Genomic DNA, 98,942 nt, shown 5'->3' on the forward strand with positions numbered 1-98,942 from the left:
AATCCGAGTGGTCCACCGGCTTCACCCCATCCCACATTTTCTCTACGGTTTCCTTTAAGGTAGCGTCTTTTTATTTTTTTTGTTCTTTCTTTACGGCTATCATATGGGAGAATTGTATTTGGCTCTTTACAAATATCAGCCATAAACCGACTGATTTTATCCCCTTTCGGGAATTTCATGATTGCATTTGATACGGAGTCTTGAGTTTCTCTTCCAAAAACATAAGGCTCATCTTCAAAGTCAAAGGGTTTTAGGCATATCATATCCATATCAACCCAAAACCCCCCTTTTTTATAAAGAAGCTCAAATCTAAACCAGTCAGCAAAGATCGCATAGCTTCCTCCTCTTGTTTTAAATATTTCGTTTTTATTTATTATTTCATTGGCGTCCTTTATGACAGTATTGCTGGGTATGTTTTCGACTTGATCATATGTATATAAATGGAATTCTGATCCATTTTTTATGAAAGAACTGATGCATAATTGTTCTATCTTTGAAAGTTCTTGGCCAATCCAAAGAGATTGAATTATATCACTCATATTTTTCTCATCTATGTAATGCTTAGTAAGCTATTGAGTAACTTTTTATATCAGCGTGCCTAGTAAAAAAGAAATAATGATTAATAATGTTACAGTCAATAGCTCTCGTATTTTACGGATTGTTTTTTTTCTTTTCTGATGGTTACTTAACACGTGCTGCCCGTCACCAATATGTGCAACAGCATCATTTTCCAATATTACTGCATACTGACCAGAGTTATGAACATAACTGGATATATTACTCTCTGTTGCAGCGGCACTGGAACCTGCTTTAAAAAGACCATAATATCCGCCTTTTATTTTTCTATAATCAGATAGTCGCCTCAATCCTGGATTAAATGAAAATCCATGCCAGTTCGGGTCTTCTGATACGACTTTATAGGTAGGAATATCATCAATTATTTTTCTTGGTCCCTGAAAATGAAGATTTACATTATTTTTTACATCATGGTAATAACTTCTTAACCAAACTTGAAATATTTCTTTATCATTCTTGAGTATTTTTTTTGAGTCTTCAATAAATTCAGATCGATAGAATTCCCAGTCATCTTCACAATGAAAAATATAATCTGTTTCCACAAGGTTGTAGGCTTTATCTATAGATTTAATTTGACCTAGTTTGGTTTTGTTAATAATGATATTAAAATATTTTTTAAATTTTTCAGGTATAACTGATAGTATTTTATCATCACCGGAATCTTCTGTGATAATTATTTTATTTATGGGGTAAGTGTTATACTGGAAAAAACTATCCAACGTCTTTTTCAATAAGTTGAATCGACCGCAGCTGGTAATTACGACGGTTACATCGCTACTATCTGAAAATTCCATAAGGGTTATATTGAAATATTATCTGGCTGAAAAAATTGTTATAACCAAGGAGCTGGCATTATTTGCTTGATAAACCGCCTGGAACGTTTTTCAAGCTGTTTTAAAGCCCCTTGTTTTTTTTGTTTTCGTGCTTTAAGTGTGTCATGCCCCACCATCGCATTGATATCCGGTCTGATAACTGAGGTTTCATCACTGCCTTCGGTTAACTCAATGGTTCTGGGATAAGCGGCATAAAGGTTAACACCTTTGTTGATATAACCGCCCGTCATGTAGTCATCAACCGGGAGGCAAAGAGGGTAGGCGTGCTTTAATAGCTTCCTGGCTCCTGAAAGGCTGAGAAGGTATGCTGTGGTACAGGAACTTTTATTAGAAAACCTTACTAATTTGGTGTTGTTTGTGATGGGTGCTTGATTCCAGAATGATGGGTAGCAGTCACGGTAATAAAGCATTATAAGCTCCCAGTCAGCAGGGAATTTATTTAAAGCATTAATGACGGCTATGGCTTCTTCAGAAAATTCTGCATCGGATTCTAAAATAAGGGCATGCTGAATATTATGCTCTACCATTTGATGCCAGATATTACAGTGGCTAAGGTAACACCCAAGCTCTCCTGGAGCCAATGCTCGGCCACGAATATCAATGGCTTTTTTTTCTGAGTATTTGTCGTTTTTCTCTTTTTCTGTCAGCTGTCGGCCATCAACTGCATTAGAAAACTGAAAGTCAATATTGAATGATTCGAGATGCCGGGCTATATGCCTTCGTCTGTCAGCTTCTCTTTCCAGGCAAATGACATAAGTGGGAATACTAATTGATTGCTTCATGGGCTGATAATGAATGGGTTTTAAGGTGAGCGCTATCTAGTGGTGAGTGGTTTGATAAAAGAGGGAAGGTATAGTCCTGCACCTCTTTCTTATGCTTCAGAACTTGACTTTATCAGCCATTATTCTTTCGGGTACCAGATTGGTAATAAATAATGGCAACAAAAAGGCGGCCATAGTACCACCGGGATAGACATAAAACTTATTGCCATCAAATAAAAAAGCGACGAGCATACCTATCAGGATAATATCCCAACTATTGTATGGAGTGCGTTTAAATATAATGTTGTAAAAGCGCCAGCCAACAGCAAAAAGGAACAGAAGAAGCCCTATAAGGCCCGTTTGAAAAACGATATTCATATATAACATATGTATATGTGTTTCAAAATGACTGCTATAAGGAATCAATTTATCAATAGCCAGCCCATGACCAATAACGGTAGTTAATGGCGATTCAGTAATCATTGAAAACCCATTCTGGTATATCAAAAATCGCTGAGCATCCTTCCTTTCCCAAAGATCTAATATAGGATCTGGGTTATAAAAATAAATGGTGGCCAAGGATAAAGTACATAATGCAGTGACCACTAAAAAAATGAGAAGACTCTTTTGGCTGCGCTCAAGCAATAAGTAAGCAATGGCTCCGCTTGCGAACATAAGCAGTCCACTTCTGGACTGGGTAATAATAGTGCATACAAAGAAAACCACCATTAATGCGATATATACGAGTGAGAGGTTTTTCTTTGTTCCTGCCAAAAAAAGGCTCATAAGTGCAGCAGCACTGAAAAATACCGCAAGGGGGCCAGGCTTGAAAAAAGCCCCAAATGCCATAAGGTTTCGGTCAAGTGTGATTATGCTTTCCCAGCGAAAAATAGCCAGCAATAGAATCAGGCAGAGTGCTGAGAATAAATAATAGTTTCCCAGGCTCACTAGTTTATCCGGCTGATAATGGCTAATTAGCCAGGTCAGATAAAGCAGAGCGCATGTTGCCAGAATGCGGGTCAACATATTCACTACTTTGCTATCATCTGGCGACCAGGCCAGGGACAGGGAAAACCAGGCGGTCATTAACATGAAAAGCTGTACAAAACGATTTTGAATAAACAGCCTGAAGTCTTTCCATCTTATGCACAGCAGTATTGGTATACAGATCCATACCCGGTACAGGTTCGTGACCAGTTTCCAGTTATCGATAAGAACAGGAATAAAAAAAACAGCAAGCAGAAAATACCAGCAGTACTGCTCGGAAACCCTGGCTTTTACCCTTGAAAATGCACTTTCCATGTACTAAACCTGTTCGTGTTTTTTCTACAGGTTACTCGATCATTTCCCTAATGAACAATTCATTTTCTCTGACACTTTTACGCAAGTAAGGCTCATGACTCAGTGGATGAACAGGCCGGTTGATCAGTTTATTCTGAAGCCATTGTCGTACACGGTGTTTGAATTTTATAGGGTTCCTCAAGTCATGCATCATCTCCAGGCTGCATGCCTTATTAATCTGCGTTGCTTTACTCACAGGAGATGAGTAGATGCCAGCAATATTATAAGTACCTGGTGGAGGTGCTATCACTGAACCATGGGGGCCAAAGGGCCATAGATCCGTATTGGGTAAGTGGTTGATATAATAGAGCAACACAGGTTTGTACGTGCTGTGGTTTTTAAGGACTTCCTGTATGGCTTTGGTTGAAAACTGGTGGTCACGATGGGCATCCATCGTTGAGTGAGGAGTTATGATCACCTCAGGTTTATAATTCAGGATAATCTCTTTCAAGTCCTGAATCAGGGTTTGCCAGGAGGCGTCATCATGTCTGTCAGTTTCCAGCCTTATTGAGTTGAATTGCCTGAACTCGGCTCTATTATCGGCAGGTAAGGTCTTTGATGGATTAAGGTGCATATCCTCAAGACTGTTATCGGAATAGCCAAGGTTGATGACCTGGTTTGGCTGGAGACCTGCCCACAGAGGAATTGCAATACTATCCCAACTCCGCAGTTTTCCTTTTAACACCACGCTTTCATGGTGACTTTCAGTTAACTTCCTTAAGGCGCTTCCAGGTTCAGACTCTCCTGCCGTTATCGTAACAATCATGCTTTCAGGGTTGCTGCTATAGACACCAAAGGCAGCTATCTCTGCATCATCAGCATGGGGTGCTACGATAAGTGTCCGCTTATTGGCTATGTGTGGATTTTCGAAGGCAATAATACGGCAGTTTTCGTCTTTCAATCGACAGAACTTGGGGTGAATGTTAATAGTGCCGCTTTCAGAGGGCTTAATATGGGAGATATTAAGATACCTTTTTCCTCCGCAACCCCTTTCAAGATACTGCCTTGAACGCTTGTTGGTGCCTTCCATCTCTATATAGGGATCAAACATATGCCCCAGTAAAGAGGCTTTACAGTCCACTTCAAGCAATAGCGTGTGATTGTTGTCAACCACCTCTGGCGGGAGTGTGATCTTGTTTTTCTTATACGCAGTTTCAAAATGGCGGGCATTGGAGAAATGGTATTCGTAATCCTTTGACGGGTTATAGCGGATGTGGTCAGAGCCTATCAATTCATTGATGGTATAGACAGCTACTATCAGCAACAAAGCTGACAGAAAATAGCCGTACCAACCTAAAATGACACATAACACCAGAACGATTGATAGCAGCAGATAGTGCTTATTTTTACCTGATAGCATTGTTATTTATTTTCTCAGCCAGGATTTTATCGCTTTTCTTAGAAAGTTTAACTGTAAGGCAGTGCGCTTATTGTATGAAAAGGCTTCTTTATACTGCTCCCAGGCGTCTTGATATTTACCTGCCAGAAAGAGAGTTCTGAACTGGTCAAGTTTTTTTAGACATAAATAAGCACTCCGATATTTCATAAAACTGGGAGGAATACGCTGCTCATTAAAAATTTCATCAACTGACCGTTCTACCAGTCCATGGTACACCTTATGTCGGAGACTGCCCTCATGTTTTTGAACGAGAGCTACTTCTTTTTCTACTTTAAGAGCATTGAAGTTTGCTAGTATATAAGCAAAAACTGGCTCGTCTTCATATAATCTTAAATGTTCGGGAAATCTGTAATTCGCAAATACAGTTTTTTTAAAGAGGATAGAACTACATAATAAAGAATTATCTTTACTTAGTAGATAATTTTTAAAATTTCGTTCTTTTGATTCAGTGAGTTTCCAGAGACACCGTGCTTTACGTTTTCCGTTTTCATAAACAGAGAAATAACGTGCGATCAGCATATCTACATAACTATGATTTTTTATTGCTTCTCTAAAAATATCAAGGCTGCCATTTAGCATTTTGTCATCACTATCCAAGAAATAAAGATAGCGGCCCTTAGCTAAATCTATTCCTTTGTTACGAGTTGCAGATACTCCTTTGTTTTCTTGTAAAAAGTATCTAATAGCATTTTTTCTATTAGATAGAAATTTTTTAATAACTTTGTCAGTGTTGTCTGTTGATCCATCGTTAATTACAATAAGTTCATAGTCATTACCTTGCTGTTGTAGGACAGATTGTATTGTACCTTCAATATATTCAGCATAGTTATAGGTTGGAATAATAATGCTAAAAAGCGGTGTTTTATGGTTCATAGGGTTGCGCTTAGGCATGAATAACGGGCATTTTGGATGATCGGGGTAAATAGTTTCATTGCAGATGGGCAACGAACCCAGTTACGCTCAAAACGATCCAGATCCCGAAAGTAAGTGTCTTTAAATATTTTAAAAAAAGAGCAGCTTCTGAAGGAGTCCAGGTCAATCATTATTGGCTGGTTTTTATCGATAATAAAATTGGTGGCTTTAAAATCCCCGTGGGCCACTCTTACCCTTGGATATGTTAGTAAAATATCCTCAACTTGTCGGGCAATAGTGGGCCATGATGATTGTTCGTGCTCTTCCCGGTATAAGTCAGAAAGGGTTTCACCCTCTTTAAACTCTGTTATCAGATAACTGGTTTTTATCCAGGGTCCCTGCCTGACTTCCAGCATGGCCAGATTTTTTGGGGTGCTTATACCAATCTGGTCAAGTAATAAGGCACCTTGCCAGCAAACTCTTGCCCGTGAGTCGATGAGACTGCGAGTCAGGCTATAGGCCGTTCCCTTGCTGTTATATCGTTTGATAATTACTTTTTGGCCATTGGCCATTTTATACAGGCTTACGGTGGTTGCCTTGCAGTCTTTGAGTATCTCTCCCTCAGCAATGGCCTGATCAGGGGCCTGTAACAGCCGGGTTAGCTCCGGGCCGTCAAAGGCTTTCTGGATGACCTGATAGTGGTTCCAGCTTTTACTAACCTGAAAGTGGGTATTATTTTCGAAGCAGTGCTTCAGGTTTTTTTCGCGAGCTTTGCGTTTTTTATAAACACGTTTCTCGATGGTTTTTAGGGGGGGATAGTCTTTGATAAATGAATCAGGATGCCAAAGCTGTGACAGGTAACGGTCATACCTGGGGTAGAGCCGGGTAAGACAATCAATCAGGTTAGCAATACACCACTTGTTATCAGTCAGGCTGCTATTCGGGAGGCTGGCAATCTCCAGGGTATATTCAGAGGTGCTGGTAACCGTTATTTCAAGGGTGGCTGCCTGTCTGTTTTGATGAAGCTTTGTGACTTCCTTCAGATAACTATTGAGCCACTGGCAACGTTCTTCATCGGTCTTATGGATAAGAAATTCATTAAGGCTGATCATTCCCTACCCTCAAAGAAGGCCACTATACGACGAATTTGCTGTTTCTGTGCCACTGATAACTTTTGCTTTACGTTGCCGAAACAATACCATTTATAAAAACGAAGCCTCTGGCTAGGGCTTAAATGGTATTTCGCCACCTTATCCAGGCAGGCAAGGTCTTTAATGATTCCACGAGCCACGGGTTTGCCACAACACCGCTGTGGCCATTGATAGCCTGCGGGGCAATCGATAAGGTAAACCTGTGGATGGCTATCACCGGTAACCAGAATATTCCGCCATTTGAAATCCGTGTGGATAAACCGTGCCCTGTGCAGTGTTTTGGCGATTTCCGCAATTTGTTGCAGGACAGGGTATAGCCATTTTGGGTCTTTCAGCCTGGCGTCATGCTGATGGGCAAGCCTTGCCATATCTGTGGTGGCTTTTAACTCTTCGGTAATCAATGCCCCCCGAACAAACAGTCCACCCCTTCGTTCTTCACCATAGGCAACCACCTTGGCAGCGGGTAGGCCAAGCTGGTGAAAAAAGAGCATGTTTTCCCACTCGGCCCGGATTCTGCTTTTTCCCAGGTATTTGCGAAGTCCTTTGCCTGCCGCCGTGTATCGTTTGACATAAAAACGAGTGTCTGCCGCTTCAAACAGTATGACCTCACTCAGGGCATCTTTGGTGATGGTTTTTCCGGAAAGTTGAAAAACCCGGTCCAGGCTGCCGAATACTGTTGCAATGGCAGTTCCCTGCCAGGGTTCAGTTACATTCCAGTGTGCCATTAGTAATTTGGATGTCCTGCTTTTCGTTCCATACGCCGGTATAGCTTGTTTGCCTTGTTTTCTATTTTTACCAGCATTGTTTGGTATCGGGTCAATGCCTGCTTAAGGGGTAAGCCGGTATAGCAACGAATAAAACGGTATATATCTCTTTGGGTAAACCCGTAATCCATGGCTGAGAAATAAAGCCCCGACAGATCTTTTAAACGCCAGCGGTCAGGCAATTGGTTACGAACCTGCGCTCTGTGTAAATCAATTAGAAAAAAACGCAGGGGGTTATCCGGGTTTTTCTCAAACTGCTCCAGTGAGCCATCGGGAACCAGAAAGTGACACAGATAATAGTCCCGATGATTGATGCCGTTGTCGTGCAGGGTTCGGCTGATTTCAGCCAGCTTTTTCACAATTGCCCGCTTTAGAAGGATCGAGGGTGGTGATTGTTTCCAGCGCTCACAAATATCTTCCAGGCTGGACATGTTATCCAGTTCTTCTGTCACCAGAAATGAGTGTTGCCTGGCCGGGTTGCAGCCTTTTTCGCCAAAGGCCACAGGGGTCATGGTATCAATACCCAGACTGTGCAGTTTATTCAGTGCCAGCCATTCATTGCGAGCTCCCAGTACGGGCATTCGAAACCTGAGCAGGTTCTCAAAAATTTCGCCCCAGCCAACCCCTTTATGTACCTTGGCGAAGAAACCTTTGCCCTGGAATTCAAACCGGTAAGTGCGGCGGGCTTCCAGATCCCTGAAGGTTTCCCCTTCCATTGAGTCCAGTAAGGCGTGGGGGTTTTTGCCGCTCCAGGCTGTTTTAAAGTCGTCTCTCAGGTAAAGCATTATTGGTTCAACAATATTTGGGCTTGTTGATCAATGATCTTTGCAGCTTGCTGATGAAGGCTATAAAGATCCGTTTTGGCAGCATAGGTTTTGGCGTTGTTATGCCATTGCATCCGGTGCTGGCTTGAACTAATGATTTCGTTTAAGTGCCTGTTGAGTGCCGGTTGCTGAAACGGGGAGGGTAGTACAACCCCGGCATCGGCCGCCGTAATATGGAAAGCATAGCCACAGTTTTCAGTGGTAAGCACCGGCAAGCCCGCAGCCAGGGCTTCAACCAGAACCATTCCGGCACTTTCCGTGTAGGCCGGATGGATAAGCAGGTCTGCTGCAAGCATCAGTTGTTGTATATCATCCCGGGCGCCAAGAAAGTGAATAGTATTGTCTGAAAGCCCCAGTTTTCTGGTTAGCGCAATAAAGCGATCTTGCTTATCACCGCCAGCTACCAGCAGCTTCACCGTTTGCTGCCGCTTTTCAGGCAAGGCGGCCAATGCCTTGATAGCACGATCAAGCCCTTTGGTTTTAAAGCTGGAACCCACCAATAGCAATACCAGGTCGGTGGCCGGGATGTTGAGTTTTTTACCAAGCTCTTCCCTGATAGTGGCCCTGTTTTCAAGCAATGTATTACGGCTGATTCCCGGCGGCAGCAGTTTGAAGCGCTCCGGAGGCGTTTGGTAGTGCCTCTGGAAATCAGTGATTTGCTGTTGGGTCAGGGTCAGGATCAGGGTGGAAGCCTTTGCTGCAAAAACCGCCTGCTCAAGTTTTTCGTACGCTTTGTACCTGGGTGTCCAGCGGTAGATTAAACTTCGTTCTGCCATGGCTTTTTCACGGTAGCAGGTATCCGAGGCAAAATAGATATCCAGCCCTGCCAGTTTATTAAAGCCAATGAGCAGGTTTGAACGGCTGCCTGTTGCACGAACTAACTGCTGCTGGAAGCTTTCCATCCTGCGGTGATTGGATGAACCCTGAATGGGGAGCCTGTTAATGGTAAAGCCATCCGGACAGGCTCCCTGCCATTGGCTGGTATAGACGTTGATATCATGGCCCAGCTTTTGACATTCAATGGCCGTTTTCAGAAAGTCCCTTTGCAGTCCGCCGTAGGGAAAATAGTTGAAGAGGGCAAAATCAAGTGTCATTCCTTCTTCCCTGAGGCAATAGGGTTACCAGGTTGTCCCATACCAGCTCCGGTGTCATTGGCGCAAAAATATCCGGTTCTACAGAGGGAAAGTCACCGGCAGGGCAGTCTTCAAGGGTGAGATGAACCTGTGACTTGCCATAGGCTCCAACCCTGTCTGGACTGGTGGGGCCATACAGTGACACTGCCGGTTTTTCCAGTGCGGCTGACAGGTGTCCAAGTCCGGTATCCACGGCAACAACTCCGGATGCCCCGGCGATCACTCCGGCAATACCCGACAGACTGCTTTTTGGCAGCACCTCGGTGTTGCTTGATGACTGTGCTATCCGTTCAGCCCGTTCTTTTTCTGTGGTGTTACCCCAGGGCAGCAGGACTTTGTATCCATTGTCGTTCACCTTATTGGCCAGTTGGCACCAGTAAGGTTCTGGCCAGTGTTTGTCCGGCCAGGTGGTACTGTGAATAAAAACAACATAAGGCGTATGGCTGTAAGTTTCTTTATCGAATCGGCTTTGATCCAGCGAGAACCGTCCGGTTTCCCTGGGAATAGCATACCCCAGGGACTTTGCCACAAGTTGCCTGACCCGCTCTACCGCATGCTGGTTCCAGCAGATATTGAGTGGATGCTTATAGAAGTGGGCTGAAATGGGTTCCCTGGCTGAATGTTTGTCCAGCCCAAAGGCAGGGCCTTTGGCTAGCTTGGCCAGTAGTGCACTTTTAAACAGTCCCTGGGCATCAATGACAGCATCGTATTCCCTGGATTGCAGTCGCTCTTTAAATCGCCGCCATTCACCCGTGGCCAGGGTATTGAATGGCGACTTTCGCCAGCGGCGAATGGCAACAGGAATAATTTTATCCACAGCCGGGTGCCAGCCCGGGATCTCTGAAAAACCCTCTTCAACCACCCAGTCGAAGGTAATGCCGGGAATCGCCGAAGCCGCATCAGTCAAGGCAGGCAAACTGTGGATAACATCCCCCATGGAGGAGGTTTTTATGAGCAACACCTTCATTCCTGGTGAACTCCAATCAGTGATTCATGCTGTTCTCTGCCAAGCTGCTCAATAGCTGCCATGACCATGTCAGGATCAAGCTGCTTCATACAGTTATGATGTCCAAGGGGACATTCCCTTTTAAAACAGGGACTGCACTCCAGTTTTAGCCAAAGTGTTTTGCTATTGGTATTCATGGGTGGCGTATGGGATGCCGTGGTTGAACCGTAAACAGCCACCAATGGCCGGGACAGCGCGGCAGCGATATGCATCAGCCCGGAATCATTACTGACAACAGTGGTTGTCTTCGAAAGAAGATCAACCGCATCCGCCAGTGTGGTTTCTCCCGCCAGATTGCAGCAGCGTTCCCGATGCGGGTCAGGAATGTATGACATTATCTCGGTGGTGATTTGACGATCTTTCTCTGAGCCAAAAAGCCAAACCCGCCAGCCCTGTTTAAGCAGGTTCAGCGCCACTTCACCATAATAACCGGCTGGCCACTGCTTTGACGGGCCAAACTCTGCCCCGGGGCATAACCCGAGAATAGGGGCGTCAACCTGTAAGCGATGTCGATGAAGCGCACTGTCGACGCTGGCAGGCTCAACCTGTAATTGGGGTCTGGGCAGCGGGGAGGGCATTGCCTGACCTTTGGGATAACCCAGTGCCACAAACCGTTCCACCATTAACGGCAGCTGTTCTTTATCCAGGGCTCGAATATCATTTAGCAAGCCGAAGCGCATTTCGCCACGCCAACCGGTGCGTATAGGGATATTGGCCCAGAAAGGAATCAATGCCGATTTAAACGAGTTAGGCAAGACTATTGCCTGATTGTAGTGTTCCACCCGAAGGGAATGCCCTATTTTTTTACGGGTGCCAAGATTCAACTTGCCGTGACCTAAAGGCATTTCAATACTGCGGTGTACTTCAGGCATTCTTTGAAGAATGGGTCCGCTCCAGGCCGGTGCCAGTACATCAATTTTTGCGTCAGGGTTTTGCTGTTTCAAGGTGATAAATAATGTTTGCGCCATCACCATGTCCCCCACCCAGGAGGGACCTACAATCAGGTACTTCACGTTATGGAAATGTCCTGGGTTAATTTATATTCAGGCACGCTACCGCCCGTCAGAATGATCCTGGCCATTCCGACTGTGTTGATTCCTCCTCCCTTACTGATTGTTCTACCGGTGGTCAGTCAGAGTTTTTGAGGGACTCCGGGGAGGGGAAATTACGGTTCTCTTAATCTGGCAGAACTGGAAATGATCGGATAACTGGAAGCTTATTAACTAAACCAGTAATTTCAAATGAGTATCTTCCCTGCACATCATTTCATTGGGCTGATACCCCAGAAGAATAACTCTTGAGCATAAAATGGATGGGATTATACGATAATTACCAAAATTTCCATAAAGAAAAACAGCCCCTAGGAGCTCCAGGAAAAGTCTCCACTGCAAGATCACAGAACCCGGTATCAAACCCTGGGATATCAATGACATAGAGAATTTATAAGTTTTTACCATAACCCATTAAACCGGAATATTTGGCGCAAATGTGTATTTTTACCTATATTCAATGCGCTCCCGTCAGCCTGGGTATTGCATAAATACAGGGAGCTTATATTTGGTTCGGGAGCCTCTCTTGCCGACTCCTGGAGATAGATTACGCCACATGATTTAACGTGCATGCTGTCAATTAACGATATAGCTACGAGGACACAGGCTCAATTTATTGGCCAGTCCTTGTCAGCACAGTCTCATGATATTAATGTCATTGATCGCCTCCCGGGAACCACCAACCGGAGTTACAAAATCAGGCACCTTAACGCCAGCTATGCGCTGAGGCTACCGGGCCCGGGAACGTCACAGTTCATCGACCGGCAGAATGAGCGGGATAACTCACTGCTGGCATTTCAAAAACTGGCACTGACACCTGAGCCTGTCATGCTTGACGCCAACAGTGGTATCAAGATTGTGTGCTGGGTGAATCACGGCAAAAGCCTCCGGGTGGATAATATCGAAAAATACCTGGATATTATTGCCCCTGCCCTGAGAAAGCTTCATCGGTCTCAATGCAACTTCACCTATAAAATTAACCTGGTGCAAATGCTGGATGATTACCTGAAGCTTGTTCCTGCCGGGCAACTTTATCAGGGACTCCACAGGATGATAGGTCTTTGCCGTACCTTTCAGTCTGAAATCAGCCGGCTAAACCTGAAAAGCTGTCCGGTTCATTTTGACCTGGTGCCTGAGAATATATTGGTTTCACGACAGGGCCGCATTCAGTTTATTGACTGGGAATACTCCGGCCAGGGAACTGCCGAAATGGATATTGCCTCCCTGTTTACTGAATCGGAATTAGATGAACGGCAAAGACAATACCTTTTAGACTGTTACCGGCAACCCCTTTCAATCCATGCCATTGCTATTTTTGAGCTGCAGATCAACACCCTCTGGAGTATCTGGTCGGTTATACAGAAAAATAATTTCGCCAAAGGGAATCTTGACTATCATGAATATGGCTTGAGTCGCTTGAAAAAAGCGGAGCAGGTAGCCCGGCAATTGTTGGAGAAGGCCTATGTTTTCTGTCAACAGATGGGTTAAAAGAGTCCTTGAATCGCTGGCCGGACTTATTTTTCTGATTGGCTGTATGGGTTTCTATCACACCCCTGTACTGTCTTCATGGGGTCTGGACTATACCATCAGCGTTCATTTCTTTGTAGCGGGTTCCCTGCTTTACATGATCAATCCATTGATCAGTATTAGAGAAAAAAGGCAATGACTATCCGTGTTTTCACTTCCGGCGTGTTTGATCTGTTGCATACGGGTCATATTCGCGCACTCAAGGCAGCCAGGACACACGGTGACCTGCTCATTGTCGGTGTGTGTTCAGATGATGATGCCCAGGCCTATAAACGCCAACCCGTTATTCCTCTCAATGAGCGGATAGAAATGCTGGAGTCACTGGCCTGTGTTGATCAGGTATTTTGCTCCCCTTTGGTACCCGATATAGCATTTTATTTTAGCCATCGCATCTCGATCCATATCCAGGCAGAGGACGAGTATAACCATAGCGGGTGGCACTTCTATGATGCGGCAAAGTCCCTTGGCATCATGCGTTTTATTGGACGTCAGCCAGATACATCAACGTCATCAATCATTCAAAGAATCACGGCGGTAAAAAAACAGGAGGTGTATTTTGCAAGATAATTTGTCCGTGTTATTTCCAGATAACCGTGATCGCTACAGTACCCCAGCGGAAAAAATGCAGCATATATTGCTTCGATTGTTATCAATATTTGACCATATTTGTACAACCCATAACCTGGAATATTGGATAGATGGCGGAACATTGCTTGGTGCTATCCGTCACAAGGGGTTTATTCCATGGGATGATGATGTTGATGTCTGTATGTCAGAAAAAAACTACGGAAAGTTTCTAGAGCTGGCTCCCCACTATCTTGGTGATGATTTATTACTGCTCAATGGTGAACACTGCCCGTTAATGAACAAAGGCATTACAAAAATTTATGATCTCAAAAGTTCATCAAAACAGCTGAACACAAGAGAGGTGGGTATTTTGCCCAGTGGTTTTTTTATCGATATTTTCTGCATGGAAAGCCATTCAAGAAAAATCAAAAACACCAGAAAAGCGTTCAAATATGCCAATATCAAACTGAAACCGGGTGACAGAGGCATTCGCGCCTTAAAAAAACGTATCCGCCTGTTTTTTAACCGTCATATTGCCGCACAAAAAGTCATCAGCAAAAGTCGGGACGAGCAGGGAGAATACTTTTATTATCGTTGTCGCTGGTTCACTTATTTTCTTCGTCGCAGCCACGTCTACCCTATTAAAAGCGTAATATTTGAAAGTCTGAACCTTCCCGCACCAGGCGATGCCCATCACTATCTACAGGATATGTATGGAGACTATATGACACCGCCGGGTATGACTGAAAGGGAGGGGCACTTTTCAGAATACTATCCTGAAAAGCCTGATACCCATTTTTATCCGGGTTAAGTAACCGGGGTCAGCCATTCAGGTATACTCTCACCCTTGCCCCTGACCTGGTTGAAATACATGGTTTGCAGCTGCTCCGTAACAGGACCCCGTTTGCCACTGCCGATAATTCTGCCATCGTGTTCTCTGATGGGCATCACCTCTGCGGCAGTGCCTGTAAAGAACGCCTCTCTGGCGATGTAGACTTCATCACGGGTTAATCGTTTTTCCCTGACTTCCAGGCCGATGTCCCTGGCAAATCGAATAATAGTATCTCGTGTTATACCTTCCAGGCAGGAGGTCAATTCAGGGGTATATATCACGCCATCTTCTTTGACGATAAAAATATTTTCTCCACTGCCCTCTGCCACATAACCCTCATTATCAAGTAATAAGGCCTCTTCGCAGCCACTGTCCAATGCTTCCTTAAGGGCCAGCATGGAGTTCATATAATTGCCATTGGCCTTGGCTTTGCATAGGGTGATATTGACATGATGGCGGGTATAAGACGACGTGCGGATACGAATACCTTTTTCCAGTGCTTCAGGGGACATATAAGAGGGCCATTCCCAGGCAGCCACTATACAGTGGACTTTAAGATTCTCTGCCCGTAGTCCCATACCTTCTGAACCATAAAAGCACATTGGACGGAGGTAAGCTTCAGTCAAGCCATTCTCCTGAACAACCTGTTTTTGAGCCTCTATCAATTGCTCTGGCTTGAAGGGAATATTCATCCCGAGGATATGGGCGCTTCGATAAAGGCGCTCTGTATGCTCCTGCAACCGGAAAATACAAGATCCCTGTTGTGTATTGTAAGCCCTGACCCCTTCAAAAACGCCCATGCCATAGTGGAGTGTATGAGTGAGCACATGGGTTTGGGCCTCTCGCCACGGAACCAGCTGGCCATCGTACCAAATCACGCCCTCTCGATTGGCGAAAGACATTGGCAATTCCCCCTGAAATTCAAATCTATTAATTTTTATTCTGTCAGGTTCGTCAACAGAACCTAAATATCAGACTCGTTCCCAGGCTCCAGAGGTTGTCGCGAAACTAAATGCAGCGTGCACAAAACGAGATTGACTCTCTTTTTTTTAACCACAAAGACACGGAGGCACAGAGTTTTTATATCTTTAAACTATAAATCTCCGTGCTTTTGTGTCTTTATTATGCCCTTCAGGGTGCCGTGGTTAATAAAAATAATTTTTGCGACAACCTCAGGACGCAGGGAACGAGAGGAAATAATACCTTCACATTGACTTTAATGCACTTACAGCAATGAACCGAGGATCTGCCGGTAACTGTCCATTCGCTCCGGCAAAATATCACCATTGATCAGGGCTTGCTGGATGGCACAGCCGGGCTCCTGTTCATGCTGGCAGTCACGGAAGCGGCAATGACCAAGGAAAGGACGGAATTCCCTGAAACCCTGTATTACCTCTTCCTGCTCCATATGCCAGAGGCCGAACTCCCTGATTCCGGGAGAGTCGATAAGGGTTCCCCCCGATGGAAAATGAAAGAGCTTGGCGGCCGTGGTGGTATGGGTTCCTTTACCTGTGGTTTCCGACAAGGCACCTACCCGAATGTCAACTCCGGGAAGCAGGGCGTTAACCAGAGAGGATTTGCCGACCCCGCTTTGGCCTACAAAAACACTAGTATGTTGATCCAGCAGTGCTTTTAGCGGTTGCAAGCCTTCTTCAGAGTGGGTGGATGCCTTCAGGGTCCGGTAGCCGATGTTCTCATAGGTGGAGAGCAGGTCATCCATGAGCTGCCGGTCTTCCGGTGTGGAGAGCAGATCGGTTTTATTCAATAGCAAGACCGGCTCGATGTCCACCGCTTCAGCGGCTACCAGATATCGATCAACTAAATTGGGATAGGGGGTAGGAACCGGGGCAATAACCAGAACGATATAATCGATATTGGCTGCAACGGGTTTGAGTTGACCGCGCATGTCCGGCCTGGATAACAGGCTGTTGCGTTCTTCCAGTGCTACCACAACCCCGGAACAACCTTCCTTACCTGCCCGCCAAATGACTTTATCGCCGGTAACCAGCGCCGGTAGGTTAGTACGCAGATGGCATCGCCAGGTATCACCGGGTTTGTTGATGGGTTCGATATCCAGCTGCGCCCCGTAATGGGCAATGACCAAACCCTGCTGCTCAGGACCGAGCTGGTCATTTTTGAGCTGCTCTTCAATCTGGGACTCTTTTTTCCTTGCCCGGGAAATACGTTCTTCCTGAATTTTCTGAATACGCCAGTTTTGCCTACGCGTCAGCTTGCGTTTTGCCATGTGTTCTCTGTACGGTCGATTTTCCGGATGGATTATGATGAAGTAAACTGGATATGTCAGCTTATTCCTTTTAAATTAACCTAATTCTTAGTTTTTAAACCGGGTGCTTAATGGCTAAATCGGATAACCTCATCTGGATTGACCTGGAGATGACAGGCCTTAATCCTGATCAAGACCGCGTACTGGAAATTGCCACCATTATCACAGACGGTCATCTTAATGAGATTGCGCAGGGACCGGTAATAGCCATTCACCAGAGTGACCAGGTTCTGGAGTCCATGAATGACTGGTGCCTGGAAACCCATGCCAGGACAGGGTTAACTGAGCGCTGTAGAACCAGCACTGCCAGTGAAGCGAATGCTGAACAGGAAACCTTAGCGTTTCTGAAACAGCATGTAGAGGCCGGGGCATCCCCTATGTGCGGAAACAGTATTGGTCAGGATCGACGCTTTATTTTCAGGCACATGCCAGAACTCTACGGGTTTTTCCATTACCGTAATATTGATGTGAGCACCCTGAAGGAGCTGGCTCGCCGCTGGAAACCGGAATTACTGGATGGTTTCTCTAAAAAAGGCACGCACCTGGCTTTAGAGGATATTCGAGAGTCGATTATTGAAATGCGCTATTACCGTGAGCATTTTATTAAACTCTAAGTCCCTGCCGTACTGCCTCTCGTTCCCAGCATCCTGAGGGTGTCGCGACACCCTCAGGATGCTGGCAATGCATACGAATGTTTTCCAACCAATGCCAGACTTACGGCCCAGGGAGATATGCAGTCCCAGACAGGAACCCGGGAATGAGTCTAAATAAATGACCAATGTCGAACTCCGGTCAATCGAAGTGCAGCACTGACAGAAGCTGCTAAATCAGAGCATTTTCCAGTTGTAACAGGTTCATGGGGCTACACTTACCGGTAAAAGTGAGGTGGCATATCATGCGAATTCTTGTACCCGTTTTAATTTACTTTTTTTGCTCCTATTCTGTAGCTAGCCCCCCAGAAGTGAGTGAGATTTATGCGTTAAATTGCACTGTCCTTAATTTAAGCGATAAAACAGCAGCGCATCTGTTCTTGCTAAAGACAAGTTGGAGTGACAGTTATTGCCTTGGCACTTTAGACATTAGCTGCAAGCCTAAGGAAAATGCACCCTGTCGGATGATGAATACGTCTCACGAGTTATCAGATATTTCAAAGCGAGTCACAAATGGTGAAATAATCGACTCACTATTCGTTAGTCCGATTTATTATGGATGTTGTGAATGTTGTGATAAAAAGACCGTTAAACTCCCAAAGTTAAGAGATATCAGTGAGGTTGTTATTCCTGACGAAACTGAAGAGATGTCACATGCTTTAGGTGATAGACCTGCTAAAACACTACGTATACTTTATTTTGATACTGATATAACACCAGAACTAAAAAAAATTGTTGATTTTAATCGTGACCATCATCCAAGTTTGCCCGTAATACCTTGAGATACAGCGATGGTTATAAGGTTGTAAGTACCTCCTAATCCAACCTCCCCATTTTCTGTTTCCGCTCATGTAGCGCACCCGCGATGCTGTATTCTTGGAGTAGATATTGTCGAGCGGAATAGTACTCAGCACTAATCTCCATACCGATCGCACTGAGCCTGTCGAAGTGCTTGGCTCCACCCTTCGACAAGCTCCGGCTGAAAACGTCAAGCACATTGAAATGATGTACTAGACTGGAACTCTATTGAGGTGAATAGGAATGGTGACGGTGACGAATCAGCCAGGCGCCATTATGGTTTTCCAGAAATAGCGTCATGCGTTTTTTGGGAGTACCACTATCCCTGGATGTATAGGTAAGGCATAGACAGGCCGCTTCACCATACATATACACGGTGTAATTTTCCTCACTTTTTTCTGCGATTTCATGGCCCTTGAAGTAATCCACCCAATGCTGCTCCAGTTCATTTTTATTATAGATATCGGATAGAAAGCCATAGCTGGTAATATCGGCATCCGGAACAAACTGGGCCATTGCCTTGCGGATGTCCTTTTCCCGGAATGCCTGCTCAATGTCATGGATCAGTTTTTTAAAGGGAGCAAGGGCTTCACCTGTCACTTGTGTTGTCATAGCCTGTTCCTGTTAAGTACTAGCCTAACAGAGTATAGGTTGAGATATTCCATGCTGCTCAAGAGCCCACTGGATATGTTCCCTGACAAGATCTGAAGGAAAATCAAGCCTGGCCTTTAATGCAGAAAGGATTTTATCTGAAGTAGGGGCATTGCCCAGGCCCACGGCAAGATTTCTGAGCCAGCACTCAAAACCAGCCCTACGGATGGGGGAACCTGCTGTTCTTTCCAGAAACTCCTCTTCGCTCCATAAAAATAAATCAGCCAGGTCTGTTGAGTCCAGCTGGTGGCGGGGAGTGAAATCGGCTTCCCGGGTGGGCCTGGCAAACCGGTTCCAGGGACAGGCCAGCTGACAATCATCACAGCCAAACACCCGGTTACCCATCATGGTTCTGAGTTCGACGGGAATGGCACCGCTGTATTCTATGGTGAGATAGGAAATGCAGCGACGGGCATCAATTTTGTAAGGTTCAACAATGGCAGCGGTAGGGCAGCGGTCAATACATGACTGGCAGCGCCCGCAATGATTTTTTTGGTAAGGCTCGTCGATGGGTAAGGGAATATTGGTAAACAACTCGCCTAAAAAAAAGAATGAACCGGCCTGGCGGTTGATAATTAATGAATGCTTCCCCATCCAGCCAAGCCCTGCCTGTTGGGCGAGGGGGCGTTCCATTACCGGGGCACTGTCCACAAATGCCCGGTATCCGTGGTCGCCATAGGTTTCTTCAATTTTTTTACCCAGCTGTGTCAGTCGTTTGCGGATCAGCTTATGGTAATCCCGTCCCAGGGCATAGCGGGAGATATAGGCTTTTTCTTTATCACTGAGGATTTTAATGGTTTCGGTATTGCCCGGCAGGTAGTCCATCCTCACCGAAATAATCCGGCAGGCTCCGGGATGCAGCAACTCAGGGTTGGTTCTTAAGGCCTGATTACGCGCCATGTAATCAAGGTTGCCGTGGAAGCCCTTGTCCAGCCATTGCTGGAATTGCTGTTGATCCCTTTTATTGATAACTGGTTTGGTGATGCCTACGGCCTGAAAACCAAGCTCCATAGCCATGGTTTTAATATCTTCAGCAAGTTGGGCAAAGTTTTTTTTGCAGAGGTGTGTACTGGCCAATGGAAAACATTCATTCAACAATTGAGGGCGAATTAATTCTATATCACTATTTTTTTTATACCAGTTTTTACTCGGGAATTTTATTAAAGTGACTGTTTATGAATGACCTGCCTGGATTTACTGGCGAGGTTCCTCTCGTTCCTGGCGAAAGAGGTTGTCGCGAAACCCTCAGCGCAATGCCCTGTTTTTTTGGAACCACGAAGGACACTAAACTCGACTTTAGAGTTACCAAAGAACAATAGTACGATTTTCATCTGAAATCGGTTAATAGCAACCATCTCCAAACAAAATACAAAGATGGTTGCTATGCTCACTTCAGATCATAAAGAGATCCTCCGGGAGCTTGCCTTATATACAACGTTTCTTGCTTCAGCGCTATCCCCAACAGCAGTACCTACGTTCTGCGAACTTCTTTTTGGCTGCATGCTATCCGGGCAAGGCTTTGTCACTCAGGCGCTGTTATCTATTAATAACTTTCAATGCGTATGGAGCAGTTACCACCATTGGCTCTCTCAAGGCAAGTGGCGGTGGAGGAGCCTCGCATGCCGGCTCATTCAGCTGGTATGCTCAAAAGTACCACGGGGTGAACTTATCAACATTGGTCTTGATGATTGGGTGGTGGAGCGTTTTTCTGACAAGGCTCCCGCTTGCCGAACCCATCACCAGCACAGTAAAAAAAGGAACCGGCCAACGTATATCTGGGGACAATGCTGGGTATCCCTGGCTGTTGTATTTGAGCGGGCTAAAGATGAAGTATTTACTGCCATCCCTGTGCTTTCCTTTCCATCTCCTGCTTCAGGCAATGCCAGTAAGCTAAAAATCGCTGTTGCCATGCTAAAAGTAGTGAGGCAAGAGGTGAAGGTGCAAGGACTGCGCTTGCTGACAGACTGTTGGTATATGAACTGGACGCTAATGCAACCCGTTCTGGAAATGGGCTATGAAGTAGTAGGGCAAATCCCGTTAAACCGGGCATTGTATGCCTTACCGTTGGAGTCCACTGCAAAAAAACGTGGGCGACCCAAAAAGTATGGCATCAAAATGACGCCCCCGGAAGTGGAGAAGCTACCGGAATATCAAACAACCGTAAGAATATACGGCAGATTTCGAAAGATACGTTATCGCACCCGGGTATGTCGGGCTCGCTTCCTGAAAGGCCGCAAGGTTCGGGTTGTCTGGGGTCGGTTTGAAAATGATAAAGGACTGACAGAAAGCCGTATATTCATTGCAACCAATACTGGACTTGAAGGTATAGACATCCTTCGTATTTATGCGAAAAGATGGCCGGTTGAACCCATGTTTCAGCAAATTAAACATTCATTTGGTTGCCGCCAGTTATGGCAGCAAAAGCTGAGAACTCTGTTGCGGTGGATGCATCTGAAGATGGCTGGATACGCATTATTGCAACTGTTGACCGTCTGTAAAAATCAAGCAAGCGTGGGCATTTCAAGGATTCCTTGGCGGGATCAGGATACAACCACCGCTGGCATGCTAAGATTTGCACTCGCAGGAATTATCCCCAGATTACCTATTCGTGAGGGCTGGAACCGATATAGCCAAAAATATGAGTTCAATTTTAATAGTTTGACTGACGGAATAGTCAAAGAAAAGAAAAAAGCGGCATAAATAGCGGCGACAACGCAATAATCAAGAATAATACCGAATCTGAAAAAACGTTTGGATGTATTTTTGCACACAATTTTTAAAATATAACCAAACGTTCATGTCATACTAACTCTAAAGTTAAGGACACTAAATACACCAAGGCTTTTCTTAAAATGCTTCGTGCTCTTCGTGTCCTTCGTGGTTTAAAAAAAGCCTTTTGTGACAACCGCAAGATGCCGGGAGCGAGAGGAAGCCCTATTCATCATTGAAGTTCGCATAGGCATCCGGCGCCAGATTCTCGAATCGGGTATATCTGCCGATAAAGGCCAGCCGGACACTGCCAATGGGGCCATTCCGCTGCTTGCCAATAATAATCTCGCCAACATTCTTATATTCGGTATCCGGGTTATACACCTCATCCCGATAGATAAACATGATGACATCCGCATCCTGCTCTATGGCACCAGATTCCCGGAGGTCCGAGTTTACCGGGCGTTTGTTGGGACGTTGTTCCAGAGATCGGTTGAGCTGGGACAGGGCAATCACAGGCACATTAAATTCTTTGGCCAGCGCTTTTAAGGACCGTGAAATTTCTGAAATTTCGTTGGTTCTTCCTTCGCTGAATCCGGGAATCTGCATCAACTGAAGGTAGTCAATCATGATCATGCCGATATCCCCGTGCTCCCGGACAATCCGGCGCACCCGTGACCGCATTTCCTGGGGACTGATGCCGGCGGTATCATCAATAAAGAGCTTTCGGTCTTTGAGGCGTTCTACGGCAGACAGTAATTTAGGCCAGTCATCTTCTTCCAGCTGGCCGCTACGGGTTTTTGACTGGTCAATGCGCCCCAGTGATGACAGCATACGCATCATCAACTGTTCACCGGGCATTTCCAGACTGAATACCACAACGCCTTTGTCGGATGCCAGCAGGGCATTTTCCACCAGGTTCATGGCAAAGGTGGTTTTACCCATGGAGGGACGGGCGGCCACGATAATCAAATCCGATGCCTGAAGGCCGGAGGTCATTTTATCGAGGTCTGAAAATCCGGTGGTAACACCGGTAATGGCATCGCCAGCATTGAACAGCTCATCAATTTTCCGAACGGTCTTATCAAGAATTTCCCGAATACCAACGGGGCCACCGGATTTTGGCCGTTCTTCGGCAATATTGAAAACCAGGCGCTCGGCTTCGTCCAGAACCTCCTGGCTGTTCCGTCCTTCCGGATTATAGGCGCGGTCAGCTATTTTCTGGCTGGCGTTGATCAACTGCCGTAGCATGGAGCGTTCGTAGATAATCTCGGCATAGGCACGGATATTGGCGACACTGGGCACATTCCCTGCCAGTTCGGTGATATAAACCAGGCTTCCGGCATTATCCAGCTCCCCCTGGTTTTCCAGCGTTTCCGCCAGTGTCAGGGGATCAAAGGGTTTGCTGTCGGCAGACAGTCGGGAAATGGCTTCATAAATTAATTTGTGGCCGGGATGATAAAAGTCATTGGTGGTTATTTTATCCACTACCTGATCCCAGGCCTGGTTATCGAGCATCAGGCCGCCCAGGACAGATTGTTCTGCTTCTATGGAATGCGGAGGGGTTTTGATGTTTGTGGTCGCTTCATCAATCGGCAGTTCGCGTTCCCGGGTTAGAGCTTCAAGCATGATAACCGTCTGATCAGGTGGGTGACATCATAAAAGAATACCCTCTGCCAATAAAAAATAGTAGAGAGTAGGGGGCAGGTATTATCTGATTACCCTGTGAATACAGAACAGCCCGCCACTTTCCGGGAAAGTATACGGGCTGTATCTGAAGGTTTGTCAGTACTGCTGGAGTACTCGTCTGCCGCCTATCCCGAGCAGGATATTCATGGCAGACTGTCAGCGCGATTACTCGGCTTCAACAAATACCTTGATGTTTGCAGCAACGTCTGTGTGCAGCTGAATGGCTACATCGTATTCGCCAATTGCGCGAATAGGACCTTCCGGCAGGCGGATTTCGCTCTTGGCGACTTCAACGCCGGCAGAAGTGATCGCTTCAGCCAGGTCACGAGGACCGATGGAACCAAACAGTTTACCTTCATCACCCGCCTTGGCGGTCAGGGTCAGTTCGATTTCAGCCATTTCAGCGGCACGCTTGGTGGCGTTGCCCAGCTTCTCGGCGGCTGCTTTTTCCAGCTCGGCGCGGCGAGCTTCAAAAGCTTCCAGGTTGTCCTTGTTGGCAGGCACGGCCTTACCAAAAGGAACCAGAAAGTTACGACCGTAACCGGCTTTTACGGTTACCTTGTCGCCCAGGCTGCCAAGATTGGCAATTTTTTCAAGCAGGATTACTTCCATTGCTTAAGCCTCTTACTCTTTAAAGCGTGAAAACACTATTTTTATCATTCTGGACATGCCTGGGTCAGGTCGGCTAATGCATTAGAGCCGTGCCCAACCCTCAGGCCGTTTTGCTCCTGTCAGCCCTGGTTTGCCCGATTGGCAACGCGGGACCGAAAGTCAAATAGACTGTCAAGACAGGCTGTCAAAACAATAACCGGGTATGCCAGCTGCGTGAAAAGCACCACCATTACATAGAAAACGGCAAGCCATTGGATTCCCCGTTTTCTGAGTGCTACCAGTCCATGTACCAGGGATACCCCGGCGATGAACAAAGGCAGTGAAGCAATGGGTACTAACACCACCATGACGGGGGATAGTGCCGATCCGGCCACAGTCAGTGCCAGCAGCAGCATGCTGGATAACACCGGCAGGCGGATTCGCTGGAACTCTTCGCGGAAACCGCCAGGGTTATACAGCGAGGACTGCCAGGACCTTGCCAGAATCAATCCGAGTATGCAGCTCACCAGGTTGAACCAGGTCAGCATGCCTATCACGCCATAATGAATCAGTGGTTTCAGGATCTCGCCCAAGTCTGCCGGTGTTTTACCCGCCTGCTTGAGAAAAGTCCCCAGGAACTCCATAACCATCGCTGACAACTGGGACACCTGGGCCGGTGCCAGCTGAGACAGAACAAAGGCCATGGCTCCGCCAACCGGCAATAGTGCCAGCAGGGTTTTCTGCCAGGAGACTGTGACCCGTAACACTGAAGCCAGCGATACGGTTGCCAGCAGTCCCATCACTACGCTGTACTGTCCCATTGCAGCCCAGGCAATGCCGGGTAACAGGGCCCACATCAGTACCTTGAAGCCCTGGTCAAAGCCTCTGCGAAGCAGAACCAGGGAAACAATAGCAGCACTGATCCAGAACAGCATGGGTATGCAGGCAAAAAGTGCGGACAGAATCACGGCCTGTTTGGGGCCGCGCATAGCCAGTTCCGCCAATCCACGCATCAGTTATATACCCTATGTCCAGAGATCAGTGACGATCGCAGTATGGCAGCAGCGCAATGTAGCGCGCGCGCTTGATGGCGGTCGCCAGCTGACGCTGGTAACGGGCCTTGGTGCCTGTGATACGGCTGGGTACAATTTTACCAGTCTCAGTCACATAGGCTTTCAGTGTGTTGAGGTCTTTGTAATCGATCTCTTTCACATCTTCAGCAGTAAAACGGCAGAACTTCCTGCGACGGAAAAAACGTGCCATAACAACGTCTCCTTGAATTCAAGCTAAATGGTGTCCATAGGCCTGTGGTGTCATTCCCCGCTAGATGGCCACCGGTTGTTCCGGCACCAGGCAGGGGTTAGCCACAAGGCTAATGGCAATTACTCTGCAGCTTCTTCAGTCTGTTCAGCTGGCTGAGCGTCTTCACGGGCTTCAGGTGCTTCACGTCTTGGGCGATCATCCCGACGGTCACGCTTTTCTTCAGCCTGCAGCATGATGGAGGACTCGGATACAGCCTCATCACGACGAATCACCATGTTACGGATTACCGCATCGTTGTAGCGGAAGTTTTCCGTCAGCTCTTTCAGGATTTCATTGTCACACTCGATGTTCATCAGAACATAGTGAGCTTTGTGGATCTTGTTGATTGGGTAAGCCAGCTGGCGGCGGCCCCAGTCTTCAAGACGGTGTACCTGACCACCGCTTTCAGTGATAGCGCGAGTGTAGCGCTCCACCATGGCAGGTACCTGCTCGCTCTGGTCAGGATGAACCAGGAATACAATCTCGTAATGACGCATCATTGGCTCCTTACGGGTTAAACAGCCTTCCGGATAAGCCGGTAAGGCAAGGAGATGCAGGAAAGAGCACTATAGAATAAAAAATCCAAAAGGGCGCAATCCGGCATATAAAGAGCGAGAATTCTATTGAACTGTGACTATGGTTGCAACCGGTAGCAGCGCCATTGGCATAAGGACGTATACTATTTATGGTTATGTTCGGGAATAAAAGGCACGCTATTAACCATCAACCATAATGCTCAGACCCGTTGACGTACGGCTTCAAACAGGCATACACCCGTAGCCACCGAGACATTCAGGCTGCTGACAGCCCCGGCCATGGGAATATAAATTAATGAATCACAATGATCACGGGTCAGGCGACGCATCCCTTTACCTTCTGCACCCATAACCAGGGCCAGGGAGCCTTTTAAGTCAGCCTGGTAAATATTGCCGGAGCTTTCACCGGCCGTGCCAATCACCCAGATGCCCCGCTCTTTCAGCCAGGCCAGGGTGCGGGATAAGTTGGTGACCTGAACCAGGGGAACCGTTTCAGCAGCCCCGCAGGCCACTTTGCTGGCAGTGGCATTAAGGCAGGCAGACTTATCCTTAGGGGCAATGACAGCATGAACACCGGCAGCATCTGCGGTGCGAAGGCAAGCGCCTAAATTATGAGGGTCAGTGACACCATCCAGAACCAGCAGGAACGGAGGCGTGTCCAGGCTATCCAGAAGATCCTCAAGATCGCCTTCCCGGTATACTTTTGCGGCTGCCACTTTTGCGACAATGCCTTGGTGAACCCCCTCTACCTTGGCATCCAGGCGGTTCCTTTCCACAAAACGAACGGCTATGCCCTGACCACGGGCATCATCCACAAGCTGGTTAATACGTTTGTCAGTCCGGCCCTTTTGAATCCAAAGCTCCAGGATACGTTCAGGCTTGGTTTCAAACAGGCTCTGCACAGCGTGCAGTCCAAAAATAAAATCGTTATTCATATACAGGGAGAAAATATCAGGATGGCTATTTGCGGGAATGATCTCAGCAAGTCAGGCTTGGATGAGAAGCACAGATAGTAGCAGAGCATTTGGTTCAACACTAACATGAGGTTTTATGAATTGCATCGCATCCGCTCAGCTCCTGGGTATAGTCAAAGACAAGCAAGTCCTGTTCTTCCATATTAACAATAACGCTCACAGACTGATCTTTAAACCAGGGGAAATCAGCATAGGGCAGAAACAGTTCCTGGCCAGTACGGGGAATAGCCAAAAGCTGTGAGCCAATATGTTGGTGATTTCCACTGCGGAGATATAGGTTCTATGGACTGATGATGTTCCCTGCTCAGTTTTTCCATCTCTTTCAGGGTTTATTACTGACAATTTCAAGAATTTGTTTGACCATATTGCGGGTTTCAGCATTCTCCTGCCTTCCCAGTGCTACTTCCTGCTCCAGTTTTTTCTGACCTTCCTGAAGGCTGGTTAACAAATCGCTGTGATGGGCCAGCTCACGACGTACTACCATGAATTGGGTTTCTGTTCGGTCCTCAAATTTTTTCATTTCCGCAAAGCCGTTGTCTACTTTTTTATCCAGACGATCAACCCGCTCAACCAGTGTATCGAACTCCGATCGATGTACGAACATTTCCTCAGCCTGACTCATGGTACTACCTCACGATTTTTCTTTTGCTGCGGACATTTCTTGTCTGCCAGCTCAGTCTAGGCAGTACGGTGTCACTTATCCACTTCCATAGGGGCTGGGTGTTATAAATATCTTCAGGGGCGTAATAACAGGGTTCCCATGCAGAAGAGGGTGTTGCAAAAACCTGAAATATACTCAATACCATCATTTTGTACAGGATGATGACGAATAAAATTCAAGGTTTCGCGACAGCTTTAGAGTCAAAGAAGTCAGCCCTTTCTATCAGGTGCACCGGGACTTTTCCCTGGCAAGTTCAAGGTTGTCCTATTAGCCTTTTCCAAGAGTCGAAGGCACTTGGTAACGTTGTTAAATAACCGGCCAAGTAAATGTTTTTGATACTAAACACCTTATGAAGTATTCCAGGAATTAATTGAAGTAGATATTATCTAAATCATGCGTTATGCACTTATCATTTGAATTCAGGAGTTTAAAGCCAGATGTTTGAAATTAAGAGAAAAGTAACCGTTTTCCTTATGACGCTACTGCTAATACCAAAAGGGTTGGCAGATAACTATTTAATCAATTTGATTCCAGAGTATGAGGGGGCCACTATCTGGAAAACAACAGGTATCCTGAGCAGTTTTTTTAATTCTCAGGCTTACCCTTATATTCTGGAGTATAGAGAACAGCTTTACCCACTAATAAAAATTGAAGTCATACAACAAAGTCAGAGTATCTTAAATTTAGTTTATCCCGCAGGGTTTCCAACCGCTCCAAATGTAGCCATTTTAATCTCAAGACTAAATAGTTTATTTGAAAGAAACTATAATGATCTTCTCCTTATGATAAACCATCTAATGCCAATCGCACATTCTAACGACTATAATAAGCCTGCAATCTGGACGTCAGCACCATACCACCCTAGGGGGGGGGGGGGCAACGGGCGGAATGAGGAGTATTAGCCGACTAGAGAGCAACTTACCTCGTTCCCAGCATCCCGAGGTTGTCGCAAAACGAATGCAGTGCGCACAAAACGAAATTGATTCTCTTTTTTTTTAACCACAGCACCCTAAAGGGCATAATAAAGACACGGAGACACAGAGTTTTTTATCTTTAAACTATAATTATCCGTTTCTTTGTACGACCATCATGGAAGGTGGAATTGCCGAAAAATAGTGGAATGCTTATCGGCCCTCCGTTGTTAATAAAATATCTTTTGCGACAACTTCTCCCCACCGGGAATTCCAACGGGAATTTAAGCTCATTCAATAGCAGTATGGACTACACTAGTTTTAATTATGGTTGAAAGGCAATAGCTCTTGCTGACGAACCATTATTTTTCAAATCAAGCCCTTGGCATACACTTTTTTAAGTACCCACTCAAAAGAAATCAGATACTCTTATCCGGCTAGGTCAAATACGCGCTCTACCTCTTTATCAAATTCTTTGAAGTGTATTATTGCTACTGGGTGGTAGAAGAGATTATTTGCACGATTTATGAATACCAGTAATCTTTATTTAAACATAAGATAGCCTGTGAGGTTCTTCAGAGATAATCTCTCTAATGCCGTTTTAGGTGAGGAATTACTAATAGTCTTGTGAACTTTCATTTTCAATGATACTTAATATTTCATCTGGGTGCTCTAGCACAAGATCATCTCTTTTAGTTAATTCTGAATACTCAATTTTATATTCTCCTTTTTCATTAACAGAGTAGCTAAATGATGATAACTCGAAACAAATATTGCGCTTTTTACCAGGATAAGAAACTATAAGCTTATAATGATCAGCAACAGGGTAAATAGTCCATTTCACAATACTTGGGCAGCCAAACGAACCCTCTGAATAAGAGTAATATCTAAGCGTGTATGTTAGAGCAGCAACTGAGCTTGTAGTATAAAGAAGTACAATCAGAGCAAAAGCTTTTATTAAAGAAGGGTACATGTGCAACTACTTCAAAATTTAGACTAATCACAATATAGTCAATAAACATAATTAGAGATAATTGATTGGAGGGACATCCACAAAATTTTCGTTACAATTCAAGGTTAAATTAATGGATGTCCCAAAATTAATTGATTACGTAGTCTATACGCCCCATGCTGGAGCAGATCTGTCTCCATGGTCTGATTTTAATCAGCTTCACCAACACCACTGGGCGATCGAAGAGTATCACCGAGCCTTAAAGCAACTCTGCAACATTGAGCGCTTTCAGGTGAGAGGCGAGCAACAGGTCAGGAATCATATTTTTGCTGCTATCTTTGGGCATACCTGTCTTCAGGCTATGAAAGTATCGCAGTCACTCAGAAGCATCTACAGCGTTAAGAAAGATGCACTCAAGGATGCTACCTTGGACTTCATCAGGAGTTTCTCTGAAGGTAAAGATTGGTTGAAACCATCTTTTATCAGAGCCGTCAATGCGTAAGTTCTATTTAAGTTAAAAATACTATGCCCCTTCCTGCTTTCCTCTCTCAATATTTTGCCTCGCACATAAATCCGTGTGCTACCCTACTTTTCATCGGGCATTCCTTTGCGAAGAGAAAGGGATTTTTTAATCTTGCTGCGGGGAAATAGTTTTTATGAACAATGCTTACGGGGATAAAATAAATGATAAACATACATAATATATATACACTAATACCCCTGATGTTATTTACATTGTCTACTTCTTTCAATTTAACCATGGCAGGTAACTTCGACCAAAAAGACAATAAAAATGCTCAGGTCTGGGTAAGAAACAAAGACAACCCTAGGCATGAAGAACCTTATGATTTTCATAAAGGCTTTATGAACTCCATGAAAGCAAGCTCACTTTTAAAATTTGAATTTTATGCCTCGGAGAGAGTTCTACGGCCACCCCTCCCTAAAATGACAGATATGTCTTATAAACCAACCTCAATATCGATGCTGTCTGATGATAAAATAATCATGCTGGTAAAAGGCAGCAAAAACAAGAATACACCTCATAATCTTCAAGTCTTTTTTTCTTACTATTGCTCCGAACAGGAGAAATGGCGTGATCATAATGTTGTAAACCTTCCAGGCCTGGACGATGTTCATAATGGAAAAGTCATGATTGAAGCAATATCAGAAAATAGCTTTGCAGTTCTTTATGGGGGAGAAAAATCCAGTTATAGAGTTTATGTATATAAAAAAGAGGAAGAAGGTAAAGTAGCTCAAGATAATGAGACGTGGGGGCTACCTACTCAAACGCACCTGTATACAGATGACAAGCATTTACAATGCGGTATATTTATGAAATGCCTGACGCCAACACTCTTGGCAGTGAGTACAACGCATCCAGAGAATGGCGATGATTTTGGTTTGCATAAGTAGGTCATAGTTTGGTTTCAAATAAACTGGATGTTCGGCCAGTACGAGAAATCTACTTCTTGATCTAACGATCAGATAGCTATTGAATGATACATTTACTCTATTATAAAGAGAGTACTGGTCTTTAAATCCCTCTCCCTATGAAGTACGTCACTACAATCACTGATGAAGCTGTTTTATTAACTTTGAAATTCGCCAAACACTACGGACCTCTGAGATGTATAAGGGAAAGAGCCCATAGCCTTTTATTGAGCAATCGTGGCTTTACCCTTGAGCAAATTGCCGAAATACTTGAAATTAGATATCAAACTGCTTCTCAGTGGATTGATGATTGGGAAGAATATGGTATTCGTGCCTTGTACAAGGGGCATGGTGGCGGTAGGCCGTGCATATATGACGAATCCGAAGTGCAACGCATAAAAGAATTAGTGGCTGAAGAGCCTCGTCGCTTATCGTATGTCAAATCCAAGATCGAGGATGAAACCGGTAAATCTTCATCAAAAATTACTCTGGCAAACATTGTAAAAAAGCAGGGCTGGTTTACAAAAGACTCCGTAAATCATGCAAACATAAACGGGACGAAGAGCAATTCCATGACTGTAAAACTGCTCTGAAAGATGCCCAGGAAGCCGAGAGCAAAGGGTTAATCAATTTATTTTATTTTGATGAGTCCGGCTTTACCCAGGAACCTTGTGTGCCATACGGTTGGCAGGAAAAAGGAAAGCAGCTCAGAATACCATCAGTCAAAAGTAAACGCATCAACGTACTGGGGTTTATGAACCGAAGCTGTGAGCTATTTCATTATCCTGTTGTGGGTTCAGTGAATAGCGATACGGTGATTGCGGCCTTTGATGACTTTGCAGAGAAAATGGCAGATGAAAAATACAGCTCAAATGATCGTTACACGGTAGTTATGGTGGATAATGCCAGCATTCACACCAGCAAAAAGTTTTGTGCCAGAATTGATGACTGGATGATTGAAAAGAAATTGCTGGTCTGCTTTCTGCCAACATATTCACCTGAGCTCAACCTGATTGAAATCCTGTGGAGGAAAATAAAGTATGAATGGCTCAACCTCTTGTCAATCAAGAGCTTTGCGGAATTTGAAAAAGAAGTTGAACGGGTGCTTTTTTCATTTGGAGAGGAGTATATGATCTCATTTTCTAATACTGTCCGACTGGATGGTTAAATTATTCGAAAGCAATCTATACACTACTTATATGGAAAAAACACCCTGATGAAAGCTGGGAGCTTATGAGAGTCGACACAAACAGTGAGTTAATCGATGATGTTGTTTTATTAAAATCAAGAGAAAACAGTGATGGTATACTTGTCACATCAGGAGTAAAAGGTTTCAATTCAATAACCGGATGTGCTACCACCTCTATAACCACATATAAACTAGAGAGCAATACTATAGGTGATCTAGCTTCTGTTACCCGTATAAATAAAAAAGATATATCAGTATTATACAGCTATTCCCGTGACATCAATTAAATCACTGCAACAGCAAGGCTTACAGTAAATTCCAAATGGAGTGATTTCGCACAAAATAACGTCTACTTTTGATAGGGATACTTTATCAATGGCTGTCTCTCATGGCTTATCCATTCCAAAAAAGTCGTAAGCATCTTTGTGCAAACAGTTTAATTACTACGATTTCTGAAAGTTATGAGCAAATTCCAGATGTCCGACCAAACAAGGATTCCAGAAAAATAACAATACATGATGCCTCCATGTCCGCTTTTGCCATGATGCATCTCAAGTACCCATCGCTCCTCTCGTTTGAGCGTGATAAAACAGAGCAAGAAGTAAGGCATAACCTTGAGCACCTGTATCAGATAAAAAAACGTGCTCCCTGTGATACCAGTATGCGGGAAATCCTGGATCCAATAGATCCCGTAGAGTTCAAAAAGCCTTTTAAGACATTGCTGTCTAACGTCCAAAGGGGCGGATTACTGAAGGCATTCGAATTTCACTGCGGGAACTTGAAAAATCACTACTTGCTCCCGATCGATGGAACTGGGCTATTTTACTCCTGCAATAATAAAAAACCTTGTCAGGAGTGCTGTACTAAAAATAAGGGAAAGGCCAACGAAGCTCACTACCACCAGTTAATGGCAGCATGCATTGCTCACCCGGATCAAAAAACAGTCTTGCCATTGGCACCGGAAGCCATAGTTTGCCAGGACGGTTCGACCAAAAATGACTGTGAAAAAAATGCCATTAAACGGTTGTTTGCCACCATACGAGAGCATCACCCACGTCTAAAGTTCGTTATTCTTCTGGACAGTCTTTATGCTGACAACCCCACTGTCCAACTGATTAAGAGTTATGGCTGGCATTACATCATTGTCGCGAAAGATGGCAACCATGCCTCGCTGGTTGAAGCGATGGATGAGCTGGATAAAGAAGGAAAAGTTCACCGTGCTGAAAAAGTTAATGAAGAGACTGGAATTAAGTGGTGGTTTCGCTATGCCAATGACGTCAGGCTGAACAAGGCAAAATATGCAGAACAGGTTAATGTGCTTGATTTTGTCGAAACCGATAAAAAAGGTAAACAGCATATCTGGTGCTGGGTGACTGATATTCCGCTTAACGAAGAAACCATAGAACCCGTCATGAAAGGAGGGCGCTGCCGATGGCATATTGAGAACCAGACGTTTAACACCCTGAAAAATCAAGGCTACGATCTCGAACATAACTACGGTCACGGTGAGAAGCACTTAGCCACAAATCTGGCCTATCTGACGATGCTTGCTTTTCTCGTAGATCAAATACAGGAACTGTGCTGTCCCCAGTTTCAGGAAGCTTTAAGAACCCGCTCAAAAGGAGTCCGTATAGCATTATGGAAATGGATACAGGGCTATTTTTTGCATTGGCTGATAAAAACGTGGGAGGGGCTTTTTTACACAGTAACTCATGGTATTGAAGAGAAAAGGGTGATTCCATTCGATACATCATAACCGGCCATATCGTAGCTACGTTCAGGGGTGACATTTTTTCTTTAAAGCTCCGCTTTGTTAATTGGCGGCTCAGTTTTGATCGGCTTCATTATTTTTGCTGCCTTATTGTCAATACCAACGATCATCGACGTTCATCATGCGGGAATAGCTGATATAGGCTCTTTGGAATAAGTAGTGTATAGATTGCTTTCGAATAATTTAACCATCCAGTCGGACAGTATTAGAAAATGAGATCATATACTCCTCTCCAAATGAAAAAAGCACCCGTTCAACTTCTTTTTCAAATTCCGCAAAGCTCTTGATTGACAAGAGGTTGAGCCATTCATACTTTATTTTCCTCCACAGGATTTCAATCAGGTTGAGCTCAGGTGAATATGTTGGCAGAAAGCAGACCAGCAATTTCTTTTCAATCATCCAGTCATCAATTCTGGCACAAAACTTTTTGCTGGTGTGAATGCTGGCATTATCCACCATAACTACCGTGTAACGATCATTTGAGCTGTATTTTTCATCTGCCATTTTCTCTGCAAAGTCATCAAAGGCCGCAATCACCGTATCGCTATTCACTGAACCCACAACAGGATAATGAAATAGCTCACAGCTTCGGTTCATAAACCCCAGTACGTTGATGCGTTTACTTTTGACTGATGGTATTCTGAGCTGCTTTCCTTTTTCCTGCCAACCGTATGGCACACAAGGTTCCTGGGTAAAGCCGGACTCATCAAAATAAAATAAATTGATTAACCCTTTGCTCTCGGCTTCCTGGGCATCTTTCAGAGCAGTTTTACAGTCATGGAATTGCTCTTCGTCCCGTTTATGTTTGCATGATTTACGGAGTCTTTTGTAAACCAGCCCTGCTTTTTTACAATGTTTGCCAGAGTAATTTTTGATGAAGATTTACCGGTTTCATCCTCGATCTTGGATTTGACATACGATAAGCGACGAGGCTCTTCAGCCACTAATTCTTTTATGCGTTGCACTTCGGATTCGTCATATATGCACGGCCTACCGCCACCATGCCCCTTGTACAAGGCACGAATACCATATTCTTCCCAATCATCAATCCACTGAGAAGCAGTTTGATATCTAATTTCAAGTATTTCGGCAATTTGCTCAAGGGTAAAGCCACGATTGCTCAATAAAAGGCTATGGGCTCTTTCCCTTATACATCTCAGAGGTCCGTAGTGTTTGGCGAATTTCAAAGTTAATAAAACAGCTTCATCAGTGATTGTAGTGACGTACTTCATAGGGAGAGGGATTTAAAGACCAGTACTCTCTTTATAATAGAGTAAATGTATCATTCAATAGCTATCTGATCGTTAGATCAAGAAGTAGATTTCTCGTACTGGCCGAACATCCAGTTTATTTGAAACCAAACTATGACCTACTTAATCAATTACTCCAAATGTACAGCTGACTAGCTGTAAATATAAGGCAGAAAAAATAACTATTTTTTTCTTTATTTTATTTTTTAAAAAATTATTAACTATGCACATAATTCACGATATGGGATAGCACTTAACGCCGCTAACACGGGTTGATAATTGATTGTGACTTTTGCATTAGAATGCCGTAAGCCTGCAAAAGGCGCAAGCAGTTGGTGGTAAAACTAGAAAGACATCCACAAACTTATCGTTGCAAATCAAGGTCAAATTAATGGATGTCCCAAAATCAAAAATCACCAAAATCAAAAATCACATCCCAAAATCACAATTGAAAATCAAATTCTAATTAATGGATGCCCTCAAAATAAAAAATATCTAACTCCTGCTGCATTGAGGGATTACTACTATACTTTTGTTTTACTTTGGGCATTGCTTGGTCGAAATAATGTGTCACCAAAACAGGGTTTTGAAGCCTGAAATTATCCATGCGATAGATGGCTGCAAGAAAAGTAAATCTTATTTTATTGTTCTCATCTGCTCATCTTTTTTTTGCGTGAGTGTTTTTGCTACTGGCGGGCAAGAATGGGACGCTATCCCTATTTTAAATAAAGGAATCTTGGTATTAAATGGAAGCATTCAAGAGCTAACCTGTTTCAAATCAGAAATCAATTGCAAGTTATCACGCTTTCCAAGTGAAACAGAAAAAAGGAAAAGGGAAATTAAAAAATCCAGAACTAGATTTTTGACATCATTTATTGGTGAAAGGGGAATGCAAAAAGATCCATTAGATATAGCTCTTTCAATTGCTTTTTATAATGAAAAATACTGGGGACAACAAAAAGGAGTAGATAGGTTGTTCTTTATACCTCTTGAAAGTGATCAGGATATCAAATCAGTTATGCTAATAGATACACATAATTACATGTTTAAAATGGGAACGAATCTGTTTTTTTTAACCTTAATTAATGGTCAGTGGTACTCGACTTTAGAGTTACCAAAGAACAATAGTACGATTTTCATCTGAAATCGGTTAATAGCAACCATCTCCAAACAAAATACAAAGATGGTTGCTATGCTCACTTCAGATCATAAAGAGATCCTCCGGGAGCTTGCCTTATATACAACGTTTCTTGCTTCAGCGCTATCCCCAACAGCAGTACCTACGTTCTGCGAACTTCTTTTTGGCTGCATGCTATCCGGGCAAGGCTTTGTCACTCAGGCGCTGTTATCTATTAATAACTTTCAATGCGTATGGAGCAGTTACCACCATTGGCTCTCTCAAGGCAAGTGGCGGTGGAGGAGCCTCGCATGCCGGCTCATTCAGCTGGTATGCTCAAAAGTACCACGGGGTGAACTTATCAACATTGGTCTTGATGATTGGGTGGTGGAGCGTTTTTCTGACAAGGCTCCCGCTTGCCGAACCCATCACCAGCACAGTAAAAAAAGGAACCGGCCAACGTATATCTGGGGACAATGCTGGGTATCCCTGGCTGTTGTATTTGAGCGGGCTAAAGATGAAGTATTTACTGCCATCCCTGTGCTTTCCTTTCCATCTCCTGCTTCAGGCAATGCCAGTAAGCTAAAAATCGCTGTTGCCATGCTAAAAGTGGTGAGACAAGAGGTGAAGGTGCAAGGACTGCGCTTGCTGACAGACTGTTGGTATATGAACTGGACGCTAATGCAACCCGTTCTGGAAATGGGCTATGAAGTAGTAGGGCAAATCCCGTTAAACCGGGCATTGTATGCCTTACCGTTGGAGTCCACTGCAAAAAAACGTGGGCGACCCAAAAAGTATGGCATCAAAATGACGCCCCCGGAAGTGGAGAAGCTACCGGAATATCAAACAACCGTAAGAATATACGGCAGATTTCGAAAGATACGTTATCGCACCCGGGTATGTCGGGCTCGCTTCCTGAAAGGCCGCAAGGTTCGGGTTGTCTGGGGTCGGTTTGAAAATGATAAAGGACTGACAGAAAGCCGTATATTCATTGCAACCAATACTGGACTTGAAGGTATAGACATCCTTCGTATTTATGCGAAAAGATGGCCGGTTGAACCCATGTTTCAGCAAATTAAACATTCATTTGGTTGCCGCCAGTTATGGCAGCAAAAGCTGAGAACTCTGTTGCGGTGGATGCATCTGAAGATGGCTGGATACGCATTATTGCAACTGTTGACCGTCTGTAAAAATCAAGCAAGCGTGGGCATTTCAAGGATTCCTTGGCGGGATCAGGACACAACCACCGCTGGCATGCTAAGATTTGCACTCGCAGGAATTATCCCCAGATTACCTATTCGTGAGGGCTGGAACCGATATAGCCAAAAATATGAGTTCAATTTTAATAGTTTGACTGACGGAATAGTCAAAGAAAAGAAAAAAGCGGCATAAATAGCGGCGACAACGCAATAATCAAGAATAATACCGAATCTGAAAAAACGTTTGGATGTATTTTTGCACACAATTTTTAAAATATAACCAGACGTTCATGTCATACTAACTCTAAAGTTAAGGTCAGTGGTATATTCAAGAGATATATACCCATTACTTACTTGGCAGAGAGGCCGGAGGCGAAAAAGGGACATCTATTAATTGAGTTCTGATTTTTAACGAAATTATTATGGGTGTCCTTCAAATTCTCGAATACTATCGTCCGCTACCTGAACTGGATCAGTGGATACGTCGGCGAATCCGCTGCTGTTTTATGAAACAATGGTGTCGTCCGAAAACCCGTATCCGCAACCTGATCCGGCTGGGTGTAGACCGGCGCAGAGCTATCAGTATAGGTTTAAGCAGTAAAGGCCCTTACCGGCTTGCGAAAACCTATGCGGTACAACTGGGTCTGAACGACAGGTTTCTGGCAACAGCAGGGCTTGTTTCCCTGAAAGACTTATGGGTCAGGTTTCACTACCTTCAGTGAACCGCCCGGTGCGGACCCGCATGCCGGGTGGTGTGGGGAGAGCTGGAGAGAAGCCAGCTCTTACCCGATTATGCATACTCTGAAGCTTTTGACAGAAGTAGGCAAAAGGTGAAAGTTTTATTAATTGGAGCTGTTCTATCCGCACAGATTTTTCCGGCAATGGCAAATGAGAACTGTGCAATTTGTTTGGCAGCTATGCATAACTCAAAGACTTTGGAATGTGGGCACAAATTTCATCCCTCTTGCATTGGCGATTGGCTTGCAAGAAATGTGAATTGCCCAATATGTAGAGATACGGATATAACTGCAATGATGGAGGAAATAGGAAAGTTAGTGCATGAATCACAAAATCCAAATCTTACACCAGAGCAAGCGCAAGAAATATTGGATCGACTGAAGCTTTTACAGGAACAGTTACAAATAAACATGCAGTAGATTAAGGGCATAACGCCGCCTTCAGCGGTGCAGGCGCGTTAGCGACTGCGTCCGCTGAAAGGCTTTGTTATGTGGCTGGACGAGGCTCAAAGCTGATTTTGACTTTATAGCCAATAGCTTTGGCATAGTCTTCTATTGTGGAAAGTTTAGGAGACATTTTAGAATTGACGTTCTCAAGCCTTGAGATATTGCTTTTCTGAGTGTTAAGAATGTCTGCCAGCTCTTCCTGTGTCAGACCTGCCTCTTTCCGAAGAGATATGAGCTTTTTCCTCAGCTCGTAAGCAAGCTCTTGCTGCTCGTACTCTTCGCGAACTTTAGGGTCAGCAAGCGCTTTTTTCTTAAAGTTTGAAAATGATGGCCTACTCATCTTTTGACCTCCTTCATTCGTTTTTTTGCAAGGTCTAGCTCTTTCTTGGGTGTTTTCTGAGACTTTTTAATGAACGAGTTAAGAATGATAATTTCTTTCCCCTTCACCATACAGTACAGAGAACGACCAATACCCTCCTGACCTTTAGCTCGAATTTCAAAGAGACCGTCGCCCATAGGGGCTGTATAAGGTTTACCAAGGCCTGGGCCAAATTCTTCAATCATTTCAGCTATATGGATGAAGTTAGCCAAAATACCTTTGGGAAATCTTAAGGTCTCCTCCTCTACCTTCTCGTTATAAAACGTAATTTTCCACTTCATACTCTCAGGTTATCATATATGATAACTTTAACAAGAAAAAGTTCCCTAGAATTTGTTGAATTCTGAAAGAAGCCACATAACGCCTTGCAGCAGCGGCGTGCCGATAGGCACGTCCAGCCCCGAAGGGGCGATGCTGGCTGCGATTGTTAGGTTTCGTTGTATTGATCCACTTTTTTCAGCATATCAACCATAAAATCATCTATCTCTGTTGGCATTGGTGCTCTTATCTTAAATTTGTAATCACCTACATTCTCTGCCGTCGTAACCTCTGTTGTTCCTTCCTCATGCTTACCGATTACTTTGAAGCCATTTCTTTTATACCAAGATAAAGATTTCGGGGTTGCAAACGCATGAAATTCTTTATTACCTTTTGCAGCCTGCAAAAGTTTTCTTCCAATGCCTTTTGCTCTAAAAGCTTCAGCAACGATTATTGCCTCTATGCGCTGAATTTCAGTACTATCAGTATTAGTGCAAACGATCATTCCCAAAGGCATGCCCTGTGGGTTTTCAGCCAAGATCATTCGAGACAATCCTTCATCAATCATCATTTGAGTTTTGGTTAGCTCTCTATATCTTCTCTCAACTGACCAACCAAGGGCTGATTGCATTTCCACTCCGTAAAATGTAGCAAGCATCAATGATGCAGCCATATCTCCAAAAAGATTTCCTTTTTTTACTTCTCTAAGATACATACTGTTGCCATGCATGCCACACCATCCGCTGCTTTGCTAAATATAAATGACACTCATAATATCACTACGACACTGAGTAGAGAAACCTAACGCCTTGCAGCAGCGGCGCGAGCCGCAGGCGAGCGTCCAGCCCCACAGGGGCGATGCTGCCTGCGATTGTTAGGTGTTAATCCCCAGACTCACGGGTATCATAGCATTTTTCTTTTATGTACAGAAAATTACCACTTTCCGGCATAAGTAGGAATTGACGTTTATTTTTACACTCAGCACAAACTTGAATAAACTCTCCTTGTTCTGTTTTATTTTTATTATATGAGAAATGGGTTAAGAGAGTAGACTGAAAATATTTACTTCTAGGATATGATACAATTAAATTCCACATGTAATCAGAAAGTGGATAAACAGTCCAAGTAACGAATTCATGGTTGCTAGAATTCAGATAACCTAATTCAAAAAATTTTGGATCAGCTCTAATAAAAGACCCATATAAACATAAAACCATAAGGTAAAATTTTGAATATTTTGAAAACATAAAGCCAATATTCTTTCTGTAGAGAATCATGGTTATATGGTAGTTCACTATTTCTTATACACCTAACAGCTATTATCTCTCAACCGAGCGATATTGGATAATAGCCGCACTACCCAGATATCCCCCGATCACGCTTCATATACCCGCAACCTGCGGGGTATTATTTCACAAACACCGCAGCAGTAACCAACTGATAATAAAGATAAAAAACCTGATATTCATATTTCTCTCCAATATTTTTCGTTTGAGTTATTTGCAAAATGGGGAAATGCGCCAATAATACTGTATAAAAAAACAGTTGTTAAGGTATTCACATGTCAGTTCGCTTTATGGACAGTGTGCGAAACACACTGCGAGTTAAACGCTACAGTTATCAAACCGAAAAATCCTATTGCTATTGGATCAAATACTATATTCGCTATCACAATATGAGACACCCTAATGAGATGGGACCTGATCATGTTATGCAATTTTTAACGTACCTTGCAGTTCAGAGGCATGTTTCAGCATCTACCCAAAATCAGGCGCTGAATGCCCTTAATTTTCTCTACGTTCAGATAGTTGGCAGACCTTTAGGCGATGTTCGAAAAGCAGCACGCGCCAAAAAGCCTCCCAGAATACCCGTTGTTTTCGAGCGCCATGAGATAAAGGCGCTATTTGATGTTGTCCACCCTGATCACAAGCTGCCTTTTCAGCTGATGTATGGCTCTGGACTGCGCTTGATGGAATGTCTTCGACTTCGGATTAAAGATATCGACTTTTATCGAAAAACGATTATTGTTCGCAGTGGTAAAGGCGGCAAAGACCGTATCACATTGTTGCCTGAGCCATTAATTCCCACTATTGAGCTAAAAATAAATCAAGTCAGTCATTACCACCGGGCAGATTTAGACGCTGGCTTTGGTGAAGTCTGGATGCCTGATGCACTGGCGAGAAAGTATCCCTCTGAAGCAGTCAGCTTGCACTGGCAATACCTGTTTGCTTCACATAAGCGTTCAATAGAACCCCGGTCAGGTAAAGAAATGCGCCATCATATTGATGACAGCACGCTGCAACGTGCGATAAAAAAAGCTATTCAAAAAGCATGCATTTATAAAAAGGGAAGCTGTCACACTCTACGCCACTCGTTTGCTACGCATCTTTTAGACGATGGCTATGATATCCGCACGGTGCAAGAGCTGTTGGGACATAAGGATTTAAAGACGACCCAGATTTATACCCATGTACTAAATCGGGGTGGCCATTCAGTGCATAGCCCGCTCAATAAACTTTAAATCCAGACACGCTACCGCTCTACCGAAAAGTTATTATTGCCCGCAGTGGAAAGGTGAAAAAGACCGTGTCACACTGTTGCCAGAGCCACTGATCCCCGCTATCCAGTTAAAGATTAACCAGGCAGGTCACTATCACAGGGCTGATCTGGATGCCTGATGCATTGACAAGAAAGCCCCCATCAGCAACATTTAGTCCGCACTGGCAGTATTTGTTTACTTCCCACCAAACCAGCTATAAATATCTCCAGATACGCTACCGCCCGGAGGCAAAGCCAACACCTTTAATGGGCTTGGCAGAGCAATAGGCCTCGGTAGCTCGGTTATTACAATTTTATCGTCGTATAGCTTACAAAATCCCTGATCTCATGTCCCTAACAGGTTCGGTAGAGGTATCCTTTGAGAAAACCTGATCCTGTGAGAGAACGTCATGAACCAGTTACTACCAGACGCTTTATACACCGCTGAACAAGTCCGGGAACTTGACCGGATCACTATTGAGGAGTTCGGAACAGAGGGCTTTGAGCTAATGACCCGGGCCGGTACTGAAGCGTTCCATAAAATGTGTCAAACCTGGCCTGCCCTCAAGGAGGGTAGCCTGAAGGTACAGGTATTTTGTGGTGCCGGTAATAATGGAGGCGATGGTTATATTATTGCGGGGCTTGCCAAGCAAAAAGGCATTCCGGTAACGGTCACTGCCCTTAAAGCACCGGAATTATTAAAAGGCGATGCCCACAAAGCCTGGGCTTTTTGTTATAGCCAGAAGGTAGACATCCAGCCTTTCTCAGAAACCACAACAATAACCGGTGACATTGTTGTAGATGCCCTGCTAGGCACTGGTCTTAGTGGCGATGTTAGTGGTGAATACCGGATCGCTATTGAAACAATAAACGCGGCTGGCAAACCGGTTATTGCGGTGGATATTCCCTCGGGTCTCTGTGCTGATACGGGCGCTATTCTCGGATCTGCCGTCTCTGCCACACAGACTGTGACGTTTATCGGCTTAAAACAGGGACTGATGACAGCAATGGGGCCAGAGCTGTGTGGTGAGCTCACCTATGCCTCCCTGGACGTTCCAATCGGGGTATTTACTAAACAACCTGCATCGTGTCAGAGAATTTCCCGAAAAAAATTGGCAGACTTGATACCACAGAGACCGAAACATGCCCACAAAGGGTTATACGGCCACATCCTTCTGGTTGGTGGAAATCAGGGTATGCCGGGAGCCATTATTATGGCTTCAGAATCAGCCCTGGCCTGTGGTGCTGGCAGGGTGACGGTTGCCACCCGCAAGGAACACCTGATGGCTTTAGCCATCCGCCGACCTGAACTTATGGCTCAGGGTGTTGACAATAGCCATGATTTAAACGCTATGATTCCTGGCAAAAGTGTCATGGTTATTGGACCCGGTCTGGGACAGGATCATTGGGCAAGAAGCTTGCTGAAAACCGCACTGGCTAGCCCTTTACCCCTGATTCTGGATGCTGATGCCCTCAATTTGATTGCGGATGATTCCCAATTGCTTTGTGATCGAAAGTCTCCGATGATTCTGACTCCACACCCCGGTGAAGCCGCCAGACTTTTAGGCACAACAGCCGATAAAATTCAGAAAGACCGCTTTAATGCAGCAATAGAAATAAGTCAGCGGTTTGGGTGTACAGTGGTATTAAAAGGGGCAGGGTCGTTGATAGCCTGTGGCCAGAACCTTCAGCTTTGTTCTGCGGGAAACCCCGGAATGGCTGTGGCAGGCATGGGAGATATCCTCAGCGGCGTGCTGGGAGCGTTGCTGGCACAAGACCTGGAACCAGAACAGGCTGCGGCGCTTGGCGTCTGGCTCCACTCAACGGCAGCGGATGACCTCGCGGCCGAGCAGGGTGAAATAGGTATGCTGGCAACAGCATTAATACCGGGGATCAGAAGCCGGTTAAACCGTTTGGTTAACCGGGAATAAGTAAGCATTTGGGCTGGGTAGAGGCATTGATGCAAGGCGGAACAGAACTTCTCATTGATAACGAAGAAGAAATGGTGCTTTTTGGCAGGCTGCTGGCAGAAGCCTGTAAAGGAGAAGGCATTATTTTTCTACAGGGCAATCTGGGCACCGGCAAAACCACATTTTGCCGGGGCGTACTGAATGCCCTGGGTCATCAGGGCGCAGTAAAAAGCCCCACCTATACTCTGGTGGAACCTTACGAGGTCAATGGCCAGAAGATTTATCATTTTGACCTTTACCGCCTTGCCGACCCTGAGGAACTTGAGTTTATCGGAGGCCGGGACTATTTTGAGGAGAAATGCCTTTGCCTGGTGGAATGGCCATGTCGCGGGGAAGGTGCCATACCCAGGGCAGACCTTGAGATCACCTTTGACTATAACCTGCCGGGGCGAACAGCAAGCCTTAAGGGGTTATCAGACTACGGTCAACAGCTTGCAGAGATTATCAGGGAGCAGTTCAGCCGAAACAGGGAGGCTGGATGTCATTAACGTCAAGGAAGGTATTAACCTTTTTCCGCCGTTTATTTTCCAAATCCAGAGTGGAGCAATCCTCCTTGGCGGAGGCACAGCCTCAGTCACGTGAGCGACGATTGTTTCTCTCCAGAACTGCCGGATCATTTTGCCTGCTGTTAGGTCTCTCAACTTTCAAAACAGAGCTGGCCTGGGCCATTTCAGCGCTGGTCAATGGTGTCCGGCTCTGGCGGTCACCGGATAAAACCCGGCTGGTTTTTGATGTTTCCAGTGCCGTTGCCCACTCTGAATTTTCCTTGAACAATCCCCAACGGCTGGTGATAGATATCAAGGATTCCAGGCTTAAAACCTCCCTGACTGCACTACCTCTCAAAAACACACCCATAAAAAAAGTACGCTATGGCGTACGCAATAAAAAAGATTTGCGGATTGTTCTCGACCTGAGTCAACAGGTGAGTGCCAAAAGCTTTCTTTTGAAACCTAATGCTACCTATGGCCACCGTCTGGTGGTTGACCTGTTTGATAAAGGCAAAAAAAAGCCTGTAGCACCCGCACCGGTTAAAAAAGGCTGGCGGGATATTGTGGTTGCCATCGATCCTGGTCATGGCGGGGAAGATCCAGGCGCTATTGCCCATGGTGGTGGCTATGAAAAACATGTCACCCTGGCTATCGCTAAAAAGCTGGCAAAACTGTTGCAGAAAGCCCCGGGCTTTAAGCCTGTGTTGATTCGGGATGCTGATTACTATGTGGACCTGCGGCAACGAACCCGTATAGCAAGGGAAAATAAAGCCGACCTGTTTATCTCCATTCATGCCGATGGGTTTAAGGATTCCCGCGCCCACGGTGCCTCTGTCTTTGCCCTATCCCGTCGGGGTGCCACGTCTGAGACTGCCCGCTGGCTGGCGCAGAAAGAAAATATGTCGGATCAGATCGGCGGTGAAGGCGGTATCTCCCTCAGTGATAAAGATGATGTTCTGGCAGGCGTTCTTTTGGATTTGTCCATGACCTCAACCCTTTCTTCCAGCCTGGAGGTGGGTGACAAGATTCTAAAAAATATAAGCGGGATCAATCATCTTCACAAAAAACGGGTGGAACAAGCGGCATTTGTTGTGCTTAAGTCGCCCGATATTCCTTCCATATTGGTTGAAACCGGCTTTATTACCAATCCGAAGGAATCCAGGCAACTGAAAACACGCGCTCACCAGCAGGCCATGGCAAACTCTATCTTTAAAGGACTAAAAACATGGTTTGAAAGAAAGCCTCCCCCGGATACCCTGATCGCAAAATGGAAGCGGGAAGGTAAATTAAATGCCCGCCCTGGCCGCTATGTGATCCAGGCCGGTGATACACTTTCAGAAATTGCAGACCGATTTGATATCAGCCTGAATTCCCTGAAAAAAGCCAATAAAATTTCAAGGGCGAATACTATTCGAACAGGACAGGTGTTGGTGATTCCAAACTAACGATATAATCACGAGAACATGTTTGTTAATCATAGCTATATGAAATGCCCTACCTCGAAAATAGCAGCAAAGGTCTTTTGACACTTTTTAGTGCATCATGCGCAATACTGAGCATAGCCGATGAAACCCATTCGTTTATTAGATAACCGACTTGCCAACCAAATCGCTGCGGGTGAGGTGGTGGAACGCCCGGCATCTGCGGTAAAGGAACTTCTGGAAAACAGTCTGGATGCCGGCGCCAGAAAACTGGTGGTTGAAATAGAAAGCGGTGGTGTCAAACTGATCCGTATCCGTGATGACGGACACGGCATTCCCAAAGACGATTTGGCACTGGCCCTTTCCCGCCATGCCACCAGTAAAATCTCCGAGCTGGAAGACCTTGAAGGTGTTGCCACCCTGGGATTTCGTGGTGAGGCCCTGGCCAGTATCAGTTCAGTGTCACGGCTCACCCTGACCTCCTGCACTGAAGGACAGGAATCCGGCTGGCAAGTGCTGGTAGAGGGCAGGGATATGGACGCTCGCCTGAATCCGGCGCCCCATCCCGTTGGCACCACTGTTGAGGTTAAAGACCTTTTCTTTAACACACCAGCTCGCCGCAAGTTCCTGAGAACAGAGAAAACAGAATTCTCCCACCTTGAAGAGGTGGTCAAACGACTTGCCCTTTCCCGCTTTGATGTGGCGTTTTCCCTGCGCCATAACCAGCGCAGCATCCACCAACTGAGAGCAGCCACCAGTCAGGCAGAAAAAGATCGAAGGGTGGCCTCACTCTGTGGTCCAAAGTTTATTGAAAATGCCGTATGTGTCGATGTGGAAGCCTCTGGACTCAAGCTCTGGGGCTGGGTGGGCTTACCCACCTTTTCACGCTCCAGTGCCGACTTACAATACTTTTTTGTTAATGGTCGGGTAATCCGGGATAAACTCGTTGCCCACGCTGTCCGGCAAGCCTATCGGGATGTCCTGTTCAGCGGACGACACCCGACTTTTGTGCTTTACCTTGAGCTTGATCCGGCGCAGGTGGATGTCAACGTTCACCCCACCAAACATGAGGTTCGTTTCAGGGATGGGCGAACTGTCCACAACTTTTTATTCAGTACCCTGAATCGCGCCTTGGCAGAAGTAAGGCCGGAAGACCAGATTCTCCCCACAAGCCTTTCTTCCGGACCGGCTCAAACTTCAACCGGAATTAATGCCGGAGAGTTCCAGGGGCAGGAAAACATATCCCTGGCACCTCCATCATCCAGAACCTATTCTCGTGAAACCAGCCAGGACTCTATTCGCCAGGATTCCTCACCCACACCTTCAGCAGGGCAGGTCAGCAGACAACTCAAGGCTTATGGAGAACTCTATTCAACATCTTCTGCCACGGGTGTGGCTGGTAGCCAGGAAATACCTCCGGCCCTGGCTGTTGGAGAAGCTGTCCAGCCCAGGGTTCAGGAACTCAGGGATACCCTTCCTGAAGACGATGGGCTAGCCCCTCCTTTAGGTTATGCCATTGCCCAGTTAAAAGGTATTTATATCCTGGCTGAGAATTATCAGGGCATGATTCTGGTGGATATGCATGCCGCCCATGAGCGGATAACCTACGAGCGAATGAAGCTGGCCTGGCATGCTGAAGGAATTGCCTCCCAACCGCTTTTGGTGCCCAAGTCCATAGCCGTTAGTGCCATTGAAGCAGACTGTGCCGAAGAGCATGAAAATTATTTCCGGCAACTGGGACTGACTCTTGAGCGAATGGGCCCGGAAACACTGGTTATCCGGGAAGTGCCGGTTATGCTCCGTGGCGCTGATGTGGAGAAACTGGTCAGGGATATTACCCATGACTTAAAACAGTATGGCTCCAGCGATAAAATCGAAAGCCATATCAATGAAATTCTTGCCACTATGGCCTGTCATGGTTCTGTCCGTGCCAATCGCAAGCTATCCATAGAAGAAATGAATGCCTTGCTTCGGGATATGGAGCAGACCGAGCGAAGTGGTCAGTGTAACCATGGACGTCCCACCTGGACTTTGCTGACCATGGATGAGCTGGATAAGCTCTTTATGCGGGGGCAGTAACTGGTTAGTGCAGGGAAGCGCGAATATCCATACAGGTATTGTATGAACTGAAAAACCCGTATGCATTCCCAGCGGGGAGAGGGTGTCGCAAAAGTATGCTTTGTTTTAACCACAAAGACACAGAGGCACAAAGTTTTCTTGTTTTGTCCCTTATCAGGAGCAAAAATGATAAAAAAAACGCTTTTCTCTGTGTCTTTGTGTCTCCGTGGTTAATAAAAATAACTTTTGCGACAACCTCGGGACGCTGGGAACGAGGCAAACCAAGTTTCGCGACACCCTCGGGACGTTGGGAGCGAGGCAAGCTCTTTATGCGTGGGCAGCAACTGGTTAGTAGGAGAGTGCAGGAAACCCTCTCCTCGTTCCTCGCTGGGAATGCATACCAATCGCAAAATACAAGATGAATCCTGAACCTGTTTCCCGGTCTATGTTTTACCTTTTCTAATGGTTGTTGAATGTGAATAAACAGGAAAATGCTCTCCCTCCCGCTATATTTTTAATGGGGCCTACCGCTTCCGGAAAAACTGATCTGGCCATTGCATTGTCTGAAATCATGCCCTGTGAGTTGATCAGTGTCGATTCGGCATTGGTTTACAAAGGTATGGATATTGGCACCGCCAAGCCGGAACCGGAGGTTCTTGCCAAAGCGCCACACCGGCTGATCAGTTTTCTTGATCCTTCCGAAGCCTATTCTGCCGCAGAATTCCGTGAAGATGCCCTCAGGGAAATGACCCAGATCACCGCCAGGGGAAAAATCCCTTTGCTGGTTGGTGGTACTATGCTCTATTTCAAGGTTCTCCGGGATGGTTTGGCCCGGCTTCCTTCTGCCGACAAAACCATTCGAGACCAAATTCTCGAAGAGGCTAATAGCCATGGCTGGACTTATCTGCACACCCAACTGGCAGAAATAGACCCTCAGGCCGCTGACCGCATAAACCCTACGGATACCCAACGCCTGCAAAGGGCACTGGAAGTATTCAGGGCAACCGGCAGGCCCTTATCTGCCTGGCATAATGAACAGCAGAAAACCTCCCTGCCCTATAACGTTATCAACCTGGCCATAGCTCCTGCTGACAGAGCTATACTACACGAGCGCATTGCCCGGCGATTTAAACTGATGATCGAAAATGGCTTTGAGCAGGAAGTCCGGGCACTGTACCAAAGGGGTGACCTTAACACCGCCATGCCCTCAATCCGGGCAGTGGGTTACCGGCAAATGTGGTCCTGGCTCGATGGGGAACTAACCTGGGAAGGCATGGTCGAAAAAGGTATTATCGCCACCCGTCAACTGGCCAAAAGGCAATTGACATGGTTGCGAAGCTGGCCCAACGTAAACTGGCTGGACTCACTATCGCCAGATATCAAGAATGATGCCCTTCATATCATTCAACAAGGTCTGGGATAGTAGACTTCCGGTTTTTGTCGGTTTATCTGTCACTCTATGTAAGTAATTGACTGTATCAATTCATCAGGGTGTGACATGTTAAATTAGCAAGACCGGAATGACTGCCGAGAAATTGGTACGCAAGAACCTGTAATACTTCCTGCAGGTCTCGCGGGAGTAGCTAGTATTACTTATTGAGCGCAGTGCAGGGTTAACTTATCGTGGCTCCGCACTTTATGGGCTGTACATAGATTGAACAAATAGGTGCTGGCTCAGCCGGTCGAGCGAATAGCTACTCCTCTACAAGTGAAAACAAGCTATTCAAAACCCGAGAATTATTAAGGAGTACAGAAATGTCAAAAGGGCATTCTCTACAAGACCCTTACCTGAATGTGCTACGTAAAGAACGCGTACCCGTTTCTATCTACCTGGTTAATGGTATTAAGCTTCAGGGACAAATCGAATCTTTCGACCAGTTTGTTATCCTGCTGAAAAACACTGTAAGCCAAATGGTTTACAAGCATGCGGTATCTACTGTTGTTCCAAGCCGTCCTGTTCGCCTGCCCATGCAGGGAGAGCATGAACAGCCCCACCCAGAACAGATTTAACACTCTGCTTCAGGTTGATAAAGGCGCTAATCTGGCGCCTTTTTCTTTATTGCCACACACCGCCAAACGGCACCTCTGACTTATCCTTCCCTTATTATTCCCCATAGCAAACAATTGAACCAAAGTGGTTCTCCAACATTCCATTATAGTGCTACCCTTACACCCTGAACTGATAATCACCAGGAGTTATTGCTTGTTTTTTGACCGCCACGAGGGGGGTGAAGTAGCTGTTCTTGTTCACCTCGAATTAAAAGATGAAGGTGAGAGAGAAGATCCGCAGGAATTTATGGAGCTGGTGCAATCCACTCAGGTTTCATCTGCCGCGTTTATCACCGCTAATAATCAAAATCCGAACCCCCGCTATTTCGTTGGCCCGGGGAAGGTAGAAGAAATCAGAGACCTCGTCACCCTGCACCAGGCTGATGTGGTTATCTTTAACCATACCCTGTCACCCAGCCAGGAACGCAACCTGGAAAAAGAGCTGAAGGCAAGGGTCATCGACAGAACCGGCCTGATCCTGGATATTTTTGCCCAGCGAGCACGAACCTTTGAAGGTAAGCTGCAAGTTGAGCTGGCACAATTGCAACATATGAGCACCCGTCTGGTGAGGGGCTGGACCCATCTTGAACGCCAGAAAGGGGGTATTGGACTGAGGGGTCCCGGTGAAACCCAGCTTGAAACTGACCGCCGCTTGCTAAGGGCTCGAATAAAAAGTATTACCCGCAAGCTGGAAAAAGTGCGTCGTCAGCGAGAGCAGGGCAGACGATCCAGGCAACGGGCGGATATTCCACTGGTGTCCCTGGTGGGCTATACCAATGCGGGAAAATCAACCCTGTTTAACTCTATGACAGAATCTGTCGTCTATGCCGCAGACCAACTGTTTGCCACCTTAGACCCAACCCTTAGAAGACTGGATCTGCAAGATACCGGTCCGGTCATCCTGGCAGATACCGTTGGTTTTATCAGGCATTTACCCCATAAGCTGGTGGAAGCCTTTCGGGCCACCCTGGAAGAAACCCGTCAGGCAGACCTTCTCCTGCATGTTATTGACAGCCATGACCCTGAACGGCTTGACAATATCGAACAAGTACACAATGTGCTTGATGAAATTGACGCCATGAATGTCCCGATCCTGCAAGTCTTTAACAAGGTGGACTTGCTGGAGGGTGTAGAGCCTAAAATTCAGCGGGACGATAATGGTAAACCGGTTCGTGTCTGGGTTTCCGCCGTCACCGGTGCGGGTCTTGACCTGCTTGAAACAGCCATCTCTGAATTGATGGCAGAGGATATGGTTGAGGGATGCCTGTCACTGCAACCTGCTCAGGGGCGGGTAAGGTCAAGGCTGTACCAGCTCGGGGCCATTCGCAAAGAGGAATACTCTGATGGGGGTCTTCTACTGCTGGATATTTGTATTCCCCGCCAGGATTTTGACCGACTGGCAAAACAGGAGAGTCTGGCCGAAGATTGCCTGAAACTTCACCATTAAATAGGGGACTTTACCAATTCAACTTGCGCTATTTGCTATCCAAACCCTACAATCTGGCTCTGGAATGATGATTGGTTGAGCCTGTCGTCGGAAAGAGAGCAGTTTTTTGTGCACTGTTCCTTCCAGGACACAGATGCTACCAGGGCAGTGGAAGATGGCCATAAAGGTTAAAGATAGTTTCCGGGAATCCAAGACAGACTATTGTATTCCCGGAAATTAGTGCCCTGGTCAGCGGGTCAGGAAGCTGTGTGCAGTAACACTGTGTTTTTAGGGTAATGGACGACTAAGCCCTGTCAGTTGTTGGGAATACCATCCGCTGATAGCGTAGTCATTATCTATACAGACTCTACGGAGACATATATGGCCTGGAACGAGCCGGGTGGAAATAACCAGGATCCTTGGGGTGGAGGAAACAAAGGCAAAAAACAAGGACCTCCGGACCTTGATGATGCTTTTCGGAAGCTCCAGGACAAATTAAACCGTTTATTGGGTGGTGGTCGCGGTGGCGGCTCTGGTCGGGGCAATTCTTCCGGATCATCTTCAGGGATGTTTATCGGGGGACTGGTTCTGCTGGCGATTGCCTATTTATGGAACGCAGTTTATACCGTTGATGAAAAAGAACGAGCGGTCATCCTACGTTTTGGTGAGTATGTCGAAACCGTAGGACCAGGCCTGCATATCTATTTCCCGGGCATTGAAGAAAAGTTTCAGGAGCGGGTCACCGAATATCGTACCTATAATTTACGCCAACAAATGCTGACTGAAGACGAAAATATCGTCGAAGTCTCCATGTCTGTTCAATATAACATTGCCAGCATTAAAGACTACACCCTCAATGTTGCCAAGCCACTGGTGAGCCTGGAAGAGGCGACACAAAGTGCCTTGCGTCACGTTGTTGGCAGCTCCGAGATGCACCAGGTGTTAACGGAAGGCCGTGAAACCATGGGAACGGACGTTCGCGATCGCCTGCAAGCCTACCTTGATAGCTACGGCTCTGGCCTGAGCGTCAACAAGGTGAACGTTGAAAGTGCCCAGCCCCCCAAAGAAGTTCAGAGTGCCTTTGATGATGTTATCAGGGCAAGGGAGGATGAGGAGCGCTCCAAAAACAAAGCCGAGGCTTATGCCAATAAAGTGATTCCTGAGGCCAGGGGACAAGCCCAGCGGGCACTGGAAGATGCCAACGGCTACCGCGATGAGATCATTGCACGGGCTGAAGGTGAGGCTGACCGCTTTAGCAGACTGTACAGCGAGTACCGCCGTGCTCCGGATGTTACCCGTGAACGTCTGTACATCGAAACCGTAGAGGAAGTACTGGGTAATACCAGCAAGGTTCTGGTTGATGTCAAAGGCGGTAACAACATGATCTACCTGCCTCTGGACAAAATTGCCGGCGGCAAGGCAAGTACCCAGATTGCGCCATCCAGGGAACTGTCTCCCCAGGAGCTCAATGAAATTACCAACAGGGTCACAGAGGAATTGAACAAACGAGTGAGCTCTGCACGCAGTAGCGGGAGGATCGGTCGATGAGCCAGAGAGCCTTCAGTGGATTTATTGCAATCCTGGTACTGGCAGCCGTTGCGTATAGCACGCTGTTTGTTATCTCCGAACGCGAACGTGCCGTTCAACTCCGTTTTGGCCAGATTGTCAGGGATAACATTGAGCCCGGGCTGCACTGGAAATTACCTTTCATTGATAAGGTCAAGGTCTTTGATGGCCGACTCCAGACCCTGGATGTACCATCCGAGCGTTTCCTGACCCTGGAAAAGAAAGCGGTTATTGTGGATTCTTACATCAAATGGAAAATCCATGATGTCTATGCTTTCTACAAATCCACCGCCGGTGACCTGCTCCGGGCCAACACACTGCTGGCGCAACGGGCTGAGTCAAGAATGCGGAACAAGTTCGGTGGCCTCACACTCAATGAAGTGGTATCAGGTCAGCGTGATGAGTTAATGGATGACATTACCCGCTCCCTTGACGAAGTGGCTCAAACCGAACTGGGTGTCTCTGTGGTTGATGTCCGCGTGAAGCGAATCGATCTGCCCCCCCAGGTGAGTGACTCCGTCTTTGAACGGATGTCTTCCGAGCGGGAGAAAGAAGCCCAGGAATACCGCTCCAAAGGTAAGGAAATGGCCGAAGGTATCATGGCTAATGCGGATAGGGAAAAGCGGGTTATCCTTGCTGACTCCTACAAAAAAGCCGAGATACTACGTGGTGAAGGTGACGCCAAGGCCGCAGAAATCTATGCTCAGGCATTCCGTCAGGACCCTGAGTTCTACGCTTTCTACCGTAGTCTGCAGGCTTATAAGTCATCCTTTAATGAAGCCGGTGATATACTGCTGGTTGAACCTGATAATGATTTCTTCAAGTACCTCAACAGTATGAAGGGTAAAGCGAAGTAGGTAACAGTGAACTCTGTTGCAGACAGTGGTAAGATAGTGAAAACCGGGTTCAGGCCCGGTTTTTTCATGTATGAAAAGAGGATGTGTTATGAGTCTTGGGCAACAGATCCTGGTGGCTCTCAGTCTGATGCTGGTGCTCGAGGGTGTAGTACCATTCCTCTATCCGCAACGCTGGCGCCTGTTGGTATCAAGGCTGTCCGAAGTCGATGACCGACAGCTAAGGGTCACGGGGCTGGCCAGTATGCTGGTGGGTGTTGTCCTGCTTTATCTCACGAACAGCTAGTCTGTGTTCATCTGCATGAAAAATAAATCGCATCAGGAAATCAGGAGGAAAAAACCTCTTTCGATTTCCTTTCATTCGGGCTATCAGGTGTTCGCCCGAGTGGCGGTATGAGTGTGTACCGTTTTGGAAGCTCTAAGTTAAAGTTTAAAGCCGACTGCTTAAAGCTTGAATCATCTGTTTTTTTATTGATGTTAAGAGACTGATTCCATGGGTAAGACTGTTGTCGTACTGGGCACTCAGTGGGGTGACGAAGGTAAAGGCAAGATCGTTGACTTGCTGACCGAACAGGCCGAAGCGGTTGTCCGCTATCAGGGCGGCCATAACGCTGGCCACACACTGGTTATTGATGGTGAAAAAACAGTTCTGCACCTGATTCCTTCCGGAATTCTGCGGGAAGGCGTTATTTGCTATATCGGTAATGGCGTTGTTCTTTCACCTGAAGCACTGTTGAAAGAGATGGACCAGCTGGAACAAAAAGGTGTTCCTGTACGTGAAAGACTGAAACTAAGCCCTGCCTGCCCACTGATTCTGCCTTATCACGTGGCTCTGGATAATGCCCGTGAACTGGCCCGTGGCAAATCCAAGATTGGCACAACAGGTCGTGGCATCGGCCCGGCTTATGAAGACAAGGTTTCCCGTCGAGGCCTGCGTTTGGCAGACCTTCTGCACCCTGAACGGTTTGCAGAAAAACTGAAAGAGGTTATGGAATACCATAACTTTGCCCTTAAGCATTACTACAACGCTGAAGAAGTGGATTACCAAAAAGTGCTGGATGAAACCCTGGCAATGGGTGAGCAGCTGGCGCCAATGGTTGAACGGGTCACCGACCGCCTCCACCACCACCTTGAGCAAGAGGATCATATTCTGTTTGAAGGAGCCCAGGGCTCACTTCTGGATATCGACCACGGCACCTATCCATTTGTTACATCCTCCAACACCACCGCCGGGGGCGTATCCACAGGCAGTGGCATAGGGCCTCTCTACCTTGACTATGTGCTGGGTATTACCAAAGCCTATACCACCCGTGTTGGCGCAGGCCCTTTCCCCACTGAACTCGACTGTGAAGTGGGTCGTCACCTGGCCGAAAAAGGCCATGAGTTTGGTGCAACCACCGGTCGTCCCCGTCGCTGTGGCTGGTTTGATGCCGTTGCCCTGCGTCAGGCTATTCAAATCAACAGTGTTTCCGGCCTGTGCCTGACCAAGCTGGACGTTCTGGATGGTCTGGAAACCATTAAGATCTGCGTGGGTTACCAAAATGCACAAGGCGAGTCCATTACCACGCCTGTAGACGTTGAAGAGTACGAAACTCTGGTTCCTGTTTACCAGGAGGTTCCTGGCTGGAGCGAGTCCACTTTCGGTGCCAAGAGTCTGGAAGAGCTGCCTGCTAACGCCAAGGCTTATATCAAGAAACTGGAAGAGGTGACTGGTGCACCCATACATATTGTTTCCACAGGCCCGGATCGGGTAGAAACAATTATTATTGAACAGCCTTTCGGTTAATAGCGGCTTTTTCAGTGCGATTACCCACCAGTTGTGAGCCTATGTGCAAGCTGGTGGGGTTGTATTACTGACTGGTGTAACTCAGGTATTGAAGAGCAGAGGCTATGATATTTATGGCCAGGAGGCGCAGAGAACTAAAAAACTTATAGAGACTGTAGAACTGAATCAAATGATAAGGAATGGCTATTGCCGCTTGTACGGGAAAAGGAATTTCGAAAGTTATAACCAGCAAAGTCATTGACGCATTAAATAGATCACGCCCGAAACAAAAAGCGTATGCTTTTGAAATGAGTATTACAAAGTCCTCCAAACTTTTTTTTATTTTCTGGGTATTCTCGACTATTTCTTTTTGTATAGCAGCTGCTGATAGGCCGAGTGCTACTAGGTCATATGCCAAGATATCACTGGTGCAGTCTGGGCAGGTCAGGGGGAGCTGGTTCTGTAATTGTGAATTCACTTTTTCCAGCAGGCATATGGGACAAAATGGGTGTCCACAATTGGTAAGCACGATTTTTTTTGTGCTTTGTTGGGAGTAACAGGTCTTGCATATAGCTGTTTCACCGCTATCGGCGATTAGCTCGAGAGGTAATAATAAAATAGCTAAAAGAAAAAAGAGCATGCCCGACTACTCTTTATTGTGCGATCGTTAACATTTGATGTCTTGGTACCTGGTATGCCTCGGTTGAATGTCCTTAAATTGCTGTTTTCATATTTTTCATTACACTACTGGCCTCAGTATAGACTTGGCTGATTGTTTCCCACTCCAGAGTATCTCTAATGTGAAATGAGCCTGGCTTTTGCTTTACCTTGATATTGGCGTTAAGGTTATAGTATCTGAGTAAATTCAAATGCTGCTTTAAATTGTCCAGCTGATGCTTCTTCACTCTCAATCCTTTAACAAATCAAAGAATACCCGTCTAACGGCTGGGCTTCTGTCTATTTCTGCGAGGTGTAATACCCCCCATGTCTGAATGGTGGAAAGACTCCGACCCACAAGCGGCCCAGGAAGCATCTCGTTATGCCAGCCCGATTCCCAGCCGCCAGCTTATTATGCAGTTCCTTGAACAACGGGGAGCACCCGCCAGTCATCGCGCCTTATGCAAAGAATTAGAGGTCATTGACGAAGAACAGCAGCAAGCGTTGCTGTTTAGGCTAAAAGCCATGGTTCGGGATGCCCAGTTGCTTCAAAATAGAAAAGGTGCATTTGCCCTGCTCAGCAAACTGGATTTAATTCAGGGACGTGTTCAGGGCAACAGGGAAGGCTATGGCTTCCTAATTCCCGATGAGGGAAGTGAAGACCTCTATCTGTCTCCGCGGGAAATGCGACAGCTGTTCGATGGAGACCGGGCGCTGGTGAGGGAAGCCGGTGTTGACCGCCGTGGCCGGAAAGAAGGTCAGGTGGTAGAGGTTCTGGAAAGAAATACCAGGCACTTGGTAGGCCGTTACTATGAAGAGTCAGGAGCTGCCTTTGTTACCCCGGAAAACTCCCGCATCAACCGGGAGATTATTGTTAAGCCCGGCCCCTTAATGCCTGTGTCAGGTCAGTATGTGTTACTGGAAATACTGGAACAGCCTGGCCGTCGTGCGCTACCTGTAGGACTGATTAAGGAAATCCTGGGTGACCGTTCGGAAGCAGGTATGGAAGTGGAAGTCGCCCTGCGTACCCATAATATTCCCCATACCTGGCCTGAAGCGGTTATGGCACAATCCAGCCGCTTCAAACATGAAGTACTGGCCGCTGATAAAAAACACCGGGTTGACTTACGGCAAACTCCCTTTGTCACCATTGATGGAGAGGATGCCAGGGATTTTGATGATGCCGTCTATTGCGAAACCAAAAAAGGCGGCGGCTGGCGTTTATTCGTGGCGATTGCCGATGTCTCCCATTATGTAAAACCCGGCTCTGCACTGGATACCGAAGCCCGGGAAAGAGGGACATCTGTCTACTTCCCCGGCAATGTGGTGCCTATGCTGCCGGAAGTTCTTTCCAACGGCCTTTGCTCCCTTAATCCGGAAGTAGACCGGTTGGCAATGGTCTGTGAAATGACCATCAGTGCCCAGGGAAAATTATCGGGCTACAAATTCTATGAAGGGTTGATCTGCTCTCATGCCCGACTGACCTATAACCAGGTCTGGGAAATGCTGGCCACGCCTCTGAGCACAGAAGGTCAGAAGTTGAGAAAGCAAAAACAACCGGTGATTCCCAATATTGAAGAGCTGCACAAACTCTACAAGACTCTGCGTCAGGTTCGGAATACCCGGGGTGCCATTGATTTTGATACGGTTGAAACACGCATAGTCTTTGGTTCTAATCGCAAAATTGACCGGATTGTCCCCACGGAACGCAATGATGCCCATAAGTTGATTGAAGAGTGTATGCTCTGTGCTAATGTATCCGCAGCCCGCTTTCTGGAAAAGCATGGCATACCAGGGCTTTTCCGGGTACATGAAGGTCCTACCATGGAGAAGCGACTTAACCTGAACAGCTTTTTGGGGAGCCTCGGGCTATCCATTCCCTCAGGGAAAATCAAACCCAAAGATATCCAGAGGCTAATGTCAGAAATACAGGGTCGCCCAGACCTGCACGTCATCCAGACGGTGGTGCTCCGGTCAATGAGCCAGGCTGTTTATACCTCAGACAATAAAGGGCACTTTGGCCTGGCCTTCAATGCTTATGCTCATTTCACCTCACCTATCCGTCGTTACCCGGATCTTCTGGTTCATCGGGCCATTCGCCATGTTATTCGATCCGAAAAGGAGAGCCGGAGTGTCAAGCGCGTTGAGGGAGCACGGCCTCTGAGCAAAAAAGCCATCTATCCCTACGAAACCAGTGATATTGAACAGCTGGGAGAGCATTGTTCCCAAACTGAACGGCGGGCTGATGAAGCCACTCGCGACGCTATGGACTGGTTAAAGTGTGAATATATGCAGCAACACCTGGGCCAGACCTTCAAAGGCGTTATATCCTCAGTCACAGGCTTTGGGTTGTTTGTTGAACTCAAAGATATCTTTGTGGAAGGGCTAGTCCATATTAGCAGCCTGCCCGGGGACTACTATCACTTTGATGCGGTTCATCATCGTCTGAAGGGTGAAAAGACCGGGCGCTCCTATAATCTGGGAGATGAACTGGAAGTCACCGTAACCCGCGTCAATATGGACGACAAGAAAATTGATTTTGAACTGTCGTCTGCCTCAGGAGGTGCTCGGTCAGATAAGAAACGCAGTGGTGGACGGAGCAAAAAGCGGGTACCGGGAGAGGTTGCCAAACGTTCCAAGTCCGCTGCGGCCAAAGCCAGACTGCTAAGGGAAGCGAAAGCTGCCCGTGAGGCAGATGAGGAGCGTGCAGAGGGCAAGAAAAAAGGAAAGAAAAGAAAGCCAACCCGGGCAGAAAAGAAAAAAACCACTAAGAAGAAACAGGCTAGCCAGAAAAAGGCAGGGAAAAATCCGGAACAGTCCGCGAGTGGTACGGGTAAGAAAAAGAAGGCCTCTGCCAACCCTGTTAGAAAACCCCGGAAGCGGAAAGTTAGCTCCGAAGGTTAGTATTTGAACCTATGGCGTCTGATAGGCAGACGCCATAAATTATGCCGATGGTTCATAGTCATATGCATCGTTCATCAAGTGATATCATTTTTCACTTCAGCGTCAATAGGGAGGAGTAACGAAGAGTATTGACCGATGCAAAACCGCTGATCATAAACCAGTTAACCACCGACCTGTCTCCCCATCATTTTTTCCCGGATTTTGATGTTTCAAAATAATACAAGTGTGCCGATTTATTTAATAGCTAAAATTCCGATTTATAATAATGGTGAAAATAATGAGCCGTAAAAGACTTATTTTCTTTATTTTCTTATTCCTGGTTAGTTATTGCCGATTGCTTAAAGCCAATTTTTTTGAGCATCAGGGAGAGACATGCCCTGCAGAATCTATTCACGTTAACATTAGTGAAGCCACTGCCAATAAAGAGGCCATCTGCACAGAAATGGAGGACTCGAATATTTCCAGGCTAGGGGATTTGGCTGCCATTTATGGTGATGCGTATGGTTGTGCCATTAAGGTCAATCAGCCCCAAACCCTGAGTAAATCTCTATGTAAAACAGTCTCCAGGATTAAGGGTAGCAGCTGTCCCGTTGGAACTGAGCATGTAACATTCGAGGAGGCCAGTGATGCCAGTCGTGGCGATAGCGATAACCTGTGCAGCATGCTGGATGATAAGGAAAGCACCCGGCTGGCGGCCCAGGCTGCCATCGAGCGTTTTAGCGATAGTAGCTGTGATAGTGTAGGCTACGACCTGCAACCGTTGGAGAGTTCTCTTTGTAAGACCAAGCTGGATGCATCCGGTGGTGTTGATTCAGGTTTGGATGGTAGCAATCAGAAAAAAATTGCCTATGTTGAAGTCAATAGCAATGACATTGCCAATGTTGGCTGCTTTAAAGAAAACGATGAGTTATTATTTGATATTGCCATTATTTTTGCCGCTAATATCAATTATGATAGTAATAGCCAGAAAGCAGTGCTTCACTTAAATCGTCGTATCTCGAATTTACTGGATAATAACCTTCAAAAAATTCGGCATTTGCAAAAAGAGGGGGTCAAAGTTTTATTGAGTGTTCTTGGTAACCACCAAAATGCAGGCTGGTCTTGCTTTGCTAATGAAGAGGATGCCATAGACTTCGCACAAATAGTAAAAAGTACAATTGACCGTTACGGCCTGGATGGAATTGATATTGATGATGAGTACTCTAGATGCGACAGCGTTTACAGTGACTCCCTCCCCCTCGTCACAAAAGCCCTCCGGGATAAAATGCCAGATAAACTGATCACTAAAGCACTATTCAGAGATACCCCTAATTTCAAGGCTGACTGGAATGGTCATAACTTAAGCGAAAAAATAGATTACGGATGGGAAATGAGTTACTGGAGCAAATACTGCACAAGCAGACTTCATCCCTATGCAATTCATGGCGTCAGCAAGTCTAAATTAAGTATTGGAGCCAGTACTGTCAGCACTCCATCTGCAACGGCCAAAAACCTGGCACAATGTGCAATTGATAAAAATTATGAAGGCGGGATGATGATATTCAATGTCACAGCTAACTCTTTGGGTTACCTTCGATCTATCTGGCAGGGAGTGAGTGCAATACCCAACTGTTTAAAATAACAACCGGTCATTATTATTTGAAAAAAACATTATTTTTTCTGGTATTAGCCATTTACCTGGTTTCATGGTGGAAGCACAATCAGCTGCCCGATAAACCGGTGGTTTTTCCGGAACTGCTACAAGACCCCATTCAAACCAGGGTTGACCTGCCAGCTTTCGTGACTCACGTTGGTAACGAGCCTTATCAGGTATCACCCCTGTACTCCTATGAACTCTGGGGAATGGTGGTATCTTACCACCATAGTATGTCCTGGAAAGACCGGATCCATAAGGACACCAAAGACTTTATCAACCTGAAAGACCTGTGCGTTATCTGGGGAGGTGTGAATACAAGCCCGGAGATATACAACCAGTTTGATTTTTCCAGTGGCCAGTGGACCTGCTATTACCAGACAGGAAGCAGCATAGCCTATCAACGTTTTGATCCCACCAGACTGTCTAACAATCATATTCTGGTGGATGACCCGAAAATCTCAGAGGCCGTACTCAAAGCCGATTACGGCGATATCATTCATATGAAAGGCTATCTTGCCAGTTACCAGGGACGAGTTGCTGGGCTGCGAGGCACCAGCACTACCCGAACAGATACTGGCAATGGAGCCTGTGAAACCATTTATCTCACAGACTTCTCAATTCTCCATCGGGCGAATGCTGGCTGGAAAAAACTGTATCACTGGACTGGGATTCTTTTGATAATACTGACCCTTTACATCGCTGCCCCCGGTATTGCCGCAATAGGAAAAGATTTATTGCAGTCATAGAGTTATACCAGTCGCACTTTCTAAATCGCCTATTACGCTGGTGTTAAACCGCACCAACATAGGAAGTGCGTGTTTTCTTGCAGTGGAAAGGTGTCAGGCCTCATTCTAAAACTTCCGGCGGTTCGCTAGAGCTTACCGGATAAAGTCCGGATGAAGGACTTTCACCTTCAATCTCTTGCCGATTTATCTCGGCGCACTGACTATCCTATTAGTCTTAGTCTCTATTAGTCCTTTTTGATGCTTAATAAGCAGGTGGTAGAAAATTCTGATGATTTTTCCTGCTATATTATCAATCAGGTTATTGCGACTATTTACTATAAAAGAAGTGAGATGTAGTAAGATGACGCGATTGTTTAGTGAGTTGAGCATAAGGATATTTACAGGGTCTGCTGTGTTTATTTGTTACTGCTTTTTATTTTTAGACTGTTTCGCTATGAAGGAGAAATGCAAAAATCCTACTGCAGTTGGGTCTTTTATAAAAGCACGTGATTTGGAATTGATTCTTGAGGGGATCGAATGTGAACAATTTCAATCTGAAAGTTTGAAAGCTGAGAGTGAAATATTGTGGAAGTCTTTTGGTTTTGGCTATTTTTTTAGAAGGGGTAACTATAAAAATAATGAGGTGGCGAATATTATTGGAAGTAATGAGTTTTCATATATAAAAAAGGGAAAGTATATTTTTCCTCCTTCATGGGTTGGAAATATAGGTATTCGAGCCTGCCTGATTATATCTAACCCAGATTTATTTCACTATTACTTTAGAAGAACAAATATAGAAGATATACATTATATACCTTCATGGGAACTACTTAAAAAAGTACAGCTTTATCATAAAGAAATTTTGAAAGTGGCTGTTGAACTGGATCTGTCTGTAAAACTGCCTTCTGATTTAAAAAAGGAGGGAAGGGAGGTACTGTTTGAGATAGAAGGTGATGACTTTCTGTTCTGTATCGCTGACGCACATAAAAAATCAGTTGCTACACTAAGGTGGGAATTAATAAATTTTATAGCAGCTATCCTCCCTCCACCTCAAACAACTAATGTTGGTAAGCTAAAACAAACAGTAATTCCTGGAATCGATAGTGTACGGCGGCTTTTTACGAATCTTGTATTATCTGAATTATTTTCAGAGTGTGAGAGTAGTGGCTATTTTGATAACTTGCGCAATATTCGCTTATGTTTAAAGGGTAAAGAATTATTAGCAATAAATAATAAATCATTTTTTATTTCTTTTTGTGCCTCTTTTATAAAGAAGAATATTGTTGTTATTGAGCCAGCAACGAAAGAAGATGGTGTATATACTCTTGGCGTCAGAGATCGTAAAACCTGGCATACTGAAATGCAGGAGCTAGAAGGATGGGAGGAGCTTAAATTTATTGATGAAGATGGGAGTGAAGACCTTAACTCTGATGGTGGGCAAATATGTGAAATGGATACTTTTAAGTCTGGACATTTTCAGCAAGAGGGTGCTGGAGCTTTTGCTTTTTATGATGAGGTGCAGACTGAATTAGGTCAGGAGATTAAAGGAGTCTCGCTAAAAATTTATAGTGCAGAAAAAGAAGTAATAGTTAAAAAACATTGGGACAAATCGCTTGCGAGTTATATTCAGCGTGATGATTCAATTATAGTTATTAGCACAAATACAGGGAGGTGGGGAAAATGGATTCTTGGCTCTTATGAGAAACCTCTTGCAGTGAAGGCTACATGTGAATCAGTAGAATAATCATCGAGGATGTAATTTAATTTGTAATCGGGGGAGAGCTGGCTTCTCTCCAGCTCTCCCCACACCACCTGGCATGCGGATCCGCACCAGACGGCTCACTGAGAGTAATAAATAACAATAAAAAAATAAAAAGGACACCCACAAATTTCACAATGCCAATCAATAGACTTTGACAAATTCTCTGTATTTTCAGGCTTGAAAAAAACTTCAGCTAAATAAACTACGGCAATAAAAGATAGAACCTGAATTTGTATCATAAATGCATAACCTCTGTAACCAGAGGGTTGTTACAGAGCCTTTGAAGTGAATCAGAACTCAGGGGTACTCTGTTAAGCAACCAAACCAAACAGAGGACGCCAAGGATGGCCTTTAAGCACCTTAGCTCTGAAGAGAGACATTATATCGAAATCGAACTGAAAAATGGGACTTCTCAAAATAAAATTGCAGAAAAACTCGGGCGTTCACAGAGTTCGCTGTCACGGGAGTTAGGACGCAACACAGGGCAGCGTGGTTACAGGCACCAGCAGGCTCATCGTAAGGCTCAACAGCGTCATAAGGAAAAACCCAAGGCGGTGAAGTTGACGGAAGATATTAAGCGACGGATTGCTCAAGATATCCGGGCTGACTGGAGTCCTGAGCAAGTGGCTGGAAGGCTTGAAAAAGAAGGGATAATCAAGTTGCATCATGAGACGATTTACCAGTTCATAGAGGATGATAAGCGCACTGACGGTACCCTGTATAAACACTTGCGCCATCAGAAAAAAACGTACCGAAAGCGATATGGTTCAGCTCATAACCGAACAGGCATACCTAACCGGGTAGGTATTGAAGAGCGCCCGGAGATCGTCAACAACAGGGGGCGTGTTGGTGACTGGGAGGCGGATACCGTAATCGGCAAAAACCATAAGGGTGCCATTGCCACACTGGATGAGCGAAAGACTAAACTGCGCCTTGCTGTTCCGCTGCCAGGAAAGAAAGCAAAAGCGGTTAAACAGGCAGTGATTGATACACTCAAGCCCCTGAAAAGGTTTGTTAAAACGATCACTTACGACAACGGTAAGGAATTTGCTCAGCATGAAGCAATCAACAAAGCCTTGAGCTGCGACAGCTACTTTGCTGTGCCCTACCACTCTTGGGAGAGAGGCCAGAATGAGAATGCCAATGGGCTGCTCAGGCAGTACTTTCCCAAATCAATGGAGCTTCATAACGTCAAAGAAAGAGACGTTATCATTGCGGTAGACAAGCTGAACAGCAGGCCCAGGAAATGCCTCGGTTACAAAACACCATATGAGGCATTCAAAGAGTTAACTGGAGTGAATGCAAGAAAAGTCATGGGTTATGCATTTATGACTTGAATTCAGGTGTTATAAAAATTATTGCTCCAACAGATAAAAACAGTAACCACTTTCTTTTCATCAATACCCCCGGATTTTTACCGCTGGATATTACTGCTTTGCACCCTCCCGGAACATAAGGAACATAGGCGAAAGCATTCGACAAGCCGCACTTGTCATAAAAATATCACATGAACAGCAAGGCTTTCAGATCCACAAATCAAAAATTTTACTTTTTTTTATGGTGACGACTCATGTCGCAGACATGTCACTTTTGAAGAAATTCAGGCATAAAAAAAGGGCTTCCTAACTAGGAAGCCCTTCTGCTATCTGGTGGGCCCAGCAGGACTCGAACCTGCGACCAATGGATTATGAGTCCACTGCTCTAACCAACTGAGCTATAGGCCCAAAAGTGGATGCGATTATACGCAGAGATCGCCCTTTGCGCTAGTCCCTTTTGCGCAGAAGCGGTAGAGAATTCGTATTTTGATCCGCCCTCTGGACACTTATTGCGCAATCCATGGTCTAAATTAGTATTCAAACTATAACTAAATCTATCTGGTAGTACTTTGAGGGCATTTACTGGTTTTCGAAATATTCTGTTAATCATCCTGCTGCTATTAATAGGTGTGCTTTCCGGCTGGCTGCTGCATGACCACCTGACCAGAAAAGAGGATAATAAAAAGACCTATCTGCCAGCACCGCTCAAGCTGGAGCAAGACGCTCAGCCGATTCTGTTTCATCCCTCACCCATTTATGAAAACCAACCGTCTTCCGAGGATCTTTGGGCATTTCAAGCTTCACTGGATGAGGGCCGGTACGACGATGCATTAACGCTATACCAGGTTCATGAGCATTCAGAATCAGTACTTTACAGGCAATTAAGGCAAACGCTTCTGGCTACCCTGCAACAATGGGCACAGTCAAAGAACTTTAGTGCCTGCATTAATGCACTGGCACGATTTACCCAATATTATTATCAGGATATGGAATTATTGAAAATCCACTCGATAGTTCTGGAAAGTAATCAGGATATCTCTCCGGCCATTGAGGTGTGTATTAGTGCCAGATCCTTTGCATTACGGGCTGATGATCTGGCCTACTTTGATGACAATACCCACAGGCTCACCCGGCTGCTGTTTAGTTTTAATAGAAAGCAGGACAAGCTGGAAAGTAGCCTGTCCCTTTTCCAAAAGCTGGCATACCTTGAGCCTGACTATAGCTTCTATCGCTATGCTCTGGCGGAATCCTACCTGGCAATTAATGATGTAGAAAGCGCTGTTCGGGAGCTGGAAGCACTCCTGCCGGACCATCAATTTGGCTCAAGGGCAGCCCAGATACTGGCGGAACTATTCCCGCCGGTTCCTGATGAGCCAGAAGATATTCCGCCTGGAACAGTACCTTTGATCGCTTCAGGAGGGCATTTTCTCACGGATGTCCAGGTTGGTGACAAACAGCGGGCCAGATTGCTGATTGATACCGGTGCCTCAGTAACAACACTGCCACAGCGTATTCTTCAGGAATTAAAGCGTAAAAAACAGGCCGCAAGGGTTGGGCATGTGGATCTCAAAACCGCCAGTGGTTTTCACTTTTCACCGTTATTTCGGGTGAAGCGTTTTCAGGTGGGTCAATTTGTGCTCAAGGACCTGGATGTTGCCGAGCTCGATTTTGATTCCACAGAAACCGCTGACGGCTTGCTGGGTATGAATGTCCTCAACCGTTTTATATTCCAGATAGACCAGGAAAAGCAGACCCTGACACTGATTCCACGCTATTAGATGGTTTTGACTGCCTTAATTCCACTCTAGTGCTATGATATAGCCCTGATTGTCATAGCTTCACCGACCCTATGGCCGGTGTTCTGTATTTACGGATAACTGAATAGAAAACTTCATGCAAGACTGGCTAAGCACTGCAATTTCTGTGCTTGTTATTTTACTGATCATTGGATTCTCCCTCAGGCGATTTTCCGGAAAATCCGGTAACAAACACGCCCTTAAAACAACAAATTCCCCGGCATCAGAGCCCAGCGGAGGTAGTAGCGATATTTTATCCAGCAATGAACCCCCAGCAGAGAATAAGCATATTATTCCTCGAAGTGAGCACCCGATCTCCAGAAAACAGATCAGCGATAATGCATTAAAAGTGCTTCACAGACTGAATAGTCATGGGTATGACGCCTACCTGGTGGGTGGTTGTATCAGGGACCTGTATCTGGGGTTACACCCGAAGGATTTTGATGTCACCACCAATGCAACGCCTGAGCAGGTCAGAAGGCTGTTCCGTAACTCGCGCCTCATTGGTCGACGGTTTAAGCTGGTTCATATCCTCTTTGGCCGGGAAACTATCGAAGTTGCAACCTTCCGGGCCAGCCATAATGCCGATCCCAAAAGTAATAGCCGATGCCATTCACACCATTCGGAATCCGGCAGGATATTACGGGATAATGTCTATGGATCCATGGAAGAAGACGCTGAACGAAGGGACTTCACCATCAACGCCCTGTACTACGACAGCCGTGACTTCAGCGTAATAAACCATTGTTGTGGTGTTGCTGATATTCACCAAAAACAGCTACGACTGATTGGTGATCCCGTTCGACGCTATCATGAAGACCCTGTCAGGATGCTGAGAGCGATCCGGTTTACCGCTAAGCTGAACTTTACTATGGCACAGGAAACATCTGATCCGATCCTGGATCTGGGTCACCTGCTACAGGATATTCCCTCTGCCCGATTATTTGATGAAATATTAAAGCTTCTGCAGTCCGGCTATGGTGTCAAAACCTTCAAGCTGCTCAGGGAGTTTCACCTGCTGGAATACCTCTTTCCTGCAACCCACTCATGCCTGGAAGAGGATAGCCCGCATTTTCTTGCCCTGATCCACGAAGCACTTATCAGTACGGATAAACGAGTCAAGCGCAACCGTCCGGTGACTCCGGCCTTTCTATATGCGGCTTTGCTCTGGACACCTATGCAGCGAATGACTTCCGAGCTGAAAAGCCAGGGAGTTCCTCCCATACCGGCTTCCCAACAGGCAGCCATGACCGTGCTTCAACAACAGGCTGGCCATACCGCTATTCCAAAGCGGTTTACTATTGCTATCAGGGAAATCTGGGATCTTCAGGGACGCCTTGAACGAAGGCAGCCTAAAGCCATTGAATCGTTACTTGATCACCCGAAGTTCCGTGCTGCCTATGACTTTCTAATACTTCGGGAACAGTCAGGCGAGCAACTGGATAATGCCGGACAGTGGTGGACTGACATCCAGGAAACAATAGACCCGGATCGGCATGCCATGATTCAGTCCCTGCGACATAATAATACGGGGAAAAAAGGCAGTGGCAATAAACGCCGGAGACGGCGTAAACCAAAGAATAACAAGCCACAAGGTGAAAGTGTCGCTTGATGGTTAGTGATTAAAGGGGGAATAGTCTTGGGTATCCCTACTATTCCCCCTTTACCGATAATGGACATTAGCTGTTGGCTACAGTCCTGTCTCAAGAGGTCTCGATGTCTGTTACCGCTTATATTGCCTTAGGCAGCAACCTGGAAAAGCCCGGGCAACAACTTCAAAGGGCTGTTGATGAAATTGATAGTGAGCACTGTATCCAGCTCCTGCACTGTTCCAGACTGTATCGAAGTGAGCCTGTGGGACCTTCGGGTCAACCGGATTATGTTAATGCGGTTATTGCCATAGAGACAGAGCTGGCCCCTGAATCCTTGCTTGATACCCTTCAGGCCATAGAAAACCGGCATGGACGGGTACGGACGGTGCGATGGGGACCAAGAACCCTGGACTTGGACATTCTTCTTTACAGCGATCAAATCATTAAAACCCGTCGCCTGACAGTACCTCACTATCAAATGCATCTGCGTAACTTTGTGCTTTATCCACTCAACGATATTGCACCTGACCTGAGCATACCTGGCGGCAATAAACTGTCATCCCTGCTGGAGAAAAATGATCCCGATGGGTTAGATGTTATTGCGGAAAGTTACCCCTGGCTTTGACCAATCAGCCAAAATGCATAGGGCGCTTTTTATGGCAAGATTCGCCCTATTCTATTGATAGCTAAACCGCACCCACTGTGTAAATCATCATTTGATGCATCCGTGAAAGGCGCGGTTTAGTCATTAACGGCCGATATTCCGATCATCAATAACCAGCTGTCCTGCGCCTACCCGGTCGCCGCTTTCTGCAAACACAGCATATTCACCATAGCTCCGGTTTACCATACGAAGGCTAGCCCTGCCACTCTCATTAATATCACCAGAGGCTACTGTGTGACCTGCCTGGTTTTTTATAACCACTGTACCCTCTGAAACAGGCTGGTCACCATCCCAAACTACAACATTGGCCATTGAACCAAAAAGATTGCTATAAACCTTTAAATCTGCTGCAGAAACAGGTGTGGCAAGCAGAGCCATAACAGTAGCAATCGAGATGTATTTAATGGATTTCATGATATATTTCTCCAATGAATTAATTCCATAGTTATCAGGAAATAGCGCCTGCCGTTAGTGCTGCTTTTTTATAACGCTTTATCTCCCTCCCTCCGACCATTTAATAATATAAACACCCTTTATATTTAAAAAGTCTCTCAGAGAAAGTTTTAATAAACATCCTACACCCTAAATTGCAACCATTAATCCATTATTGTCTAATAAAAAAACAATTCAGCTATTTAATCTCATCTATTGACTACTTAGTGTAAATTTATGACTCGAACCTAATTTAATTTTCTATAGAATGAAACAACTCTGTCAACGAATATTTACTCAAGCTTTATAAAAATCAGCTTGCCTGAACATCCAGTCATTTTTGGTCGAACCGTCCTGGCAAACTATGGCTTCCGGTGCCAATGGCAAGACTGTTTTTTGATCCGGGTGAGCAATGCATGCTGCCATTAACTGGTGGTAGTGAGCTTCGTTGGCCTTTCCCTTATTTTTAGTACAGCACTCCTGACAAGGTTTTTTATTATTGCAGGAGTAAAATAGCCCAGTTCCATCGATCGGGAGCAAGTAGTGATTTTTCAAGTTCCCGCAGTGAAATTCGAATGCCTTCAGTAATCCGCCCCTTTGGACGTTAGACAGCAATGTCTTAAAAGGCTTTTTGAACTCTACGGGATCTATTGGATCCAGGATTTCCCGCATACTGGTATCACAGGGAGCACGTTTTTTTATCTGATACAGGTGCTCAAGGTTATGCCTTACTTCTTGCTCTGTTTTATCACGCTCAAACGAGAGGAGCGATGGGTACTTGAGATGCATCATGGCAAAAGCGGACATGGAGGCATCATGTATTGTTATTTTTCTGGAATCCTTGTTTGGTCGGACATCTGGAATTTGCTCATAACTTTCAGAAATCGTAGTAATTAAACTGTTTGCACAAAGATGCTTACGACTTTTTTGGAATGGATAAGCCATGAGAGACAGCCATTGATAAAGTATCCCTATCAAAAGTAGACGTTATTTTGTGCGAAATCACTCCATTTGGAATTTACTGTAAGCCTTGCTGTTGCAGTGATTTAATTGATGTCACGGGAATAGCTGCTGAACATCCTTATTTTCAATCAAAGAAATTTTCTAGTCCTCCTTCCTCTGATCTCATATTTCCAGCGGCTTCTGATTTTAGCGCCTATACTCGAAATTCATTATTTCCAACAGCATTTATAACAAGGAGTCCCCGGTGAAACTCAGTTTTGATGCCCCGCTGGCTGTAATCCTTTTTGCCGTCACTTCTCTGGTACAACCTGTCTTTGCAGAAGGGACTAAGCAAGTGCTATACGATCAACTTCGTCGTGAAGCCTATGATATCTCCTATCCCGAAATAGATTATTCAACCCTGGAAAAAGTTATTAAAGCCAGGCAGGCTTTTCTAATTGATGCCAACAGTGAGAGAGCCTATAAAGAAGAAGGGCACCTTCCAGGCTCATACTCTCTCGCCAATTTGGATGAACTGAAAAAAAACCTCCCAATTTTGAAAGAATACCCCATCATTGTTTACTGCTATCGAGCTGAATGTAATGCCTGGCAACGTGCTGCCGATTTTGCCAAAGCAATGGGTTATAAAAATATCCTGCACTTCAAGCCCGGATTAAAAGGCTGGAGAAATAAAGGAGGGCTTCTGGAAAAATGAAAAGCCAAATAACAGCCGTAACATTCTATACTCGGTGACACAGGCCCTACCTTTTAATGTTAAATGTTATTCCAGTACTTTTTAATATGCTGTATAACCCAGCGTGTCACTGGACTATCAGAACAGGTCTTATTCCAGATGATATCAATTTTGACATTGTTGTCCTGGCCACCAAAGGGAGGCTTGAACTCGAACAATGTCCCCTTGTTCAGCTCTTGCCTGACCATATGCCTTGGCAAAACCCCCCAACCTACGGCACGACAAACCAGTTCCTTTACCCCCTGATAACTTTCCACTTCGATCATTTTCGTCGCACCAAGCATTAGCATTTCTTCAGTTATAGCCTGGCGCCCACTATTAATGACAGCCTGAAAATGATTCAATTCCCGCTGCGAAGGTTCTGCCGTTATTTGGTTCAGAGGGTGCCCCGGAGATGCAACACAGGCAAAATTCATGGTTCCCACTGCATAGGTTAAACAGTTCTCAGGCACATGGCTACGACTAACCCCTAATCCAACCGAGGCTATACTTTCAGAGACAATGCTCACCAAATCGCCTGCCCCGGGGCTTAACCACTTTATTCTTGTTGCAGGGAACCGCTGTGTAATTTCTTTTAACAGTTCCGCTGACTGTGAAAACGGCAATGTATTTTCCACCGCAATAGGAAAGAAAAACTCCTCCTGCCGCAATGCACCTTCTACTTTATGAATAAAGTCTGCCTCTACCTGCAGAAGGTTCCTGGCATAAGGCAACAAAGCACTACCCGCATCTGTAAGGCTCAAGTCATTTCGGCTGCGTTTGAATAATTCCAGGCCAAGGTCAGTTTCAAGATGAGCAATAGCCTGACTCATGGCACTTCTGGATTTTGACAGTTTAGCTCCAGCCTTGACCATTGACTGGTAATCAGCGGTATAAACAAATGCCCTAATTTGATCCAGCTTCATACTCAATGCTTCCACACTTTTTATATGCATACTACTGGGCTACCCTTCGAATAAAGCTGACTTGGATCAGCTTGCCGGGATTACGGGTAGCCACTTTCTACAAATAGAAATTTATTTTTTCCTTTCTTTCACCACAGAGGCACAGAGAACAGAGCATTTTCATATAACTTTTAAAAAAACTCTCTCAGGGCGATCGGTTTGCAATGGATATCCAGTCTTTCAACCAATGCACCATCGCTCAGAGATAGCAAATAATCAACAGACTTCACTAAATCTTCAGGCTGTATTTTACTAGCATTGTCCATTAATCCATCATCGGTCATATCCGTATTAACAACACTGGGACACAAACACGTCACCCTGACATTGTGGGATAACAACTCTTTAAACAATGCCTTTGAATAACTGATTATTGCAGCTTTGGTTGCCGAATAAGCACCTATTTTAGGAACACCCAGGATACCTGCCATAGAAGCAACATTAATAATATAACCGGCTTGATTCTGTCTCATTTGCTCAGCCACTTTATTACCAATCATCAACAGGCTTATGGCGTTGACGTTAAAAAGATCCCGTAGCTGATCACCTTTGATGTCAACCATACCACTTTCTATAATTCCGGCATTATTAAATAACAGGTCAATAGCTGGATGTATTTCAAGGATTTTCTGAATTTCTTTTTCGGTAACTGTAGTATCAACCAAGTCCAGAGGATAAAGACTGATATTGCATTCAGGATAAGTTGACAATAACTGGCACCTTACCTGATCAAGCCTCTGTGGATTATTTGCTATCAAAACCAGATCATACCCTATGGATGCCAGATAATCCGCCACTGCCAGACCTATTCCACGGCTTCCACCAGTGATCATTGCCTGTTTTTTCATGTAGTACACCTTATTGATTATCTGATAGAAACTCCAAAGCAGGAGCTAGCAAACAGTATAAATCAATTCCCGAGGCAAACATATATTGGAACTATATCCAACAAAACAGGTCAAACCTGCCAGTGATATATTAAATAAAACAGGCATCTTTAGTACTTTCCAAGAGATAGCTTGCAAGGCCGACAAATATAAGAAACATGATGCATAAGCAATAGGCTTTATTAAAATGAAAAATATGTTTTTAGGTGTTTTTTTAACTGCATTCTTTTGCTTAAGTCATGCTGGAGTTATTTCTTATTCATATCAAGCAAAACTAAACCCTGACTCCATAGAAGAGCATAGCCATCAAGTTTTAGAGGCATTCGAAGGTTTTTTAGATGCACCTCATATAGAAAAAGCCGCTACCATTTTTAAAAACAACAATTTCAATCGCGCTATAACTTATCAATGTCTTATAGGTATAGGTTTCTTCAATAATCACAATTCATTTGGCAAACTAAGATTCCAGCAAAAAATAGAAGCCATTTCTGATTACACCAATTTTCTTTCAACAATAGCATCCCCTTACGAATTATTCTTCAAAGAAAATAAAGCTCATGATCAGCTATTCCCGTGACATCAATTAAATCACTGCAACAGCAAGGCTTACAGTAAATTCCAAATGGAGTGATTTCGCACAAAATAACGTCTACTTTTGATAGGGATACTTTATCAATGGCTGTCTCTCATGGCTTATCCATTCCAAAAAAGTCGTAAGCATCTTTGTGCAAACAGTTTAATTACTACGATTTCTGAAAGTTATGAGCAAATTCCAGATGTCCGACCAAACAAGGATTCCAGAAAAATAACAATACATGATGCCTCCATGTCCGCTTTTGCCATGATGCATCTCAAGTACCCATCGCTCCTCTCGTTTGAGCGTGATAAAACAGAGCAAGAAGTAAGGCATAACCTTGAGCACCTGTATCAGATAAAAAAACGTGCTCCCTGTGATACCAGTATGCGGGAAATCCTGGATCCAATAGATCCCGTAGAGTTCAAAAAGCCTTTTAAGACATTGCTGTCTAACGTCCAAAGGGGCGGATTACTGAAGGCATTCGAATTTCACTGCGGGAACTTGAAAAATCACTACTTGCTCCCGATCGATGGAACTGGGCTATTTTACTCCTGCAATAATAAAAAACCTTGTCAGGAGTGCTGTACTAAAAATAAGGGAAAGGCCAACGAAGCTCACTACCACCAGTTAATGGCAGCATGCATTGCTCACCCGGATCAAAAAACAGTCTTGCCATTGGCACCGGAAGCCATAGTTTGCCAGGACGGTTCGACCAAAAATGACTGTGAAAAAAATGCCATTAAACGGTTGTTTGCCACCATACGAGAGCATCACCCACGTCTAAAGTTCGTTATTCTTCTGGACAGTCTTTATGCTGACAACCCCACTGTCCAACTGATTAAGAGTTATGGCTGGCATTACATCATTGTCGCGAAAGATGGCAACCATGCCTCGCTGGTTGAAGCGATGGATGAGCTGGATAAAGAAGGAAAAGTTCACCGTGCTGAAAAAGTTAATGAAGAGACTGGAATTAAGTGGTGGTTTCGCTATGCCAATGACGTCAGGCTGAACAAGGCAAAATATGCAGAACAGGTTAATGTGCTTGATTTTGTCGAAACCGATAAAAAAGGTAAACAGCATATCTGGTGCTGGGTGACTGATATTCCGCTTAACGAAGAAACCATAGAACCCGTCATGAAAGGAGGGCGCTGCCGATGGCATATTGAGAACCAGACGTTTAACACCCTGAAAAATCAAGGCTACGATCTCGAACATAACTACGGTCACGGTGAGAAGCACTTAGCCACAAATCTGGCCTATCTGACGATGCTTGCTTTTCTCGTAGATCAAATACAGGAACTGTGCTGTCCCCAGTTTCAGGAAGCTTTAAGAACCCGCTCAAAAGGAGTCCGTATAGCATTATGGAAATGGATACAGGGCTATTTTTTGCATTGGCTGATAAAAACGTGGGAGGGGCTTTTTTACACAGTAACTCATGGTATTGAAGAGAAAAGGGTGATTCCATTCGATACATCATAACCGGCCATATCGTAGCTACGTTCAGGGGTGACATTTTTTCTTTAAAGCTCCGCTTTGTTAATTGGCGGCTCAGTTTTGATCGGCTTCATTATTTTTGCTGCCTTATTGTCAATACCAACGATCATCGACGTTCATCATGCGGGAATAGCTGGCTCATGATCTAATAGCGCGTTTTTCGAAAAATAATGAGGCGGTTGCTCTTTGTGAGCAAGCAGCCGATTTTAAGGCGAGCTTAATCATAGACAATGAAGATGAGATTTCTTCTCCAATATGTCAAACCCCCAACTTTAAATCAGTTGATGAAGTTAAAGTTTTTTTTGACAATACTTCTTGCAGTTCTAGAAGCATATTAGAATCCATCACCCCAAAAAGCAACAAATACTTATTAAAAGAACTCGCATCCCTTTTATTGCCTGACCTTGATTTTGATCGTACGTCACCTCTCCCCAAGGAGAGTTTTGATATGGAAAAAATTAGAATCATGCTGACTTCTGGAAACAGCACTGTAATCAAACATGCTCTCCTGAAAATCGAGGAGGATAATTTCACACTCATCGGCATCGCCAATATTAATGGACAATTCTCTGGCCATTTTAAACGGTTAGGAGAAAAAAGTGCTGAAAGTCATAGAATGCTGCTGGTAGCTCTCAACTACGAAGTTTTAATGGATAGAGACATTATAAATAGACTGGATGGATTTATTTTGCCCGGTAATGATGACACTTATAACAGCGTTAGAAATTATTCCTTTCTTCCCTTTTCATGGAATGATATGCAGCCGGGGATGACTCATGAGACTGAGCATTTATATCAATTAATATACAGCTATGCTATGGATCGCAAGATGCCATTATTAGGAACCTGCGCTGGAAACCAACATCTTGCCCTACACCAATATGGAAAACTGGCTAAACTTCCTCGTCCATTTACTGGTTATATTGATGTAACGCTGGTTCCTGCAACCTTAAATCACTATATGGCTATGAATCCCTCAGAACAGCTTAAAGCCCTCAATCAGTGTCATTTGCCTGAAATGACAGTTCAGGGCACCGTAATGCATTCTTATGCCATAGAGGAACCTGGGGAAGATGTTGTTGTAGGGGGATATACTCCGGGGAAACGTCATCCGGTTATTATGGCCGCCAGTATGGGAGGGCATATTTCAACCTTTCAGTTTCATCCTGAGTATGCGTATAAGGAAGGAACCGATGGAAAAGATATTAATTCCAACATTATTGACAATTTTATACATCAGGTGAGCGCTTATCACACGATGAAAAGCAACGGTGCAGCCTTTTATTACCATAGGGATATGCAGTCGCTGCTAAGACGATTAAATGACTGCCAGGAATCAAGATTTAAAGCAGATGAAAAGAATGAAGTCTGGTTTTCAGGCCGTACATCTTATAAATACACTATGCCTGTATCACAGAGAAAACTATCTGTTCAACTAACCCCAGGGGTTGACTTGTCAGATTACAGCCATTCAGAAGACGAGTTGGAATGGGTTCTCATCAATAATAAAAACGGTATGTCATTAACTATTGATAAATCGAACCCCAGGCAAGTGATCGAGCTTATCAGAAAATGGTAAAAGCAACCCTGTGAAAAGGTAGCAGGAATCATTTTTTATACCCAATAACAGCATGTCTGCCACTGCTATTGAGTACGCTTAGTCATGTTGTACCGCTCTTCCCTATTTTCGGCTAGTGAAACTCTACAGAGAAAGTCACCGGCACCGCATAGCCAATACTATCCAGCCCTGCTAACTGACGAAGCTTGTCAATACCTTTCACCATATCAAACTCCCGGGCATTAATAATCAGAGGCTCGATGGTTGTAACACTCAGCCCACCACTTTTCAGGCGAATCACATTGACCTTGGTAGTCACGGGTACTTTTTGCCCATGAAGCTCCAGCTCACCATCCAGGGTCTTTGGCATCACTTCCCCTTCAGGCAGTGAAGCAACCAGTCCTGAGTCAATATTTGCAGTAAATCGGGCTGTAGCAAATGTTGATACCTCAAATAGGTAATCCCGCATCCGCTGATCACGAATACCAATTTTGCTATCAATACTGGCGAGATCCAGAGTCACCTCGGCCTTATTTCCCTTATACGATCCAGACAAATTCTTAATGCGGTGAACCTCTGCAACCTGATTTTGCTTGATGCTGATAAAGGTCAGTGAAGACTTATCATTGATCAGCGTCATATCTGCAAAACCAATAGTGCTAAAGCAAAAAGCCATGATGGCAACCAGCAACTTATTCATAGTTCATTCCCAAATAGTTGTTATTTTTCTAACTGAACAATATCTTAAATAAAAAGGAAGTTATATCAATCCATTGACCTTCAGCACCTTAAAGATTTTTTTGCCGCTTCTCGCCAAAGAGCTAATATCTCCAAAATCCGGCGTCTCCCCATGACTCAATTTATAGTCCCAGTTATCAACTTCCGACTCAAGGTACTCTAGCAGTTTTTTTGAGCAGCCCTTACAAGACCCGGAGCAGATATCTGACTCTGGCATATCAAATGGAATTTCCTCACGAATTCTTCCGATCAGTTCCCTCATTGCTTCACTGGTTCCCGGTTTCAAACAATCACTCTCTTGCCATCATGCATTAATCCTGCCAGTTAATGATATCACCATTCCACAGGGGAGAGTGGTCGTTTGGAGAGCCATTATAATTAATGGTAATCTCTTCATTGGCCAGAATTTTTTTGATGGACCTGAACTCGATCATTTGCTCTTCAGGCTTGACGATATAGACCGCATTCGGTGTATAAGAATGGTTGTAGATCGAACCAAGACCCAAGGCAATGGCACCCGCTGAGGACTCCCTGCCCCAAGAGAAGTAATAGTTATACAGCATGGTATCATCGATTTTTGCCAGCTCTTCTGCCGGAATTTCGAGAACCGGACAACGCTCTATCAGCTCATCACGGAGAATCTTTGAGTCTGAAAAAACACCCCGCCCTTTTGCGCCACAACTTGATACATAGAGCATTATACAACCCCACAGATACATACTTTGTTTTTATTATTCTGTACACCAGGACATCATAAAATGGATTTGCGCCCGCAATAAAGAGGCACAGTGATCAAATTATAGTTGGCTCGGTTGAAGCCTCAGGAAAAAGCGTCACCATATCCCCCCGGTGCCACTGGGGATATTTGTTCATCACTGCGGCAAATAACGGGCTTTGTATAAAGGTATTTAGCCAGCACTTGATCTTTAGGTACTGGCTTTCAGCAAACCAGCGCTTATCCACTAAAGAAAACTGGCGAATAAAAGGCACAATGGCGGCATCACTGAAACCAAACCTATTGCCTTGAAGATAATGACCACTGTTCAGACACTGCTCAATTTCAGCCAGAAAATGTTCACATTGCCTGCGGTAATCTTCTTTACTCTGTTCAGGATAACGATCAGCATACTTATAACGATCCAGCCAATGCTTGAAGTCTGTATCATTTTGCTTAATCAGTGCCGTTAGTTGCTCTCTGGCTTTTGGAAACTCTGCGTAACACCAGTGGTCAGGATCATTCTGTTGCAAAGCCCAATCCATAATATCAAGGCTTTCATCAAGCACCTGTCCATTCTCAAGTACCAGGACAGGCACTGTTGCCTTACGGGATAAGGCCACCAGCTCTTCTGGCTTATCCCTTAAGACAACCTCTCTTAATTCAACCTGAACACCACAATAATAAAGTGCAAGTCGTGCCCGAATGGCGTAGGGACAACGCCGAAAGGAATATAAAACCGGCTTTTTTAATTGCCCCATCAAACCTCCTCAGGTACAGAGATGGTAATGATATTGCCATTCACTGAGAAGGATTGTAGAAAACGGGCACGATCAATACGGTAATGTGACCACTGCTCACCTTCTTCAGAGGACGGGTGATGAATAATGTAGCCATCATCATGGATACCGATGATAAGCACTAAATGACCGCCCTTCTTCTCCGGGTTAAACCCACAGCTCACCGAGGCAATAACCAGACGGTTTTTCTCCAGTTCATCATCAATTATGCCAAGCTCCGTACCCACACTCTGGCATAGACCTGAAATGCCATACTCGCTGGCCACATCAAGCAACCCCTGATGAATCCAGCCAACGCCTTTCATATAACCATCAACTGCCAGCCCTTGCTCAAGCAAAGCCTTTAACGGAACCACTTCACCTGTTATCCGGGCTATCACCATTTTCAGGCAGGCCAGTCCACAAATGCGCTTTGTCCAGGATTCAGCCTCCTCCATGGAGTCAAACCCTTCCTGTTGATGGTTGGCCTGTGTCAATCGCTGTGAATAAAAGGGTGTGTCTAGCATACTCTCAACTTGATAACGTTCTTTGGTCATTCAAATCGTACTACTGATTTGGTACTACTCTCAATCCGCTATTTTATGTCCATATTGTCGTTAGCCTGACAGCCTCCTATAATGCCTCTTCGTTTTTTCAGCCGAGCTGCTATATGGCCCGGCATCTGCAACCCAACTGGGGTTTTCCAACCCATGAGCAAAACTAAAGTACTGACTGGTATCACAACAACAGGCACTCCGCACCTTGGTAACTACGTGGGAGCCATCAAACCTGCCATAGAACAAAGTTGGCGTGATGATATCCAGTCCTACTATTTCCTGGCGGACTACCATGCGCTAATTAAGGGACGCGATCCCAAGCGCATTCATCAATCCGGTCTGGAAATTGCTGCCACCTGGCTGGCTCTGGGATTGGATACGGATCGGGTAACCTTCTACCGTCAGTCTGATGTACCGGAAATCATGGAACTGAACTGGATTATAGGTTGCATGACCGCAAAGGGTCTGATGAATCGCGCCCATGCTTATAAAGCGGCAGTCCAGGCCAACGAAGAAGCCGGTGAAAAGGATCCTGATAAAGCGGTGACTATGGGGCTGTTCTGCTACCCGGTATTAATGGCCGCCGACATCCTGATGTTTAATGCCCACAAAGTCCCTGTTGGCCGTGACCAGGTACAACACCTGGAAATGGCCCGGGATATTGCGGGTCGCATGAACCATCACTACAAAACCAAGTTCATCTTGCCTGAGGCCATTGTGGGCGAAAATACCGCGGTTCTGAATGGGCTTGATGGCCGCAAGATGAGCAAGAGCTATGACAATACCATTCCTCTGTTCTGTACTGAAAAGAAACTGCTGAAGCTGATCCGTAAAATCAAGACAAACTCCCTTGAGCCAGGCCAGCCTAAAGACCCGGATGGCTGTACACTGTTCCAGATCTTTTCCGCTTTTGCCAATGAAGCAGAAATTGCCGAGAAGCGTAAACAGTATGAAGCTGGTGCTGGCTGGGGCGACCTCAAGAATCAGCTGTTTGAATACGTTAACGCCCAGCTGGCGGATGCCCGCGAGCGCTATAACACCCTGATTGAAGACCCTGCCTTTATTGAAGCGGAACTGAAAAAAGGTGCAGAAAAAGCGCGTGCTGAGGCCACACCGTTTATTGCCAATATTCGTAAGGCGGTGGGTATCAGTCCGTTTGCCTGACTTGGGTTGAACCTAAAATGCTCATGACTGATAGAACCAGCCATAAGCGTTTGTACCCGCAAAGCTGTGATCATATCACTCACAAAAAAAGACATATAAATAATTTACAACTGAAACGCCGCTTGTTCTGGCTCATAACTAAATGAGCGAAGCGGCTGCTTTCTCTCTTCCTTCAAAATAGTTTTGTTTGACTCTAATAAATAGCGCATTACATCGGCAACAGCATGGGCTAGCTCACAAGGTACAGCATTGCCTATCTGCCTATATAGTGCCGATTGCCTACCATGTAAAAGATACCCCTTTGGAAAAGATTGCAGTGCCAACGCCTCATCGACTGTAATACGCCTTAAGTAACTAGGGGCAGACTTAAAACCATTAGGCTCTCCCCCCTCTAACAAATGAGAATGGTATCCATGTATCCATTCCTCTCTGCTTTCGTATAGGGCTGCTTCATCAACTATCGGAGTTCTATTACCCCCCATACTTGCAGGCAAGGTTGAGGCATAACCGTCAAGCTTTAACGGTCTTCCTTGTCCATTAAACATCATGCCCGCATAAGGCGATTTTCGGAGAACTGGCTTTGAAGCAATAGTAATCTTTGCATTGCATACATGCTCATTTCCTACCTCACCCGGCTTTGGCAGTCCTTGTAATGTTTCGCGTACAGTACGCGCTCTTACCTTTCTTAACTCAAGGAATGAGCGAAACTGTCTTTTATCAAATTCCTCTAACATGCCAACAAAGAACATTCGCTCCCGCGCCTGCGGCACTCCATAGTCAGAAGCATTGAGTACGATCAAATCGGTTAAATATCCATACTCATTGGCTTTTCGCCTTAATTCACTCCTAAATGACTCGAATTTACTCAACAGTGCTAGAGACTTGACGTTTTCCATCACAAAGCATTTAGGCTTTACACGACGGACAACCTCCATAAATGACATGACTAGTTGACTTCTAGGGTCATTAAGATCCATCTTACCTGCTACGGAAAATCCCTGACATGGTGGACCACCAAACACACAATCAATATCATCAATCGAGTTCAACTCGTGCATCCAATCTTCAACACATCCACAGCGGATAATATTTCCATGATTAAGGCTATAGGTTTTACAAGCATCCTTATCTATGTCATTAGCCCATACAGGCTCAAAGCCTGCATTAACAAACCCCACATCCATACCGCCCGCACCAGAGAATAAAGATATCGATCGCACTAGCACCACCTAAATATTCGATTTTGGAATATTTCATATTATAGCTTCTAGTAAAGCACACATGAAGAACAGAACTACGACTATTCATGACTCGCGATACAAGGCTCTCATTAGACGCGTTACAGAGCTTAGAAAACTAACTGGATTATCGCAAAAGGAGTTAGCTCAGCTATTCCCGCATGATGAACGTCGATGATCGTTGGTATTGACAATAAGGCAGCAAAAATAATGAAGCCGATCAAAACTGAGCCGCCAATTAACAAAGCGGAGCTTTAAAGAAAAAATGTCACCCCTGAACGTAGCTACGATATGGCCGGTTATGATGTATCGAATGGAATCACCCTTTTCTCTTCAATACCATGAGTTACTGTGTAAAAAAGCCCCTCCCACGTTTTTATCAGCCAATGCAAAAAATAGCCCTGTATCCATTTCCATAATGCTATACGGACTCCTTTTGAGCGGGTTCTTAAAGCTTCCTGAAACTGGGGACAGCACAGTTCCTGTATTTGATCTACGAGAAAAGCAAGCATCGTCAGATAGGCCAGATTTGTGGCTAAGTGCTTCTCACCGTGACCGTAGTTATGTTCGAGATCGTAGCCTTGATTTTTCAGGGTGTTAAACGTCTGGTTCTCAATATGCCATCGGCAGCGCCCTCCTTTCATGACGGGTTCTATGGTTTCTTCGTTAAGCGGAATATCAGTCACCCAGCACCAGATATGCTGTTTACCTTTTTTATCGGTTTCGACAAAATCAAGCACATTAACCTGTTCTGCATATTTTGCCTTGTTCAGCCTGACGTCATTGGCATAGCGAAACCACCACTTAATTCCAGTCTCTTCATTAACTTTTTCAGCACGGTGAACTTTTCCTTCTTTATCCAGCTCATCCATCGCTTCAACCAGCGAGGCATGGTTGCCATCTTTCGCGACAATGATGTAATGCCAGCCATAACTCTTAATCAGTTGGACAGTGGGGTTGTCAGCATAAAGACTGTCCAGAAGAATAACGAACTTTAGACGTGGGTGATGCTCTCGTATGGTGGCAAACAACCGTTTAATGGCATTTTTTTCACAGTCATTTTTGGTCGAACCGTCCTGGCAAACTATGGCTTCCGGTGCCAATGGCAAGACTGTTTTTTGATCCGGGTGAGCAATGCATGCTGCCATTAACTGGTGGTAGTGAGCTTCGTTGGCCTTTCCCTTATTTTTAGTACAGCACTCCTGACAAGGTTTTTTATTATTGCAGGAGTAAAATAGCCCAGTTCCATCGATCGGGAGCAAGTAGTGATTTTTCAAGTTCCCGCAGTGAAATTCGAATGCCTTCAGTAATCCGCCCCTTTGGACGTTAGACAGCAATGTCTTAAAAGGCTTTTTGAACTCTACGGGATCTATTGGATCCAGGATTTCCCGCATACTGGTATCACAGGGAGCACGTTTTTTTATCTGATACAGGTGCTCAAGGTTATGCCTTACTTCTTGCTCTGTTTTATCACGCTCAAACGAGAGGAGCGATGGGTACTTGAGATGCATCATGGCAAAAGCGGACATGGAGGCATCATGTATTGTTATTTTTCTGGAATCCTTGTTTGGTCGGACATCTGGAATTTGCTCATAACTTTCAGAAATCGTAGTAATTAAACTGTTTGCACAAAGATGCTTACGACTTTTTTGGAATGGATAAGCCATGAGAGACAGCCATTGATAAAGTATCCCTATCAAAAGTAGACGTTATTTTGTGCGAAATCACTCCATTTGGAATTTACTGTAAGCCTTGCTGTTGCAGTGATTTAATTGATGTCACGGGAATAGCTGGAGTTAGCTCAAGCTATTGGGGTTTCCCAGTCAGATATTTCGAAAGTCGAGCGATGTGAGCGACGCCTTGACATCATAGAGCTATACGACGTTCTCTGGTATTTGGCACATCAAGACCAAAATCTTTTTGATAAGTATCTAACAGAAATTTATGAAACTTTCCGTAAACCATAGCGTAGCAAGAACAATCTTGAAGAGCGCTGTTGAACAAGTAACTCGCAACAATTACCAGACCTGTCCCGAACTTGCTGACAACATCAGGCTCATAACACTTGGGACACACCTTACCTACAGATATGTTCTACTCACTGGCATTCTTTCAAAAGCAGCAAACCCCGAGGTAAACCCTCTTGTATTGCAAGTTAAATCAGGGCTACCCGGAGCTTTTGATGCGCGCTCTGTATGCCACAAAGTAATAGTGCCTTTAGAAAAAGAGCTACTGGGAAACAGGCTTGGTGCATCAAATGAGCCATACCTCAATAAACCTGCAAGGATTTCCTGAAATGTCTAAGGAGAACGCAGTACGCAGAGGGAATGACCTGCTGCTGAGGGATAAACTAGTAGATGTACTAGAGTATATGCAGGACAAAGATGGCGACTACTCTTTTAAGGCTCTCTGTACAGTCATAGAGGCCATTTTTGAGCGTCCATCACAAGACCTTACCGAAATAACCGAGAACCTACCATCTACACTATTTTCGCATGATATTCAGTCAATATTAGCTGACTTCATAAGCCAGTCTTGGGAGGGACAATCTGCTGCTCTTGCTACAGGTATATGCTTTAGCTTACTTAGAAAAGAGTTCTTATCCACTGACATTGAAGTAAAAGTACATCCTGCAAATCAGGCTGGTTCCTCATCAAAAGAAGTACTGGATATTGATGTGTATCATCAGAACCAGATTGAAACAGCCATTGAAGTAAAGGATAAGCCTTTCTCACCTAAAGATGTAGAACATGCAGTATCAAAAGCTATCAAGTCTGGCCTCCAAGGAACCATTTTCGTCATAGGGCCACAGGCTCATTTAACTGAGCAAACCCTTGATCAGGTAACAGCTTATTGGAAACAAAAAAATATTGCCCTAACATTTATCAAGTTAGAAGAACTGATTGGCTTCACTGGATATATGACTCCAGCCATTGAATCTGGAACGTTAGTAAAGATCATTCAAAGCAAGCTTGAAGGAATGAAAGCCAAGGATGAGCTGAAGAAGCATATTTATTTGATTTTTAAGAAGCGCGGCTGGATATAAACTCACCTCATAAAGAGGCGGATTATCACCTCTTTTAGAAAAGAGTATTGCTTTGTAACCTGCCATGTCCCAGCCATGAGCATTTATTGTGATTTCAGCAATCTCACCCTATGAAAATCATTTACGGCCATCAATTCTACAGAAAAGAGGATAAGTAATCGATGATTCCAGCACTAGAAGCATTGAAACGACTACAGGAAGGGAACCGTCGATTTGCATCCGGGGTCATGAGCCTGGATAAACTGGCCAGTGCCAATAAACGCACGGACCTGGCGGCAGGACAGGAACCCTTTGCCATTATTCTTGGCTGCTCTGACTCCCGGGTGCCTGCCGAGTTTATTTTTGATCAGGGACTGGGCGACCTGTTTGTTATTCGGGTAGCCGGGAATGTGGTGGCTCCATCCCAGGTGGGAAGTGTGGAATTTGCCGCCGAGTGCTTTAATACCCGACTGGTGGTGGTGCTCGGCCATTCGCGCTGTGGCGCTGTTACAGCAACCCTGGAAGAAATGAAACGCCCCACCAAAAGCCAGTCACGCAACCTGCGCTCGATTGTTAACCGTATCCGCCCCTCAATAGAAGGGCTTCTGGAAGAAGAAAGCCCCAGTAGCCATGAAAAGCTGATGCAGAGGGCCGTAAGGGCCAATGTCAGGGCATCCGTCAATCAATTAAAACATGGCTCAGAGATTCTGGAGCAGCTTACTGAAGAGAACGGCCTGCTAATCGTCGGTGCCGAATACTCACTGGACACAGGCCTGGTTCACTTCTTTGATGGAGTTCCTTTAGACTAGCCCCTTTACGCTCCTTCTTACCCTGGGTTTATTAGTGCCTTCGGTTACCTTTTTAGGGGCGCGCTGGCCGTCTTTATGACCGGGTTTTGGTTTCTTGGGTTTCTTTGGCTTGGCTGGGCGATGGTTTAACCGGGACTCAGGCAGGTCATGGACTGGCTCAAAACCATCCATCAGCTGACGGGGCAACAATTGTTTGATCAGTCTTTCAATATCGGAAAGCTGCTTAAACTCATCCGCACTGACCAGGGATACCGCCTGTCCACGGGAACCCGCCCGCCCGGTTCGACCAATACGATGAACATAGTCTTCAGGCACATTAGGTAAATCAAAATTGACCACTTGGGGCAGCTGGTCAATATCCAGTCCCCTGGCGGCAATGTCTGTAGCTACCAGTATACGGGTATCGCCATTTTTAAAATCTGACAGCGCTTTAGTCCGGGCATTCTGGCTTTTATTACCGTGAATGGCGGCAGCCTTAATCCCTTCCTCATCCAGGTAGCGAGTCAGACGGTTCGCTCCGTGCTTGGTCCGGGTAAATACCAGCACTTGCTCCCACTTCTTTTCAATGATCAACTGGGTTAACAACGCCGGCTTGCGCTTTTTATCCACAGGACAAATCCACTGCTTGACCGTTTTAGCCGTGGTGTTTCTAGGACTCACTGATATCTCTACGGGATTATTGACTAGCCCTTTAGCCAGTGAGCGAATCTCATTGGAGAAGGTGGCAGAGAACAGCAGGTTCTGACGGTTCTTCGGCAGCAAGGCCAGAATTTTACGAATATCATGGATAAAGCCCATATCCAGCATTCGATCCGCTTCATCAAGAACCAATACTTCCAGCTGCTTGAATCGCACTGCATTCTGGCTATGCAGGTCCAGCAAGCGACCGGGTGTTGCCACCAGAATATCCGCACCCCGGCGCAGCCTCATCATTTGAGGGTTGATTTTCACCCCTCCGTAGACCACGGCAGAGCTTAATCGCAGATTTTTACCGTAAGTGGCCACACTGTCTCCCACCTGAGCGGCCAGTTCCCTGGTGGGTGTTAGCACCAGCGCCCTGGCCTGGTTAGCCCGAGCCCGCTCACCTTTGGCCAGCCGTTCCAGAATAGGCAGGGTAAACCCTGCGGTTTTACCAGTGCCCGTCTGTGCTGCCGCCATGACATCCTGGCCTTTTAGCACGGCAGGTATAGCCTGGGCCTGAATAGGAGAAGGGGTCTTGTAGCCTTGCTCCGCTACGGCTTCAAGAATAGGGGCAGATAAGCCCAAGGAGGCAAAGCTCATATCATCGTCTCGTTGCTGCTTTCAAAAACCCGCCTATGAGAGTCCACCTCTGCTTTAGCGGGCGTGCAGCTTACCGAAACTTGCGGATTAGTGCTATTTTTGCTCTGGATTTCTCCTGAGAATCAAAACTTGTAACTTAAACCAGCCATTAGCAGTAATGATTTCTCCTCATAAAAATCAATATTGGAGTGGGTATAGTTATAGCCTGTTAAAGCGATAAAATCCCAATCCTTCAGGCTGAATGGCTCATCATAAGAGTAGGCAAGAAATGCACTATAACGATGGTCTTTCTGTTTCTCACCGAAAACCGGGTTAGTCTCATCAAAACGGGCCTGTTTATAACTGAGGGTCAGAGCCAGGGTTGAGTCAGCTTGCATGCTGACTATCCCGCCTTCAATACCATAGGCATTACTTGCCATGGCATCTCCATCCGCCTTGTCTTTCATATAGATAAGGGCGCTTCTTAGGAATAAATTCCGTGATAGCTTATAGCGATGGCTTCCTTTGGCCAAAAAAATATTCCCTTCCCTCTTCAATAACTCCTGCTGGGCGTCGGTGTAATTCCTTTGACCACTCTTTTCTTCATCTACCTTTGTTTTTCCCGCAGCCAACTCAATAGAAAAGTCAGACCCCATGATGTTCTTATATTGAAAACGAACAGCCTGCCTTTTTTGCCTGGTTTCCTCCCGGTCTTCCCCGGTGATAAACGGATCTGCCCAGGTTTTAGTTGAAATGACTCCGGGAATAATACTAAAAGACATCGTGCCATTTTGCTGGAATGACTGCCGGTACCCTGCCTCTATGTAAAAATTACCTAATGCCAGGTCAGAACGGCTGGATCCGAAAAACAATTGCCTGTCCTGATCTGCAAAGGTGTATCGCACCAGTCCCATAGGAGCCATCAAATACTTACCCTGACTGCCGCCCGATTGATCCAGGGTACTGGTGGATTTATTGTCGGTATTGAATTGAGAATGCTTGTGAGTGAAGCCGGCAAGAATCGACACTTCACCACTAAAGCCCGGTTCCCATTGCTGAGGCGGCTGTGCTGCTGCTACAGCACTCATTGAATAAGCTACAAGCCCAACGGATAACTCTTTCAGCATATCTATTCCCTGAATTATTGTGTTTATTTTGGGTATTTTGCCCCGATCAGATAAGCCAGTAAGTTTTATTTTTCAATGAAACATACCCATTGCACTTTATAGCGGATAACCCTTCAATCAAACAAGTGTCGTGTGTGCATCCAAATTTATCTGAACACTCCCTAGAGGCTGTTGACGTTTTCTCGTGTGCTCACGATCAAACGTCAACAGCCCCTAATTTAACATCCACTCATGATCAGGATCATTATGGAACTTCCAGGCCCTGGTGGGTCCAGCCATTACGTTAAGATAATAAAGTTCATAGCCGTGGGGGGCTGCCACAGGATGATAGCCCCTTGGAACCAGGACAGTATCCTTATCCTCAACAGACATGGTTTCGTCAATGTCCCGCTCATCGGTATAAACCCGCTGAAAAGCAAACCCCTGGGGTGGATTCAAACGATGATAATAGGTCTCCTCAAGATAAGATTCCCTTGGCATATCATCGGTATCATGTTTATGGGGAGGATAGCTGGATGAGTGCCCCCCGGGAGTATAAACCTCAGTAATCAGCAGGCTGTCCGCATCATGCTCTGGCATCAGAATATTATGAATCAGGCGCTGGTTTGTTCCCTCTCCCCGATCCATAACAGTCATATCTTCCGGCTTCAAATGACGCACCTTACGTATTTTGCTTTTGCCGGGTGCTTTACATACAGCCAGTTCCAGGTCAGTGGTTGCTATTACTCTAAAATCGGTTGCCATTGGCAGATAAACCCCGTGAGGCGGTATCTTGTCAAAGGGCGACATTCGTCCGCCAATATCGGTCAGCGTTGAATCTTCTGTGATGACAGAGCATTTTCCAGCCACCAGAACCAAGCATACTTCCTGATCGCACCCGGAAAAATCGAGGTAATCACCCGTCTTTAACTCATAAACTTCAAAACCCACATATTTCCACCCTGCGCTTTCAGGGGTGATATGCGTTATACAGTGTTGATGGCTGCGTTTTTCAGATTTTACTAAAAGAGATGACATAACATTTACTTCTTTTATCTATTGCCTTCAAGCTCAAGCCAGGCCCTGTATTTCTATTACAGAAAAGTTATGAAATGTTTGCTCCAGATCAAATGAAATAATAATTTCAAAACATATTATTTATGGAAAATATTTTTCAATCACCCAAGCAACCAAAAAATAAGAGGTGGTGATTGATGGAGTTATCGCTCTTAAAGAAAATAATTTATCACAAGGGGTGGAGACACGTGGTAGAGAAATCACTGGACATTATCTGCATTGGCCGGGTTGCCGTTGACCTGTACTCACAACAAATAGGTAGCCGTCTGGAAGACTGTCGCACTATGGCTAAATATCTCGGAGGCTCATCTGGTAACGTGGCATACGGCACTGCCCGTATGGGTTTAAGGTCAGCCATACTTGCCCGTGTAGGCGATGACCATATGGGGCGCTTTCTGAAAGAAGAGCTGGAAAGTGTCGGTTCAGACCCGAGTCACCTGATTACAGACCCTGAACGGTTAACAGCACTGGTACTTCTGGGTATTGAAGACAAAGATACCTTTCCATTGATCTTTTACCGTGAAAACTGTGCCGACATGGCACTATGTGCAGAGGATATAAAAGAAGACGCGATAGCATCTGCCAAGGTATTGCATATTACCGGCACACACTTTTCTCGCCCTGAAACCGATGCAGCCTGTCGCAAGGCTATTGGGTTTGCCCGCCAAAACGGAACACGCACATCGCTGGATATTGATTACCGACCCGTACTCTGGGGTTTGACCGGTAAAGCGGAAGGGGAAAATCGTTTTATCGCCAATGACAAGGTCACTGCCCATATGCAAAGCATTGTGCCGCTATTTGACCTGATTGTTGGCACCGAAGAAGAGGTCCATATTGCTGGCGGCACCACCAATACCATTGAAGCCCTTAAGGCCATCAGAAAATTGACCAATGCCACCATTGTTCTCAAGCGTGGAGCCCTGGGAGCTTCCGTTTATGAAAATGAAATCCCTAAAATGCTGGATGAAGGCATTACCGTTAAAGGTGTCCGGGTAGATGTCCTCAATGTCCTGGGAGCTGGCGATGCCTTTATGAGTGGCCTGTTAAGAGGCTATGTTGAACAAGCCTCATGGCAACAAAGCCTTACTTATGCCAACGCCTGCGGTGCCCTGGTTGTATCCAGACACGGCTGTGCCCCAGCGATGCCCGGCAAAGAAGAGCTGGACTATTACCTGGCCAATGCCGAGCAAATTCAGCGCCCTGATCTTAATGATCACCTTAACTACCTTCATAGGGTAACCTGTCGGCATAAGGACTGGCCTGAGCTGTGCGTACTGGCATTTGACCATCGAAAACAACTGATAGAGATGGCCAAAGAAGCCGGAGCCCCAGTGGATCGTATTAAAAAACTGAAACAACTGATTCTGGAAGGTGCTAGGGAGGGCGCAAAAGAGACAGACCTGGGTCAACGAGCAGGCATTCTCTGTGATGATACCTTCGGCCAGGACGTACTGAACGAAGTAACAGGCAAAGGGTGGTGGATTGGTCGCCCCGTTGAACTTCCCGGTTCACGCCCTCTCAGTATTGAGCACAGTGATAATGTCTCCCGACGCCTTACCAGCTGGCCTACAGAACATGTGGTGAAATGCCTGGTGTTCTACCACCCTGATGATAAGGCAGACCTACGTTTTGAGCAGGAGCAAAGTGTCCGGGCAGTTTATGACGATTGCTGTGCCAGCGGCCATGAGCTATTGCTGGAAGTCATCCCTCCCAAAGGTATGAAAACAGATGACAGTTTGCTGCTCAGAACCATGAAGCGCTTCTATAACCTGGGCATTCGCCCGGATTGGTGGAAAGTCCCTTCCCCCAAACGCTCTGCATGGCTTGAAATACAATCCCTGATCAAAGAACGAGCCCCCCACTGCCGCGGCGTTATTCTACTTGGCCTTGATGCACCGGTGGATCAAATCCGCAAAGGATTTAATGCTGCTGCCGGTATTGATATCTGCAAAGGCTTTATGGTGGGTCGCACGATCTTTGGAGAACCATCCAAAGCGTGGTTAGAAAACAAAATCGATGACCCCACTTTCGTACGACAAATAGCTAATAACTATATACAGCTGATCACACTTTGGAATGAGCGTAAAGCCAGCTAAAAGCGGCTCCCGTAGCATTAAGCGGGAGAGCATTAAAAAATAAATGGTCATATACAGGAATAGCAATGGAAAAGGTCATTAACTATATCGACGGCCACTATGTGGCCAGCGAATCAGAACGCGCTGGTGCTATTTACAACCCCGCTACAGGTGAGCAAATCCGTGAAGTGGCATTATCCACTTCCGGTGAAGCCAAAAAAGCTATTGCCGCTGCAAAAACGGCTTTTCCCAAGTGGTCTGCAACAACACCACTGCGTCGCTCCCGGGTTTTATTCAAATTTAAAGAACTGGTTGAAAAGCATCTTGATGAACTGGCAACCCTGATTTCCATCGAACACGGTAAAGTTCTCTCTGATGCCAAAAGTGAAATGGTTCGCGGCCTGGAAGTGGTGGAATTTGCCTGTGGTATTCCCCATCTCCAAAAAGGTGAGCACTCCCTGAATGTAGGTACGGGTGTTGATAGCTGGTCCATGATGCAGCCACTGGGTGTCTGCGCTGGGGTTGTGCCATTCAACTTCCCGGCCATGGTGCCCATGTGGATGTTCCCTGTGGCTCTGGCCTGTGGCAACACCTTTGTACTTAAGCCTTCTGAAAAAGTGCCTGCGGTCGCCATGCGCATGGCTGAACTGTTGAAAGAAGCGGGCTTACCTGATGGTGTATTCAATATCGTTAATGGCGACAAAGAGGTGGTTGACGTTCTGCTAACCCATGAGGATGTGCAAGCCATCAGTTTTGTCGGCTCTACTCCCGTGGCAGAGTATATCTATAAAACGGCCTCCGCCCATGGCAAGCGGGTACAGGCGCTGGGTGGTGCCAAAAACCATATGGTCATTATGCCTGACGCCGATATGGACGGTGTGGTCAATGCCCTTATGGGCGCAGCCTATGGTGCCGCAGGGGAGCGTTGCATGGCGATTTCTGTAGCCATGCCAGTTGGTGAAGAAACCGCCGAACGATTAATTGAAAAGCTACTTCCTCAGGTTGAAGCCCTGCGGGTTGGTCCCGGGATTATAGAAGGCCAGGAAAATCAGATGGGGGCACTGATCAGTAAAGAACACCGAGCCAAAGTCAGCCACTATGTAGATAAGGGTGTTGCTGAAGGAGCAACGCTTCTGGTGGATGGTCGCGACCTTAAAGTGCCAGGCCATGAACACGGTTACTTTATCGGTGGCTCCCTATTCGACCAGGTTAAACCTGATATGACCATTTACAAAGAAGAAATCTTTGGACCAGTGTTATCTATCTGCCGGGTTCCTGGTTTTGCTGAAGCCGTTGAGCTAATTAATGCCCATGAGTTCGGTAATGGTACCGCTATCTTTACCCGTGATGGCAGGATGGCCCGAGAGTTTGCCCAGCGTATTCAGGTGGGTATGGTGGGTATTAACGTACCAGTCCCTGTACCAATGGCATTCCATAGCTTTGGTGGCTGGAAACGATCACTATTTGGCCCACTGCATATGCACGGCTCTGATGGTGTACGTTTCTATACCCGGATGAAGGCCGTAACCGCTCGCTGGCCTGATAGTGAAGGCTATGCATCTTCCGAGTTTGCCATGCCAACAATGAAGTAATGCCCATTACTTTCCTCTCTGTTATATTGCTGAACCTTTATAACAGGGAGAACTTTATATAGCTGTAACTATTCAACACCACAAGCAGGCTCATTATCTCTATATACATCCCTTTTTGGAGAAAGCTTATATGAGTCTGCAAGTTCATATGTTTGCAAATTTATAAAAGCCCCCTCAACCAATGTATTTCTTGTCACTCTAAGCCATTGATATCGCTTGTCTAAAATAACACCTATTAGAAACTTATCTTCACTGCCTTTTTCAGAACCCTTTTCTTTTTGTAGTTGTGAATAAAATTCTGATTTACTAGTTTCCTGTGATGTCACATATTCATCAGATGATATATCTACAAGTTCCTTTTCAACTAAATCCGGATCAAATAAAAAAATAACAATTAAAAAAAGATGAACTCCATTAACAATAAACACCAATTGCTCCCCTTTACTTAATAACGCAATCTTTTCTAAAAACCCATCATTCCCAAACCCTACATCATCAATAACAAAATCATCATTCAGCTTACTTTCTTTAATTTCTTCTCGCGCCCTTAAAAAAGCATCAGCATCATCAGCAGGATTCGTTGTCCTATGAAAATTATAGGTTCTAAGGAGTCCTGATACAGATAGCACCTGCTTTTCCAAACGACATGGTACTTTATCATATGGGAAAACACTTGTAATTATTCTGACTGCTTCATTTAAAACTTCTTCTATATCCTCACTCTCAAACTCATCGTCTGAATTTTCTTTAACATCCATTGTACCTAAATGGGCAGCATCGTTGACTGAGCCATACCAAATCTCTGTAGTTCTTGAGAAACCACTTGTCTTGCCTTCTTCTCTAAAAGCTATTTGATCTCTATTACTAATTCCATGCAGAGATGTTTTAGCTGACTTTTTTTTAATCACTCCCTTACCTTTTTTCCTTAAAAGAGCATCTTTTAAAGTTTTATCGCGCCCTACTTTTTGCTTTCCTTTTACAAAACTAAATTTAACTGAAACTGTTTCTTTTTCACTCTTAACAAAAACCGGAAACCTATTTGATCGTTCTTGCTCACCCTTCAGCCTGTTATAATAATGCTCAAACGTTAACGGATCACCTTTATCTGTCCTATTTTTTAAATAATTTTTATAATCTTTTTCAATAAACGTAAACAAATAAGGATCAATATTTCTTAACTCACTATCTCCTTGTAACAATCCAACACTAGAGCCAGCACTTACTCCAGAAGATGTTGACGGTAAGTAATAAAGATCAGTCCCCCTCTTTATTTTTTTATTATCCATTGAGGAACACGCTGCCTCCTCACTTAAATACTTGGAGTCAACAACATCAGAATCTTTTTCAACTAATTCTTCTTTAATATCGCTTATTTGTTTTTTCCCTTTTAACTCATCTGAACCATCAGTAAAACGCACAGAGTGGGAATAACTTTTATTTTCTTCTAAGCCTTCCTCGCTATCGCTACCTGCACCCATTACAAAAAATGGAAAGTATAATAATAAAACAAGAAAAGCACACTTATTCAACCATTTCATCATATCACACATAATAAAAACTAATATTATACTGCTCAACTGAATAGCCTTATTCCTGCTTAGGAACAAACAATCATTTATAAAAAATAGACTATTTAACTTAAATAGTAACCTTGATTTTTATTATTCCTCATTCCCAGCATCCAGTTTACAAAGCAACCCTATAATTAAGGGGTTTAAAACGATATCTATATACAGCAATACAGCACATTTATACTCCCTGGTCATAAGTAATTTTATATGATCCAGAAAAAGTATAATCATTTAGTATTTTTAATATTGTATCAAAAAGATCCTGTCTATTTAATTTTACAAACCGACACTTTTTACCAACAAATACCCCTAAAATAAACGAGCACTGTTCCTGTAACTGCTCTTCACTATCAACACCTAGTTTACTATAGAAAATCGCCTCTTCCATATTAGCTTCAACACCTTTACTTTCCATAAAACCTTTTTCTAAAGCTTCCCTAAGCAACCTTTTATTATATTTTTGAAAAACAACTGAAAAAAGCAAAAAGCCATCATGAATAACTACAACCAAGTCCTTATCTTTAAGCTGCTCTAGTTCTTGTTCTGGGTAAGCAATATAATCCTCACTATTACCCAATACCCTAAATCCATCAAAGTTTAGAGATAAAACTTGACTTTCTGCTACCTCAGCAAAACTTTCATCACAACCAACTTTTATTCTCGAAGAATATTGATCTAAAACCCGCCTTCCAATCATAGTCAACTCATTAAGACCGTATAGTATTTCTTCATAACAAATACCATTCAGTAGTTTCCCCAAAAGACCATTACAAAAATCAGAGTTAACTTCATCCTCTAAAAGTAAATCCTCACATTCATATATATCTTGTTCATCACACTCACTTTCTTCATATAAACCACCATAATTTTCTTCTAAAGTACTGGTAAAGCTACCCTCAATACTTATTTCAAAAATCTTATTATCTTCATAGTCATTTCCCTCCAAATGTTTTTTAGCATGTAAAATACGCTGTCGTCTAGATGAAGATATTTTTTTAGAAACACCCATTACAACAGGTATTTTCTTCCCCATTCTTGTTTTTTTTCTACTAATAGCACTCACTTTCCCCCTTGGTTTTCCTGCATTCTGATGATTAATATTGCTCTCCACTTCCTTATTTAAATCATTCACTGCATGTTTCAAATAATCGTCATATGACATAGGTTTATGATTTAATTTTAATTCTTTTCCCTTATATTCCTCATATACCAATCGGTAGTAAGAAGCAAATACAGGATCTATTTCTTCCAATGATGCTGAATCAATTTTTTTATCGTCTACTATATTATTTTCTCCTTCAATCCTTCCATTTAAACGCCTTGCTTTATTAGAGTGATTACAAAAAACCTTACCAGTTCTTCCTTTATCCTCCCACTGCTTGAAGCAAGCAGAACATAATTTAGACTTTTTTTTACTCTCAGCAGAATCTTCTTTAGTATTTTCACCAGTAGTTTCTGGTACTTGGGTGTCTTCGCTTTGTTCACCACCAAAACCAAGTGAGAGCTGATAAAAACCTAATAAAATAAGGAAAAGTAGCCTATTAAACCTATAATGAGCAATAGCAAATACCATCATCATAAACAGAAAAAAAACAAGCAGCTTCAAATAACATCTCACTCTATATTTAAAAAACTTATCCTCTAAAAGTAGACTATGCTGACTGATAAAATAATCCCCATATATAAAACAGCAGGGCAAAAACATGATCACAAATCAACCAATTTGAGCACTTGCATCATGTAGTCTTCATTCCAGCCACAGGTTTTGCGCTTATTCTTGATACCGGCTTTCACCGTAGTGTCCAACTTAAGAAGATTGAGTGTCACCTGCCGGGCAACAGCTAGATTTTCTGCTGCGAACCCTTCTCTTGCCCTACAGCGGTCTTCATCAAACGCCACATCAAGCACCCAGTGTAATTGGTTTTCTATTAGCCAATGCTTCCTGGTAGCTTGAAGTACCTCGGCAGCTGATAACTGGCGGCTGCATATAAAGTAACGGATGAGTGTTTTCCCTTTACCCTTTTTGCTACTGTCTAACTGGATTGCGGCTATGGTTTTGGCTTTCCATGAGGCAGCATTGGAGTCCTCAGTAACATCATTGATAACCCAGCACCGGCGGTGCTCCATACGACCATGCTCTTTACCTTCCTGTTCCGCAAAGTAATGGTCAGGAGCATCTTCCAGATTATCTTGCCAGTATTGATCGAAGAGTCGAGTCACTTCTCCATAGAGTTTTCTCTGGTTGCCTTTCACCGCCAGCAAGTAGTCTGCCTCTTTTTTCAGGATTGCAGTAGCAATTTTTTTCTGGCAGCCCATTGCATCGATAGTGACAAGGCTGCCACTGAGTTCAAGCAGCTTGAGCAGCTCAGGAATGGCCGTAATTTCGTTGGATTTTTCATCAACTTTATACTGACCCAGCGACAGTCCAGCCTCTGTGCACCAAGCGTTAAGCATGTGTATTGCATCTTTGCCTTTATTCCAGGCCGAACCTTTAACAGTCTTGCCATCAAGAGCAACTATCTTGCTATCAGAGAGCTCCAGTCCGGAAAGAACATCCCTAATCCACTGGATGAAGATTTTGCGAAACTCTTCCGGGTCAAGAGTGGCGAAAATACGATTGAATGTAACCGCTACTGGAATACCGCCAGGCAAGGTTAAGTGCTTACGGAGCCAGCCTTCCTTGTGCTCAGCAAACAAGCGAATGCCATTCCAATCATCTGCACCACAGAGAATGGCACAAACTGAGATGAACATAACCTCTGCAAGAATATGTGTTGACTTCTTCGGGTCTCGTTTGTCGGTAAGCGATGTAAACTTGGAAAAAAGGGCTTTGGCAGACATCAGGCAACAGAAAAAGCATGGGATTCTACAGCTTTTGAAATCAATTTTCTGTTCAAATTCTGATCATGTTTTTGCCCTGTATAAAACAGTAGTACAAGCTCTGATCCATAAAAAGGGAGCCTGGGAACGAAGGGATGCCGGAGATTGGGTGGTTTTTTTTCAGCCCATAGCAAAAACCCTGACAGCGTATACTATCAGGGTTTTCTAATAAGTGCCTGGCGATGACCTACTCTCACATGGGGAAACCCCACACTACCATCGGCGATATGTCGTTTCACTGCTGAGTTCGGGATGGGATCAGGTGGTTCCAACATTCTATGGTCGCCAGGCGAAACTTTTGCACATGGACGTGCTTATGCCGTTTTGCCAGGGATGGCAAAAAACGGTAGCGTATCCACACGCTCGGAATCCATTTTATTTAAGCTTTCAATTCTTGCCTTACACTCTACTGTATTGTGTATGGTTACGACCTCCATGGATGGAGGAAGTACTAAGAACGTCTGGAACGTTCGCAGTAAATCGCTTTGGCGTTATATGGTCAAGCCGCACGAGTCATTAGTACTGGTTAGCTCAACGCCTCACAACGCTTACACACCCAGCCTATCAACGTCATAGTCTTTAACGGCTCTTCAGGACTCTCTAGGAGTCAGGGAAGTCTCATCTTGAAGGGGGCTTCCCGCTTAGATGCTTTCAGCGGTTATCCCGTCCGAACATAGCTACCGGGCAATGCGTCTGGCGACACAACCCGAACACCAGTGGTTCGTCCACTCCGGTCCTCTCGTACTAGGAGCAGCTCTCCTCAAACTTCCAACGTCCACGGCAGATAGGGACCGAACTGTCTCACGACGTTCTAAACCCAGCTCGCGTACCACTTTAAATGGCGAACAGCCATACCCTTGGGACCGGCTTCAGCCCCAGGATGTGATGAGCCGACATCGAGGTGCCAAACACCGCCGTCGATGTGAACTCTTGGGCGGTATCAGCCTGTTATCCCCGGAGTACCTTTTATCCGTTGAGCGATGGCCCTTCCATTCAGAACCACCGGATCACTAAGACCTACTTTCGTACCTGCTCGAGATGTACCTCTCGCAGTCAAGCGCGCTTGTGCCTTTACACTAACCGTACGATGTCCGACCGTACTTAGCGCACCTTCGTGCTCCTCCGTTACTCTTTGGGAGGAGACCGCCCCAGTCAAACTACCCACCACACAATGTCCCCGATCCCGATTAGGGACCTGGGTTAGAACCTCAATATTGCCAGGGTGGTATTTCAAGGTTGGCTCCACGCAGACTGGCGTCCACGCTTCAAAGCCTCCCACCTATCCTACACAAGCAACATCAAGATCCACTGTGAAGCTATAGTAAAGGTTCACGGGGTCTTTCCGTCTAGCCGCGGATACACTGCATCTTAACAGCGATTTCAATTTCACTGAGTCTCGGGTGGAGACAGCTTGGCCATCGTTACGCCATTCGTGCAGGTCGGAACTTACCCGACAAGGAATTTCGCTACCTTAGGACCGTTATAGTTACGGCCGCCGTTTACCGGGGCTTCGATCAAGAGCTTCCCTCACCACCAAATTGCTCTCGCACACGTTGCATTAACATCTGACGCATTTTTTTGTTGCGCTTTAGTTTAGCTTCGCGAGCTCTCGCAAACTCTTTGACTTGATATGCTTCATAGTAAGCAATGCGCCATATTCTACCCTTGGTAGAAGCATTCATACCCGAATTATGTTGATCTAATCTTTTTCGAAGATCAGAGCTATAACCCAGATAAAAATCTGTCTCATCGTTTACGTTTTGAATCACATATATGTAGTACATAAGAGCAATTTGGTGGTGAGGTAACCCCATCAATTAACCTTCCGGCACCGGGCAGGCGTCACACCGTATACGTCCACTTTCGTGTTTGCACAGTGCTGTGTTTTTAATAAACAGTCGCAGCCAACTGGTCTCTGCGACCCCCACTAGCTTACGGAGCAAGTCCGATCACCGGCGGGGGCGTACCTTCTCCCGAAGTTACGGTACCATTTTGCCTAGTTCCTTCACCCGAGTTCTCTCAAGCGCCTTGGTATTCTCTACCTGACCACCTGTGTCGGTTTGGGGTACGGTCCCTGTTGACCTGAAGCTTAGAAGTTTTTCCTGGAAGCCTGGCATCGACCACTTCCCGATCTTAAAGATCGGTCGTCATCGGTTCTCGGCCTTGAGGGTCCGGATTTGCCTGAACCCTCGGCCTACGACCTTAAACATGGACAACCATCGCCATGCTGGCCTAGCCTTCTCCGTCACTCCATCGCAGTCAACAGCGGTACGGGAATATTAACCCGTTTCCCATCGATTACGTCTTTCGACCTCACCTTAGGGGCCGACTCACCCTGCGCCGATTAGCGTTGCGCAGGAACCCTTGGTCTTCCGGCGAGGGGGCCTCTCACCCCCTTTATCGTTACTCATGTCAGCATTCGCACTCCTGATACCTCCAGCCTGCCTCCCGGCTTGACCTTCAACGGCTTACAGGAC

The 98,942-nt window shown here is 45.2% G+C and carries 95 protein-coding genes, 1 tRNA gene, 2 rRNA genes and 1 pseudogene (2 of these 99 only partly in view); 47 read left to right on the top strand and 52 right to left on the bottom strand.

Annotation, left to right across the window (positions count from 1 at the left end):
- The 12 genes from MJ595_RS03345 to waaF form a co-directional block, all read right to left on the bottom strand.
- On the bottom strand, positions 1-539 hold the 5' portion of the coding sequence (locus MJ595_RS03345; protein WP_263081123.1) for a glycosyltransferase. 244 nt of this gene lie to the left of the window's left edge; the window shows 539 of its 783 coding nt (coding positions 1-539); the start codon lies at positions 537-539; the stop codon falls past the left edge of the window.
- A 45-nt stretch (positions 540-584) separates the two neighbouring features.
- The gene (locus MJ595_RS03350; protein ID WP_263081124.1) at positions 585-1,370 is read right to left on the bottom strand and encodes a glycosyltransferase family 2 protein; all 786 of its coding nucleotides are present in this window, start codon (positions 1,368-1,370) and stop codon (positions 585-587) included.
- Between the two features lie 38 nt (positions 1,371-1,408).
- Entirely contained in the window at positions 1,409-2,191 is a 783-nt protein-coding gene (locus MJ595_RS03355; protein WP_263081125.1) for a glycosyltransferase family 25 protein, read from the bottom strand.
- Between the two features lie 96 nt (positions 2,192-2,287).
- Positions 2,288-3,019, bottom strand: a complete 732-nt coding sequence (locus MJ595_RS03360) for an O-antigen ligase family protein (protein WP_263081127.1) — start codon at positions 3,017-3,019, stop codon at positions 2,288-2,290.
- A gap of 484 nt (positions 3,020-3,503) precedes the next feature.
- The gene (locus tag MJ595_RS03365; RefSeq protein ID WP_263081128.1) at positions 3,504-4,871 is read right to left on the bottom strand and encodes a PIG-L family deacetylase; all 1,368 of its coding nucleotides are present in this window, start codon (positions 4,869-4,871) and stop codon (positions 3,504-3,506) included.
- A gap of 6 nt (positions 4,872-4,877) precedes the next feature.
- Positions 4,878-5,783, bottom strand: a complete 906-nt coding sequence (locus MJ595_RS03370) for a glycosyltransferase family 2 protein (RefSeq protein WP_263081129.1) — start codon at positions 5,781-5,783, stop codon at positions 4,878-4,880.
- On the bottom strand, positions 5,780-6,874 hold the full coding sequence (locus tag MJ595_RS03375) for a hypothetical protein (protein ID WP_263081130.1): 1,095 nt from the start codon (positions 6,872-6,874) through the stop codon (positions 5,780-5,782). Before MJ595_RS03375 ends, MJ595_RS03370 begins: the two co-directional genes overlap by 4 nt.
- Positions 6,871-7,638: a lipopolysaccharide kinase InaA family protein gene (locus MJ595_RS03380; RefSeq protein ID WP_263081131.1), complete on the bottom strand. Its 768-nt coding sequence runs from the start codon at positions 7,636-7,638 to the stop codon at positions 6,871-6,873. The genes MJ595_RS03375 and MJ595_RS03380 overlap by 4 nt, the downstream gene beginning before the upstream one ends.
- Entirely contained in the window at positions 7,638-8,462 is an 825-nt protein-coding gene (gene rfaP, locus MJ595_RS03385; RefSeq protein WP_263081132.1) for a lipopolysaccharide core heptose(I) kinase RfaP, read from the bottom strand. Before rfaP ends, MJ595_RS03380 begins: the two co-directional genes overlap by 1 nt.
- Complete coding sequence (locus MJ595_RS03390; RefSeq protein ID WP_263081133.1) at positions 8,462-9,595, bottom strand: glycosyltransferase family 4 protein; 1,134 nt, start codon at positions 9,593-9,595, stop codon at positions 8,462-8,464. The genes rfaP and MJ595_RS03390 overlap by 1 nt, the downstream gene beginning before the upstream one ends.
- The gene (gene waaC / locus MJ595_RS03395) at positions 9,585-10,601 is read right to left on the bottom strand and encodes a lipopolysaccharide heptosyltransferase I (protein ID WP_263081134.1); all 1,017 of its coding nucleotides are present in this window, start codon (positions 10,599-10,601) and stop codon (positions 9,585-9,587) included. Before waaC ends, MJ595_RS03390 begins: the two co-directional genes overlap by 11 nt.
- A complete protein-coding gene (waaF, locus tag MJ595_RS03400; RefSeq protein WP_263081135.1) occupies positions 10,598-11,653 on the bottom strand; it encodes a lipopolysaccharide heptosyltransferase II in 1,056 nt (351 codons plus the stop codon). Before waaF ends, waaC begins: the two co-directional genes overlap by 4 nt.
- A 606-nt stretch (positions 11,654-12,259) precedes the next feature.
- Here waaF and MJ595_RS03405 point away from each other — a divergent pair.
- From MJ595_RS03405 to MJ595_RS03420, 4 genes are read left to right on the top strand one after another with little or no spacing between them, the layout of a single operon-like run.
- A complete protein-coding gene (locus tag MJ595_RS03405) occupies positions 12,260-13,177 on the top strand; it encodes a choline kinase family protein (protein ID WP_263081136.1) in 918 nt (305 codons plus the stop codon).
- Positions 13,152-13,355 (top strand): YrhK family protein, encoded by a 204-nt coding sequence (locus MJ595_RS03410; protein ID WP_263081137.1) that lies wholly within the window; start codon positions 13,152-13,154, stop codon positions 13,353-13,355. Before MJ595_RS03405 ends, MJ595_RS03410 begins: the two co-directional genes overlap by 26 nt.
- Positions 13,352-13,783, top strand: a complete 432-nt coding sequence (locus MJ595_RS03415; protein WP_263081138.1) for an adenylyltransferase/cytidyltransferase family protein — start codon at positions 13,352-13,354, stop codon at positions 13,781-13,783. Before MJ595_RS03410 ends, MJ595_RS03415 begins: the two co-directional genes overlap by 4 nt.
- Positions 13,773-14,594: a LicD family protein gene (locus MJ595_RS03420; RefSeq protein WP_263081139.1), complete on the top strand. Its 822-nt coding sequence runs from the start codon at positions 13,773-13,775 to the stop codon at positions 14,592-14,594. The genes MJ595_RS03415 and MJ595_RS03420 overlap by 11 nt, the downstream gene beginning before the upstream one ends.
- Here MJ595_RS03420 and MJ595_RS03425 read toward each other — a convergent pair.
- Positions 14,591-15,517 carry a branched-chain amino acid transaminase gene (locus tag MJ595_RS03425; RefSeq protein WP_263081140.1) on the bottom strand — a complete coding sequence of 309 codons (927 nt, stop codon included), beginning with the start codon at positions 15,515-15,517 and terminating at the stop codon, positions 14,591-14,593. The two genes, MJ595_RS03420 and MJ595_RS03425, sit on opposite strands and share 4 nt — an antisense overlap.
- Before the next feature lie 323 nt (positions 15,518-15,840).
- Positions 15,841-16,860: a small ribosomal subunit biogenesis GTPase RsgA gene (gene rsgA / locus MJ595_RS03430; protein WP_263081141.1), complete on the bottom strand. Its 1,020-nt coding sequence runs from the start codon at positions 16,858-16,860 to the stop codon at positions 15,841-15,843.
- A gap of 110 nt (positions 16,861-16,970) precedes the next feature.
- Here rsgA and orn point away from each other — a divergent pair, with 110 nt between their 5' ends.
- Positions 16,971-17,513 (top strand): oligoribonuclease, encoded by a 543-nt coding sequence (orn, locus tag MJ595_RS03435; RefSeq protein ID WP_263081142.1) that lies wholly within the window; start codon positions 16,971-16,973, stop codon positions 17,511-17,513.
- Between the two features lie 281 nt (positions 17,514-17,794).
- On the top strand, positions 17,795-18,331 hold the full coding sequence (locus MJ595_RS03440; RefSeq protein ID WP_263081143.1) for a hypothetical protein: 537 nt from the start codon (positions 17,795-17,797) through the stop codon (positions 18,329-18,331).
- Positions 18,332-18,572: 241 nt separating this feature from the next.
- On the opposite strand, the gene MJ595_RS03445 is transcribed toward MJ595_RS03440, so the two are convergent.
- Together MJ595_RS03445 and queG are read right to left on the bottom strand one after the other, a co-directional pair.
- Positions 18,573-18,959: a nuclear transport factor 2 family protein gene (locus tag MJ595_RS03445; RefSeq protein ID WP_263081144.1), complete on the bottom strand. Its 387-nt coding sequence runs from the start codon at positions 18,957-18,959 to the stop codon at positions 18,573-18,575.
- Positions 18,960-18,983: 24 nt separating this feature from the next.
- Positions 18,984-20,015, bottom strand: a complete 1,032-nt coding sequence (queG, locus tag MJ595_RS03450; protein WP_263322449.1) for a tRNA epoxyqueuosine(34) reductase QueG — start codon at positions 20,013-20,015, stop codon at positions 18,984-18,986.
- Between the two features lie 357 nt (positions 20,016-20,372).
- Here queG and MJ595_RS03455 point away from each other — a divergent pair, with 357 nt between their 5' ends.
- On the top strand, positions 20,373-21,698 hold the full coding sequence (locus MJ595_RS03455) for a transposase (protein WP_263078492.1): 1,326 nt from the start codon (positions 20,373-20,375) through the stop codon (positions 21,696-21,698).
- Between the two features lie 234 nt (positions 21,699-21,932).
- On the opposite strand, the gene dnaB is transcribed toward MJ595_RS03455, so the two are convergent.
- From dnaB to MJ595_RS03495, 8 genes are all read right to left on the bottom strand, one after another.
- Entirely contained in the window at positions 21,933-23,336 is a 1,404-nt protein-coding gene (dnaB, locus tag MJ595_RS03460; protein WP_263081145.1) for a replicative DNA helicase, read from the bottom strand.
- A gap of 225 nt (positions 23,337-23,561) precedes the next feature.
- Positions 23,562-24,008: a 50S ribosomal protein L9 gene (rplI, locus tag MJ595_RS03465; RefSeq protein WP_263081146.1), complete on the bottom strand. Its 447-nt coding sequence runs from the start codon at positions 24,006-24,008 to the stop codon at positions 23,562-23,564.
- A gap of 119 nt (positions 24,009-24,127) precedes the next feature.
- Positions 24,128-25,000, bottom strand: a complete 873-nt coding sequence (locus tag MJ595_RS03470; RefSeq protein ID WP_263081147.1) for a hypothetical protein — start codon at positions 24,998-25,000, stop codon at positions 24,128-24,130.
- A gap of 25 nt (positions 25,001-25,025) precedes the next feature.
- Positions 25,026-25,250, bottom strand: a complete 225-nt coding sequence (rpsR, locus tag MJ595_RS03475; RefSeq protein WP_263081148.1) for a 30S ribosomal protein S18 — start codon at positions 25,248-25,250, stop codon at positions 25,026-25,028.
- A gap of 119 nt (positions 25,251-25,369) precedes the next feature.
- The gene (gene rpsF / locus MJ595_RS03480) at positions 25,370-25,786 is read right to left on the bottom strand and encodes a 30S ribosomal protein S6 (RefSeq protein ID WP_263322450.1); all 417 of its coding nucleotides are present in this window, start codon (positions 25,784-25,786) and stop codon (positions 25,370-25,372) included.
- 239 nt (positions 25,787-26,025) lie between these two features.
- A complete protein-coding gene (gene rlmB, locus MJ595_RS03485; protein ID WP_263081149.1) occupies positions 26,026-26,760 on the bottom strand; it encodes a 23S rRNA (guanosine(2251)-2'-O)-methyltransferase RlmB in 735 nt (244 codons plus the stop codon).
- A gap of 100 nt (positions 26,761-26,860) precedes the next feature.
- Complete coding sequence (locus tag MJ595_RS03490; RefSeq protein WP_263081150.1) at positions 26,861-27,031, bottom strand: hypothetical protein; 171 nt, start codon at positions 27,029-27,031, stop codon at positions 26,861-26,863.
- 90 nt (positions 27,032-27,121) lie between these two features.
- On the bottom strand, positions 27,122-27,421 hold the full coding sequence (locus MJ595_RS03495) for a hypothetical protein (protein ID WP_263081151.1): 300 nt from the start codon (positions 27,419-27,421) through the stop codon (positions 27,122-27,124).
- Positions 27,422-27,897: 476 nt separating this feature from the next.
- Here MJ595_RS03495 and MJ595_RS03500 point away from each other — a divergent pair, with 476 nt between their 5' ends.
- The gene (locus MJ595_RS03500) at positions 27,898-28,362 is read left to right on the top strand and encodes a hypothetical protein (protein WP_263081152.1); all 465 of its coding nucleotides are present in this window, start codon (positions 27,898-27,900) and stop codon (positions 28,360-28,362) included.
- A gap of 625 nt (positions 28,363-28,987) precedes the next feature.
- Here MJ595_RS03500 and MJ595_RS03505 read toward each other — a convergent pair.
- On the bottom strand, positions 28,988-29,344 hold the full coding sequence (locus MJ595_RS03505; protein WP_263081153.1) for a hypothetical protein: 357 nt from the start codon (positions 29,342-29,344) through the stop codon (positions 28,988-28,990).
- Between the two features lie 112 nt (positions 29,345-29,456).
- On the opposite strand from MJ595_RS03505, the pseudogene MJ595_RS03510 reads away from it, so the two are divergent.
- The 5 genes and pseudogenes from MJ595_RS03510 to MJ595_RS03530 form a co-directional block, all read left to right on the top strand.
- A pseudogene (locus MJ595_RS03510) lies at positions 29,457-29,660 on the top strand (transposase); the annotation flags it as partial.
- A 386-nt stretch (positions 29,661-30,046) separates the two neighbouring features.
- Positions 30,047-30,736 (top strand): hypothetical protein, encoded by a 690-nt coding sequence (locus MJ595_RS03515; RefSeq protein ID WP_263081154.1) that lies wholly within the window; start codon positions 30,047-30,049, stop codon positions 30,734-30,736.
- 137 nt (positions 30,737-30,873) lie between these two features.
- A complete protein-coding gene (locus MJ595_RS03520; RefSeq protein WP_263078037.1) occupies positions 30,874-31,347 on the top strand; it encodes a helix-turn-helix domain-containing protein in 474 nt (157 codons plus the stop codon).
- Complete coding sequence (locus MJ595_RS03525) at positions 31,269-31,922, top strand: IS630 family transposase (RefSeq protein ID WP_263322427.1); 654 nt, start codon at positions 31,269-31,271, stop codon at positions 31,920-31,922. The genes MJ595_RS03520 and MJ595_RS03525 overlap by 79 nt, the downstream gene beginning before the upstream one ends.
- Positions 31,923-32,331: 409 nt before the next feature.
- Positions 32,332-33,699, top strand: coding sequence for a transposase (locus MJ595_RS03530; RefSeq protein WP_263078002.1), 1,368 nt, complete (start codon positions 32,332-32,334; stop codon positions 33,697-33,699).
- A 198-nt stretch (positions 33,700-33,897) separates the two neighbouring features.
- Here the strand turns inward: MJ595_RS03530 and MJ595_RS03535 are convergent, their stop codons facing one another.
- Both MJ595_RS03535 and MJ595_RS03540 read right to left on the bottom strand, forming a co-directional pair.
- Complete coding sequence (locus MJ595_RS03535; RefSeq protein ID WP_263322427.1) at positions 33,898-34,551, bottom strand: IS630 family transposase; 654 nt, start codon at positions 34,549-34,551, stop codon at positions 33,898-33,900.
- Positions 34,473-34,946 carry a helix-turn-helix domain-containing protein gene (locus tag MJ595_RS03540; RefSeq protein ID WP_263078037.1) on the bottom strand — a complete coding sequence of 158 codons (474 nt, stop codon included), beginning with the start codon at positions 34,944-34,946 and terminating at the stop codon, positions 34,473-34,475. Before MJ595_RS03540 ends, MJ595_RS03535 begins: the two co-directional genes overlap by 79 nt.
- Before the next feature lie 604 nt (positions 34,947-35,550).
- On the opposite strand from MJ595_RS03540, the gene MJ595_RS03545 reads away from it, so the two are divergent.
- The 4 genes from MJ595_RS03545 (at position 35,551) to MJ595_RS03560 (ending at position 38,437) form a co-directional block, all read left to right on the top strand.
- The gene (locus MJ595_RS03545) at positions 35,551-36,108 is read left to right on the top strand and encodes a hypothetical protein (RefSeq protein WP_263081155.1); all 558 of its coding nucleotides are present in this window, start codon (positions 35,551-35,553) and stop codon (positions 36,106-36,108) included.
- A 39-nt stretch (positions 36,109-36,147) separates the two neighbouring features.
- A complete protein-coding gene (locus MJ595_RS03550) occupies positions 36,148-37,473 on the top strand; it encodes a transposase (protein WP_263078492.1) in 1,326 nt (441 codons plus the stop codon).
- A gap of 229 nt (positions 37,474-37,702) precedes the next feature.
- Entirely contained in the window at positions 37,703-38,002 is a 300-nt protein-coding gene (locus MJ595_RS03555) for a hypothetical protein (RefSeq protein ID WP_263081156.1), read from the top strand.
- Positions 38,003-38,110: 108 nt separating this feature from the next.
- Positions 38,111-38,437 (top strand): hypothetical protein, encoded by a 327-nt coding sequence (locus MJ595_RS03560; RefSeq protein ID WP_263081157.1) that lies wholly within the window; start codon positions 38,111-38,113, stop codon positions 38,435-38,437.
- A gap of 67 nt (positions 38,438-38,504) precedes the next feature.
- On the opposite strand, the gene MJ595_RS03565 is transcribed toward MJ595_RS03560, so the two are convergent.
- The 4 genes from MJ595_RS03565 to MJ595_RS03580 all read right to left on the bottom strand — a co-directional run bounded on the left by MJ595_RS03565 (position 38,505) and on the right by MJ595_RS03580 (position 40,396).
- Positions 38,505-38,804 carry a helix-turn-helix domain-containing protein gene (locus MJ595_RS03565; RefSeq protein ID WP_263081158.1) on the bottom strand — a complete coding sequence of 100 codons (300 nt, stop codon included), beginning with the start codon at positions 38,802-38,804 and terminating at the stop codon, positions 38,505-38,507.
- Positions 38,801-39,124, bottom strand: coding sequence for a type II toxin-antitoxin system RelE/ParE family toxin (locus MJ595_RS03570; RefSeq protein ID WP_263081159.1), 324 nt, complete (start codon positions 39,122-39,124; stop codon positions 38,801-38,803). Before MJ595_RS03570 ends, MJ595_RS03565 begins: the two co-directional genes overlap by 4 nt.
- 146 nt (positions 39,125-39,270) lie before the next feature.
- Entirely contained in the window at positions 39,271-39,816 is a 546-nt protein-coding gene (locus MJ595_RS03575) for a GNAT family N-acetyltransferase (protein ID WP_263081160.1), read from the bottom strand.
- A gap of 166 nt (positions 39,817-39,982) precedes the next feature.
- Positions 39,983-40,396 carry a hypothetical protein gene (locus MJ595_RS03580; RefSeq protein WP_263080880.1) on the bottom strand — a complete coding sequence of 138 codons (414 nt, stop codon included), beginning with the start codon at positions 40,394-40,396 and terminating at the stop codon, positions 39,983-39,985.
- 281 nt (positions 40,397-40,677) lie between these two features.
- Here MJ595_RS03580 and MJ595_RS03585 point away from each other — a divergent pair, with 281 nt between their 5' ends.
- The 12 genes from MJ595_RS03585 (at position 40,678) to MJ595_RS03640 (ending at position 55,257) form a co-directional block, all read left to right on the top strand.
- Positions 40,678-41,622: an integron integrase gene (locus MJ595_RS03585; RefSeq protein ID WP_263322451.1), complete on the top strand. Its 945-nt coding sequence runs from the start codon at positions 40,678-40,680 to the stop codon at positions 41,620-41,622.
- A 427-nt stretch (positions 41,623-42,049) separates the two neighbouring features.
- On the top strand, positions 42,050-43,570 hold the full coding sequence (locus MJ595_RS03590; RefSeq protein ID WP_263081161.1) for an NAD(P)H-hydrate dehydratase: 1,521 nt from the start codon (positions 42,050-42,052) through the stop codon (positions 43,568-43,570).
- A 29-nt stretch (positions 43,571-43,599) separates the two neighbouring features.
- Entirely contained in the window at positions 43,600-44,097 is a 498-nt protein-coding gene (gene tsaE / locus MJ595_RS03595) for a tRNA (adenosine(37)-N6)-threonylcarbamoyltransferase complex ATPase subunit type 1 TsaE (protein WP_263081162.1), read from the top strand.
- Positions 44,088-45,542, top strand: coding sequence for an N-acetylmuramoyl-L-alanine amidase (locus tag MJ595_RS03600; RefSeq protein ID WP_263081163.1), 1,455 nt, complete (start codon positions 44,088-44,090; stop codon positions 45,540-45,542). Before tsaE ends, MJ595_RS03600 begins: the two co-directional genes overlap by 10 nt.
- A 120-nt stretch (positions 45,543-45,662) precedes the next feature.
- Positions 45,663-47,597 (top strand): DNA mismatch repair endonuclease MutL, encoded by a 1,935-nt coding sequence (gene mutL, locus MJ595_RS03605; RefSeq protein ID WP_263081164.1) that lies wholly within the window; start codon positions 45,663-45,665, stop codon positions 47,595-47,597.
- A gap of 496 nt (positions 47,598-48,093) precedes the next feature.
- Positions 48,094-48,999 (top strand): tRNA (adenosine(37)-N6)-dimethylallyltransferase MiaA, encoded by a 906-nt coding sequence (gene miaA, locus MJ595_RS03610; RefSeq protein WP_263322452.1) that lies wholly within the window; start codon positions 48,094-48,096, stop codon positions 48,997-48,999.
- 332 nt (positions 49,000-49,331) lie between these two features.
- Positions 49,332-49,586: an RNA chaperone Hfq gene (hfq, locus tag MJ595_RS03615; RefSeq protein WP_263081165.1), complete on the top strand. Its 255-nt coding sequence runs from the start codon at positions 49,332-49,334 to the stop codon at positions 49,584-49,586.
- A 193-nt stretch (positions 49,587-49,779) separates the two neighbouring features.
- Complete coding sequence (gene hflX / locus MJ595_RS03620) at positions 49,780-51,072, top strand: GTPase HflX (RefSeq protein WP_263081166.1); 1,293 nt, start codon at positions 49,780-49,782, stop codon at positions 51,070-51,072.
- 360 nt (positions 51,073-51,432) lie between these two features.
- Positions 51,433-52,599: an FtsH protease activity modulator HflK gene (gene hflK, locus MJ595_RS03625; protein ID WP_263081167.1), complete on the top strand. Its 1,167-nt coding sequence runs from the start codon at positions 51,433-51,435 to the stop codon at positions 52,597-52,599.
- Positions 52,596-53,474: a protease modulator HflC gene (gene hflC / locus MJ595_RS03630; RefSeq protein WP_263081168.1), complete on the top strand. Its 879-nt coding sequence runs from the start codon at positions 52,596-52,598 to the stop codon at positions 53,472-53,474. The genes hflK and hflC overlap by 4 nt, the downstream gene beginning before the upstream one ends.
- 88 nt (positions 53,475-53,562) lie before the next feature.
- Positions 53,563-53,757, top strand: a complete 195-nt coding sequence (locus tag MJ595_RS03635; protein ID WP_263081169.1) for a DUF2065 domain-containing protein — start codon at positions 53,563-53,565, stop codon at positions 53,755-53,757.
- Positions 53,758-53,964: 207 nt separating this feature from the next.
- Positions 53,965-55,257 carry an adenylosuccinate synthase gene (locus MJ595_RS03640; RefSeq protein WP_263081170.1) on the top strand — a complete coding sequence of 431 codons (1,293 nt, stop codon included), beginning with the start codon at positions 53,965-53,967 and terminating at the stop codon, positions 55,255-55,257.
- Positions 55,258-55,321: 64 nt separating this feature from the next.
- Here the strand turns inward: MJ595_RS03640 and MJ595_RS03645 are convergent, their stop codons facing one another.
- Entirely contained in the window at positions 55,322-55,876 is a 555-nt protein-coding gene (locus MJ595_RS03645; protein ID WP_263081171.1) for a hypothetical protein, read from the bottom strand.
- Between the two features lie 344 nt (positions 55,877-56,220).
- Here MJ595_RS03645 and rnr point away from each other — a divergent pair, with 344 nt between their 5' ends.
- The 5 genes from rnr (at position 56,221) to MJ595_RS03670 (ending at position 64,257) form a co-directional block, all read left to right on the top strand.
- Positions 56,221-58,797 carry a ribonuclease R gene (gene rnr, locus MJ595_RS03650; protein WP_263081172.1) on the top strand — a complete coding sequence of 859 codons (2,577 nt, stop codon included), beginning with the start codon at positions 56,221-56,223 and terminating at the stop codon, positions 58,795-58,797.
- Between the two features lie 277 nt (positions 58,798-59,074).
- Positions 59,075-60,418 carry a glycosyl hydrolase family 18 protein gene (locus MJ595_RS03655; RefSeq protein WP_263081173.1) on the top strand — a complete coding sequence of 448 codons (1,344 nt, stop codon included), beginning with the start codon at positions 59,075-59,077 and terminating at the stop codon, positions 60,416-60,418.
- 17 nt (positions 60,419-60,435) lie between these two features.
- Positions 60,436-61,179: a hypothetical protein gene (locus MJ595_RS03660; protein ID WP_263081174.1), complete on the top strand. Its 744-nt coding sequence runs from the start codon at positions 60,436-60,438 to the stop codon at positions 61,177-61,179.
- A gap of 349 nt (positions 61,180-61,528) precedes the next feature.
- Complete coding sequence (locus MJ595_RS03665) at positions 61,529-62,902, top strand: hypothetical protein (RefSeq protein ID WP_263081175.1); 1,374 nt, start codon at positions 61,529-61,531, stop codon at positions 62,900-62,902.
- Between the two features lie 362 nt (positions 62,903-63,264).
- Positions 63,265-64,257, top strand: coding sequence for an IS30 family transposase (locus tag MJ595_RS03670; RefSeq protein WP_263078067.1), 993 nt, complete (start codon positions 63,265-63,267; stop codon positions 64,255-64,257).
- 310 nt (positions 64,258-64,567) lie between these two features.
- On the opposite strand, the gene MJ595_RS03675 is transcribed toward MJ595_RS03670, so the two are convergent.
- Positions 64,568-64,644: transfer RNA gene (locus MJ595_RS03675), tRNA-Ile, on the bottom strand.
- A gap of 161 nt (positions 64,645-64,805) precedes the next feature.
- Between MJ595_RS03675 and MJ595_RS03680 the strand changes: the two genes are divergently transcribed.
- From MJ595_RS03680 to folK, 3 genes are all read left to right on the top strand, one after another.
- Positions 64,806-66,014 carry an aspartyl protease family protein gene (locus MJ595_RS03680; RefSeq protein ID WP_263081176.1) on the top strand — a complete coding sequence of 403 codons (1,209 nt, stop codon included), beginning with the start codon at positions 64,806-64,808 and terminating at the stop codon, positions 66,012-66,014.
- 115 nt (positions 66,015-66,129) lie between these two features.
- On the top strand, positions 66,130-67,644 hold the full coding sequence (pcnB, locus tag MJ595_RS03685; RefSeq protein WP_263081177.1) for a polynucleotide adenylyltransferase PcnB: 1,515 nt from the start codon (positions 66,130-66,132) through the stop codon (positions 67,642-67,644).
- A 104-nt stretch (positions 67,645-67,748) separates the two neighbouring features.
- Positions 67,749-68,249, top strand: coding sequence for a 2-amino-4-hydroxy-6-hydroxymethyldihydropteridine diphosphokinase (gene folK / locus MJ595_RS03690; protein ID WP_263081178.1), 501 nt, complete (start codon positions 67,749-67,751; stop codon positions 68,247-68,249).
- A gap of 123 nt (positions 68,250-68,372) precedes the next feature.
- On the opposite strand, the gene MJ595_RS03695 is transcribed toward folK, so the two are convergent.
- Together MJ595_RS03695 and MJ595_RS03700 are read right to left on the bottom strand one after the other, a co-directional pair.
- On the bottom strand, positions 68,373-68,702 hold the full coding sequence (locus MJ595_RS03695; protein ID WP_263081179.1) for a hypothetical protein: 330 nt from the start codon (positions 68,700-68,702) through the stop codon (positions 68,373-68,375).
- Between the two features lie 315 nt (positions 68,703-69,017).
- A complete protein-coding gene (locus tag MJ595_RS03700; protein ID WP_263081180.1) occupies positions 69,018-69,665 on the bottom strand; it encodes a hypothetical protein in 648 nt (215 codons plus the stop codon).
- 262 nt (positions 69,666-69,927) lie between these two features.
- Between MJ595_RS03700 and MJ595_RS03705 the strand changes: the two genes are divergently transcribed.
- Positions 69,928-70,377 (top strand): rhodanese-like domain-containing protein, encoded by a 450-nt coding sequence (locus MJ595_RS03705; protein ID WP_263081181.1) that lies wholly within the window; start codon positions 69,928-69,930, stop codon positions 70,375-70,377.
- 59 nt (positions 70,378-70,436) lie between these two features.
- Here MJ595_RS03705 and MJ595_RS03710 read toward each other — a convergent pair whose 3' ends face one another.
- On the bottom strand, positions 70,437-71,351 hold the full coding sequence (locus tag MJ595_RS03710) for a LysR family transcriptional regulator (RefSeq protein ID WP_263081182.1): 915 nt from the start codon (positions 71,349-71,351) through the stop codon (positions 70,437-70,439).
- 140 nt (positions 71,352-71,491) lie between these two features.
- Complete coding sequence (locus MJ595_RS03715; protein ID WP_263081183.1) at positions 71,492-72,208, bottom strand: SDR family NAD(P)-dependent oxidoreductase; 717 nt, start codon at positions 72,206-72,208, stop codon at positions 71,492-71,494.
- Positions 72,209-72,434: 226 nt separating this feature from the next.
- On the opposite strand from MJ595_RS03715, the gene MJ595_RS03720 reads away from it, so the two are divergent.
- From MJ595_RS03720 to MJ595_RS03730, 3 genes are all read left to right on the top strand, one after another.
- Positions 72,435-72,824 (top strand): hypothetical protein, encoded by a 390-nt coding sequence (locus tag MJ595_RS03720; RefSeq protein ID WP_263081184.1) that lies wholly within the window; start codon positions 72,435-72,437, stop codon positions 72,822-72,824.
- Between the two features lie 111 nt (positions 72,825-72,935).
- Positions 72,936-74,303 carry a transposase gene (locus MJ595_RS03725; RefSeq protein WP_263078002.1) on the top strand — a complete coding sequence of 456 codons (1,368 nt, stop codon included), beginning with the start codon at positions 72,936-72,938 and terminating at the stop codon, positions 74,301-74,303.
- Between the two features lie 463 nt (positions 74,304-74,766).
- The gene (locus MJ595_RS03730) at positions 74,767-75,897 is read left to right on the top strand and encodes a gamma-glutamyl-gamma-aminobutyrate hydrolase family protein (protein WP_263081185.1); all 1,131 of its coding nucleotides are present in this window, start codon (positions 74,767-74,769) and stop codon (positions 75,895-75,897) included.
- Between the two features lie 112 nt (positions 75,898-76,009).
- Here the strand turns inward: MJ595_RS03730 and MJ595_RS03735 are convergent, their stop codons facing one another.
- The 5 genes from MJ595_RS03735 to MJ595_RS03755 form a co-directional block, all read right to left on the bottom strand.
- Positions 76,010-76,576: a YceI family protein gene (locus MJ595_RS03735; RefSeq protein ID WP_263081186.1), complete on the bottom strand. Its 567-nt coding sequence runs from the start codon at positions 76,574-76,576 to the stop codon at positions 76,010-76,012.
- A gap of 60 nt (positions 76,577-76,636) precedes the next feature.
- On the bottom strand, positions 76,637-76,876 hold the full coding sequence (locus MJ595_RS03740; protein WP_263081187.1) for a hypothetical protein: 240 nt from the start codon (positions 76,874-76,876) through the stop codon (positions 76,637-76,639).
- A 49-nt stretch (positions 76,877-76,925) separates the two neighbouring features.
- Positions 76,926-77,312 carry an SET domain-containing protein gene (locus MJ595_RS03745; RefSeq protein ID WP_263081188.1) on the bottom strand — a complete coding sequence of 129 codons (387 nt, stop codon included), beginning with the start codon at positions 77,310-77,312 and terminating at the stop codon, positions 76,926-76,928.
- Positions 77,313-77,406: 94 nt separating this feature from the next.
- On the bottom strand, positions 77,407-78,090 hold the full coding sequence (locus MJ595_RS03750) for a glutathione S-transferase (protein ID WP_263081189.1): 684 nt from the start codon (positions 78,088-78,090) through the stop codon (positions 77,407-77,409).
- Positions 78,090-78,665, bottom strand: a complete 576-nt coding sequence (locus MJ595_RS03755) for a C39 family peptidase (RefSeq protein ID WP_263081190.1) — start codon at positions 78,663-78,665, stop codon at positions 78,090-78,092. Before MJ595_RS03755 ends, MJ595_RS03750 begins: the two co-directional genes overlap by 1 nt.
- A 153-nt stretch (positions 78,666-78,818) precedes the next feature.
- On the opposite strand from MJ595_RS03755, the gene MJ595_RS03760 reads away from it, so the two are divergent.
- Positions 78,819-79,829: a tryptophan--tRNA ligase gene (locus MJ595_RS03760; RefSeq protein ID WP_263081191.1), complete on the top strand. Its 1,011-nt coding sequence runs from the start codon at positions 78,819-78,821 to the stop codon at positions 79,827-79,829.
- A gap of 104 nt (positions 79,830-79,933) precedes the next feature.
- Here the strand turns inward: MJ595_RS03760 and MJ595_RS03765 are convergent, their stop codons facing one another.
- Entirely contained in the window at positions 79,934-81,049 is a 1,116-nt protein-coding gene (locus MJ595_RS03765) for a DNA cytosine methyltransferase (protein ID WP_263081192.1), read from the bottom strand.
- Positions 81,050-81,366: 317 nt separating this feature from the next.
- A complete protein-coding gene (locus MJ595_RS03770) occupies positions 81,367-82,734 on the bottom strand; it encodes a transposase (RefSeq protein ID WP_263078002.1) in 1,368 nt (455 codons plus the stop codon).
- Positions 82,735-83,011: 277 nt separating this feature from the next.
- Here MJ595_RS03770 and MJ595_RS03775 point away from each other — a divergent pair, with 277 nt between their 5' ends.
- From MJ595_RS03775 to MJ595_RS03785, 3 genes are all read left to right on the top strand, one after another.
- Complete coding sequence (locus MJ595_RS03775; RefSeq protein WP_263081193.1) at positions 83,012-83,362, top strand: restriction endonuclease, SacI family; 351 nt, start codon at positions 83,012-83,014, stop codon at positions 83,360-83,362.
- A 1-nt stretch (position 83,363) separates the two neighbouring features.
- Positions 83,364-84,113, top strand: coding sequence for a restriction endonuclease, SacI family (locus tag MJ595_RS03780; RefSeq protein ID WP_263081194.1), 750 nt, complete (start codon positions 83,364-83,366; stop codon positions 84,111-84,113).
- 161 nt (positions 84,114-84,274) lie between these two features.
- Complete coding sequence (locus tag MJ595_RS03785) at positions 84,275-84,901, top strand: carbonic anhydrase (RefSeq protein WP_263081195.1); 627 nt, start codon at positions 84,275-84,277, stop codon at positions 84,899-84,901.
- Here MJ595_RS03785 and MJ595_RS03790 read toward each other — a convergent pair.
- The 3 genes from MJ595_RS03790 to iolB form a co-directional block, all read right to left on the bottom strand.
- Positions 84,893-86,182, bottom strand: coding sequence for a DEAD/DEAH box helicase (locus tag MJ595_RS03790; RefSeq protein ID WP_263081196.1), 1,290 nt, complete (start codon positions 86,180-86,182; stop codon positions 84,893-84,895). The two genes, MJ595_RS03785 and MJ595_RS03790, sit on opposite strands and share 9 nt — an antisense overlap.
- Before the next feature lie 122 nt (positions 86,183-86,304).
- A complete protein-coding gene (locus tag MJ595_RS03795) occupies positions 86,305-87,288 on the bottom strand; it encodes a DUF2860 domain-containing protein (RefSeq protein ID WP_263081197.1) in 984 nt (327 codons plus the stop codon).
- Positions 87,289-87,501: 213 nt separating this feature from the next.
- Positions 87,502-88,305: a 5-deoxy-glucuronate isomerase gene (iolB, locus tag MJ595_RS03800; protein WP_263081198.1), complete on the bottom strand. Its 804-nt coding sequence runs from the start codon at positions 88,303-88,305 to the stop codon at positions 87,502-87,504.
- A 176-nt stretch (positions 88,306-88,481) separates the two neighbouring features.
- On the opposite strand from iolB, the gene iolC reads away from it, so the two are divergent.
- Both iolC and MJ595_RS03810 read left to right on the top strand, forming a co-directional pair.
- Positions 88,482-90,443 carry a 5-dehydro-2-deoxygluconokinase gene (gene iolC / locus MJ595_RS03805; protein ID WP_263081199.1) on the top strand — a complete coding sequence of 654 codons (1,962 nt, stop codon included), beginning with the start codon at positions 88,482-88,484 and terminating at the stop codon, positions 90,441-90,443.
- 65 nt (positions 90,444-90,508) lie between these two features.
- Positions 90,509-92,014: a CoA-acylating methylmalonate-semialdehyde dehydrogenase gene (locus MJ595_RS03810; RefSeq protein WP_263081200.1), complete on the top strand. Its 1,506-nt coding sequence runs from the start codon at positions 90,509-90,511 to the stop codon at positions 92,012-92,014.
- Between the two features lie 68 nt (positions 92,015-92,082).
- Here MJ595_RS03810 and MJ595_RS03815 read toward each other — a convergent pair whose 3' ends face one another.
- The 5 genes from MJ595_RS03815 to MJ595_RS03835 form a co-directional block, all read right to left on the bottom strand.
- Positions 92,083-93,591, bottom strand: a complete 1,509-nt coding sequence (locus tag MJ595_RS03815) for a hypothetical protein (RefSeq protein ID WP_263081201.1) — start codon at positions 93,589-93,591, stop codon at positions 92,083-92,085.
- A 172-nt stretch (positions 93,592-93,763) separates the two neighbouring features.
- Positions 93,764-95,191: a hypothetical protein gene (locus MJ595_RS03820; RefSeq protein ID WP_263081202.1), complete on the bottom strand. Its 1,428-nt coding sequence runs from the start codon at positions 95,189-95,191 to the stop codon at positions 93,764-93,766.
- Positions 95,192-95,292: 101 nt separating this feature from the next.
- Entirely contained in the window at positions 95,293-96,426 is a 1,134-nt protein-coding gene (locus MJ595_RS03825; RefSeq protein ID WP_263080561.1) for an ISAs1 family transposase, read from the bottom strand.
- Positions 96,427-96,639: 213 nt separating this feature from the next.
- A 5S ribosomal RNA gene (gene rrf, locus MJ595_RS03830) occupies positions 96,640-96,755 on the bottom strand.
- Positions 96,756-96,960: 205 nt separating this feature from the next.
- Positions 96,961-98,942 (bottom strand): 23S ribosomal RNA (locus MJ595_RS03835); it runs 1,490 nt beyond the window's last position.

It is taken from the genome of Endozoicomonas sp. Mp262 (genome assembly GCF_025643335.1).
In the GTDB taxonomy this organism is placed as follows: Bacteria; Pseudomonadota; Gammaproteobacteria; order Pseudomonadales; family Endozoicomonadaceae; genus Endonucleibacter.

Bases quoted from the DNA above. Each gene is read 5' to 3' on its own strand.
- MJ595_RS03350 (WP_263081124.1), bottom strand. From the start codon at position 1,370: ATGGAATTTTCAGATAGTAGCGATGTAACCGTCGTAATTACCAGCTGC.
- MJ595_RS03355 (WP_263081125.1), bottom strand. From the start codon at position 2,191: ATGAAGCAATCAATTAGTATTCCCACTTATGTCATTTGCCTGGAAAGA.
- MJ595_RS03360 (WP_263081127.1), bottom strand. From the start codon at position 3,019: ATGGCATTTGGGGCTTTTTTCAAGCCTGGCCCCCTTGCGGTATTTTTC.
- MJ595_RS03365 (WP_263081128.1), bottom strand. From the start codon at position 4,871: ATGCTATCAGGTAAAAATAAGCACTATCTGCTGCTATCAATCGTTCTG.
- MJ595_RS03370 (WP_263081129.1), bottom strand. From the start codon at position 5,783: ATGAACCATAAAACACCGCTTTTTAGCATTATTATTCCAACCTATAAC.
- MJ595_RS03375 (WP_263081130.1), bottom strand. From the start codon at position 6,874: ATGATCAGCCTTAATGAATTTCTTATCCATAAGACCGATGAAGAACGT.
- MJ595_RS03380 (WP_263081131.1), bottom strand. From the start codon at position 7,638: ATGGCACACTGGAATGTAACTGAACCCTGGCAGGGAACTGCCATTGCA.
- rfaP (WP_263081132.1), bottom strand. From the start codon at position 8,462: ATGCTTTACCTGAGAGACGACTTTAAAACAGCCTGGAGCGGCAAAAAC.
- MJ595_RS03390 (WP_263081133.1), bottom strand. From the start codon at position 9,595: ATGACACTTGATTTTGCCCTCTTCAACTATTTTCCCTACGGCGGACTG.
- waaC (WP_263081134.1), bottom strand. From the start codon at position 10,601: ATGAAGGTGTTGCTCATAAAAACCTCCTCCATGGGGGATGTTATCCAC.
- MJ595_RS03405 (WP_263081136.1), top strand. From the start codon at position 12,260: ATGCTGTCAATTAACGATATAGCTACGAGGACACAGGCTCAATTTATT.
- MJ595_RS03410 (WP_263081137.1), top strand. From the start codon at position 13,152: ATGTTTTCTGTCAACAGATGGGTTAAAAGAGTCCTTGAATCGCTGGCC.
- MJ595_RS03415 (WP_263081138.1), top strand. From the start codon at position 13,352: ATGACTATCCGTGTTTTCACTTCCGGCGTGTTTGATCTGTTGCATACG.
- MJ595_RS03425 (WP_263081140.1), bottom strand. From the start codon at position 15,517: ATGTCTTTCGCCAATCGAGAGGGCGTGATTTGGTACGATGGCCAGCTG.
- rsgA (WP_263081141.1), bottom strand. From the start codon at position 16,860: ATGGCAAAACGCAAGCTGACGCGTAGGCAAAACTGGCGTATTCAGAAA.
- orn (WP_263081142.1), top strand. From the start codon at position 16,971: ATGGCTAAATCGGATAACCTCATCTGGATTGACCTGGAGATGACAGGC.
- MJ595_RS03440 (WP_263081143.1), top strand. From the start codon at position 17,795: ATGCGAATTCTTGTACCCGTTTTAATTTACTTTTTTTGCTCCTATTCT.
- MJ595_RS03445 (WP_263081144.1), bottom strand. From the start codon at position 18,959: ATGACAACACAAGTGACAGGTGAAGCCCTTGCTCCCTTTAAAAAACTG.
- queG (WP_263322449.1), bottom strand. From the start codon at position 20,015: ATGGCTATGGAGCTTGGTTTTCAGGCCGTAGGCATCACCAAACCAGTT.
- MJ595_RS03455 (WP_263078492.1), top strand. From the start codon at position 20,373: ATGGTTGCTATGCTCACTTCAGATCATAAAGAGATCCTCCGGGAGCTT.
- dnaB (WP_263081145.1), bottom strand. From the start codon at position 23,336: ATGCTTGAAGCTCTAACCCGGGAACGCGAACTGCCGATTGATGAAGCG.
- rplI (WP_263081146.1), bottom strand. From the start codon at position 24,008: ATGGAAGTAATCCTGCTTGAAAAAATTGCCAATCTTGGCAGCCTGGGC.
- MJ595_RS03470 (WP_263081147.1), bottom strand. From the start codon at position 25,000: ATGCGTGGATTGGCGGAACTGGCTATGCGCGGCCCCAAACAGGCCGTG.
- rpsR (WP_263081148.1), bottom strand. From the start codon at position 25,250: ATGGCACGTTTTTTCCGTCGCAGGAAGTTCTGCCGTTTTACTGCTGAA.
- rpsF (WP_263322450.1), bottom strand. From the start codon at position 25,786: ATGCGTCATTACGAGATTGTATTCCTGGTTCATCCTGACCAGAGCGAG.
- rlmB (WP_263081149.1), bottom strand. From the start codon at position 26,760: ATGAATAACGATTTTATTTTTGGACTGCACGCTGTGCAGAGCCTGTTT.
- MJ595_RS03495 (WP_263081151.1), bottom strand. From the start codon at position 27,421: ATGAGTCAGGCTGAGGAAATGTTCGTACATCGATCGGAGTTCGATACA.
- MJ595_RS03500 (WP_263081152.1), top strand. From the start codon at position 27,898: ATGTTTGAAATTAAGAGAAAAGTAACCGTTTTCCTTATGACGCTACTG.
- MJ595_RS03505 (WP_263081153.1), bottom strand. From the start codon at position 29,344: ATGTACCCTTCTTTAATAAAAGCTTTTGCTCTGATTGTACTTCTTTAT.
- MJ595_RS03515 (WP_263081154.1), top strand. From the start codon at position 30,047: ATGTTATTTACATTGTCTACTTCTTTCAATTTAACCATGGCAGGTAAC.
- MJ595_RS03520 (WP_263078037.1), top strand. From the start codon at position 30,874: ATGAAGTACGTCACTACAATCACTGATGAAGCTGTTTTATTAACTTTG.
- MJ595_RS03530 (WP_263078002.1), top strand. From the start codon at position 32,332: ATGGCTTATCCATTCCAAAAAAGTCGTAAGCATCTTTGTGCAAACAGT.
- MJ595_RS03540 (WP_263078037.1), bottom strand. From the start codon at position 34,946: ATGAAGTACGTCACTACAATCACTGATGAAGCTGTTTTATTAACTTTG.
- MJ595_RS03550 (WP_263078492.1), top strand. From the start codon at position 36,148: ATGGTTGCTATGCTCACTTCAGATCATAAAGAGATCCTCCGGGAGCTT.
- MJ595_RS03555 (WP_263081156.1), top strand. From the start codon at position 37,703: ATGGGTGTCCTTCAAATTCTCGAATACTATCGTCCGCTACCTGAACTG.
- MJ595_RS03565 (WP_263081158.1), bottom strand. From the start codon at position 38,804: ATGAGTAGGCCATCATTTTCAAACTTTAAGAAAAAAGCGCTTGCTGAC.
- MJ595_RS03570 (WP_263081159.1), bottom strand. From the start codon at position 39,124: ATGAAGTGGAAAATTACGTTTTATAACGAGAAGGTAGAGGAGGAGACC.
- MJ595_RS03575 (WP_263081160.1), bottom strand. From the start codon at position 39,816: ATGTATCTTAGAGAAGTAAAAAAAGGAAATCTTTTTGGAGATATGGCT.
- MJ595_RS03585 (WP_263322451.1), top strand. From the start codon at position 40,678: ATGGACAGTGTGCGAAACACACTGCGAGTTAAACGCTACAGTTATCAA.
- MJ595_RS03590 (WP_263081161.1), top strand. From the start codon at position 42,050: ATGAACCAGTTACTACCAGACGCTTTATACACCGCTGAACAAGTCCGG.
- tsaE (WP_263081162.1), top strand. From the start codon at position 43,600: ATGCAAGGCGGAACAGAACTTCTCATTGATAACGAAGAAGAAATGGTG.
- MJ595_RS03600 (WP_263081163.1), top strand. From the start codon at position 44,088: ATGTCATTAACGTCAAGGAAGGTATTAACCTTTTTCCGCCGTTTATTT.
- mutL (WP_263081164.1), top strand. From the start codon at position 45,663: ATGAAACCCATTCGTTTATTAGATAACCGACTTGCCAACCAAATCGCT.
- miaA (WP_263322452.1), top strand. From the start codon at position 48,094: ATGGGGCCTACCGCTTCCGGAAAAACTGATCTGGCCATTGCATTGTCT.
- hfq (WP_263081165.1), top strand. From the start codon at position 49,332: ATGTCAAAAGGGCATTCTCTACAAGACCCTTACCTGAATGTGCTACGT.
- hflK (WP_263081167.1), top strand. From the start codon at position 51,433: ATGGCCTGGAACGAGCCGGGTGGAAATAACCAGGATCCTTGGGGTGGA.
- hflC (WP_263081168.1), top strand. From the start codon at position 52,596: ATGAGCCAGAGAGCCTTCAGTGGATTTATTGCAATCCTGGTACTGGCA.
- MJ595_RS03635 (WP_263081169.1), top strand. From the start codon at position 53,563: ATGAGTCTTGGGCAACAGATCCTGGTGGCTCTCAGTCTGATGCTGGTG.
- MJ595_RS03640 (WP_263081170.1), top strand. From the start codon at position 53,965: ATGGGTAAGACTGTTGTCGTACTGGGCACTCAGTGGGGTGACGAAGGT.
- MJ595_RS03645 (WP_263081171.1), bottom strand. From the start codon at position 55,876: ATGCTCTTTTTTCTTTTAGCTATTTTATTATTACCTCTCGAGCTAATC.
- rnr (WP_263081172.1), top strand. From the start codon at position 56,221: ATGTCTGAATGGTGGAAAGACTCCGACCCACAAGCGGCCCAGGAAGCA.
- MJ595_RS03655 (WP_263081173.1), top strand. From the start codon at position 59,075: ATGAGCCGTAAAAGACTTATTTTCTTTATTTTCTTATTCCTGGTTAGT.
- MJ595_RS03670 (WP_263078067.1), top strand. From the start codon at position 63,265: ATGGCCTTTAAGCACCTTAGCTCTGAAGAGAGACATTATATCGAAATC.
- pcnB (WP_263081177.1), top strand. From the start codon at position 66,130: ATGCAAGACTGGCTAAGCACTGCAATTTCTGTGCTTGTTATTTTACTG.
- folK (WP_263081178.1), top strand. From the start codon at position 67,749: ATGTCTGTTACCGCTTATATTGCCTTAGGCAGCAACCTGGAAAAGCCC.
- MJ595_RS03695 (WP_263081179.1), bottom strand. From the start codon at position 68,702: ATGAAATCCATTAAATACATCTCGATTGCTACTGTTATGGCTCTGCTT.
- MJ595_RS03700 (WP_263081180.1), bottom strand. From the start codon at position 69,665: ATGGCTTATCCATTCCAAAAAAGTCGTAAGCATCTTTGTGCAAACAGT.
- MJ595_RS03710 (WP_263081182.1), bottom strand. From the start codon at position 71,351: ATGCATATAAAAAGTGTGGAAGCATTGAGTATGAAGCTGGATCAAATT.
- MJ595_RS03715 (WP_263081183.1), bottom strand. From the start codon at position 72,208: ATGAAAAAACAGGCAATGATCACTGGTGGAAGCCGTGGAATAGGTCTG.
- MJ595_RS03720 (WP_263081184.1), top strand. From the start codon at position 72,435: ATGAAAAATATGTTTTTAGGTGTTTTTTTAACTGCATTCTTTTGCTTA.
- MJ595_RS03725 (WP_263078002.1), top strand. From the start codon at position 72,936: ATGGCTTATCCATTCCAAAAAAGTCGTAAGCATCTTTGTGCAAACAGT.
- MJ595_RS03730 (WP_263081185.1), top strand. From the start codon at position 74,767: ATGGAAAAAATTAGAATCATGCTGACTTCTGGAAACAGCACTGTAATC.
- MJ595_RS03735 (WP_263081186.1), bottom strand. From the start codon at position 76,576: ATGAATAAGTTGCTGGTTGCCATCATGGCTTTTTGCTTTAGCACTATT.
- MJ595_RS03740 (WP_263081187.1), bottom strand. From the start codon at position 76,876: ATGAGGGAACTGATCGGAAGAATTCGTGAGGAAATTCCATTTGATATG.
- MJ595_RS03745 (WP_263081188.1), bottom strand. From the start codon at position 77,312: ATGCTCTATGTATCAAGTTGTGGCGCAAAAGGGCGGGGTGTTTTTTCA.
- MJ595_RS03750 (WP_263081189.1), bottom strand. From the start codon at position 78,090: ATGGGGCAATTAAAAAAGCCGGTTTTATATTCCTTTCGGCGTTGTCCC.
- MJ595_RS03755 (WP_263081190.1), bottom strand. From the start codon at position 78,665: ATGACCAAAGAACGTTATCAAGTTGAGAGTATGCTAGACACACCCTTT.
- MJ595_RS03760 (WP_263081191.1), top strand. From the start codon at position 78,819: ATGAGCAAAACTAAAGTACTGACTGGTATCACAACAACAGGCACTCCG.
- MJ595_RS03770 (WP_263078002.1), bottom strand. From the start codon at position 82,734: ATGGCTTATCCATTCCAAAAAAGTCGTAAGCATCTTTGTGCAAACAGT.
- MJ595_RS03775 (WP_263081193.1), top strand. From the start codon at position 83,012: ATGAAACTTTCCGTAAACCATAGCGTAGCAAGAACAATCTTGAAGAGC.
- MJ595_RS03780 (WP_263081194.1), top strand. From the start codon at position 83,364: ATGTCTAAGGAGAACGCAGTACGCAGAGGGAATGACCTGCTGCTGAGG.
- MJ595_RS03785 (WP_263081195.1), top strand. From the start codon at position 84,275: ATGATTCCAGCACTAGAAGCATTGAAACGACTACAGGAAGGGAACCGT.
- MJ595_RS03790 (WP_263081196.1), bottom strand. From the start codon at position 86,182: ATGAGCTTTGCCTCCTTGGGCTTATCTGCCCCTATTCTTGAAGCCGTA.
- MJ595_RS03795 (WP_263081197.1), bottom strand. From the start codon at position 87,288: ATGCTGAAAGAGTTATCCGTTGGGCTTGTAGCTTATTCAATGAGTGCT.
- iolB (WP_263081198.1), bottom strand. From the start codon at position 88,305: ATGTCATCTCTTTTAGTAAAATCTGAAAAACGCAGCCATCAACACTGT.
- iolC (WP_263081199.1), top strand. From the start codon at position 88,482: ATGGAGTTATCGCTCTTAAAGAAAATAATTTATCACAAGGGGTGGAGA.
- MJ595_RS03810 (WP_263081200.1), top strand. From the start codon at position 90,509: ATGGAAAAGGTCATTAACTATATCGACGGCCACTATGTGGCCAGCGAA.
- MJ595_RS03825 (WP_263080561.1), bottom strand. From the start codon at position 96,426: ATGTCTGCCAAAGCCCTTTTTTCCAAGTTTACATCGCTTACCGACAAA.